Consider the following 113,933-nt stretch of genomic DNA (forward strand, 5'->3'; position numbering starts at 1 on the left):
CCCCTGTTTTGATCAAAAACGCGTTGTTTTAGATGTTTTAGGGTTTTTAGAGAGATTAACACTAGCGCCGTGAAACCACCAACACGATAAGCGCCGGAATGAGGGCTAGCTTTAAAGAGGGGAGCTACCAGCCACAGGCTAGTTAAGGTTTTACACCTTTAAACTTGAAACCCTCTATTGGGTTTCTGCAACCCTTTGTGCCTGCAGCGCATTTTCACAATTTTTATAAAAAGAGGAGGTGATTGTGTTGACTCTAGCTCTTGATATGAAAGCTTCATGGCAGTGCATGAGGGTGCGTAAACGCGCCTTAGGGTATTTTAGAAAGTGATCAACAGAGTGTACAAAATCAAAATGAAATTCCATAGGGGCTAAGCGCTCACCGGGTCTTCCCATACAATTAGAACTGCAATAACCACTTTGGGCATGCGCTATAGCAAAACAGCATAAAAACCCAAGCCAAAATTTAAAATCTTGTATAAAAAAGTTTGATCGATCATAAAAAGCCCTGCTTGATCAACGAATCAACCCATAAAGAAAAAGTATTTTAACTCCCTCTCCTGTGAAAAACCATATTGTTTGGTGCGATTCAAAATAAGAGGAATAAGGAAAAGTCCCCCCCTCAGATTGGAATTTTTCTAGCAAAATTGAGGGTAATTGTAAGAATGATTCTACTGCTATAAATAAAACAAGCCCGGCGATTTTTTTAAAGCGTTTAAACTTGCCCATATGTAGGAGGGTGAGTACTAATAAGAGTTTAAGGTAGAGTAAAAGATAAAAAAGGCTAAATAGCCCCGCTTTTTTAAGCATAAAGGCCCAACTTTCGGGGAAATCTGTCCATGAAAACTGGCAAAATAGTAAAACGAAAACCCCTAAACTTAGAAGTATCCAGATTAAATTAATCGCAATCTTGGCGCATAAAAGCGCGTCTATACCAACGGGCAAACTAAAAGTTAAATACCCTTCAGGACCAAAGAGCTTTTGCTGGGTGGAGCGCATGGTGGCTATAAATAAAAGAACGATAAGAATTAGCCCCCCCATAGGCAAGAAAAAAATCCCAATGGTCAGCCTTTGCTGCCCTAGTATCCAGCCTAAGATCAAAAAAAGCAAAGTCCCTATAATGGATAGATAGTTTTCTAAAAAGTCGTGTTTAAAAACCTTGAGCATTGAGTAAATCCTGATAGGCTTGTTTTAAACTGCCATGTTTTTCTTGCAAAATTTCTACCTTTTCTAAAGCGATAATATGGCCACTTTGGATAAACATGGCCATGTCTAAGTGGCCTTGCACATCTAAGAGTAAATGGGTGGAGAGTAAAAGCGTAGCCTGTTTGTTACACTGCTGTAGAATGAGATTTAAAATTTCTAAACGCGCCAACAAATCCACCCCGCCTAAAGGTTCATCAAAAACAAACACTTGGGCATTACGAGATAGCGTTAGAATGAGTTGGAGTTTTTCTTGTGTACCTTTTGATAGAGATTTGAGGGGGTTTTTTAAAGGAATTTTAAAGGCTTGCAGCAACTCTAAGGCTTTATTTCTATCAAAGTCTTTAAAAAAATCCTGATAAAACCCTATGAGTTGCATGGCATGGGCGTTTGGTGGGTACATGCTGTGATCGGGGTTATAAGCGGTGATTTTTTTAGTTTCTATCCCTAATGCATGGCCACAAACGCGCACATCTCCTATATAGTTTTTAACCAAACCTGTTAGAATTTTAAGCAAAGTTGTTTTACCCGCCCCATTTTGCCCTAGTAAACCCACAACCTGACCGGGGTATAAAGTAAAACTTAAATCGTCTAAAACCTTTTGCGCACCATAAAACTTACTTAAATGACTAACTTCTATCATTAATAAGAAAACTTTGTAAAAAGCACTAAAGAGGAATTGCCAATATTGCTTTTGACTTTAGAGGAATAAGAATACACATACCCAATACCCGCATCTAAAGCCATTTGTTTAGATTGCCAAATTTTATAATTAGTCATGAGCGAATATTCTTGATAGTCTCCAAAGGCCACCATTGCATCCATTCTTACGCGCTTAGTTTTTAACCCTCCAAATAAGTAACCTGTCATAGTGGCGTTAGCAAAATAAATAGCCGGTACGCCAATAGAGTTAATGCCCCGTCCATAGAATTTAGTTTTATCATTAAAAGACCAAAAAAAGCCTTTCTGATTGGGAGCCGGTACAGCATAAAAACCCAAGCCAAAATTTAAAATCTTGTATAAAAAAGTTTGATCGATCATAAAAAGCCCTGCTTGATCATTATATCTAGTTGCATCGGTATTGCCATGCTGGTAAATGCCATGCACAATGGTATGGGATTGAAAACCTTTGGGTAATTTGGTGTAGTACTGGAATTTAAACCCTACTTGAATGAGTGCGGTGTTTGTCATGGGTAGTTTAGAATCGGCTAGGAAAAAAGGAGAAATTTTAAAACTCTTGTGTTCATAGCCCATTCCAAGAGCTACCACTTCTCCACCCACATACATTTTCTTAGACACAGGATCATAAGAGGCTAAGGCATTAATGCCAGTAGCAATACGAGGGCCTTGTAAATCATTGCCTTGATAGCCATTATAGAGCATTGAATCCATAAAAACACCCCAATACTTAAAATCATTGCGGTGAATGAATAAACTAGCCCCCTGTATATTGCCCTGAATCCAATCAAAATCTACAAAGTTGGTATTAAAACGCCCTAGAGCAAATTTAAGCCGCTTGGTGTCGTATCTAACATAGGCATCTGAAATATCCCCCATGCTTAAATAAGGGCGTGTACTGCTTTGCATGTTTACGCTACCTAAAACATTTCCAATACTTAAAATAGGCTGGAATTTTTTATTGCGATTCCACACATTCCACGCCCCAATCGCTCCAATTCCAAAAGACCACCCGTTATTAAAGGAAAAATCCGTTCCCACCCGTGCATCAAAACCCACATAACTATGCGGGGAGTGTTGCACACCCTGATTATAAATCAGACCTAAATACCCAAAGGGCTTAAGCGTGATTTCTGTGGCTAGCAAGGGGATAATCCAAAAAGAAACGCTCAAAATATAACGGCGCAAACAAACCACCCCAGAATATATAAATATATCCCCCATTATATCTAAAAGAGTGGTGAGAGGAGTTGGTTTTTTGAGATCACATTGCTATAATTATCCAAAAACAAGCGAGAAGATGATGCCCTGGTTATTTTTGTTTCTAGCCTTAGTAGTGTTGCAAGCAGAACCTATGGATACCCTCAAACAATGGGTACGCGCTTTTTTAGAAAAGCCTAAAACAGCAGGCGCTACTTATACAACTTATCCTAAAAATAACCACGATAAAGCTTATAGACAGAGTATTTCTGTGAACAATACAACCTATACTTTCTTGTATGCATATGGAGTACAAAAAATCAAGCAAAGAGAGAGAAAAGCCATGTGTTTGGGAGTGTTGTTAGGATCTACTTTATACAAAGGGTTTTGTTTAAAAGGGTTTGCTCAGGCGCATATGCAGGTTAATCAAGGAGATTTACACCTTGATTTCTTAAAATCTAGCCCTGCTACCCCTACAGCTCCGGCTAAAGAAAGTGGTGTATATCTCACCTTTACAAATATCAAAGGCACATTTTACCTAGCGCGCTATGCTAAAAAAGAGGTGGGATCAGAGCAAATTATCCCTTATTACAACCTACCAAAAAGCAGTACCACCTACTCAATGGAGGCGATTAATAACACTCTCTTAGAACAACTTAGTCAAAAAGAAAGTACGCAACAACCCTCCCCAGCCCCCACAGCGCAAGTAACACAAAAAGCTCCAGTAAGAACAGCAACACAAAAAGTCCAAGAAATGCGAGTAGACGGGCAGACTTACCACCTTGTTTATACAAGTGATGCCACCATGCAATGCTTGAAAATTTTGCAGTATCAAAGAATTTTGGGTAATTTTTGCATGCAAGGGGCAGGGAGTGCCCAATTTAACCCCCATGCCCCTTGGCTCACCTTAGAATTCAAAAAAGAGGGTAGTAATAGCCACCACACTAGCCTAACCTTTAAAATAGTCGACGGGACTTTTTATTTAGAAAACTACATCAAAAAATTTTTCCAGCTAGACCCCACAACCCATGCTGAGATTTTTCTGCGCTTAGAGCCTATTTACAAACAAAGTAGAGACGATCCAAACTACACCCACCCCATTACCCTTCTCTCATTAAGCCCTCATTTCCAACAAGAACTATTCATCAGATGCCAAGAGAAAGGCTATTGCCAACATTAGCTACATTTTCTCCCAAATCGTACCACTTGGCGTATCCATTAAAGAAATGCCTTGTTGGGCTAAATCCTTACGGATAGAATCAGCAAGGGCAAAATCTTTAGCTTCTTTAGCCTTTTGCCGTCTTAAAATCTGGGTTGTGATTTTGTCTTTTAACGCTGTATCTACCCCTAGCTGAAAATAAAGAGTGGGATCTTTGCCCCCTAAGCCTAAGAGTTGATCGATAAAGGTGAGATTTTCTAAAATCTCTTGCGCGCACTTCTTTTTGTTTGTTTTGCTAGAGGCATTATCTAGGCTTTGGTTACTTTCTTGCAAATACTCCTCTAAAATACTCAACGCCTTAGAAATATTAAGATCGTCTTGCATAGCCTGCAAAAGAGCATGTTGGAAGTTTTGATTAGATTTACTTTTTTCAGGACTAATCTCTAAAGTCCTCTTTTTGAGACGATAGAGTTTATCTAGGCGCTTTTTTTGGCTGTTTAGATCTTCTTCATTAAAGTGTAAAATAGCGCTATAGTGCACCCCTAAAAGATAATTACGCAGTACCTCACCATCATAAACTTTTAAAGCGTCCTTGATATAAAAACTATTGCCTAAACTCTTGCTCATTTTCTGACCTGAAATATTGACAAAGCCATTATGAATCCAAAACTGCGCTAACTCTTGATTAAAAGCACAGCGGGTTTGGCAGGCTTCGTTTTCATGATGAGGGAAGAAAAGATCAGAGCCTCCCCCGTGAATGTCAATTTGGTAGGGCTCATCTAAATAGGCTAAGGTGTTGGCAATCATTGCCGAGCATTCAATATGCCAGCCGGGTCTACCCTTGCCAAAAGCGCTTAAATAGCCCAAATCCCCCTCTCCTTTATAAGTTTTCCAGAGGGCAAAATCTTGCGGGTGGTGTTTTTCTAAATTATCCTCTATGCGGCTTACATTTTCTGCCTCTAAAGAATGCGCGCTTAACGATCCATAAGCGCTATCTAGCCTTGTGTCTAAATAAATGCTACCCTCTTTTGTTTGGTAGGCATATCCTTTTTCTAGTAGGCGTTTAATCATGTCCTCTATAGCTTCTAAGTGTTCGCTGGCTTTAGGCTCACTGGTGGGTCGTAGTACGCCTAAAGCTTGCATCTCTTCTAAATAGCTAGCAATAAAACGACGGCTTAAATCTGTAATGTTTACGCCCTCTTGCAGGGCTTTAGAAATGATTTTATCATCTATATCAGTGAAATTCTTAACTATTTCTACAGAATACCCGCTCAAGGTAAGCATGCGTGTTAGTAAATCAAAAACAATCGCACTTCTTGCATGCCCTAGATGCGAATAGTCATAGACAGTAGGGCCACAGATATAAATTTTAACCTTAGGGGCTTTTAAGGGGACAAAGGGGCGCTTTTGTTTGTGGTGGCTATCAAATAAATAAATGGGTGGGTGCATTTAAACCTCTTATGCTAGATTAATAAATGCCAGATTTTAAAGCTCTTTAAAGCCCATAAAAATAAGGCTAACACTAAGGCTTCTAAAGCTAGCAGTAGAACTAAATATAAGACATCTTTAAAAATAATCATGCCTAAAAAACGCTTAAAACCAAAGGCTCTAATTTGAAGGCCACAGAGTAAAAATCCGGCTAAAGAGCTAGAGAGAGCTAGAGCGCTAGCTTGTAAATAGGGCATTAAAAGTAAAGAACAAGTTGTACCAAAAACAAGCGAATAGAGCGCAATTTTAGCCGCCTTGATTTGTTCTTTATGGCTATAAAGCCAGAGACTAAAAATTTTAGCTAGCCCAAAGGGCAATAGCCCAATTAGATATGCCCTAAAAACTGCAGCGCTGTGCATAACATCTATAGAATTAAAATGCCCTCTTTCAAATAGTAAAGATAAAATGGGTTTGGCTAGCATAATCCCACCTAAAGTACAAGCCAAAAGCATGTAAGTTAAAAAAGTAAAAGCCTGTTGCATGTGTTGCATGGCTAAATGAGTATTGCCCTCTTTAATGGCTTTGGCAATCGTGGGGAAAAGAGCGGTAGAAATAGCGATAGCAAAAAGTGCAAGGGGTAATTGAAAGATGCGGTTAGCATAATAAAGATAGGAGATACTGCCTGTGGCTAAAAAGGAAGCTAGAAATGTATCTATAAAGGCTGAAATTTGGCTAGCTGAGTTGCCTAGCACACCGGGGATAAATTGTTTAAAAAAATGCGCTCTTTCTTGTTTGATAATCTTTTGTCTGCGCATTTGTTTGGGATTAAGTGGCCGTTTAAAGAGGGTATAAACCCCCACACAAAAGAGTTTAAAAAACCCTAGATGATAAAGCGGATAAAAGTGCAAAGCAACTTGAGCGATTCCACCACATAAGACCGCATAGCTTAAAGTATGCACAATTTCTAGCGTATGTTGATCTCTATGAAAATACAAAGCAATAATCATGGCTAGATTTAATAAAACTGTGTGGTAGGCACTCACCCAAAAATGGTTTTTGTACTGCAAGAGAGTGCTTAAAAATGTCGCCCAAAATACTAAAAGAAGGTAGTAAAAATTAATGGCCACAATGTCTTTAGCGAGTTCAACAGTATGTGGGCTAAAGCCATAGGCAAGTAATTTAGTGCAAAAAAAGCGGAAATGATCCACTAATAAGACTAAAACTAGGAGCAAGAGACTAAAAAAACCTAAAATACCTGCAGCAAATGCACCCTTATAACGGCTTGAAATAAAAGCGGGTAAAAAACTTTGGCTAAAAGCCCCTTCGGCAAAAATGCGCCTAAAGAGATTGGGGAATTTAAAAGCCACAAAGAAAATATCGCTATAAAGCCCACTACCCAGTACAGATGCGCTTAATAGATCGCGTATAAATCCGGCTAAACGAGAACATAAAATGCCTGAACTAGTGGTCAAAAAAAACCTTTTGAGCAAAAAACCCCTTTTATACCGCAGGTGTTAGAACTAAAATTAAATTATACCTAAATATACCTATTAAGGTTGGGCTACTTTAAGGGGTTTTGTATTAGTATCCCTAGCTAAAATTGTTTGATTAAGGGCGTTTTGTGGTGCATGTGATTTTAAGTGGGGGGAGTGGTAGGAGGCTATGGCCTTTAAGTCGGGAGCATTTCCCTAAACAATTTTTAAAACTCTATGCCGGTCAAAGCCTCTTTGCCTTAACCCTTGCGCGTTTAAAAAATCAAGAGGCGCGTTTTTTAGTGGTGTGTAATGAAGCGCATTATTTTCATAGTTTAGAGGAAATCACACAGGCTAATTTAGAAAATCGCACACATTTTTTACTAGAGAGTGCTAGTAAAAATACCATGAATTCTTTGATATTGGCGGCTTTAGCCTGCGATTTAGATGAGGTCTTAGTAGTAAGTCCAACCGATCATCTCATGGATACAGAGGCCTTTCATCAGGCTTTAAATCTAGCTCTCAAGCAAGCACAAGAAAATCAAATTGTTTTTTTTGGTGTGGCTAAAGAGCCTAGTAGCCAATATGGGTTTATAGAATGCTCAGAAGTTACAAATGGGGTAGCCAAAGTACTAGGATTTATTGAAAAACCTAGCCGTTTAGAGATAAACCAATGTATGGCGCGCGCACACGGAGATTTTTATATCAATAGTGGGATATTTGTCTTTAAGGCATCTGTTTTTTTAAAAGAATGCGCTAAATATGTACCTAGTATGTTAAAAGCATGTGAGAAAGTTTATAATGAGGCTAGATGCTTACCCTTGATCATTAGATGTACTAACATGCAAGATTTGCAAGAGGGTAGCGTGGATACGCTGTTATGGCAGAGATGTACTAATTTGTATTTAGTGCCCTTGAGAGCTAATTGGCAAGATGTTGGGCATTTTACTAGTTTGCAAGCTAGCCTCCCACCCTCTGACATGCAGGGCAATACTTGCCACAATAGCACGCTTTTAGCTAAAAACTCTAGCTCTAATTACATTTACAGTACACCGGATAAATTAGTCTGTTTGCTAGGGCTTACAAACTGCGTGATAGCTGATACAAAAGATGCATTATTGGTAGCCTCTAAAGATCATTTAGATTCTCTAAAGGATTTAGTAGAGGAGGTGGGAAAGAAAAATGCAGATTTATTAAAAACCTATCCTTTAGAATACCGCCCATGGGGTAGCTTTGAGGTGCTTTTAGAACGCCCTTTTTTTAAAGTTAAACTTTTAGAAATCACCCCCCATAAACGCCTAAGCTTACAGCGCCATAAATACCGTAGCGAACACTGGGTAGTGGTGGAGGGTGTGGCTAGTGTGATTATTGATAGCCGTTCTTTTAAGGTTTTGACTAATGAAAGCGTATTTATTAAACAAGGGCAGATTCACCGTTTAGGCAATGATACGGACAATCCTTTAAAAATCTTAGAAGTACAATGCGGGACTTGTTTAGATGAATCAGATATTGAGCGGCTTGAAGATGATTATAAACGCATTTAAAGGGAGATCATGCAAAAAATTGCTTTAATCACCGGTATTACCGGGCAAGATGGGAGTTATCTAGCGCGCCATCTTTTAGATTTAGGTTATGAAGTACATGGAATCAAACGGCGTAGCTCTTCTTTTAATACGGCTAGAATTGATCTCATTTATGAAGATGTGCACAGTAGCCACACGCATTTTTTCTTGCATTATGGGGATTTAACAGACTCTAGCAACATCACAAGTCTACTTGCCAAAATCAGGCCTACAGAAATTTATAATCTAGCGGCCCAAAGCCATGTACAAGTTTCCTTTGAAATGCCGGAATATACGGCTAATGTAGATGCTTTAGGTACATTGCGTATTTTAGAGGCCATGCGTCTTTTAGGGCTTAAAGATACCCGCTTTTATCAGGCTAGCACTTCTGAGCTTTATGGAGAGGTTTTAGAAACCCCGCAAAATGAAAACACACCCTTTAACCCAAGAAGCCCTTATGCGGTGGCTAAACTTTATGCATATTACATCACCAAAAATTACCGCGAAGCTTATGGTTTTTTTGCGGTTAATGGGATTTTATTTAACCATGAAAGCCCTGTACGCGGTGAAACTTTTGTAACCCGTAAGATCACGATGGCCATTTCTCGCATGCTCTTTGGGTTGCAAGATTGTTTGTATCTGGGTAATTTAGATGCTAAGCGCGATTATGGGCATGCTCTAGATTATGTAAAAGCCATGCATTTAATCTTAGGGCATAAACAACCGGTAGATTTTGTGGTGGCTAGTGGGCAGACTTTGAGTATTAGAGATTTTACAAAGCGTTGTTTTGAAAAGGTGGGAGTGTTGTTAGAATTTAAAGGGCAAGGTTTAGAGGAACAGGGGGTGGTGGTGGGTTTACAATCTAGTTTTTTAAATATCCCCTCCATGCCTTTATCAAAGGATCAAGTCGTTGTTAGAGTGGATTCGCGTTATTTTCGCCCTACAGAAGTGGATTTACTCTTAGGAGATCCAAGTAAAATTGAAAGAGAGCTAGGTTGGAGGCGTACTTTTAGTGTAGATGATTTGATTACAGACATGCTAAAGGCCGATTTAGCCTTAGCTAAAAAAGAAGCGCTAGTTAAAAACACTAATTAGCAAAGCGCCCGGGTTTTTTCCAAAATCCCTTGCTATAAGCCCAGTAGAAAAAGAACGCTCGGGCAAAGGTTTCTAAACAAATTACCATAAAAAAATAGCGCACAGAAAGCCCCAATCTCCAAAGCAAAAACATAGGCAAAATACGCAAAATCCATAAACTACAGGTATTAATATAAAGCGATACTTTAGCCATGCCAGCCCCTCTAAACACCCCGTCTAATACAAATAAACAGATAAGAGGTACTTGTGAAATGCCTACAGTAACTAAATACCAAGAAGCCACTTGTACTACAGCTAAATTACTTGTAAAAATAAGGGCTAAAGATTTGGCAAAGACCATCATCACTATGCCTAAAATCCCTAATAAAAACCCTGCTACTTTTAAAATCATGTAGACATATTCTTCTGCCCGTTTGATCTGATTAGCCCCTAAATGTTGCCCTACTAAGACCATGCAAGCAATGGTAAAACCAAGACCGGGCATGTAAGCAAAAGTTTCAATGCGCAAACCCACTTGCATACCGGCTAAAACTTCATTGCCATAACTAGCCACAAATTTAGACACTAAAGTCATAGAAAAGAGTGTTAAAAGTCTTTCAAAACCAGAGGGCCAACCCACCTGCCATGCCCGCTTAAAAAGCCCCCAATTAAAACTTAAGCGAAAGTGTAGCGGACTCTTTTTTAAAGCGATGATTACAAAAAGAAGCCCTAATTCTAAAAAGGCTGTAGTTAGACTAGCTAAAGCCGCCCCCCTAATATCTAAGCGCATAAAGCCATAATCTCCAAAGATCAACGCTTGGTTAAGAAAAAGACAAAAAATACTCATAAGGATTTTTAGAATGAAGGGCGTTAGCGTATCTGATAAACTAGCAAGGGCTGCAACCATAGCATTTTTAATAAAAATGGCTGGCATGGCCAAAATAAGAATTTGTAGATAATGAGTAGCTAAAATATTAGCACTCCCCTTTAGCCCCATCCACTTTAAAAAAGGGGTGATGCCTAAAAAGCCTATCCAACCTGCTAAAAAGCAAAGTAAACATGCCCCAATTAGAATACTAGAATAACCAATAGATACCATTTCCATCTCTTTTGCCCCCACTAGACGGCTTAGGGTGGCATTAGTACCAATGTAAAAAACAGAATTAAGGGCATAAAAGAGCATCATATACTGCAACCCCACACCCATAGCCACAATGTGGTTATCAGAGAGTTTACCCATGAAGACTACAGACACCGCCAAAACAAAGATCTCTAAAAAATTATTGATTCCAGAGGGTAGGGCGAGTCTTAAAATGCGCCTAAATCTCCACCATCGTGCTGCTTTTATAATAACAACGCTCCTACAACCCCAAAAAGAATAAGGGGAATGTTATAGACTAAAAAGGTAGGGATACAGGTATCATAGATATGGTTGTGTTGGCCATCTGCATTTAACCCTGTTGTAGGGCCTATGGTGCTATCAGAAGCAGGCGAGCCCGCATCGCCTAAAGCTGCAGCGATACCTATTAATAGAATTGTTGCCTTTGTATCAAAACCAAGCGCCACACATAAGGGACAATAAAAGGTAGCGATGATAGGCAAAGTACCAAAGGAAGTTCCAATCCCTAGTGTGATAAATAAACCAATGGCTAGCATCACAATTGCTCCCTCTAGCTTGCTAGAAATGGCGCTATTTGCCATGTGCACTAAATCACTGATGGCATGGGTTTTTTGGAGTACTTCTCCAAAACCTGCTGCAATGAGCATCACAAAGGCCACAAAAGCCATCATTTTTACACCCGTATCAATCACTGCATCCATCTCTTTCCATTTAACCACCCCTCCAACTAACATCACCATAAGCCCGATAAAAGCCCCTAGTGGTAAAGACCCGGTAACAATCTGGACGACAAAGGCTAAAACAAGCCCTAAGAGAGCTAAGTAGTCTTTACTACTTAATTGTAAATCACTTTCTGTTGGCAATTCTATACGCTCTTGATAAATGCGCGGTTTTCTATAGAGTATAACAACGGCTATTACCAAACCAACAACCATAGCCAAACCCGCAATAGACATCACAGCCACCACTTCGTTTAAATGGGTGTGGATTTTATTTTTCTCCAGATTATCTACAATGAGTTGTTGGAAAATTAATCCAAACCCGGCAGGAATAGTCATATAAGGCGCTTCTAACCCAAAGGTAAGCGCACAGGCCACCGCGCGCCTATCTATTTGTAAGCGATTCATTAAATGCAATAAAGGCGGGATTAAAATCGGGATAAAGGCGATATGAACAGGGATTAAATTTTGAGAAAAACAAGAAATAAAGGCAATTAAAAAGCAAAAAACAGAGGCCTTTAGATCCATAAAGCCTATGATCTTATGTAGTAAGATTTTAATAAGATTGCCACTTGAGATCATAACTGCTAAAGCCCCCAAGAGGACATAACTTAAGGCCGTTTCTAAATTACCCTGCATGACATTGATATCGTGCAAAAATAAAGGTTTATCCTTATCAAAACTAATTTCTCCATCGCTATCGCATGTAATATCCCATAAACTCGCGCTTCTTGTAGGCTCTTCATCTAGTTTATGTAAAGGCATAACACCACAGCCGCATTTGTTAGTAGCATAATATTCCTTGTTATTTTTATGTGTTTTTGGTTGGAAGGTCTATAATGGTCTCTTTTAGAGACCGTGGGTGTGGTGAAAACAAAAAAGTAGGTTAAACATCACCCACTCGCTTAAGAATATCCGCATAGGCATCTATGCGTCGATCCCTAAAAAAAGGCCACATCTGGCGTATTTTAGCGCTCTCTTTTAAATCAATACAAGCATAGATAATTGCCTCCTCCTGCCCTGCACTTGCTAATTCTTGCCCAAAAGCCCCATAAATAAAACTAGAACCAAAAAAATATAACCCTTCTGTATAAAGGTCTTTTTCTAAGCCCACACGGTTAGAAGTAATGACGGGTATCACATTGCTGATACTATGCCCTTTTTGCACGCCTTGCCAAGCCTGTTTTTGTAATTGCTTTTCCTCTATACTCTCACTTGTATCGTTAAACCACCCAATAGCACTAGGATAAATTAAAACATCTGCCTTTTTTAAGGCCATGATTCGTGCTGCCTCCGGATACCATTGATCCCAGCAAATAAGTACCCCTAAATTGCCTACACTGCTCATAATAGGCTCAAACCCTTTAGTAGCGTCCCCGGGCGTGAAATAAAATTTTTCATAAAAACGCGGATCGTCTGGAATATGCATTTTGCGCTGTTTGCCTAAAACCCTACCATCTTTTTCAAATACAACGGCTGTATTGTGATAAACCCCCTCCATGCGTTTTTCAAATAAAGAACTCACTAGCACCACCCCATAACGCTTAGCTAGATTAGCAAAAAACGCCACATCGTCTGTAAAAAAATCCGCCCATGCAAAATACTGCGAGTCTTCATGCTGGCAAAAATAAGGATAGGGGTGTAATTCGGGCAACACCACTAGATTAAGTTTAGGGTATTGTGCCTTAGCTTGTTTGAGTAAGTAATCCGTGCGCTCTAAAGTGGCTGTACGCGTGCCTTGATAGCTGTGTTGCAAAATAGCTACATGGATCTTCTCTATTGCCATGCTCACTCTTCATATTCGCTATCCGCACTCACATAGTCATCATCATCATACCCCCCCTCGTATTTGGGTTGGCTTTCATCTAAAATATCTAAAATATCCATATCTTCATCATCCCATTCTTCTTGATCAAAATCCTCTTGATTTAAATCTTCCATTTAGTACTCCTCACTTTGATAAAATCAAATTATAACAAAATCTTAAAGTTTTGATTATGCTAAATACTTTTACTTTTGCATGGCTAGAGTTTTTAAATAACCATTTTCACTTAGCATAACATATAAGCGCCCTAACACTTCTTTTTTACTCTCAGAATCTAATAAGGCGCTATCCTCAATCTTTTGTTTTAAAATGCGCTCCATTTCCTTAGTGTCATAGTCTAAATCCTCTAGGGCATCTAGGATTGTCTGGGCTTCTAAGATATTAGTAATAGAAAAGCTCTCTGGTGCATTTTGTGCGTGTATGTGCACACAACACTCTGTAGGGTGGGTGAAAAGATTATGGTGCATGCCTAAGACCTCTTGATAAGCCCCTACTAAAAAGAAACCTAAAAAATAATCCTCTTGGCGGACATTGATATCGTGCAAAAATAAAGGTTTATCCTTATCAAAACTAATTTCTCCATCGCTATCGCATGTAATATCCCATAAACTCGCGCTTCTTGTAGGCTCTTCATCTAGTTTATGTAAAGGCATAACCGGAAAATTATGCCCCAGTCCCCAATAATCCGGTAAACTTTGGAAAAAAGAGCAATTAAGCAAGTAGCGTTCTTGTACCTGTTCTTGGATACGGATTATATCGTTATGATCTTTGTGGCGCAAAAACCCAATGGCTTTTTTGATAATTAAATGCCCTAAAACCTCAGCATTGCTTCGATCTTGTAAGTCAATATAGCCTAGATCAAAAAGAGTAAAAAGAGACTCCATATGATCTAAACTGTCATGCAAGTATTCAATGGCGTTTTTGGTGTTGATGTTATGGTAGAGATCTTCCATTTCGGCTACTAAAGGCGGGTTACTCTCTTTTAAGCGCAAAATACTTTCATCATAATCTTGAGAGAATAATTCCAAAACGGGGGCAACTAGTACGGCATGGCTTGCGCTAATAAAACGACCCGATTCAATAAAAATATTGGGTTCTAATTCCTTTTTATTTTTCACAATCTCTTTAAGCAAAAACACCACATCTCCGGCAAATTCCTCTAAAGTGTAATTGCGCCCACATCGGTGTTTGTGCTGGGAATATTCAATAGCTAACCCCCCGCCAATATTAATGCTATTTAAATTAAACGCCCCCATTTTGCGTAATTCTGCATAGATATTACCCGCCTCTTTAAGCGCTTTTTTTAAGGGAGTAATATCGCTAATTTGGCTACCAATGTGGAAATGAATCATGCTAAGTTGTTCTAAAAGGCCATGGGCTTCTAATAAATGCATGGCCTCTAAAAGTTCGGTGCTAGCTAGCCCAAATTTAGCATGGATACCCGTACTCTTAGCCCAAACCCCCACCCCAGAACTGTGCAAGCGCACCCTAATCCCAATTTTAGGGCAAAGTCTAGTGTTCTCACCGGTGGTATTATTCTCAAGCGCAACTTCTAAAATGCTTTTAAGCTCGCTAAGCCCTTCAATGGTGAGTGTAATATCAGCTCCCATGCTAGCAGCAATAAAACCTAGTTCGATCATTTCCTTATCTTTAAACCCATTAACCGTAATAGGCGCGCCCTCGTGGATATAACTCATAGCTAAGATCAATTCTGCCTTGCTCCCTGCTTCTAACCCATAATGCCCCTCAAAATGTTTAGAAATTTCTACTAAGGGGAGTACAAAATAAGGCATGTGATTAACCTTTAAAGGAAAGACCGCTCTAAACGCACCGCTATAATGGTACTGTTCAATGGCACTAGAAAACATGTTAAAGAGCTTTTTAACCTGCTTTTCAATCAAATGGGGGAAGCGCAGTAATAAAGGGCCTTTAAACCCTTGTTCGCGCATGTCTAAAACCATTTCCATTAGACTAGGTTTACTCCCCACATTGACCTTTACCATTCCATCCTCAATGATGAAATCCTCTTTACCCCAATAACTCAATCCATAAGTTTGCATGTACGCGCCTTAAATCCAGATGAGGTTAAAGTATAACTAAAAATAACCTCTTTGTGTTAGAATGCCTCCCATGCAAAATAAACCCCCCGCTATGCATCGCCTTTTAAACGCCCCCTCTCTAGCTCCCTATCCTAGAGATATTCTTAAATCCCTAGCGACAAATCTACTAGCCAAACACCACCAAGAACCCTTTGCTTTCACCCATTTTAACCAGTGGGTAGAGTTATTATTAGAACGCTACAATGCCTTAATGTCCCCACCGCTTAAACCCATTTACAACGCTACAGGTGTTTTACTCTCCACCAATCTAGGGCGCGCTGTGCTAGATTTAAAAGCCCTTAAAGAATTATCCCTTTTAAGCGGGTATGTTAATTTAGAAGTTGATTTACACACAGGCAAGCGGGCTAATCGTTGTAGCCAAGTTCAAGAATTGCTTAAAGTGATCTTCCAAGCTCAAGATGCCTTAGTGCTTAATAATAATGCGAGTGCCCTAGTGCTAATTGCTAGTGTTTTTGCCCCTAAAAGCAACCAAACTTTGCTTTCCTTTGGAGAACTTGTAGAAATTGGGGGGGGATTTAGAGCGCATGAACTCTTAGAGAGTGTTACTAACCTTAAATTAGTGGGTAGCACTAATAAAACTTATTTAAGCGATTATAAACACGCGTTAAGTACTTCTAGTACACTGATTACGCGTATCCACCGGAGTAATTTTTCTATGAATGGCTTTGTGGCTTCTGCATCTTCTAAAGATTTGTTTAAATTAGCGCAAGAAAGAGATGTGATTTTTTATGAAGATTTAGGGAGCATGCAAAGTATAGGGGAAGTACAAAAAGCGCTTAGAAGTGCACATTTACTAAGTTTTAGCGCGGATAAATTACTAGGGAGTGTACAAGGTGGCATTGTGCTAGGCCATCAAGAATACATACAAGCCCTGCGTGCCCACCCACTTTATCGCGCCTTTAGAGTGGATAAAACCCAGTTATTTTTACTAGTAAAAAGTTTACAAGGGCTTATTTGTGGCCAGAAAACCCCTACCCAAGAGTTTTTAGAACAAGATAAAGATACACTACTCAATAAAGCGCTCAAGCTTTTCCATGCCCTAACTCCTCTTAAGCCTCTTAAATGTGTGATCATTCCTACAAAAGCTTTAATAGGTGGAGGGGTGGAGCACCAAGAAATAGAAAGTTTTGGGGTACAATTAGCCCTAAAATCTTGTAGCGTAGAAAGTTTATATAAGGCGCTTCATTTGCAAGGGGTAGCGGGGATATTACATCATAACGGAGTGATCTTAGATGTTTATGCTCTTTTTGATCAAGATATTCCTCATTTGGCTAGAGTGATTGGTAAAACACTTGATAGGGTTGTTTTAAACTAACAAAACACCCACACTAGCGCTAAAAGCCTACAAGCCTAAGCTAAGCTAATCACTAAGTTTTAAATTGGTTAATCTGTGTGTCTAATTCTAATGTAGAAGTGTTTAGCGAATCAGCTAGATTACCAACTTCAGTTGTTTCATTTAAGATTTTATGGGTTACATTTTCTACCTGAGTGAGTGAAGAGACCATAGAGTGGATTGTTTGGCCAGTTTTAGCATAATCGGCGATGAAAGTATGGGTATTTTGCACCACAAGACCCACATCAGCACTCATGGCCTTAAAGCGCTCTTGAACTTCTAAACTACCCGTGCTTAACTCCTCAATCTTTTTAGAATTTAAATTCATCTGGTTACTCACATCATTAATTTCTTGAACAATTACCCCAATTGTTGAATTAATTTCAGCTAAGCTTTTTTGCGTTCGTGCTGCTAAATTTCTTACCTCATCAGCCACCACAGCAAAACCTCTACCATGTTCGCCCGCGCGTGCGGCCTCAATAGCAGCATTCAGGGCTAATAAATTAGTTTGATCGGCAATATCATTAATGATATGCAAAATGCTTTTAACACTATCAGCGTTTTTACTGAGTTGTTCTACTTTGCTAGCTAGTTCTTCTTCAGTCTTAGCTGCCTCTAAGATTTGCTCTAACATGGCACTTAAAGAGGTGTTAGATTCTTCAATAGAAGTTTGGGTTTGGGCTAATTTATCGCCCACTTCTTTAGCCGCCTCTATGGAATGTTGTACTGAGGAAGTCAAATTACTAGATTGCTGGTATAGTGCATGGATTGTATCTGCATTGCTTTTAATATGGGTACTACTATTTGAAATAAATTGCTGTAATTTGTCTGATAAAGACCGGTTATGCGTGCTATTATCCTTGATAGATAACATGATCTTTTGGATATGTTCTATAAAGGTATTTAACCCGACACTCATTTTACTTAGCTCATCTTGCCCTCTGCCCGCACACAAACGCTTTGTTAAATCTCTATCCCCCTGCCCAAAATTATAAATTTGATCCACCACCTCTTTAATGCGCCGAATCACAGTTAAATTAATCGAAAAGCCAGAGAATAAAATCATAAACACCATTGTCCCGCTAATCCAGAGTACTAAAATCTTTGAACTCTCTAAAACATCTTTTTTAGCCTCTCTCTCTACGCTATCTAAATCTTTTAGCATATCGCTATAATAAGAAGTGGTAACTAACACCATATCACTCACCGGATCATACTCACTATAGGCCACTTTAGACTCAGGAACTCCCCCTTCAAATTTAGGCATTTTATAACGGGTAAAACCGCCCCCTTTTTGAGCCGCCTCCAAATACCCGCGCACATAATAAACCCCATCTACACTTTTTAAATCTAGCCCGCTTTTGCCAACAGTGTTAGGATTAACTGGATCAAAGAGTACTTTACCTTCTTTATCTACAGCCACCATATAAATAATTGCGCGATCGTTATTAATGGCCTTAAGATAATCTAAAGAGTAGAGTAGGGCTTGTTCTTTAGAGGGTTGGATACGATAATAGCGGTGAATCCCATGTTCAATAAGTTTTAGCATATAACGCAAAGTTTCCTCTTTCTTTTTAGTCCCATTTTCCTCTGTAGTTTTGATTAAATCTTTAATTAAATCATGTTGTTTGAAATTGGTGAGAAAAACAACAACCACGCCTACCACGATCAAAGAGAGAAAGATATTGAGCAGAATTTTAATACTAACACGCATAGAAGAATCCTAAATCCTAAAAATCATAGCTAAACTGACAAAATAAAGGTCGTGTGGCATTTTTACAAAACAATATTAATATTTGGCTAAAAGCGGTAATGAAAATGCAGCCCATAACGCGTTTTGCCCCTTTCATTCACAGAAATTTCTGGGTAAAGTTCCCAGTTACGGCGATATTTTGAAGTGAATAAATAAGCAAAACCCCAACCAATCAAACTCCCCACCACCACCTGTAAAATGCTGTGTTCATAAGAGACTACGCGGCTTGCATCGGTTAGAATAGCTAGAGCAATTACAGGCAAAGCTGGTTTCCACCCGTAGCGATAATAAACAAACCCGGCCGCACTCCATGCCCCGCCTGCATGCCCGCTAGGCATGCCGCGCCAACTATCACAACACGGCCGTTTAGCAAAGGGCACATGCGCCCCTCTATCATGGGCACTTTGGAAGGCATTTTTAATCCCATAGATCACCCCTTGAGTTACTAAACTCCCTACCGCTAGCTCTCCCATTCCGCGATAATCGCGCATGCCTAAACTCACCACTCCTACAAAAATAGGCATTAAACGCAGCACATCGCCAATATCCTCTAAAACCTTAGCCCCTTCTGAAATCTCAGCTTGCAGCAGCCGCGTACACAACAAAAACACCAATCCAATACGGGACATTTTTTTTAGCATGGGTGCTTATTATAACATTTTGTTAAGGTATAATGCTTTTTAAAAAATAGGCGCGGTTGTGTTAAAGACATGCGTGAGTTTTTTAAGTGGTTTAATAATCGTGCTTATTTCAAAATATAGCTCATTATTTGTAGATAATGCTAATAAACCCCAAGGTTTTCACACCAAGAAAACCCCGCGCGCTGGAGGGCTTGGGATTTTTTTAGCCTTTCTAGGGGTGGGCTTTAAACTCCCCTTATTAAAACTCTTAGGCCTCTCTTTTGTGTTTTTAAGTGGGTTTTTAGAAGATTTAAGCATGTCTTTAAGCCCTAAAAAGCGTTTATTATTGCAGGCTTTAGGGGTGATTTGTGTGATTTATACAGATCACCTAGTAATCACCCATTTTACCCCCTTTTTTAGTTTACCCTTTGTATTAGCTTTACCCTTTAGCGTGTTCATGTTAGTGGGTATTTCTAATGCGATCAATATCATTGATGGTTTTAACGGGCTAGCTGGAGGGTTAAGCGCTATGATCTTAGCCATTCTTTACATGATTGAGCCAAATGATACCCTTTTAGCATTATTACTAGGCGTACTAGGCTTTTTGGTGCTTAATTTCCCTAAAGGCTATATTTTCTTAGGCGATGGAGGGGCTTATTTTCTAGGCTTAATGTGTGGGGTGCATTTGATGGATTTAGCCTTAAGGGGGGTTGTTAGCGTGTGGTTTGGATTAGCCTTAATGATTTATCCGGTAACAGAGGTACTTTTTTCTATTGCTAGGCGCAAATATAAGCGCAAAAAGGCCACTTTACCCGATGCGCTGCACCTACACACCTTGATTTTTAAATCCCTATCTTTAAAAACCACCCTCCTAAACTCCAACGCTCTAACCGGGCTTGTTGTGGTGGGTTTAAATCTACCCTTTATGCTCATTAGTTTTATTTTTCGCCACCAGCCCCTTTTACTCTTAAGCCTCATTGGGGTATTTGTATGCGCTTATTTATTCTTTTATCAGTGGCTTTTAAATTACCATAAGGAACACCCATGCGTTTAGGTTTAAATATTGATCACATCGCTACACTCAGAGAAGCGCGCAAAATCCACGAACCCGATGTATTAGAGGCCATTTTTATTGCTAAAAACGCGGGAGTGGATCTAATCACCTTGCATTTAAGAGAAGATCGACGCCATATCCATGAAGACGATCTAAGCAGTATCCTCAAACACGCGCCTATGCCGGTTAATGTAGAATGCGCCATTGATTCAAAAATCACCAAAATTCTTTGTAAATTACGCCCCTTTAAAGTTACTTTAGTACCTGAAAAGCGCGCTGAAATCACCACAGAAGGGGGGCTTAATTTGAATCACCCTAAATTAGCCCAGACCATTCAAACCTATTTAGATCAAGAAATAGAAGTCGCACTTTTTATAGATCCGGGCTTAACAAATTTAAAACGCGCCTTAGATTTAGGTGTGCGGGTGGTGGAGTTACACACGGGTCAATTTAGTAATCTATACAACACCCTTTATTCCAACTTCAAACACCATAAAAACCGCCTTAAAAATTTACCAAGCAGCAACGCCGCTTTAAAAAACATGTTAGATCAAAGTTTAAATGTATTAGAACAAAGCGCATTACAAGGGGAAAAGATGGGCTTAGAAATGTGCGCTGGGCATGGCTTGAATTATTTTAATGCTAGCTTAATCGCACGCATTAAAAGTTTAAAAGAACTTAATATCGGGCATGCAATCATGACTAGGGCTATTATTGTGGGGCTAGAGCGCGCCATTAAAGACATGCAAGAGATACTCAAACATGCGCGCTAAGATTGCCATCTCTATTGGCGATGTGCAAGGAATAGGCCCTGAGATCGCCCTTAAAACACACCACCAGATTAGCCAAATTTGTGATCCGCTTTATTGTGTACATTTAGAAGTACTAGAAAAAGCCAATGTACTGTTAAATCACCGCTACACAGATACACTTAAAAACATGTCTTGTTTAGAAATAAATGCCCCTATTCCAATACTTGAGCCCGGAAAAATACAAGCAGAAAGCGGGTTTTATAGTTATGCCAGTTTTCTACATGCTCTTAATTTAGCGGATACTAAAGAGGTTAAAGGAGTTTGTACCCTGCCTATTCATAAAAAAGCATGGCAATTAGCCGGGATTAATGCCCCCGGGCACACCGCAATTTTAAGAGAACGCTACAAACAAGAAGCAATTATGATGTTAGGTTGTCCTTCTTTATGGGTCGCCCTTTTTAGCGATCATATTCCCTTAGCCCAAGTAAGTACGCGTGTGCAAAGAGAGCCTTTAGTCAAATTTTTAATCACTTTAAGCCATGCCCTCCCACAGGCCAATCAAATTGTAGTTTTAGGACTCGATCCACACTGCGGCGATGGAGGTGCTATAGGGACACAAGATCAAGAAGTACAAGAGGCCATTAAGCAGGCTAATTTGTCTTTAAAAACACCCAAATTTTTAGGGCCTATTAGTGCAGATAGTGCCTTTGCCCCTCATTTTAGAGATAAATACCGCTATTTTGTCGCGCTCTATCATGATGTAGGGTTAACCCCACTTAAAGCCCTCTACTTTGAGCAAAGTATCAATGTTTCGCTTAATTTGCCTATCAAACGCGCCTCTGTAGATCATGGTTGTGCCTTTGATATTGCCTATCAAAATAAGGCAAGCATTAAAAGCTATCAAAACGCGCTTGAGTGGTTGGTTGCTACTTAAAGCTACCTTACTTTTACTAAACAAAAAATACAAAGCTAGCTTTTTTTAAAGTGTAAGCACCACCTTACCAATTTGTGCGCTATTTTCTATATAGTCATGGGCTTGTCTAATGTCTGCAAAGGCAAACACACGATCAATTTCAGGGTGTAATCTGCCACTGGCTAACTCCTCGCAAATATAGGCCTTAGCACGCTTAAGACTTCCTGCATCTGCGGTGATTCTAGACAATCCATAACCGCGTAGAGTAAGGTTTTTGCTAAGAATTTCAGATGTAGGAACGCTCATATCCTCATGGCTTAATGCCGCATAAATAAAGTAGCGTCCGTTTAAAGCCATAGCTCTAAAAATCGCGTATGCGTCTTCTCCACAAAAAGGATCAAACACCATATCTACGCCTTGCCCTTTTGTGATTTCAAGAAGGCGGACTGTAATGTCATCTTGGGTGGTCAATACAAAATCCGCCCCTTTTGTTAATAAAATATCCCCTTCAGCATGGGTACGGCTAAGCGCAATAACGGTAGCTCCCTGCATTTTAGCAATCTGTATAGTAGCCAAGCTCACTCTTCTACTTGCTATCCTCAACACAACATATTCGCCTGCTTGTAAGTTAGCCAGCTCAATTAATGTCTTATAAGCTTTAACAAATGCCATCCAGCTAGCTGCTGCTTGTTCAAAAGAAAGATTTTCAAAATATTCAATAACCGCATTGGCAGGTAAATTAGCCACTTCAATATAAGTGTTAGTTAGCAGAAAGTCTGAAATCACACTCACCTTATCGCCTACTTTAACATGGCTAACATGTTCACCCACAGCGCGCACCACACCCGCGCCATCATAACCCAACCTAACAGGAATCGAATTTGTATATTGCTCACTGTAATACTTGATCTCTGCACAATTAAGCCCCCATGCATGGAAGGCAACTTGTACTTCATCTACCTGTGGCGCAGGTATATCAACTCCAACAATTTCTAATACATCAAAACCGCCTGTTTGGTTAAATTGGATTTGTTTGCCCATTTTAAAATCCTTTGCTTTTGTAAAATTTATTGAAAGCTAGCACCGGTAATTTTACCTATATTTTGCGCGCTAAAAATATCTAGAAGTGTTAGATTCTAGAAAAGTAGCTTAATTTTCCTTAGGGCGCACATAGCCCTTTATTTTCACGCATTTAGTGCCAAGGAACAAAGAGAGAACCCATGGCAAGTATGGCCAAGCCTCTTTACTTACGGTAGTGTTGATAAGTTCCCACTTACTCTTACCTAAAGTCTTCACATAGCTGTTGGCTTGGGTCTGTACCTGTGCCATGGCCTTTTGTCTGAGACTAGCAAGCCCACTTTTACCATAGAGCAAAGTAAAATAATTACAGGCACGCCCATAAACAGGATGTACATTGCCGCTTTTAAGAGGCTGGCCTGGATTAATGCTATCAATCTTGGTTGTACAGCCAATCAAAAGGGCGCTCATTAGTGCCCCCATAACTGGAGAAAACTTTGGCATAAGACCCTCCGTTAAAAATTCTAGGTGGCGTTCTAACATACCTAAAAATATAAAAAATAAATAAACTTAGCCCCTTAAAACCCCAAAATCTTTTCTCTTACCCCCTTAATATCAAAAAGCGTACAAACCCCCGACCAATGCTACAAAGCTTTTTGCCCACAAATTGCAGTAAGAGAGCACAATGCCAGCATAAAATCCTAAACGCTATCAATTTAAAAGAGTCAAAAATTTCAACCTCATCTATTGTTGTGCCCTCATCGCTTTATTAATACAAAACCCCACCCCTTTTAACAAATCCGCGGCAATAACTCACCCTCTGGCATTTCTAAATAACGCCTAGACCCCCACGCATTTTTTAAAAACACCCGGGGGGTTTGGCTTTGTTTGCACACAGCCCCTATAATGGCCGGGTTTGCTCCACTCTTAGCTAAAATTTCACATACACTAGTTGCATGCACACTACCAACACTAAGTACACATACCCCCTCATTAGCCAAAACATAGGGTTCTAACCCTAAGATTTCACACACCCCCCGCACCTCCTCTAATACTGGAATACTAGCTTCCTCGATTTCAATATCTACTAAAGAAGCGCGCGCCCACTCATTGAGTACAGCAGCTAATCCACCCCTTGTTGCATCGCGCAAGGCATAAATGGGGTATTGGCTCGCAAAAAGTGGCTTTAAAATAGAGAAAAGTTGTTTACAGTCGCTTTGTAAGGATACGCCTAGCTGGATCTCAGAGCGCAAAGCAAAGAGCAAGGCCCCGTGGCTGCCAATAAAATCGCTAATAATAATACTCTGCCCCTCTTTAAGATTTTTAGCACTCAAATTAGGATAAATAGTAGGGCCTAGTGCGGTGGTGTTAATAAAGATTTTATCCATGCTATTTTTGGGTAGTACCTTTGTATCTAAGGATAAAAGCTTGAGTTTGCCTAATGTTAATTCTGTGCGCATAGAGGCTAAAATTTGCTCTAACAGTGTAATTTCAAGCCCCTCTTCTAACATAAAACCCACACTCAAATAAGTAGGCTTTGATCCTACCATGCATACATCATTCACACTCCCACACACACTAAGTTTACCTATATCGCCCCCAGCAAAGATAAGTGGATCAACTACAAAGCTATCTGTACTCATTGCCCATGCACCCTCTGCCTTAAACACACCCCCATCTTCTCCATCAGCGCATAAAAACTCCCCTAAATAAGGTTTAAAGACCTGTTCAATGAGTTCTAAACTCTGCTTACCCCCATTCCCGCAACTTAAGGCAACGCGTGCTAGCATGAATCTCCCTAGCGATGGTTTTTAAGTTATTGTAGTGGTTTTTGTTAAAAATTTTACAAGTGTATTTGTAGTCAAAATGCTACAATATAAAGATGAAAAAACTTTTTCTCTTAGAAGATGATGTTTTATTGCACCGCATGCTAGAGGAATTTTTAAAGCACGCGGGGTTTGTAGTCGTAAGCGCTTATGATAAAACACCAGCAATGGATATTTTAAGCCAACAGCATTTTGATCTATTATTACTAGATGTGCAAGTACCTGAGGGCAATAGTTTTCAAATTTTACAGATTCTAAGGGATTTAAACATCGCCACTCCGGCCATTTTTATCAGTGTCTGCAGTGATATGCAAACTTTGCGGCAGGCTTTCCATGCTGGAGCTAGCGACTATCTTAAAAAACCCTTTGATTTAGAGGAATTGTATTTACGCATGGAGCGTTTATTAACCCCCCCTAGAGTACAGATTAATTCAGATTGTTTTTATGAAAATGGAGTTTTACAAAAGGCCGATCAAAACTATTTTTTAACCCCCAAGGAGAAATGCTTGTTAGAATTTTTTCTCAAACATAAAAACCAAATCTTAGGGCATGAGCAGATCATGGCTAATGTGTGGCATTATGAAAACGAGGTAGATGATTCTACTTTGCGCAGCCATATTAAAAACTTGCGTAAACTCTTGGGTAAGGATCATATCCAGAATATCAAGGGTTTAGGCTATTGTTTGAGGATTCCATGAAACTTAACATGTATGAAAAACAATCTTTAAGGCGTTTTTTTGCGCTATTGCTAGGTTTTTCCTTTGTACTCATCACCCTCATCGCGCTTTTATTTTTACACAATGCCAAAAGCCTTATTTTAGAAAATACCCAAGTGCGTTTGCAAGCCCAGAGTAATGAGATCACCCAAGACATTATAGAAGCCCACATGCACCATTGGGACGAACCTTTTAAAACTCTAGCCCGTAGGTATAGTTATCTGCATTTTGTACTGCTAGATGGAGAGCGCCATGTGCTTTATAACCATAATTTTGGTAACGCTACAAGTCTAGCCTTTTTTGGGCATGCCACTTCCTTTCCTTTGTTTTTAGATCAAAAAGATGCTTTTTATTTGGTGGATAATAAAACTTTTGGGCATTTGGGAGTGGATTTAGTGTTAATAGAGGAAAATCACCCCCACCATTTATTTGCATCGTTATACCGGCGCGTGTTATTGATCTTTTCGGGTGTGTTTATCTGTATGGGGGCGATGTCTTTCTTTCTAGCACGGCTATTTTTAAAACCCTTAGCCGATGAACGATCGCGCATTAGCGCCTTTAGCCAAGACCTTGCCCATGAGTTAAACACCCCTATTGCTGCTTTACTCATTGCTGCTAAAGCCCTGTTTAAACAAGAGAATAACCCCAAACTTTTAGGCATTCTAGCCAGCGCCCAGCGCATTTCTCACCTCTACTACCGCCTTGCTTATATCTCAACGCAGGATTTAAACCTAGATACCCAGCTTTTAGATTTAAAAACACTAGTAGCCCAGCAAATCGCCTCTTTAGATCAAATGGCTACCTTTTACCAATTAGAACTCAAAGGCCATTTAGAACCCAAAACCTTTGAAGCGTGCGAGGAGGATATGGTTACTCTAGTGAGTAATTTACTCATGAATGCAATCAAATACAACCACCCGCAAGGTTTTATTCAAGTAGTTTTAAATCAAGATTTGAGTGTGTGTAATAGTGGGCAGGCTATTCCTACAGCTAAAATAGAAGCCCTTAGAAAACGCTATAGCCGTTTAGATGTCCATAAAAAAGGTTATGGGATTGGTTTGGATCTGGTGCATAAGATTTGTGAACGGTACGATCTTAGATTAGAAATTAGTAGTGAGCCTATCCCCTCCTCGCGCTATTATCAAAACACTTTTAAGGTGTGCTTTCCTCCAAGCTTAGCCCAGACTAAACCGCTTAATGCTTAGTTTCATCTAAATTTTTGATTTGTTCTAAAATTTCAGTAATGGCTTTAAGGCTGACATGCTGTAGCGCCTTGATTTCTAAAATCTCATCAGATTCTTTAGCGGTGATTGTTTGGCTTTGGGTGATGCGTCTATACTGGCTACCTGATGGCGTGTTTAAAGAATAATCTAGCACTAGCTGTGCTTGATACTGCCCATTTTGCTCTAAAATGGCAAGGGAGAGAATATCTAATTTGATAGTGGCATAGGGGGTTGTGATGTGGGGAGGGCGCGAGACAAAAAGGCAGTGTTTGGCTGCTTGTAAAAGGAGCATGTTTTTAAGCATGTTTTTAGGGAGATCAATAAACTTTGTATGTTTAGCATAATAAACTTGCCCCTGCGCATTTTTAAAGACAATTTGTTTAGTATCGTATAAATCTGCGCTTTGAATCCCAACAAGGCCTATATCATGGACTTGAGAACAAGTGGGGGTTGTAAACCCTATTGTATTAAGATCATAATCTTTCACATCTGGCAACATTTGCTTAAGATTAAGATTCAAACAACCTGAAAAAAGTACAGAAAAACAACACACCAACCCGATGTGTTTTTTCATTTTCTATCTCCAAAAATTGTTTTATAAGGGTTGGCATCAAATTTATCAATCAAGCTAGAACCTTTTTGTACAAAATTATCAATGTTGCGTAGACTCAATTCCATTTGCATGATTAAAGGGGTGAGCATGGTTTTAAAATCATATTGTTTATCCTCAACTTTCTTATTAATGTTGACTACAAGTTGATCGCCATGCTCGGCTAAAGTACGGCCACTTTCAAGAAAACCATCGCCTTTTTTTAGCGTCTTTGTGGCTTGTTCTGCTGTTTGGGTTGCTTTATCTAATAGGCGTTCTAGGGCTAAACGGGTATTATCTAGTCCCCCCGTAACCTTTTGGATAGAGGCGATGGTTTTGCTGATATTATCAATATTTTGGGGGCTTAAAATTTGTTCGATGCTTTTAATGATGTAGAGGACTTCATTAGAAATATGCCCCGCGCTACTGGTGAGTTTTTCTAAAAAGCTTTGTTCGTAGCGTAGCACGCGCTCACTATCATTTTTACTATAAAACTCTTTAGAGTCGCTTTGTATGAGGCTTAAATATTTTAACCCCACCAAACCCTGAGATTCAACTTTTAATGAAGAGTCTTTATGAATGGGTACGCGGCTTTGGATACGCAAATCTAACTTCACCATTCCCAAATGCCCCTTATCAAAAGCCACATGCCTAACAGAACCAATTTGAATCCCTTTATAATTAATGGGTGTATTAGCCCCTATCCCATTTAAATCTTTATCCGTATACATCACATAACCCATATAATCTTTATCTTCTAAATCAAAATGCCCAAGCCATAAAATAAAGACCACCATACACACCATGCAAGCTAAGAAAATGCCGCCAATGAGAGTGTAGTTTACATGCCTTTCCAAAACTTCTCTCCTCGTGTGGAATTAAATAAATTACCCTCTTCTAAGGGGTGGGTTTTAATGCGCTCAATAAAATCCTTAAACGTACCATCAAAATCAATTAGCCCGTCTTTGAGCATGATAAAACGATCCACCGTGTTTTTAACCGAGTCTAGATCGTGGGTGATCATCACCACGGTTAAATGCAACGCTTCTTTAAGCGATAAAAGCAATTCATCAAATGTATCGGCCGAATAGGGGTCTAAACCACTTGTAGGTTCGTCTAAAAATAAAATCTCAGGATTAGTCGCCATAGCACGGGCTAATCCCACACGCTTTTTCATGCCCCCGCTAAGTTCATAAGGATATAGATAGTACACACTTGGATCTAATCCGACTCGATCCAGCCACATTTTAGAAATTTCAAGAATATTTTGTTTGGGATAAAAACTATATTCCTCCAACATCACCCCTACATTTTCTAAAACCGTAAGCGAGCTATAAAGCGCTCCAAATTGGAATAATACCCCTATACGCTGTAAAATTTGATCTCTTTGGCGATCCTTAAGTTTCCAAATATCTGTCCCAAAAACATTAATTACGCCTTTAATAGGGCGGTTAAGTAAAATTAAACTGCGCAGTAAGGTACTCTTCCCACTCCCACTTCCCCCTAGAATAGCTAATATCTCCCCTTTAAACACCTCAAAACTCACGCCCCGGTGAATCAAGCGCTCCCCATAGGCATTATAGACATTATCCACTACAATGAGTTTTTGAGAGTAAGTGATATTAGACATCAAGTCTACTAAAGATCACCGAAAAAAGGGCGTCTAAAAAGATGATCCAAAATAAGGAATTGACCACGCTAATAGTGGTGAGTTGCCCAATAGATTCTGTATTGCCCTTAACCTCAAACCCGCGCATACAACCCACTAAAGCAATGGCAAATCCCCAAAAAGGGGCTTTAATGAGTCCGATAAAAAAATGCGATAAGCCGACATTTTCATGCAAGCGCGCAACATAGTGGGCAAAGCCTATCCCTAGTTGGTATTTAATAGCAATCATCGCTCCTAAGAGTGCAAAAGCATCGGCTAAGAACACCAATAAGGGCATGGCAATGACTAAGGCCACAACTCTGGGTAAAACTAAAAAAGCAAAAGGGTTAAGCCCCATTGTTTCCATAGCGTCTAATTCTTCTGTAATCTTCATAGCCCCAATTTGGGCGGTAAAACTAGAAGCACTCCGCCCGGCTACTACAAGTGCTAAAATAAAAGGACCCATCTCTCTTAGGGCAAGTTTAGCCGTCATCTCAATACTCATCATCGGAAAGCCTAGTTCTTGTAGCTGCACCGCTCCCTCTAAAGCAATAGCAAAACCCACTACAAAGACGGTTAAAATACTCACGGGTAAAACTTTAAACCCGCTTTCATGGATATGGTGGATTAAAGGCGTCCAGCATACAGATTTAGGGCGTATAAAGGCCAAACCTACATAATAAATAATCATGCCACAGAAATTAAAAGTATTGAGCAAAGTGTTATAAAAGGAGACAACTCCGCGCCCTAATTTTTCTAAAGGGTTGATAAAGACGCGGGAAACATGTTCTTGTTTTAAAATGCTAGGATTAGCCCGAATCCAAGTTTCTACCACTTCTAAGACTTTTGCATTATAAGCGCTAGGGTTGAGAAATTCAGGTTTACGGCGGCCTAATAAATCATAAAGCAACATTAAAAACACAAAATCCAAACTAGCCACCCCTTTAAAATCAATGGCTTCTATGGGAGGGGCGTCTTTAAGAATGGTTTTTAAATGGGTTAAAGCTTTCGCAGAAGTTTTAAAATCCCAACTTCCTTGTAAAACAAGGGTGCGCGACTGGATATAGGCAGAACTTACCAAAAAAAACCCCCCTTAGTAAGAGACACTGACATATCCACCGCCGTTTATGTTATGGTAGAATTATACAAGTGCGGGAAAAAATAAAACATTGGGTACATACTTTGCTCTACAGCTTAAGTTGCTAGCTGTTGTTGTGTTGGCTCTAAGCTTTCTAGGGGCAAAGAGCCATTCTAATAAACTTCTAAAATCTTTGTCTAAAGAGCGAAACAGATTTACTAGCTTGTATAACAAACAAAAGCAACTCAAGGCTAAAAATGGCGGATTTTTTGGCATGGGGCTTGGCACTCTTAGTATTAAGGCAGGTACGAGTAATAGCCCATCACAGAATTTTCCCATTGTATTGAGTTTTAAGGGGGGTTTTCAAAGCTATTTTAATAACTCTATAGGGCTTAAGGTTTTTGCTGCGCTAGATTTAGCCACTTCTGAGGCTAATTGGCAGTTTAATAACCCTAGAACGCATTCTTTTTTTGGAATGGTCTCTGCCGGGCTATCTCTTCCTATTGAATTTAGTTTAACCCGCCTAAGAATAAATAGATAAAGCTAAAACAAAAACAACGGATAAGAACAAAATTCAAAGATTCTAATAAGTTTGGGAAACACTTAGGGGTGGTGGTGGTTAAAATCCCTGTGCCAATTAAAAGGGTTTGGTGCAAAATAAAGAGCAAAACATGGGATAGGGCATAGTTAAGATAACCTAAGGAGTAGTTATATAAAGGAATTGTTTGTAAGGAAAAGAGTTCATGCTCTCCAGACTGATTAGTTAAAAAGCGTTCTCTATCTATCTTAATTTTATGGCGCTTTGAACCAAGTACATATACACCCCCGTTCCTCCCACAATGCTTAAAACAAAGATCCGCAAGTATAAATGTAACCCCACCACACTTAATAGCGCCACTAGCTCATTAAGCCCATAAGGTGCGCTATTTAAAGGGCTATCTTTTAATCCATAAATAATAAGCATGCTAACAACAGCACTCCCCAAAACCCGCCCCAAATAAAGTAAAATGGGCGCGCTTTTTTTCCCGCTAAAAAACACAAAAAGCCAAGCTTTCATAACATATGTTGTAAGACCGGTGATGGCTAATGCTAAATATAAATACAAATCCATGCGTTTACTCAAGTTGGCGTCTAAAACAAAGAAAAATAAGCCCCATAAGAATCAAAGTAGGCAATAGAAAATGCGCCTTGCCAAAGAGTAAAAAACAGATAATGCTAGAGAATAGACCAATAAGGGCACTTGCATGGCGATTTGTACTCTTCCATTGTTCTATAAAAATCACCACAAAAATAGCCACCATAATAAAAGACATGCCCGCCACATTTAGATTAAAACTACCGCCTAGTAATCCTCCAGCAACACACCCAAAAACCCAGTATACATGGTTAAGTAGGGCAATGGCAAACATGAAATCTTGGCTACTAGATTTTTGGGGCTTAATAAGATTTAAAAGCATAAAAGTTTCATCGCTTAGGGTATGGGCCATGTAAAGAATGCGTTTTTTTTGCATAGAGGCAAAAGGCTCGAGCATGGAGATGGCATAGCACATTTGGCGGATATTAACTAGAAGTACGAGCAAAAAAATATTGAGTAAACTAGCCTTAATTTCCATAAGAGCTACTAGCATAAACTGCACAGCCCCTGCATAGATAAATAAACTAACCCCCAAGATAAATAAGAGGCCATGCCCATCTTGTTTGCACAAAATCCCCCAAGTAATTCCCATAAGTGTATAGCCCAGACAAATAGGTAAAGTGTGCGGGAAAGCTTCTTGAATGGCTAGTAAAAAAGCCCTTTTAGGCATGTTTAATCCCTCTTAAACGCCAAGCACTCCAGCTTAAAGCCACTAGAGAAATGGCCATTAAAGCGCCAATATGTTTGATCACCATGCTTAAGCTAGCCCCCATTTGATTAAGCATGACCATGCCTGAGAGAGCATGGGTGGCTGGGACTACTTGTAAAAGTATTTGTAAAAAAGAGGGCATGAGTTCAGCAGGCCAGATAAAGCCCATCATAAAAATTAAGGGCAAAGAAGAAAGAAGTACAATTTGAGTGGCTTGGACGGGTTTGGAAAGAAAAGTACCTAATAACACCCCACAGCTAGCTGTAGAGAAGATAAAGATCATAGCAAAGATGAGTAGCGCTAGAGGGTTGGCATGGGTGTGGATACCATAATAGGTAAAAAGAACCCCTAAATACAACAAGACTAAGAATAAATAGATAAAGCTAAAACAAAAACAACGGATAAGAACAAAATTCAAAGATTCTAATAAGTTTGGGAAACACTTAGGGGTGGTGGTGGTTAAAATCCCTGTGCCAATTAAAAGGGTTTGGTGCAAAATAAAGAGCAAAACATGGGATAGGGCATAGTTAAGATAACCTAAGGAGTAGTTATATAAAGGAATTGTTTGTAAGGAAAAGAGTTCATGCTCTCCAGACTGATTAGTTAAAAAGCGTTCTCTATCTATCTTAATTTTATGGCTCAGGTCTTGGATTGTACTTAGAGTGGCTTGGGCGATCGCACCATAAATTAAAAAATAATTAGCATTGGCATAAAGCTCAACACTAGCCGGTACACCGGTATAGACATGCTTTTCAAAAAACTCGGGGATAAACACAATGCCATAGACTTTTTCTTCTTCTAAAAGTTTTTTGGCCTCTTGCAGAGAACTAGGAAAGTAAGCAATACTCATTTCTTGGGTTGCTTCTAGTAGTTGGGTGAGTTTGTAAGATAAAAAGCTTTGATCTTTATCTACTAAAGCGATTTTTTGGTGGGTTACAATATCGTTTTTATAAGGGAGAGGATAGAGAAAGGCATAGAATAAAGGCCCGCCTATGATGATAAAAAGCACGGCAAAATTAGTAAAAATAGCTTTAAATTCTTGAGCCAATGCCTTTATCATGCCACCCCTTTTTTTTGTAGAATCAATAAGCTTAAGGGTAAAAAGAGTAGGAAAAAGAGCATTTGGCTTAAAGAGTTTAAAGCTAAGCGCAAACCTTCTTGATAATGCGCTAGGGCGATGTAGCATTTAACAAAATAACTAATGGGGAGTAAAGAACTCCAAAATTCTCCTAAAGTAGACATGTTAGTTACCGGATAAGTTACCCCTACAAAGGCTAAAGAGGGGGCGGTATAGGCTGCAACAAAAGAAGCTATGCGTACTGGGTCTTTAATGAGAGCATGGAAAAACATCACCACACTAGAAACCCCTAAAACCAATAAAACCACCGCTAGAGCTAACACCCCCCAGTGCGCATTATAAGGTTTAAGATAAGCCACCAATAAAGTACCCCAAAGGCTAAAAATAAGGGTATTAAGCCCTAGAGCTGCTAAAACTTCTCGGATATGTACGCAGTGTTGTAAAAAATTAAGCATGCCAAGAGCGACTAATATCTGCCACATACAGGGCAAAATAGCGGTGAGTAAGAATTGAGAATAGTTATTATGCTCGTTGTAGAGGGGGTGTAAATTGACATGCAAAGGGAAAGCTAGAGCCTTAGCCATGAGCAGATCATGGTGGATACTTAAATTGCGCGCCACATCTTGTTTTACATCTATCGTAACTAGGGTTTGTAAAAAAGCATTAGCAAGGGTTTTACCCACTAACACATATTCAGCATTGTAATAAAGAGCTAGTGGGGTTTTAATCCCTAGTTTAACATGGCGCTCTAAGTTATGGGGTAAAACCACTACGGCATAAATTTCTTTAGAAGCAATTGCCGGCTTAGCTTCTCTTAAACTACTATAAAAATATTTGATATTCAAAGCGCTATTAGCATTTAGGCTACTAATGATCTCTTGGCTTAAATGGCTTTTATCTAAATCTATTAACCCCACATTAAGCCGCGTAGGGATTTGCTGGTAAAAAATCCATGCCATTAAAAGCCCTAAAAAGAGTGGCATGGTACAAATTGCCCAATTAAAGCGATCGTTTAAAAACTTAGCCCACATTTTATTCTTGCGGAATATCTATAAGTACACTCATGCCCACCCGTAAATGTTGCATATCTTTCAAGGGGGTGGCTTCAATATTAAAACTTTTCATATCATAGCTTTGGCTAGCATTTGTACTTTTCCAAGTTGCAAAATCCCCCATCACGGCAATATGGGTGATTTTAAAGTCTACATTTTCTTTTAAAGCCGGCACATAACCCTTAAAGGTAGAACCCACAGCAAAACGACTCAGGTATTTTTCAGGTATGCTCAAGCTAAGCCAAGCATTGGCTGTATCTATCACTAAAACTACAGGAAAGCCCTTTGGGCTAAGTTCTCCACTATAAAGCAAAACATTACTCACCTCTCCATCAATGGGGCTATAAGCATTCTTATCTTGTAAAAAAGCCTGTACTTCATTAAGTTGGCCTAAGGCTGCTTGCTCTTTTTCTTGAGCGGCAATCTTAGTATCCGAAGATGCCCCCTCTAGGGCTAGTTTATAGTGTTGATAAGCAGCACTTTTATTAAACGAAGCGCTTTGAAAAGCCGCATAAGCCTCATCGCGCTTTTGTAAGCTAGCCACGCCTTTATCATAAAGACTTTGGATGCGTTTATAAGTTTCCTCAGCCAAATCGCTTTGGGCTTTAGCCGCTTGATAAACATCTTTAGCGCTTTGAATCGTTTGGCTACGCGTACCCCGCAACACTTCATTACGCATGGCTTTAGCGGCCTTGTGGCTAGAGCTAGCTTGTAAAAGTTTGGCCTCTGCCTCAGGGCTATTAATGGTAAAAACCAAAGAACCTTTTTTAATAAAATCTCCCTTTTTGACTAATACATTCTCTACGCGTCCGGCTAGTTTGGAGCTCACACTATATTCTCTTGCCTCAATAAAACCTTGTAAGCGCTGTTGTTTGTGGTTATAGGCTTGATAATAGAGTTTAAAAAGCCAAAATAAAATCCCTAGTGCGATAAAACCGGCCAAAATAACAGGTGTTTTAGATGACTTCATGGCTATCCTTAATAAACAAAGTCATAAAATAAGTCGGTGTGATCACTGAGTACCATTAAATCCACAAGGGCACTGATGTATTTAAAGGCACTGGTTTTTTGTTCTACTAAAATCCCGGCTAAGGAATTGCGCGCATCTACTACTGAAGCATTTGTGCCCATTCCCTGATTAAAAGCCTCCTCTTGGAGTTTTAAATTTTCCTTAGCTAATGCAATGCTAGAGTCTAAACTTTTATACTCTTTAAATAGCGCTTGGCACTGTAAATAAGTCTTGTGTACTAAAAGCTCCATATCCTTTTTGGCTTGGCTTTGTAAAGCTGCGGTTTGTAACTCATCAATTTTAGCTGCTTGGTAGTGCATGATGCGGCCATTGGGGGTTAAAATGGGTAGTCTTGCCCCCACACCCACAAACCATTCAGGAATCATATTCATAAACATGGAATTATTTTCTTTCATCAAGTAAGCTCCAAAGAAATTAAAGTGGGGTAGGAATTTAGAAACTTGTAAATTAGTCATTTGGTGTGCGCTTTGTTTTTTAATCGCTAGGCTTCTAAGAACGGGGTAGGAATTTAGGGTTTCTTGTACAAAAAAACTAAGATTAGGCAGGGCTTTTAAACGGATATTTAAATGGGCTGTGGGGGCAAAATGAGCTTGTGAGACGGGCATGCTTTGGCTAGATAAAATGGTATTAAAAGCTAAGGCTGCTACTTCTAGCGCGTCTCTGGCCTGCATGGTTTTAATCTTGCTTTTTTCATAAGCCACTGAAGCACTCAACACCTCTACTTTAGCAATCTGTCCAGCCCTTTGGCGTTTAAGGGCGTTTTGGTAATGTTTTAAATGCCCTTGTTCTACGCCTTTAAGCACATCTAAAACTTCCATATCTAGTACCAAACCATAGTAAATTTTAACCAACTCTTGGAAAGTAGAAAGCCTTTTAAGTCTTGAAACTTCCACAGATTCTTTATGCGCTAAAGAGGCTAGTTTACTCATATAAAACCGTGCTCCGCCCATGTAGAGTGGATAAATGATACTCAAAGCCCCCATGACAATATTTTGTTTTGAAAATAAAAAGGGTTGGGTAAGAGTATTGACCATGCCCCCCATACCCTGAGCTAAGGCTGGGTTATTTAAAAAACGCTCCGCCCCTCCGGCTAAATTTCTAATTTGCCCTTGAGTATTGGCATTTAAAGGAGAAATTTCAATTTGTTTACCCAAATGGACATAAAAGGCGCTTAAATCAATTTCGGGTAAAAAAGAAAGTTTAGCCGCTGTACTTAATTTTTTAGCCTTTTTCTCGGCATAATCTTGGGCTTTAATCCCCTCATAATTAGCCAGCACAATCCCCCAAGCCTGTTTAAGAGAGATTAGCGAAGGGTGGTCTGAAAACACTTTTGGAGAGGATTTAATCGTCTCAAGCGTATTAAAATCTGTTGTACTCTTTCCCTCCGAAGGTATTGCTTGCATTAATCCAACTAATAACCCCATACACATAATCCATTGTATCCCTTTCAACCGCATCAAATATCCTTCTTCATAAGCTTAAGTTTTCTAATGCGTGCCTTGTCCATATCTAGTACTTCAAAAATGCATTTTGCATCGCCTACCACATCGCCTACTTCAGGCAAGCGCTCTAGCAAACTAAAAACATACCCCCCCAAAGTTACTTGTTTATAATTCTGATCAAAGCGAAATCCTAAAAGCTCTTCAATATCCTCTAAGTCTACCATACCATCGCATTCAAAAGTGTGTTCGTCTAATCTTTTAATCCCTTCTTTACTCAGATCGTGTTCTTCATAAATATTACCCATAATTTCCTCAATAATATCATCCATCGTGAGTAATCCAGAAGTCCCCCCGTATTCATCTACCACAAGGGCGGTATGCCGCTGCTGTTGATTCATTTTAATTAAAATTTGTGAAATAGAGGCACTTTCTGGCACAATTAGCATTTCTTTTAACATGCAACGCAAATCCGGCTCTTTTTGATCGGCTAGAGAAACAGATAAAATATCTCTGATATGTACCATACCTAAAATATTGTCTTTATGTTCCTCACAGCAAGGATAACGGGTAAAGGGGTGTTTCAGAATAGTACGCATGTTTTCCTCATAAGAGTGTTGTACATCTAAACACACCATATCATTACGCGGAGTCATGATCTCTTTAGCGCTGGTGTCTGAAAAATCCACCGCGTTTTTAATGATCTCCTCCTCCACATAATCAATCACCCCTCCGCGCAAGCTCTCCCCTACAATGATTTTAATCTCCTCCTCAGAATGGGCGGTGGTTTGTTCTGGTTCAATGCTAAAGGGTTTTAAAACAAGTCTAGCTAAAAAATCAAAGAGATTAACAATGGGGTAAGAAACCAACCAAAACGCATGCAAAGGCCTAGCAATCCAAAGTACAACACTTTCTGAGCGCACAATGGCAATAGATTTAGGTACAATTTCACCTAAAATCACATGTAAAAGCGTAATCAAACTAAAGGCGATCACAACGCTTATCCCATGGATTATCCCGTGTAAACTTTCAAAGCGCACCCATTTTTGGATAAAGAGGGTGATAAAATGGGCAATGGCTGGTTCGCCTAGCCAACCTAAACCCAGAGAAGAGAGGGTTACGCCTAGTTGGGTAGCGCTTAGGTAAGTGTTGATTGAAGCATTGATTTTTAAAGCCAAAACAGCGTTTTTATTATTCTGCAAACTCAATTCCTCTAATTTGGAGCGCCTAACCTTTACAATTGCAAATTCTGAAAGAACAAAAAATGCATTAAGCAAAATCAAAAGGAGCGCAAGGGTGAACATCAAAATCGGTTCGTAATCCAATCGCTCTCCTTAAAATTTTAGGGTAGATTTAATAACGGTGGCAACTATAAAAACTATAGCCTTTCTACAATTCTAAAAAAATCTACTAAATAATACCCTAAAGCACCTAACAATGCCGAGATAGGCACGGTAACTAGCCATGCCGTGATGATCTTTTTGATCACAGAACGCTTCACTAACTCGCTTTTATAAGCCTTTTTAAGAGATTTGCGCTCCTTTTTACTCAGACCCACCGTATACTCTAGGGTATTGTTTTCTTTTTGCAAGGCCTTAAGATAGGCTAACATCTCTTTTTTTTGTCTGGGATTGGCTTTTTCAAAACGATCTAAGAAATTTTTAACAACCGCTTCATCTTCTCCGTGGTGGGCGTCTAAGATCATCTGTTTCATCTCAAACAAACGCTTTTGTAAGAATTCGCGTAAAAAACCCACTCCAAAAACCGCCCCGATAGTGATGTGTGTAGAGCTTACAGGAAGACCTAATTTAGAGGCTAATAAAACCGTAACCACTGTGGCCATAGCAATACAAAAGGCCTGCATTTTATCTAACTCCGTGATCTCACTACCCACGGTTTTAATCAGCCTTGGCCCATATAAACTCAAACCTGTAGCAATCCCTAGCCCACCAATGAGCATAATCCATGCAGGCGCATAGGCTTTAGTAGGAATGGCATGGTTACCCCACTCTTGCAGGCTTTGTACAATGGCGGCTAGAGGGCCTACGGCATTGGCTACATCATTGGTTCCATGAGCAAAACTTAAAAGGGCTGCGCTAAAAATTAAAGGCCAAGTAAAAAGGGTATGTATGCTCTCTCTTGTGTTTTCTAAACTGGGTAATTTTTTCTTAACATAACTTCTAAAACCTATATAAGCCAGAAAACCCACCCCCACACTTAAACCTAATTCCTGCCACATTGCTAAAGTCAAATGTAATACTTTGGCCAGCATAAACCAGCTAAAAGATAACCCCATTCCCCCAACAATTGCAGACATGGATTTTAAAGCAGCCGCCTTTTTATCCTCCCTATCGCTTAAGATGTATTTAAAAAGCACCAATAAGCCCATAGCAATTCCCCCGCCCATTAAAGGAGAAATAATCCAACTGCCTACAATCCCCCCTAAAAAAGACCAGTTAACAGCCCCTAAGCCTCCAGCTACTAGACCTGCCCCTAAAATCCCACCTACAATGGAGTGTGTGGTAGATACAGGTGCGCCAATGGCTGTAGCTAGGTGTAACCAAATTGCTCCGGAAAGCAAAGCAGAGAACATCATACCTACAAACACCGTAGTACTTTGGATATGAGCTGGATTGATGATTTTACCCTTAATGCTTTGTACTACCTCAGAACCAGCTAGCACCGCCCCTAATACCTCACAAATAGCCGCAATTAAAATAGCCATGCTTAGAGTAATGGTTTGTGAACCCACTAAGGGACCTACATTATTAGCCACATCATTAGCGCCAATATTCATTGCCATGTAACCGCCTACAACGGTGGCTAAAGCTAATAAAGGCATGTGTAAATTGGCATGCCCGAAGAAAAGCGCCATACCGGCGATAATTACGACAAAGACAATGGCTAAAGTGATCTTGACATTGTCGCGCTGGAGTTTTCTAAAGGCTTTTTGGAATGAAGTAGCGCTTTTGGATTTCATTGAGGGGCTTATTTTAATACAAAAATCTCTAAAAAATGCTTAAATTAACCCTAGTTGTAGTTACTATCCATTGGCATTTTTAGGGTTATAAGTTATAATAAGACTTCTTAATGGAGGCGCAAAATGGTATTTAGCGATCAAGAATTACAAAAACCTGTACAAAGGGCTTTAGAAAAAATCCGCCCTGTGCTGCTTAGAGACGGGGGTGATGTGGTGCTTTTAGGGATTAAAGAGGCTAAGGTTTATGTGAGTTTAGAGGGGGCATGTAAGGGTTGTTCTAGCAGTGCTAACACCCTTAAATTTGGCATTGAGCGTTGTTTGCAAGAGGAAATCCACCCAGATATGGAGGTTGTACATGTCTCTAAGGAACAATATGCGCGACTTTTTTCTTAAAGGTTACCGGATTTATGACCAATGACCCGAAAAAGCGGACGCTCAATGCGCAGGGTTATGAGGCTTTTTTACAAAAGCAGTATTTTAGAGCTATTTTTTTGTTTGGGCAGGCGTTATTTTTAGACTCCACAGATGGCCATGCCAAGATTGGGCTACTTCTTAGCGATATTGCTTTAGATTTTCCAAAAGAAGCCCATAGTTTTTACGAGCTTTATAAAAATTTACTAGATTCCCAACCGCGCCGTCACAAAATCAGTATCCAACACCAAATCCTAGACCTTATTTCTTCCTTTGATGAGAGTTTAAGCAGAATGGCTCAGGCTTTTGGGGAGGAAAACCAACTCAAAACAGAAGGTTTAGACGGAATTTTATACGCAGATTTTAAAGCTATGTGTGTGGGTAAGGATTTTAAAGAAGTGTTTGAAAATCTCATGTTTAGCACGAAGGTGATCTTTGATAAAAGGGAGGATTTTTACGAGTTTTTAGACAGTTTGGTTGAAAATGCCTTTTATGACATGTCTATTTCTTACATTGAAAACATGCGCGAACTTTTATGGTATGACTCAAGAATTTCTGCCATTTTACAAAAAGCTCTCATGCTAGAAAAACAATCCCCAAAAGCACACAAGAAGTGAAAATTTCTAAAGAAATCCAGATTGGGCGGTGTTTTACACATCTTAGCGATGATACAAGAGAATTAGATCAAGATACCTTATTAGTACAAACCCCCACTAATACGCGATTTGTACAGCAATATTTACAAGAGCACCGCGTGCCTTGTATCCATGCTAAAGAGCTTAAAAAATATTTTAATACAGATGTTAGAATCATTGGCATTACGGGTACTAATGGAAAAACCACAACGGCTAGTTTGATTTATTCCTTGCTTTTAGATTTGGGTTATTCATGTGCGCTCTTAGGCACGCGGGGGTTTTTTTTCAACGATTCTTGTTTAAAACAAAAGGGTTTGACCACACCTAGCCTCTTAGAAGTCTATGCCAATATAGAACAAGCCACAAATAGAGGGGCGCATTATTTTGTGATGGAGGTGAGTTCTCATGCCATTAATCAAGAGCGCATTTTGGGGTTAGATTTTAGCGCCAAAGTGATTACAAATATCACTAGCGATCATTTAGACTACCATGGCAACTTAGAAGAGTATCGCCGCGTGAAAAATGCATTTTTAAGCGATGAGAGTTTAAAAATCATTAACCGCGATGATGCCTTTGTGCGCTTTAACCCTAAAAATGCCTATGGCTATGCCATTGAACATAAAACCCATTTAAGCGTGAATGCCTATAGTTTGCAGGGTCTGAGTGCGCATATTTGTTTTACTGAAAAACCCGGCCGTTATCAAAATTCTGAATTTGAAGAGGGCTTATTATACTCGCCTCTTGTAGGAAGGCATAATCTTTATAATCTCTTAGCTGGAATTTTATGTGTCAAACTATTAACTAAAAAATCTCTCAAAACACTTTGTGATTTAATCCCACATTTCCTAGGGGTAAAGGGGCGTATGGAAGTGGTGCATGAGCAGCCTTTAGTGATTGTAGATTTTGCCCATACTGCTGATGGATTTGAACAAATTTTTAATAGCTTTAAGACAAGAAAGATCAAAGCCCTTTTTGGAGCGGGGGGCAATCGCGATAAAAGCAAACGCCCCTTAATGGGAGCAATTGCTTGCAAATACGCCTCTAAAGTCTATATCACCTCTGATAACCCGCGCTATGAGGAGCCAATGGCTATTATGCAAGATATTTTAGTGGGCATTGCTGTAGAAAAACGCGACAAGGTGATTTTAGAGATCGATCGCTACAAGGCAATTTGTTTGGCTCTGCAAGAACTTAAAAGCGATGAGATTTTACTCATTTTGGGTAAGGGTGATGAAAGTGTACAAATCATTGGTGATAAAACTATCCCTTTTGATGATACAGAGGTTGTTAAAACTTATTTTAAGGATCGAGGTCTATGAAAGATTGTTATTTGTGGTGTGATTTTATTGAACGCAGTTTTTTAGAGGATCAATTTTTAACCCTTGTAGAAAAGCGGCATGTTTTTGGCGCAACTTCTAACCCGGTTTTATTTGCCAAAGCCCTTAGTAAACCCGCCTATAGAGGAGACATTGCTAAGCTTAAGAGTACTAAAAGTACGGCTAAGGATATTTATGAAAATTTAGTGATTACAGATATTAAAAGGTGCGCTCAAATTTTACTTCCTTTATGGGAACAAAATAAGGCTACGGGCTATATTAGTTTAGAGATTGATCCTTTTTTAGCTGATCAAGTACAGGCAAGTATTAAAGAAGCCCTTTCTTTATTTAAACGAATCAATATGCCTAATGTGATGATTAAAGTACCGGCCACACAATCTGGCTTAGAGATAATGCAACATCTAGCAAGCCACAATATCCCTTTAAATGCGACTTTAGTATTTGATCCCAAACAGGCACAAGATTGTACCCTAGCGCTTTTAAAAACAAAGACGGCTGTTGTGAGTATTTTTGTCTCTAGGATCGATACTCTAGCCAATCATAAACTTTCTGCTTCGCAGGCGCATTTAAAAAACCAAGTAGGGATTGCTAATGCCTTAGCTTGTTATGATAAAGTGCGCGCCGTAAGTGATCAAATCTATCCGCTTTTTGCTAGCACAGGGGTTAAAGATTTAACCCTACCCAAAGATTACTACCTCCAAGCTCTTAAACTAGAGCATAGCATTAGCACCGCCCCACTAGATGCGCTAGATGCCTATTATAATAGCCCTAGCTCCCCCTTTATCAAAAAAGAAGAAATCAATCTACAAAATTTAAATTTAGCCTATAAACAACTTTTAGATGAGGGTTTGAGTGCTTTTAAAAGCGCCTTTGAGGAATTACTTAAATCACTAGCCTAGCATAGATTCTATTAAAGCCATGCGTATAGCAACGCCTAACTTAACCTGTTGCAAGATTTTACAGCGCGAATCATTGAGTAATTTATCCTCAATATCAATATTGTGGTGTACGGGGCCGGGGTGTAGAATGATGATCTCTTTATCTTGTAACATAGAGGCCTTAAGGCAATAGTGATACGCATAGTCTTGTAAAGAGCCATAGGTTTGTAAAGAATGCCGTTCAGTTTGGGTGCGCAAACACATCACAATATCTACTTCTTTTAAAGCTTCGTTTAAATTGTGGGTGTGTGCAAAAGAGGTTTGTGGGAGAAAATGAGGCGGAGAGACAAGCATAATTTCTAATCCAAAGCGGGGCAATAATTCCATGTTGCTATTGGCCACCCGCGAGTTTTTTATATCGCCTACAATGGCTATTTTTTTGCCCTTTAAATTCCCTTTAAAGTGGTTATAAAGGGTGAGTAAATCTAAAAGCGCTTGGGTGGGGTGGGCTAGAGAGCCACTACCGGCATTAATGAGCGCACATGTGAGGTGTTTAGCAAAAAAGAGGGCTGCACTAGAGTAATGGTGGCGGGTGATGATTAAATCTACTTGCATGGCTTGCAAATTTAAAAGAGTGTCTAATAAAGTTTCGCCCTTTTTAGTAGAACTACTCTGTACATTAAAGACATTAAAATGGGCATTTAAACGGCAACTTGCAGTTTGAAAACTAGCAATGGTACGGGTGGAGTGTTCAAAAAAAAGCGCCAAAATAACTTTATTTCCTAGAGAAAGCGCGCCTTGTAGATTTTGATCTAATAGAGTGTTGGCGCGTTTTAAAAGTGTTAGAACCTGTGCATTGTTTAGGTCTTTTGTGCTGATGAGGTGTTTTAGCATGGGCATCGCTTATAACAAAGATGTTAAAATTATAGCATGCGAGCTTTGTTTATTTTAGGCTTACTAGTTTTTCTTGCGGGTTGTACTAACCGCATAGATACAGCTTATATGCCCGGATTTCTAGCTGAAAAACGCACCCAAGCCACTAGAAAAGGCGAGATTATCAAAAATCTACGCCCTGTAGTGAGTGTGTTTGCAACCCATTTAAACGAAGTAGACCACGCATCCTATCACCAACGCGAATTTTTCTTTATTGAGATATTTGCCCAAGATTCTAGTGTTTTTGAAAATGATGTGATGACTTATAAACTCTATGCTCTGAAAAATAGCTACACACCCATGTGGGTACGGCCAATTAGTAAAGATGAATTTGACTCGATATTTTACACCACCAACAAATACGCCAAAGCGTATTTAGTTGCCTTCCCTAAGTTAGATTACCTCTCTCAAGAGGAAGCCAAATTAGAAATGGATTTGGAAGGTTTAGGGACGATTACTTTTAATTTTGCCTACAGCGCACCCACACTTAAATTTTAGCCTGTAAGAGTAACAAAGATTAATTTTGTTATAATGGTCTTATTCCCCCGTGTAAATTCCAAAGGATAAAAGTGGAGAAAATATTAGATATTGTAGAATTGATTGCCTATGAAAAAGGTTTGAGTTTAGAGACGATTAAAGATGTTGTGAAGAATAGCATTTTAAAAGTTGCACAGAGTTGTTTAGATACAGAGGCTAATTTTGTCATTGATGATTCAAATAAAGATCTAGCCCTCTTGCATGTCGTTGAGGTGTGTGCTGATGGCGATCCTAAATTAGAGCAAGACCCTAAAAATACACTGTCTTTAAAAGAAGCCCATAAAAGCGATCCTTCTTTAAAGCCTAATGATTTGTTGCACTATGAAATCAGTTTAAAAGACATGAAACGCGGCGCGGTCAATACGCTTTTTAAAGACTTAGAATACAATATCCAAAGAAGTTTAGAGGATCAGTATTTTCAGAAGTATAAAAGCATGCTTAATACCATTGTTACAGGGGTTGTTTTAGATATTGATGCTAATCAAAATACTTATATTGAAATTGATGGATTACAAGCAATCTTAGCCCTAAAAAATCGTATTAAAGGGGAAAGCTTTAAAGTAGGCAATAGTGTGCGGGCTATTTTAAAAAATGTGCGTTTTAGCAAACAAGGTTTAGTCTTAGAACTTTCAAGAACGACTCCTAAATTTTTAGAAGCCCTCTTGCGCTTAGAAGTGCCTGAAATTGCTGATGAAGAAATTGAAGTGATGGGCATTGCTAGAATTCCGGGGGACCGGGCTAAATTAGCCTTGCGCTCGCATAATAGCCAAATTGATCCGATCGGGGCAACTGTGGGTGTTAAGGGTGTGCGTATCAATGCAATTAGTAAAGAATTGTGCAATGAAAGCATTGACTGTGTGCATTATAATGATATTCCAGAGATTTATATTGCAAATACCCTTTCACCTGCTCAAACAATTCGCATTAAACTAAGTGAAGAACAAGGAGAAAAAAGAGCACTTGTTACCCTTTATGGCGATCAAAAAAGTAAAGCCATTGGTAAAAATGGGGTCAATGTGCGCCTAGCTTGCATGCTCACTGGTTATAATATTGACTTTGAAGTTCTTGAATCTAAAGAAAACATGCCCAAAGATCAAAAGGTAGGCTTGAGCATGCTTGAATCTCTTTTTGCCAAACCTCCCAAAGATACCCCCTAAGTGGGCTAGAGTAACATAGGTGATAGTATAAAACTAAAACACACAGAAAAAGTAACCACGAGTACACCGGGAAAAAGGAAGGGGTGGTTAAAGATATAAGCGCCAATTTTAGTACTCCCCGTATCATCCATTTGCACAGCCCCTAATAAGGTCGGATAAGTAGGCAACACAAAAAGCGCTGATGTGGCTGCAAAAGAAGCCACTACCATATAAACCCCGTGGTGGTTTTCAGGTGTGAGGCCTAAGGCTAAAATTACGCTAGGAATTAAAGCTTTAGTTGTAGCTGCTTGAGAGTAAAGAAGCATGCTAGTGAAAAATAAGCCTATAGCTAATAAAAAAGGATAATGGCCAAGCAAAGAGGAGGCTAAAACTTTAATAGGTGCAATATAGCCCTTAACAAAGGTATCTCCAAGCCATGCTACCCCTAGTACGCATACACACGCACTCAAGCCCGCTTTAAAAGTACTGGTTTGTACTAAGTCGTTACATTTGAGTTTACAAAAAAGGACAATACAAGTAGCAATGGTGAGCATAAAACTTACAATAGCCGCATCGCGTGGTAATACAACCGGATGAATCCACCCAACATTTTTAGAAATAGCCGTTGCATATAACACGACGGCTAAAATCCCTATAAGAAAAATATAAACTGAAAGTTTGGCACTTTTGGGCAATGTACTAGCTTGTTTAGTGGCGGTTTGTACCTGTGCTTGTGCATTAAGCGCATTGGGTAGAAAGGTGCTAACGATGAATGCGGTGAGCATGCAGGCTAAAAGTGTGGTGGAAATACAAATGACTAAAAGAATGGGATAGGATACCCCAAGGGGTTCTAAAAACGCACTCATGGTAATTACAGCCGCAGAAACAGGGCTAGCTGTAATGGCAATTTGGCTAGCCACTACGGCTAAAGATAGTGGGCGACAGGGGCGGATATTTTGTCCCTTAGAAACCTCTACAATAACAGGTAATACCGAAAAAGAGGTGTGTCCTGTGCCGGCTAAGATAGTGAGGGTATAAGTAACTAAAGGCGCTAGATAATTGATGTATTTAGGATTGGAACGCAAAACTTTTTCTGCAATTTGTACTAAATAATCTAACCCCCCAGCCAATTGCATGCATGAAATTGCCCCAATTACTGACATAATAATTAAAATCACATCCCAAGGAATAACCCCAGGGTGCATGCCAAGCCCTAATGGTCAAACGGATTTTTTCTTGGATAAAGGACAGGGCTTTTTGCGTCTCTAAAGGCTCTATAGAAAAAATAATGTCTCTAAAAGCGCGATTAATTGTAAAATCAGATGCCAACTATCCATGCAAAACTCCACTAGCAAATTGCAAAATCCCCAAAATGAGATTGCAAACGCGCGATTCATGATATTCTTGAATATAATAATCTTTTTTACTGTAAATGTTTGGCTAAGCCTGCATTGGAATTAAAAATATGTAAATAAGGGCCTAGAGATTGTAAATTAACATCAATAATACTAGAACTACCATCGCCCATGTTTTTAACTAGAATTTGGTGGGCATGCATGGGGGTGTTTTCTAAAAAGTGTTGTTCCATGTGGCTAAGTTTGATTCCAAAATCACGGCTAAGGGCTGTACTATCAATGTGTTTTTGTGGATAAAAGATCAAAGTACCCATGTTTTTAATAAAACTAGCCGCATCTTGGATAGAGTTAAGTTGGTTTGTATCTTGCAAGGCCAAAACCACCACCCCATTAGCCTTTCTAGCTTGGGTGATTAAAGTGTTAATATGTGTGTTTAGGATAGAATTTTGCGCATAACTTTTAAATTCATCTATAAAGAGTAAAAAGCCGCGGTTGTATTCTAGGGCTTGGTGTAAAATCTTATAGAAAATATAGTAAGCCAAAAGCCCTAAATCTTTAGGATTAGTACTAATAGCGTCCATGTTAATAGTTGTGATAGGCGTTTTAAATTCTAGGCTATCTTCTAAGGCGTTAAAAAGCGGGTTATGTAAATAGGGTTCTAGGTTTAAAGCTTGGGTATGAATGAATGCGTCTTTAAAATCTTGCAAAGAAAAACTTTGAGGGGGCAAGGTAGCGTATAAAGTTTTAAGGGTGTTAGAAATGGCGTTACTGGCTTGAATATCTAGCTGGTTTTGTGGCTTTAGGGGGATATTTAGCATAGCCGAATAAAAAAATGTAAAGACATAATTCATATATTTGGAGTTTTTAAGAGATAGGGGGTTGATTTTAAAATGCGTACCTGAGTTGTAAGTGCCGCTAAAATAATGGGTGTAGGAAAACAACCCATAGGCGCGATCTAAAGCTAGAATATTAAGCCGATCGTATTTAAGCGCACTCATCATTAAAAAACTCATTAAAGTCGTCTTACCCGTTCCTGTAGCGCCAATAATCATGGTATGCCCATTAGCCCTATGTAAACTATGTTGTGCTGTATTGTGTGGTACTTCTTGGTTATGGAAATTAAAAAGATAGGGCGAATGATCGAGGTTTTTAAACACACTAAGGGGCATGTTTCCCCAAGAGTTTGATTTAAAACCACGATTTGGCTTTTCAAAGACGAGTAAACAAGCTAGGGCTTGAGAACTTTGGCAACGCAAACGAGGGTTTAAATGCAAACGCCCGGGAAAGAAGGAAAAATAAGCGGGTCTAAGTCCTAAGGTTTCTACAACGCCTACTAGATGTCCATTAGATAAAAGGCTTAAAACCTCTTGGGTTTCTTGGTTGAGTGTTTCTAAATGGGGGTGTCTAAGAATAAGATTACAGGCAATTTTTTGTAAACAAAGCTGTTTGGCTTGGATACGCTCATAATATTCTTGTAACTCTTGCTTGACTAGTGAGCTAATGGTCAAACGGATTTTTTCTTGGATAAAGGACAGGGCTTTTTGCGTCTCTAAAGGCTCTATAGAAAAAATAATGTCTAATTCTTTTTCTTGGTGTAATAAGTTTGTAAAGACTAAAGAGCTTAGAGTTTTACTAGCATAGGCCTTAATCCCCAAAATGCGGTTATGCACGCGCGATTCATGATATTCTTGAATATAATAATCTTTTTTAAAATGTACATTAGTCGCAATGTAACTATCTTCTAAAAAACCCAAAGTAGGCTTAAGAGGCATAAAAAAGCCGTTGATAAATTCTGCGTAGAAATTTAGGGCTTGCGTGGCGGTGAGGGGTTTTGGTTTAAAGGGCTGGAGTGCATGGGTTATTTTAGACATGCAATCAGAGAGCAGTTTAGCTTGGTGTTCATACAGCTGTTTGGAGGCACTTGTAGTGATCTCTAGCTTCTTTTGTTCTAAAAAATCTTTAATAGGGCTTTTAGTGGTTTCAAAAATAAGAGTGTAGGTGTTTTCATAAATAGTTTTGTTTTCAAATTGATTAAGGATGGATTGGGCATAAGGGTTACTCAAATGGTGGTCATGTTTGAGTTGTAATTTACGGCGTTTAGTGTGTACGCGCAAAACAACCCCTTGCAACTGATCTAAAGCATTTTGCTTACTTTGAAAATACCCTTGTAGCTCCTCTTTGGCCATCGCATTTGCACTCAAGCCCTCAATTTGTAGCATTCCTACTAACTGTTCGCTCTTAGTGAGTAAAAAGCGCGCATCATATAGCCCTAGAATATTATTTTCCTCAGTCATGCAATGTACTTTTGGCAAAGCACCTACTAATAAATCTAGGGTTTTATTGTATAAAAAATCCCACAGCACATGGAACATTAGACCCTTTCAAAAATCTAATTATAGCGGCGTGTGGTAAATAAGAGTAAGAATTGCTCCCGGAAGGGAGCTAGTAAACTACGCGTGAAGGTTAGAATGTAAAGACATAATTCACATACCAAGCATAGTACCTCGTCATCATATTTTTATTATGGTTAGTATTCTGAGGAATCATAGGGAATTTAATACCTGCTTGGATAGCGGAGTGATCACCAATACGGATACGGCCACCTACATTAAAGAGGAATTGAAAACCGGTGTGTAGTGTCCAGTCTTTATAATCCCAAGTAGTACCCGCAAGCTGGATACCACCCACCAGACCCATAGAAAAAGGACTTGTAGCGATGAAGTTAACAATCATGTCAGCAGCACCGCCATAGGTGTACACATTATATTTGTCATTAGAATTAGCGCCAATTCGGGGGGAATTTTGGTAATCAAAGAAGCCATAAATTTGGCCACCAAACCATTTATTGACAAACCCAACGCCACCAATCTGTGCCCCTAAACCATAAAGGTGCATGCCAGAGGTAAGAGGAACTCTATACGCATTCTCTCCTGCTCTACCTTGCTGGTAACCTAGACCTAAGAAAAACCCATTTTTTTCATCTGCTTGGGCTACAGACATGGCACTAACAGCTACCAGACTAGAAAGGGTTAAGCTTTTAAAAGTGCGCTTGAGACTCATAAAAAACTCCTTATTTTTAAGATAGAAACACATAAGCTAATAGTGTTCCAGATTCTGCTTAAAAAAGCATGGATCAGATCGTCCATACTAGGCGGACATGGCAAACACATAGCAAACAAAAAGGTTTTTGCTTTTTTGTGTACCCTAAAAATCCTTCTATATTTTAGACCTTCTCTTTAATTCTCTGTGGCTAAAATGCTTTTGGGGGTTAGTTGGTATCTAGTGTCGCTTTGTTTAAATAAAGGCGCTCTTTATCTTTTAAAAGCACTTGCCAGAAATTAATTAAAATATCAAAAATATCAAAAGCAAATACTTCTATTCCTAGCTCCATTGCACAGGCAATCTCTACACTGCCAACTACAATTCTAAAAAATGAGCTCTGTCAATTAAAGAATTGAGTTGGATAGTTTTTCTTACTTTTTCACAGATTCTAATTTACCAGTTATGCAAATGGCCAGAAGTTTGGCTTATTTTAAAACTCTCCGGCAGAAATCCCACTCGTCTTTAGCGGGTGGGATGAATGCCACTAATTTGTGGTATAATGCCCCCATACATTCGTATCTACGGCAGGAAGTGTCGGAAGTTATGCCTTTGGAGATATGATGTGTGAGACCTGTAGGGAATGCGTTGGAGCTCAAACTCTGTAAAATCCCTACTATAGGGACACAGAGTGAGAACCAAACTCTCCCTACGGGCAACATCAGCCTAGGAAGCCCAAATGTCTTTAGCATTTGGGCACTTCACAGGTAAAGAGTTAGTAGCAAGAAATCCTAACCATTTTTAATGCTAAAGACAGAGATATAGCGCGTACATGCGTATGCAAAAAAAATTCAAATCTTTTTCATACTGCTCGATCCATTCTTTAAAATACTCGTAAAAAGCGTTAAATATAAGGCGTCTTTAAAATAACTGATAAAACTCTATATTTTTGCCCGCAAGAATGCTATGGTAAAGAAAATACCAAATCCCAAAACTTCTAATACTAGGCCGCCCATTCACACCACCATCTCTATAAATTTCTAAAGTCTTTTTAATCCCACCTTGTGCTTGAGAACCTCCAATCTTTTTAACCACTCCATCTACAACAATTAAATACACCCGCGCTACATTCTTGGTTAAAATAAAATCTGCAATAACGGCCCTGATGTCTTCTTTGTCCATCTCTTTAGGCATGGCATGGCGATCATTAAAACGCAAGGCTGAGGGGGCTAAAAGGGTTGTGTTTTTAAGCTCAACTTTTCTACCCGCATGGGCAAGTTGTATGGCTATTTTAGAGCCGTATTGGTGGCATTTTTCTACAATGTGGGTTAGACCCTTGATATGCCCTTCTTCATAATCCTCTAAATCACCCTCAGAAATTCTAGCAGAGGCATTAATTGCTGATGCCTCCACCCTCACGCACAAAGGAACAATCGTTATAACTTAAGATAAAGGGACCCGGGCGCTTTTTAAGTAGTTGTGCTAGTTTTTCATGCGCAAAACCATTATGATGGATAGGAAAATTGCGCATCGGATAAATCCCTCTAAACATCTTTGAATCCCCCTCTAAAAAATAAGGCGTAAAGTTCCTTTCTTTATGGGTTATAAGAGCATAGTTTATCGTTTGTAAAAAATAATAGCTCACGAAAGGTATATTGATAAGAAAATTTTTAAGTTCCCTTAGGGCTACATCATGCCGCCCATACCTCCCATACCACCCATGCCGCCCATATCAGGTATGGCCGGAGTAGCGGGTTTTTCTTCTTTAACTTCATGCACAAGTGGCCTCAGTTGTACGAAGCAGCATTCTTTTTTATAATGCGCTTTTAATTCGGCTTTAATGGTGTTATAAACCTCTAATGAAGGCTCTAGTGCAAGTAAAGCCATATTCGCCATTGCTTGCATTAAAACCAAAATGCGCTTCTTTGTGTTTTTCTACCTCATTAACCACCACCCCACGATCATAACCGGCATTGGCTGCAATCTGGGCTAAAGGGGCCTGCCCCCACCCATAAAAGGGCTAATTACTCTCTTAACATCTGGCATGTGTTCTAAGATCAACCCAACGGCTAAAGATTTACCCCCACCATAACGCAAGGGGCTTTTGCTATAGCGTTTATACCGTAGCTTTTGTGAATAAAGACTTTTTAAAAATGCGCCCTTTTGCATGAATTAAAAAATACACCCCCCCATATAAAAATTATAAATACTTGATGCGCTCGTAAGGTTTAGGAATATCTATCTCTTGTCCAAGTTGCAAAGCTGCATTAAAGCACCAAAACGGATTTTTTAAAAGCGCACGGGCTAAATAGATCGCATCGGTGGTTTGACTCCCAATAATTCTTTGTACCATTTTAGGTTCTTCAAGCAAACCACCCCCGATTGTGGGTTTGTCTAGCGCTTCTTTAAGAAATTCTGCTGCTGCGATCTGATAGCCCGGATACACTTTAATAGGCGCTTCTACCACCCCCCCACTGCTCACATCTAAAGCATCGTAGAGATGATCAAGAGGTGTAAGAAGTGTGGCTATTTTCTCGGGTGTATTGCCATCTTTGTGATAGTCTCTAGCCGAAACGCGTAATAAAATGGGCAGATCAACTGCGCTGCCAACAGCCTCTAAAACTTCTTGTAGAAAAAGCGCGCGGTTTCTACCATAAGCATCGGTGCGTTGGTTGCTAAGAGGAGAGAGAAAACTGCTGATCAAATAACCATGCGCGCCGTGTACTTCTATGGCATCAAAACCCGCCTGTTTGGCTCTTAGAGCTGCTTTCTTAAAATCTGCAATAACGGCCCTGATGTCTTCTTTGTCCATCTCTTTAGGCATGGCATGGCGATCATTAAAACGCAAGGCTGAGGGGGCTAAAAGGGTTGTGTTTTTAAGCTCAACTTTTCTACCCGCATGGGCAAGTTGTATGGCTATTTTAGAGCCGTATTGGTGGCATTTTTCTACAATGTGGGTTAGACCCTTGATATGCCCTTCTTCATAAATCCCTAAATCACCCTCAGAAATTCTAGCAGAGGCATTAATTGCTGATGCCTCCACAATAATTAACCCTACCTGCCCAATAGCACGGCTGATATAGTGCTGGGTATGCCACTCATTCACATAACCATCTTGAGCGATGTATTGTACCATTGGGGGCATCACTACGCATAGCTCAATTTCTTTAGCCACGCTCACGCCGTCTTTTGTGATGCTAGGCGCGCCATAGCTTTTTTGAATGAGCACATTACGCCCGCGGGGGCCCATTGTAACTTTAACAGCGTCGTTAAGTTGTTTTACGCCTTCAAAAAGTTTACTGCGTGCGCTGTCTGAAAACTTGAGCCGCCCATACCTCCCATACCACCCATGCCGCCCATATCAGGTACGGCCGGAGTAGCGGGTTTTTCTTCTTTAACTTCATGCACAGTGGCCTCAGTTGTAAGAAGCAAACTAGAAACAGAAACCGCGTTTTGTAAAGCAATGCGGGCTACTTTAAGCGGATCAATAATACCGGCCTTAAACATGTCTACATATTCGCCATTGCTTGCATTAAAACCAAAATGCGCTTCTTTGTGTTTTTCTACCTCATTAACCACCACCCCACGATCATAACCGGCATTGGCTGCAATCTGGGCTAAAGGGGCCTTAATCGCGCGTTTAATGATTTCATAGCCCACTTTTTCATCTTCTTGTAATTCTAAATGCACTTTTTGGGCTGCACGGATTAAAGCCGCACCCCCGCCAATAACAATGCCTTCTTCAACAGCAGCTTTAGTCGCAGAAAGCGCATCGTCTACGCGATCTTTTTTCTCTTTCATTTCCACCTCAGAAGCCGCGCCCACTTTAATCACAGCCACGCCTCCGCTAAGCTTAGCTAGCCTTTCTTGGAGTTTTTCGCGATCATAATCGCTAGTTGTAGCCTCAATTTGGGTTTTAATTTGAGCGATGCGATCTTTAACCGCATGGGCTTTACCTTTGCCATCTACGATCGTGGTGTTATCTTTATCAATAACAATTCTTGCCGCTACACCTAGATCCTCTACGCTAGCATTTTCTAAAGTTTTGCCCAGTTCCTCAGAAATAACTTCTCCGCCGGTTAAAATAGCAATGTCTTTAAGCATTTCTTTTCTGCGATCGCCAAATCCGGGGGCTTTAACAGCGGCTACATTAAGCACACCTCTAAGTTTATTCACAACCAAAGTTGTAAGCGCTTCGCCCTCAATGTCTTCAGCGATAATTAATAGGGGTTTACCCTCTTTCATGGTGCGCTCTAACAGAGGTAAAATATCTTTCATGCTAGAAATTTTCTTATCAGTTAAAAGAATGTAGGCGTTTTCTAGTTGGGTGGTCATTTTTTCCGCATTGGTTACAAAATAAGGGGAGAGATAGCCGCGATCAAATTGCATGCCCTCCACCACATCTAATTCGTCCTCAATTCCTTTTGCTTCCTCTACGGTGATCACCCCGTCTTTGCCCACTTTTTCCATCGCATCGGCAATGAGTTTGCCAATTTTTTCATCAGAGTTAGCCGAAATAGTAGCTACTTGGGTGATTTCCTCTTTCCCGCCTACTTTTTTGCTTGCCTTTTTAAGTTCAGCAATGATAGCCTCGCTGGCTTTATCCATGCCTCGTTTAACTTCAATAGGATTAGCCCCCGCTGTGATATTGCGCAAGCCCTCTTTAAAAATGCTATAAGCTAGCACGGTAGCTGTAGTGGTGCCATCTCCAGCAGCATCGGCGGTTTTACTAGCCACTTCTTTAACTAGTTGTGCGCCCATATTAGCCACAGGGCAGGATAGCTCAATTTCTTTAGCCACGCTCACGCCGTCTTTTGTGATGCTAGGCGCGCCATAGCTTTTTTGAATGAGCACATTACGCCCGCGGGGGCCCATTGTAACTTTAACAGCGTCGTTAAGTTGTTTTACGCCTTCAAAAAGTTTACTGCGTGCGCTGTCTGAAAACTTGATCTCTTTAGTTGCCATGGTTTGTCCTTTTTAAAATTTTAATGTGATAACACTTTTGTGCGTAGAAAAAAACTAATGGTTGTGGTGGCTATGGCCCTCGTGCTTATTGCCCTTATGTTCTCCATGTCCGTGGTGATGCGAATCTACTATGCCTAAGACATCTTCTAAGTCTAAAACGATAAATTCTTTATCGCCTAAAACAATTTCGCTACCTTTGTATTTGCCAAAGGCCACTACATCGCCCTCTTTGAGGTATTTATGTTCCTCGCTAACTTTGTGGCTAACAGCCTTCACTACACCCATTTGGGGTTTTTCTTTGGCGTTATCTGGAATGATAATGCCAGAGGGTGTTTTCTTTTCTTCTTCTAGTCTTTCAACTAGCACTCTTTCGCCAAGTGGCTTAAACATGGAAACTCCTTTTTTGCAAAAATTAGCACTTAAAAAATTTAAGTGCCACGATTTTAGCTAAATATTGCCAAAAAGTCAAGTTTGAGCAGGATTTTAAAGCCCAACTTCTTTTATTTATCAAGCGCCATTGCCAAAGAAGGATTGAAGAGACTAATCACCTCAACAAAGAGCTTAACCCGCAAGAAAGGCATTAGTTAAAATCAAAGTTTTATGTGCTACATTCCAAATTATGATCAGCCAAGAGTCTTTAGAACAACTCAAACAAGTAGCAGACATTGTAGAAGTGGTGCAAAGTTACATTGATTTAAAAAGAGTGGGTAGCAATTACCGGGCTATCTGCCCTTTCCATGATGAAAAAACCCCTAGTTTTATGATCAACCCCTCCCGCAACTCTTTTAAGTGTTATGGTTGCTCTAAAGCGGGTAATGCCATCACCTTTGTGATGGAATATGAAAAGTTAGATTTTATAAGCGCGGTGCAAAAACTAGCCCATATGTTTAACTTGCCCTTGCAATACACTACAGAGCAAAAACAAACCCTGCCCTCCACAGATTTATTAGAAAAAATCGCCCAGTGTTACCAGATTCAACTTAAAAAACACCCTTTGGTTTTGGATTATTTAAAACAAAGAGGGCTTAAAGAAGAGTCTATCAAGGCTTTTAATTTAGGGTTTTGTGCCCCCCAAAGTGTTTTAGATTTTATAAACCAAGAAAAATTAGACCGCCAAGCCCTACTTGAATTAGGGGTATTAGGGGAGGAGGATAATAAGAGTTTTGTGCGCCTTAAGCAGCGACTAATTTTTCCTATCCATAACCCTAATGGTAAAATGGTGGGCTTTGGCGGGCGGATTTTACAAGATAATTCCGGCGCGGCTAAGTACATTAATTCTCCTCAAACCGTGCTGTTTAATAAATCTAAACTACTTTATGGTTACTTCCAAGCCCGCGAGGCTATTTTTAAAACCAAACAAATTATTCTCACAGAGGGCTATTTAGATGTGATCTTACTCCAACAGGCTGGTTTTAAAACGGCTGTGGCTACTTTAGGAACGGCTTTAACAGAAACACATATTCCCATTTTAAACCGGGGCGATCCATCTGTGATCTTGCTTTATGATGGCGATGAAGCGGGATATTTAGCGGCTTTAAGGGCGAGTAAAATCCTCTCTTTGGAGCTTAAAAGAGGGGGTGTGGTACTTTTAAACAATGCACTCGATCCAGCCGACATGATTACTCAGGGTAAAAGTGCCGAACTTAAAGCGCTTTTGCAAAAACCTATCCCTTTTATTGAATTTGTCCTAAAAGGTCTTGTAAAACCCTATTCTTTAAGCGATGCCTTACAGAAACAAAAGGCTTTTAAAGAAGCGCAAACCTTTTTACATAGCTTGCCTCAAGTGTTGCAGGAGGAATATAGGCCTATGGCAGCCTCTCTTTTAAAACTCCCAAGAAATGCCCTTACTTTGAAAAAAAACCCCCTACCCCAGATGCAAGCAGCAGAACGGCTTATTAAAAATCCGCTTGAGGAGATTTTAATTAAATACATGGCCTTACACCCAGAGCTTTTAACGCAAGCCAAAAATTATATCCACCCTGAAACTTTTGAGCACTGCGCGCAGGAATTTAACACCCTTTGCTTAGGAGAGGAGAATGTGCAAATTTTAAATATCAAGTTAGATAATCGTCTACCTACCCTTTCTGAAAACTTTGAGCAGGATTTTAAAGCCCAACTTCTTTTATTTATCAAGCGCCATTGCCAAAGAAGGATTGAAGAGACTAATCACCTCAACAAAGAGCTTAACCCGCAAGAAAGGTTAGAAATTCTAGTAAAATGGCGGACTAAATTACAACAGATCAACAAAGGAGAGTTAGTTCAGATATGAAAGCATTAGCCCTTTTTAGCGGAGGATTGGATAGTTTACTCTCTATGCACCTAGTGGCCTCACAGGGAATAGAAGTGATTGCCTTGCACTTTAATATTGGCTTTGGAGGCAATAAGGATAAATTAGAATATTTACAAAATGCCACTAAGCAGATTGGGGTAGAATTGTTGCTTTGTGATATTCGCGAGCAGTTTTTTAACGAGGTGTTGTTTAGCCCAAAATACGGTTATGGGAAATATTTTAACCCTTGTATTGATTGCCATGCCAATATGTTTAAACAGGCTTTTTATAAACTTTTAGAACTCAGGGCAGATTTTGTGATCAGTGGTGAGGTTTTAGGGCAAAGACCTAAAAGCCAGCGCAGAGAAGCTATGGATCAAGTTAAAAAGCTGGTACGCGCCTTTGGAGAACAAAGCTGTTTTGATGCATTGCTCGATCGCAGTGGTCAGAATATAAATAAACCCCAATTTTTAGATCAACTGCTTTTAAGACCCATGAGCGCTAAACTCTTAGAGCCTAGTTTTATGGAGAAACAAGGGTGGGTGGATCGTAATAGGCTTTTAGATGTGCAGGGGCGTAGCCGTGTATACCAGCTTGAGAGGGTGCAAGAACTAGGCTTAAAATATTATGAAAAACCCGGTGGGGGGTGTTTGCTCACCGATTTAAGCGTGAGTCAAAAACTCAAAGATTTGCAAGCCCACCGCCAAGCTACCAAGCAAGAAATGGTGGTTCAAGATAGCGTATTAGTCAAGGTAGGCCGTTATATGGTGGTGGGCAATACGCGGGTGATTGTGGCTAGAAATGAGATAGAAAATAGCAAACTAGACACGCAACACCCCTTAATGGATAAAATAGAGCTACGCAGTTGCAAGGGGCCACTTGGTTTAATAGAAAAATGCGCCAGTACAGAGGAAAAAATTTTAGCAGCTCAGATTGTTCTTGGCTATGGCAAAAGTACACCTAATCAGGTTTATGAGGTACAAGTAGGCAATCTGGCTTTTGAAGTGTCCCCCTTGAGTCGCAAGAAAGCCCAACAATATTTATTTTTACACTGAAAGGAGCATGGATGCAAGATTTTATTGGTTTGGGGGTGGTGGGCAATTTTGCAGGACACTTAGAACAAGCAGGCGAGTCGGATAATTTTACAAATATCCGCATGAAACATGTAGAAAAAGACGCGCCTAAAGGGCTTTTCCCTTTTTATATCCCGCATGCAAAGGGGTATTTGGGGCGTTATTGTTTAGATAATAAATGGGTGATTTTACCAGATGATTTAAGCCTAAATGCCCAAGCAGAGCCAGAAATCGCGCTAGAGTGTGAGGTGGTGTATGGTAAAGAGCAAGAGGTAGAAAAAATTATCCCGCATTATTTCATGGCTTTTAACGACGCTTCAATCCGCAATCTCAAATCCACCAGACTTTCAGCTAAAAAGAATTTTTCTAGGGCTTCTAAAGGCGTGGGGGCTAGATTGCCCATTGATCGTTTTGTTTATGGTGGGGTGTGTAATGATTACTCCATTGCCTCCTTTTTAACACGAGATGGGCAAACCCATATGTATGGCGAAAATTCCAAACTCACTAAATACGAGTACTTTTATGAAAAACTTTTAAATTGGATTGTAGAGATGCTTAACACGCAAGAAGATGTGGGAAGTTTAGAAAATCTTAAAGAGGTGTTAGGCTCTTGTAATTACCCTTCTAAAATGCTAGTGGCCATTGGCGCTACTCCTTACATGCCCTTTGGACAAGAAAACTTTTTAAAGCAAGATGATGTGATCACCATTATTGCTTATAACCACCGCCGCTACGCCATTGAAAAACTCTTGGATATGACTGCTTCTAATGAGTTACTCATCAGCCATTTGGCAGACACTTCCATTGTACAACAAAAAATCGCCCTAGAGAGTGGCGATTAGCGATCAATCTAGTATTATTTTGAAATAAAGAACCCTAATAGCCGTTTGGTTAGGTTTTATAATTTAATACAATCATTACTCATCCGCTACCTAGATATACATAAATGGAGAATGAGCATGAAACTAAAAGAGAATCTGGATCTGCATCAGGAATTTAACAAACTGAAGGCTGAGTATTTGCAACAAGAGGCAACTTATGCGACTTATCTAAAAAAGAGTAAGAAACAGCTTTATGGCTGTAAGGATATTTCAGCCCGCTACAAATTTTTTGTTAATCGTTGCCAAGCTTATAAACCCCTCAATGATGTTTACATGAGTTTAAGACTTGTGTCTAAGCGCTGTAAAATTAGCATGCAATCTATTCGTGAGTCCTTTGAAAAATTTCGCCGTACCCATAACAATACCCTCACTTCTATCCGCCGTTATGAAGCCAAAATCCAAAAAATCAAAGAAGGTAAAAGCCCCTCAGATTGGAGTTAAAAAAGTATAAGGGGGGGGCTTTTTCTGGGCACACATTGCCCTATTATCTGCGCCTCTATCCCTTCATCTTTTAAAATTTGTACGCATTCTTTAGCCTCGTTTTCTTTTAAAGTGGCTAATAATCCCCCAGAGGTTTGGGCATCATAAAAAAGAATCTCGGGTAAAGAAGTGTGGCTTAAAACTTGATTGCTTAAAGCTTTTTGATTGGCTACACTGCCCCCCGGATACACCCCCTGCCTAGCTAATTCTAGCGCCCCCTCTAAAAGTAAAATAGAGGCGCTTTCTATTTCTATAGAGATAGAGGGGTTTAACATTTGGCTTACATGCCCAAGTAATCCAAATCCGGTTACATCTGTGCAAGCGTGTATACTAAATTTTTGCAAAACCTCCATCGCCTTAACATTTAAAGTTGCCATGCTAATAAGGGCATGAGGGGCGTTAGCAATTACCCTTCTTTTTAAGGCGGTGGTGATGATCCCACTGCCTAGAGGTTTGGTTAAAATCAGCACATCGCCTATTTCTGCTGTATTATTGCGCCAAAGCTCTTTTAAAACCACCCCCGTAACACTCAAACCAAATTTTTGCTCTAAATCGCTTAAACTATGCCCCCCCAAAAGAGAACAGCCACACTCATTTAATTTATCTAAAGAGCCCTGCAAAATTGCCTGTACACTTTCTTTGCTCACCCGTTCTTGATCCCAAGCTAAAATACTAAGCGCACTTAAAGCGCGCGCACCCTTAGCAAATACATCGCTTAAAGCGTTGGCTGTGGCTATTTGCCCATATAAGTAAGGATCATCTACCACCGGTGGGATCACATCTACACTTTGCACGAGCAAAGATCCCCCAACCTGCAAAGCGCCACAATCATCACTATCGCTAAAATCTAACAGTACACCCGGAGTGCGGGGCTGTTTGAGAGGGGCTGTGATTTGTTTGAGATCTGCCAGACCTACCTTAGCCGCTCAACCCGCACAACGGACAAACTGAGTCAACGCCTCCATTTTATCTCCTCAAAGGCTTTATTATCTCACATTTGCCTTCCCGCTTACTTTAGAATCTTTATAGGAGCGTAGCCAATCTGCACAATATACAGCGGCATTTTCTATAGTTTCGTTTTCAAACTCTTCGCTTGCCCCTACAGCCTTAGCCGTCATCTTAAGTAGTTCTAAAGGATTTGGGAGTTGGGTAAGAATGTGCATGTGTAGCGTATTATCATTACTCATCCGCTACAAAAACCCTATCATCACCACTAAATTTCAAAATATCACACTCACTAGGCCTCTCTCTCACCCTTTATTCATTATTCTAAGAGAATGCCCTTTCTATGAGCGCATTTTAGAAGGGATTGTTGCCCATATCTGTGATAAATACGGCAAACTCTCTATGGTAGATGTAGGGGCTAATATTGGTGATTCAGCTATCTTTTCTCTAATTAAAGGGGGTTCTTACTTGCTTGTAGAAGGAGCTTTAGAGTATGCTACTTTGATTGAGAGCAACTTACGCCACAATGTTAAAACCCGTCTTTATACAGATGCCAACCCGCCCCACTTAGCTAAAAGGTATTACACTAAAGATTATGAGGGTCAAGAGGATCAAAGTTTTTTAGTTTATGGTGGAATATTTTTAGGAGAAGGGGATTTGTCAAACTATCAGTTGCAACTCTTAGAAAATGGGAGCGCCAAACTCATCAATCGCAACACAACAACACAACAACACAACAACACAACAACACAACAACACAACAACACAACAACACAACAACACAACAACACACGCTTGATAGCCTCTTAGCAGAATGTAGCTTTGTTCCTAATTTTATTAAGATTGATACTGATGGCTTTGACTTTAAGATACTCCGCGGTGCTTATAAGACTCTAAGAGATAATAAACCTGTACTTTTCTTTGAGTGGGACTATGTCCATCTTGCTAATCAATCCGAAATGGCTTTAAGCATCTTTCCTTTCCTCTCTAATTTGGGCTATAACAAGTTGGTTATTTTTGATAATTATGGCCATTTGCTCTGTGTACTTTCTACTCAAGACACTTCCAATCTTTCAACCCTCATGGATTACACCAGATATAAACAAAGATGTATTCCCTACTACGATATACTAGCCTTGCACAAAGAGAGTCTTTTTGATATTGAAGAGTATAGAAAAACCTACTGGTTTAACCCCTATTTTTACGAAAGACACCCTGATCTTCTCTAAACTATAAAGAGATTAGGGTGTATAGGTAACAAGCAAATCAGAGTCTAGCTGTAGTCAGAATGGATTACAGAGCGGAAGTCAGCACCGCTACTAGCACAAGGATTTTTCTCTAAAGAGGAAGTGCCTTTTTTATTCAAAGCCTTCAAGATAATTTATCTGGCAAATGGTAGTGTGATTAACCCTTAAGAAGTGTACTTAATTTTTCTAAAACCACCTCAGGGATAGCGTCTTGATCAATCTCAGTAAAAAAACTCTGTTTAAAATCAGGAGCTATGGCCTCTTTGTTGCACCAAAACTCTGAATCTAAAACCGGAACAGCAAAATCCCCAAATTGTAATTTCTTTTCATGCCTAAAACCTACACTCCAACCATAATTTGTGGCAACATTGCTAATAGGGGCATAAGTTTCAGGTGGCAAGGATTGGTTGCGCTCATCAAATAAAAGCCCGCTTACTTTAGAATCTTTATAGGAGCGTAGCCAATCTGCACAATATACAGCGGCATTTTCTATAGTTTCGTTTTCAAACTCTTCGCTTGCCCCTACAGCCTTAGCCGTCATCTTAAGTAGTTCTAAAGGATTTGGGAGTTGGGTAAGAATGTGCATGTGTAGCGTATTTGTAGCGGTATTGATCAAAGAACTTGTGATTTCTCTTAAGCCCTCATCTTGCATAAAAATTTTAAGAGCATAGCCACTACGCTTTTTCTCGCCCATTTTTTCCACTAAATCCTTGTTGTTTGTGAGTTCTTCCTCTAACATTTTATCAAAACGAAGAACTAAAGCATCTGCTTTAAGCAAGGATACCACCTGTTTCATGTAATTGCTATAAAGCACAGCATCATGCCATGGGTAGGGCTTGTGTTGCATTAAAACCTTATGGGCATAACTTCTAGCATCTACTACCAGCTTATTTTTACCCTGCTTGAGTACATCTTCAATAAAATTCATTATTTTCCTTTGAGTTCTTTAATAGTGATTATAATCAAGTGAGGATTATACACATATATATCTTATAAGGTTTGCTCTAAAGTGATTCTTTATAGCTTAGATTTTAAAGTGGGGCAAGAAATTCCCCCACCCCCTCCTCACTCCCCCATTACACTAATTTAGGTCTTATTCCACCCTCATACTTAATTTCTAATTCCTCTACCCTTTTTTCTAGCTGGGCAATTTTGACCACATGGCGATTGGGCATCACCACTAAGGGAATATCTTTGAGTTTGCCCTTAACGCGTTTTGGCCCATGGTGATCCCAAACAGTGGCCATGAGCTCTTCTGGATTTTCCTCACCCCAAGAGCCATAGTAGTATAAATCCTTAGGCGGCTCATCTTTCACATGTTTTTTTACAAATTCATCGTAGGGCAAGCCCCTTTTTAAACGCGCTTTTCTCTCATTCTCGCGTTTTTGTTTAGTGGCATGCTCATCTACCACAAAGGTTTCTTTATCCCACACCACCTTATAAATCTCAGAGGCCACATGTTCAGAAATCCTACCCACCTGCAAATCCTCCATAACTAACTCAGGGTCTCTCTCTAAAACATCGCCATAACCCCCGCCACAGCCCTGCGCAATCATATAAAGCTCGCCCTCTCGAGACCTATCAAACTGCAAGCCCATATGATAAGTGGTGTAAACGCCTTCCTCAAAGGGGCGCTCATTCATCACTCTTTCCATAGATAGATCAAATTGTTCGGGGTCTTTTTTAACGATTTCAAAAATGTTAATGCCCTTGACCATAGCTCTAAAGGATAGGTTGCACACCCATAGCCTCCAAACAACCCGCACACGCTAGAAAACTTTGCCCCAGAGGTAACCGTCATAAAGCCCCATTCTGGTGTATTGCGCGCCGCAACGATCATCTCATAGCCCATGCCACCACGGAATTTGCCAAAGCCTTGATTATCGCGCACCACTCTTTTACTCACCAGTTGTAAAAAAGGCACTTCCTCCTCCATTACCTCCTGTTCGCCAATATCTGCCATCGCACAAAACAAGGGGGCTACCGCGTCCTCACCATCTCTAAAGGCCTTTGCGCCCCCACCCATGCCATTTAAATCCGCACACAAATTCCCCACCTGTTCGCCATGCTGGGTTTCTCCACCCCATAAAAAGTCATTGATTTGGTTAAACCAAGTGGCGATCACATTGGCATATTTGGTATGCATAGAAAATTGTAACTTGGCATAGGCAATTTGCAAGGCACTAAAGGCTCTAAAGGAGGCTTGTAAATTCTGTCCATTGGGCGCATCATAGGAGCAATCCCCCCAAGTGCCCTCATCTGAGATCACTTCAATAGGAGAAAAAGCCCCTGTACACCTTGGCAGATCAGGCCACCAGTAAGAAAGCACAGCCTGAGAGAAAAAGGCTTTAGTTGAGGCCAGTGGCGAGTTAATAGCGCGGTTGATGATCTCTTTGCCAGAGCCTCTTAAATCCACGGTCATGTGATCGCCCTTGACTGTGATCTTGCATGCAAATTTGATCAAGATATTTTCTTTGAGTGTAGAGTCCACAAATTGTTGCACAGTAACCATGCCATCTGGCATTGCCTCAATGCGGCAGCGTACTTCATTTTCCACATCCTCCACCGTCATTCTAATCGCCCCTACAAAGGCATCAACACCGTACTCATCAATCATGCGATCTACAATGTCCATCACCCGGCGCACCGCCCCCATTTTAACCTTGATATCAGCCAACATTAACTTTGGATCGCGTGTGGAGTGTTGCAAAAAGGTAAGAAGATCTCTTCTAAGTTTACCCCTCTCTACAATCTTCATAGGAATACCGCGCAAGCCATCATCAAAGGGGGTTTCTGAGCCTGAGGGCATTCCACCCGGCTCACACGCACCATTCTCGCCCTCATGGATAGTCGCACCCACCCAAGCGATGATCTCACCATTTCTAATTACAGGAGTGAGCATGGATTGATCGGTGTTGTGCACACACCCAAAACGCGCATCGTTGTGGAAAAACCCATCACCCTCGTGGATACCCACGGTGGGTTCGTCCTTCCAGTATTTCATGATGTAGCGGATAGGGTGGTGCAGTACGGCTGAGAAGGCTATCACGCCACGATTAGACATGTAGCACACATCTCCACTAGCCGTATAAACCGCCACAGACAAATCCGCCCACTTAGCCCCCGGAGCTGCCCCATGCTCTCACACATTTCAAAGGCTTCATCTAGTGATCCGCCCAAACGCCTACGGATGCGATCATAAAGCAGGGGATCACTCCCCTTAGAAAGCACTTGTTCTTCTAGCGATGTGCGTTTGGCAATAGCATGGTGGCGCATAATTTCTGGATCAGGGCCTAAAAATAGCGTGGTTTCATTCATGAAGTCATCTACCCACGCTTGCTCCTCAGCACTCAATTCTTTTTTGTGGGAGTGCTCATGGTGGCTGTGGGCATTGGGGTGTTTGTGGGCCTGTACATGGCTTCCTTGAGTTTTTTATTCAATTAGCGCATTTGTACCCAAAGTGGTGGCATAGCGCACCGAATCTACCTCTTTGAGTACCTGTTCTCTGCTTAATCCAGCTATTTTACAGGCATTATCTAGGGCTGCATTAAAGCCTAAAGACAAATTGTGGTGGGTGGTTAGGGATTTAGACTCAATGTACTTTCCATCCCATGCAAAAAAACAATCTGTGAATGTCCCGCCGATGTCTACTGAAATTCTCTTCATAGGCACTCCTTATTTTTTGTCAAATTTAGCGCGTAAATCTGCTTGTGCGTTTTCACCAGGGCCATAGTGTATAGAAGTTTCTGGATCCTTGCCAATTTCTTTCCAACGCCTTTTAAGATCATCAATGTCCCATAACATGTCTATGGTGGGGGGTAGTTGGGTGGGACATATTCGGTTTCAATTTGAGTCCCACAAGTGGGGCAGTAGTATTCATAAATGCGGCAAAACTTTGGATCGGGTGAAAAGGTGTATTGGTAGCGTTTGGGGTCTAAGATGGGCGGGTGAATCTCTTGGAGATTTCTATCATAAATGAGTGTGCCTTTTTTGTAGGTGTCTCTAGCATTGCCAAAATCATGCCCACAAATGCGGCACAGCCATCTTTCAGTATTGAGATCGATCATTAAATATTCTGTCATTGGAACGCGCATGTTTACTCCTTAAGCTTTGGTGTCTTGTAAAATTAAATCGCCGTTATCGGTTACAAATAAACTCCACCCTTCAGGCACCTTAGCGGTGAAAAAAGGGCCTTCTACAATTGCTGGGCCTTCCATATGCGCCCCGGTTTTTTGTTCAGCTAAAACCACTACAGGGTTATAGCGCAACCCTCCCTCTTCAAGCACTTCACGACTATGATCTACTTTAGCCGGGGTTGTGTGTTTGGGCAAACTAGCGCGCAAACTAGAGTGTGAGAGCTCATAACGCACATTGTAAGCTAAGATGCGTTTTTGATCTTTATCTAGTTGGATCGTATCTTTTAGATCACAAACGCGGCATTCAGACCCGTCAGCATTTTCTATCACCACTTTCCATTCATGCTTGCACTCATTATAATCATAGCCCTCTTGAAACATATGCCTTTTAGCCTGTTCGCGCATTTGTTCTTGAATCTTTTCAACTTCAGATTTACTCAAATCTGTAATGTCGCGCTCAAAAGTTTGGGCTACATCTGAAAAACTAATTCCATAAGCAGAGAATACCGCAGCCAGTTTAGGCACAATCACGCGTTTAATGCCCGCTTTTTTAGCCGCTAAACACGCACTCATAGGTCCTCCACCTCCAAAGGCAGCTAATACGGTGTCTTTTTGCACATGTTTTTTTTAAGCACGCCGCTAGCTGTTCTGCGTAGGCTTGCTCTAGGGCAAATAAAGCCTTTTATAAGCTCATGCCCAAAGGTTTAGCGATTTTTTCGGTAATGGTAGAAATCGCGCGTTCTTTATCTAATCTTTGTTGTCCGTTTAAATAAATATCTGGATCAATCACACCTAAGGCTACATTGACATCAGTTATAGTCGCCTCTGTACCCCCAAAACCAAAGCAAGCAGGTCCAGGGGCTGCCCCTACGCTATCAGGCCCTACTGTGATAGCGCCCTTATTATTGACGCGTAAAATAGAGCCCCCGCCCACACCAAAGGACTTTACATCGCTAAGTTCAAAAGAAATTTGAATGCCTTCTACAGACCCGCGCCGCTCTGTTTTAATTTTATGAGCCTCTACCTCGCCTACATCTGAAGTAGTTCCCCCCACATCTACCATTAAGACATGTTCAAAACCATAGGCTTTAGCTAGGGCTTTTGTACCCTCAATGCCTCCCCTGGGGCCAGAAGAATAGGTTTTTAAAGCCACAGATTTAGCCACCCGCGAAGAGGCCCCGTCATTGCGATAAATTAACAGGGGATTTTTAACTTTATGAGCTTTGAGGCGGTGCTCAGCGGAGTATAAAAAGCGCTCCATAGTTGGGTGTAAAAAGCTATTTAAAATGGCTGACCAAATGCGCCTAACGCGGCTGGTATCGTTGGTAAATTCCCAAGAAAATAGCACGGGCACAGACCCTAATAAATGTCTAGGAAACTGCAATAAAAACACATGTTTAAAGGCTTTTTCTGTGTCTTTATCCTTGATAGCCACCACTAAGCGCTCCGCTCCTTTGTTTGTGAGGGTATTCACCGCAGCCACTAGCTCGCTTTCAATTTTATTAGAATCGCGGATATGCTGTAAAACCACTACACGAGTACCTACAAGACTATCAAACAAATCTTGTTGGTGGGGGGTTTTGGTAAGATTGCCTGAGAGATGTGTATCATCTGTGATTAGGCCTAGTTTTGGCCCTTTTCTTTCCACTAGAGCGTTAGTGCCTTGTGTAGAAGAGTAGCGGATAAGCTCGGTACTGTGCAATAATTTAGTAAAACCACCTTCGCCATAAATTTCTTCACTTGCCTTAGTAATGCCCTTAAAAAAACATTCTGATAAATCTACCGGTGTGGTTAGAGTTTTTGTAAAGCGCACCTCTGAACCACTCACCACGCAAATATCAGTCAGCGTCCCGCCATTATCTAAATTGACTAAATACTTCAATGTAACTCCTTATGTTAAGATTTTTAAAATGCGATGATTTGGCTAATACCTCCTTATGGCAAGGGTACATTTCCCACGCCCTGTGCCAATTCTAAAGTGATAAACTTCCCATCTTTAATTTCAAACACCCCCAAATTGGTGATGACTTTTGAGACGCATTTAGGACCTGTTAAAGGGAGTGTGCATTGCTTGACTAACTTCAAATTGCCTTTTTTATCTGTGTGTTGCATGATCACAATCACTTTTTTAGCACTCGCAACCAAATCCATTGCTCCTCCCATGCCCTTAACCAATTTACCCGGTATCATCCAGCTAGCCAAATCCCCCTGAGTAGAAACCTCCATAGCTCCTAAAATAGTTAAATCAATGTGCCCTCCTCTAATCATTGCAAAACTCTCTGCTGAGCTAAAGTAGCTTGCCCCAACACTCTCTGTAATGGTCTGTTTGCCCGCATTGATCAAATCTGCATCGGCTTGTTCTCTTGTAGGAAAAGGCCCCATGCCTAGCATTCCATTTTCACTTTGCAACATCACGCTAATATCTTTAGGAATGAAGTCTGCGACTAAAGTGGGGATACCAATGCCTAAATTGATAGAATACCCGTCCTTAATATCCTCCACTGCCTTTTGTGCCATCTGCTCACGGCTCCAACCTATGTTACTGTGATCCACTTATTCTCCCTTTTTAAGCGTCAATTGTTCAATGCGCTTTTCAAAAATACCCTTGAAAATGCGATCCACATACACCCCAGACACATGGATAAAGTTAGGATCAAGTTCTCCTACCTCAACCACTTCCTCCACTTCTACAACGGTTATTTTAGCTGCCTTAGCCATCATAGGATTAAAATTCATCGCTGTTTTATTAAAGATCAAATTCCCATACACATCTGCCTTTTTAGCCTTGATAAAAGCAAAGTCTGCCTTGAGTACTCTTTCTAAGATGTAGGTACGCCCCTCAAACTCCTTATGTTCCTTGCCCTCTGCAACAAGAGTTCCCACTCCCGTAGGCGTATAAAAACCCGGGATACCAGCCCCACCCGCGCGGATGCGCTCGGCTAAAGTGCCCTGTGGGTTAAATTCTACCTCCATTTCTCCATCTAAAAATTGCCGCTCAAAGATAGCATTCTCACCCACATAACTAGCAATCATCTTTTTGACCTGCTTGTTTTTTAGGAGTAATCCTAATCCAAAATCATCTACCCCTGCGTTATTAGAAATGCATGTAGTGTCCTTGATCCCTGTTTGACTCAAAGCTAAAATGGAATTTTCTGGAATGCCACACAGCCCAAACCCTCCAAACATAATCGTCATGCCATCTTTTACCCCGGCAACTGCCTCCTCAATACTGCTCACTACCTTATTCATGCGCTTCCCTTGATTTAAAGTCGTTGTACAAGCATAGCAACCGCTTCGCCCCCGCCTATACATAGGCATGCCAACCCCAAATGCTTATCATGTCTGTGCAATGCGTGTACTAAAGTGGTGAGTAGCCGTGCCCCGCTAGCTCCAAGGGGGTGTCCTAAAGCAATCGCCCCACCATGCACATTAACCTGTTCATCTTTTAATCCCAACTCTCTTTGGGTCAAAATCCCTACCACAGCAAAAGCCTCGCTAATTTCATACAAATCAATATCGCTAGGTTTCTTATGATTTTTTTTCTAAAAGATTTTTGATAGCTGGAGCTGGAGCAACGGGGAAGAGATGAGGATCGTGGCTAAAAGAATTGTAGTCTATGATTTTTGCTAGGGCTTACTAGAAGTGTCTTTTTCTAGCTCCTTGCTTGCCAATATAAGCATGTGCCCCATCGCTAATCTTGCTAGCATTAAAGGCGGTAATTGTCCCCCTCTTTCTCAAAGGCTGGTTTGAGTTTTAAAGCTTTTTCAAAATCTGCTCTACCCGGCTCCTCATCTACGCTAACTAGCACCTCCCTCTTTTTAGTTTTAACAGAAATGGGCACCATTTCAGCGTTAAAGGCGTTATTCTCTATGGCTTTAAGGGCTTTTACATAGCTTTGTTTAGCAAAGGCATCTTGTTCTGCGCGGTTTAGTTGGTGATTTTTAGCACAGCCTTCAGCAAAATTACCCATAAAGACATCTTGATAGGCATCTACAAGACCGTCTTAAATAGGCTATCCTCTAATTTAGTATCCCCAATTTAAACCCACTCCTACTACCCATTAACAAATGCGGGGCTAAACTCATGTTTTCCATTCCCCCCACTAAAGCCGCCCGTGATCGCCCCAGAGTAATGCTATCAGCCCCTAGCATCACCGATCGCAAACCCGATCCACAAACCTCATTGACTAACATGCACGCTACAGATTTAGGCAAATTCGCATGCAAGGCCACCTGTCTAGCTGGGGCTTGTTTGAGTCCAGCACTAATGACATTGCCTACAATGCAAGTATCTACTAAACTACCATTAAACCCACTTTCCTTAAGTGCCTCTTTAGCAACTAAACTTGCTAGAGTGGTGGCAGGTATGCTAGATAGAGTGCCCCCTAGTGATCCAATGGGTGAACGCTTGGCGCCATAAATATAAACCTCTTGCATGTCTGCCTTTCTATATCAAAGTGTAATATTATAGTATAGAGAGGTAACAAAGTTTGGTTAATGATAAAAAGTATAGGCTATTTTCTAATAGATTTTAGCGGTACTTGTTAACAGCAGCATGGCAGGCTTGCATTAGCGCTCCTCTCACCCCTCTATCTTCTAGCACGCTTAGACCCTCAATACTTGCCCCTCCGGGAGTACAAATAGCGGTGGTGATGTCTTGGGGGCTTTGTGTGGTTAGTAAAGAGGCAAAGCCTTCAAAACTTCTCTGTACAAGTCTAAATGCCTGTTTATAAGAAAGCCCTTCTCTAACTCCTGCATCAATAAGACCTTGGGCTACTAGACTTAAAAAAGCTAAAGAACTCCCATTAGTCGCCATAGAAGCATCAATGAGGTGTTCTTTATCTACGCTAACAACTGAGCCAAAACATTCTAAAAGGGTTACTAGGTGTGGGGTTTGTGGGGTGTTAGCAGGTTCTAAGTACATGGTTGTTGCAGATAAACCCATAGAAGCGGCAATATTGGGCATAAAGCGCACAAACACATTAGCAGTAAGATGTTGTTTAAGTGTTGCAATGCTAACACCGGCTAAGGCGCTTAAAACAGCATTGGCTACACCGGTATAGGTGAACTGGTTAAAAGCATAAGGTTTAAGGGTTAAAAAAACCACCATATCATCTACACAAATGGTATTACAGGCTTTGAGTTTGATAAAATCTAAACCTTCTTGTTTTAAAAAGAGTTCAATGTTAGCGGGGTTTCTACCGGCTATTATGATGTTTTGTTGCGGGTTTAAGAAAGCGCGCATGCCTTTTAAAATCGCTTGAGTCATGTGGCCATAACCAATAAAGAGTAAATTATTCATGGACGGGTTGCTTTTCTTGGTAGAAGTTAGAAATTTTTTCAGAAATTTGATACCGGGGGTATTTGGTGCTATCTAAAATGACTTGAGCCATGAGTTGGTGATCAAAATTAAAGACTAAAGGCGCTAAGAAATTAATGGTAGATTCTTTAAGGGGGGTTTTAATGACCATGATATTAGCGATCAAAATATTTTTAGCTTTATCTAAATTAAGTAGAAGTTGCAAGGCTAGGGGGATTTCAAATTCATAAGCGCGCAGGGCAAAGGGATTAACTAAAGTAAAAGTTGGCGTGGGTGCATCTGTATTACGCAAGCGCATGAAAATTTCATCAATTTTTTCTAAGTCCATTGTATGAACATGTTCAAAACCCAAAATAGGGGATTTTACACTAAAATGCATCCCAGTCCTTGAAATAATTTATGCGCTTGGTTTATTAAGGATTTTACTACAATCCACACCGAAAAATCAATTAGTAACCTATGGGATTTTTGGTATAATGGTGGTTTCTAAGCAGATTAAGGAATGAAATGCGTATATTTTGGTGTTCACTGGCTTTTACAATCCTATTTTTAGGGTGTGCTAAAAAGGCTAAAGAATCCATCTATAACCGCCCGGCAATCTTTTGGTATCAGGGTATTTTGCGTGAAATTTTATTCTTAAACTTAGAAACAGCGGATAATTACTACTCGTCTTTACAAAGCGAGCATATTAATTCGCCCCTAGTGCCAGATGCCATGATTGCCTTAGGGCAAGCCCATTTGAAAAAGAAAGAGTTTGTATTGGCTGAGTACTATTTTGATGAATACATCAAGAGATTTGGCAACCAAAGTAATATTGATTATCTGAAGTTTTTAAAGTTGCAGGCGCGCTACTATGCCTTTAAAAACCACAGCAAAGATCAAGAATTCATGTCTAATACACTTGGTATGTTAAATGACTTTGTGGATAAATACCCCCATAGCCGTTTTCTTAACCAGGTAGAATACATGCAAGTTAAGTTTATTTTAGGGCAAAATGAGCTTAACCGCGCAATTGCTAATGTGTATCGCAAGCGCCACCAAAAAGAAGGAGTCAAGCGTTATATGGAACGCGTAGATGAGGTTTTAGAAAAAGAAACACATCCCAAGAAATCTTACATGCCTTGGTATGTGGCAATATTTAACTGGTAAGGGTGAAAATGACAGATAAGTTTCCCAGCGTTGTACCTGTGATCATTGAAGAGGATACTTTCATGTATCCTTTCATGATTGCACCTATTTTTATCCATAGTGAAGCTAATATTAAAGCAGCTAATAAAGCGACTCAAGAAAAAAACGATCTTGTCTTTGTAAGTTGTGTGAAAGCTAATCACGATGGCTTAGATCAAAATAAGTTTTATGATGTGGGGGTGATTGGCTCGATTGTGCGTAAAGTGGTTTTACCAGATAATCGCATGAAAATTTTGTTTCAAGGGATTTGTAAAGGAAAAGTGTTAGCCATTGAGTCTCAAGACCCTTTAGAGGCAATGGTAGATGTGATCACTTATAAAGAATACGACACCGATAAAATTAACGCAATGGTTGATATTTTAAAAGAAAAAGTGGCTAATCTAGCTAATATCAGCCAGTTTTTTCCACCAGATTTACTCAAGGCCATTGATGATAATAGCGATCCAAACCGCATTGTGGATTTAGTAGCCTCTGCCTTGCGGCTAAAACGCGATCAATCCTATGCCCTTTTTGCCAACGATGATACAGAGTGGCGTTTGTTAAATCTCATTGATTTAGTGATGGAGGAGATTAAAACCCAAAAATTACAAAAAGAGATTAAAAGCAAGGTGCATAGCAAAATGGAGCAGGTTAATAAGGAGTATTTTCTTAAAGAACAGCTCAAACAAATCCAAAAAGAATTGGGCATTGATAAGCAACGCGATGAGGAAATCCAAGAGTACACCCAAAAGCTCAACGCTATTGAACCTTTTATCACTAAAGAAATACACAAGGAAATTAAAAAACAAATTGAACGACTCAGCCGTATCCACCAAGACAGTTCAGATGTAGGGATTTTGCAAAATTACATTGAATGGGTACTGGATATTCCCTTTGGGCAATATAGCCAAAAAAAGCTCTCTATTAAGGAGGTAGAAAAACAACTCAATATTGATCACTATAGCTTAGAAAAACCCAAAGAGCGCATCGTGGAATACTTTGCCACAATGGAATTATTGCGCTTAAGAAAACAGGAAAATAAAGATATTAAGGGTACGATTTTATGTTTTTATGGCCCCCCTGGTGTGGGTAAAACAAGCTTAGCTAATTCCATTGCGAAGGCCATTGGTCGCCCACTTGTGCGCATTGCCTTAGGAGGGTTAGAAGATGTTAATGAGTTAAGAGGGCACCGGCGTACTTATTTGGGTTCTATGCCCGGGCGTATTGTACAGGGTTTGATTGAAGCAAAAAGATGGATTGTGTGATGGTTTTAGATGAAATTGATAAGGTAGATAGAAGTATACGAGGCGATCCAGCTAGCGCGCTTTTAGAAATTTTAGATCCAGAACAAAACACCAACTTTAGAGATTATTACACGAATTTTAATGTAGATCTCTCTAAAGTTATTTTTATCGCTACGGCTAATGATATTGCTACTATCCCCGCTCCGCTGCGCGATCGCTTAGAATTTATCAGTGTCTCTAGCTACACACCACAGGAAAAAGAACAAATTGCGGCTAACTACCTCATTCCTCAAGAGCTTAAAAAACATGCGCTTAAACCAACTGAGGTGGTGTTTAAACCGGAGGCTATCAAGCTTTTGATTGAAAAATACACCCGCGAGGCTGGGGTAAGAGGTTTGCGGCGCACGATTGCTACAATCATGCGTAAATGTGCTAAAAAGATTTTACACACCAAACAAGAAGATGAAAAGAAAAGAAGCAGAAAAATTACAATCACGGAGGAAAATATCCCTGAATTCCTAGACAAAATTGTTTTTGAAATCGATCCGATAGATAAAGAGGACGCGATAGGAATTGTCAATGGTTTAGCATGGACAAGTGTAGGCGGAGATGTGCTAAAGATTGAAGCGATTAAAATCAAGGGCAAGGGTAATTTAAAACTAACAGGGAGTTTAGGCGAAGTGATGAAAGAATCGGCTTATATCGCGCATTCTGTGGTTAAGTTGCTTTTAGATGAGGAAGTGATCAACGCTAAGAAGAAAAAAGCTAAAGAGAGCAAGATTTATAATCTCTATGATATTCATTTGCATGTACCAGAGGGTGCAACCCCTAAAGATGGCCCTAGTGCGGGTATTACAATGGCTACTAGTATTGCTTCTATCTTGTGTGAAAAAAAGGTACGCTCAGATGTGGCAATGACAGGAGAATTAACTTTAAGCGGGCGGGTACTACCTATTGGTGGGCTTAAAGAAAAACTCATTGCTAGTTTTAAGGCTGGTATTAAAACTGCCTTGATTCCTGAGAAAAACTACAAAAGAGACCTTAAAGATATTCCACAAGAAGTCCAAGATCACATGGAAATTAAAGCGGTGCAGACAATTGAAGATGTTTTAAGCGTTGCTTTGATCAATCATTAATGCAAGTTGGTATTATCGGGCTAGGCTTAATGGGGGGATCGATGGGGCTGGCCTTGCAAGAGGTGCGCGCACAACTAGGTATCAAGCGCATTTTAGGCTATGATAATAATCCCTTACATGCACAAATGGCGCTTAATCTCGGGCTAGTAGAGGAGTGTGTGGACTTAGTAAGCATAAGAGCATGCCAAGTACTCTTTTTGGCCATTCCTTTAGATGGGATTATTCAAAGCTTGCAACAATTAGAAATTAGTCAAGAAACAACTGTAATTGAGCTAGGCGGGGCTAAGATGCAAATTATTAAATCTATTCCGCCTAAAATCCGCTCACAGGTTATCACTAGCCACCCTATGTGTGGAACGGAGTTTTATGGCCCCAAAGCCGCATTAAAAGGGTTATACCGCCATAAAATTGTCATCTTAGTAGATTGTGAGCAAAATGAAGCCAAACACTTAGAACGGGCTAAGGATATTTTTAGCGCCATTGGCATGCAAATGGTAGAAATGGATGCGCAATCTCATGATAGCCATATTTCTTTTGTAAGCCACTTACCCCATGTAATTAGTTATGCGCTTGCTAATGTTGTACTCTCTCAAAAAAGCCCACAGACTATTTTATCTTTAGCTGCAGGCGGATTTAAAGACATGAGTAGGCTTTCTAAAAGTTCGCCTATCATGTGGAAAAGCGTATTTAAACAAAACCAACAGCATATTTTAGAGGCTATGGAGATTTTTATTAAAGAGATCAACCACGCTAAATCTATGTTAGAGAAACAAGATTATGAGGCCATGCAAGAGTGGATGGCATGTGCTAACAAATTACAAGAATTCATGTAGGAGTTATTATGGAAGCCCAGTTAATGAAACTAGCCATTGAAACCTACAAAATTACCTTGATGACTTCTTTACCCGTCTTGCTAGTAGGCCTAGTGGTGGGGCTACTTGTAAGCATTTTTCAAGCCACTACCCAAATTAATGAAATGACTCTTTCTTTTGTGCCTAAGATTTTAGCCGTGATTGCCGTGATTATTTTAACAATGCCTTGGATGTTAAACATGCTCTTAGACTACACCTCCACCTAAGCGTTTTTCAATTTTTTTGACCTTGAAGTTAAAAAATACATGGTTTTGAGGCTTAATTTGCATGGCCTCTTCAACAAAACTTTGGAAAGGTTAAAGTGAGGGTGATTAAGCAATGTGGGGATTATGCGGGCTTATTCATCATAGGTTTAGCCAATAACCTTTTAGTCTCTTCTAGCGCTAAAAATTTGGCTATGTTAGATACTTGTTTTGATTACATTGTAGATTGTGGTTAAATTTCTTGAAATTCTTCATACCGCTTAGCAATAAAGGCACATTCTTTATCGCCCACTCCAATAGCCATCTTTTGCATTTCAAAAATTACCTTGTTTTGTAACTCTTTATTGAGTGCATAATGGCGCACTTTATAAGCGGCTAGTTTGACCTTGCGCGCCTTTTGTGCTGTGTAGTAATGGCAAATGGTTAGTGGTAGAGGATTTACATCTAACTTACCGTTCTAGCCAGATTGTAGGTGTTATTTTTAAAGTGCGCCTGAAAAAGATCCCGGGGTTTCGTATAGAAGTGCTTAAAGCATGCATGATCATGCGTAAAAACCACCCTAAAAAGCCTAGTTTTGGGAGTTGTTTTAAAAATCCACCCGGAGATTTTGCGGGGCGGTTACTAGAAATGACCGGGTTAAGAGGTTTTAATTTAGAGCATGTGGGTTTTGCAAGCACCCATGCTAACTTTTTAATTAATCTAGGGGGCGCTCACTTTGAGGAAGCGATAAAACTCATTGCCTTAGCCAAAGAGCGCGTTTTAAACGCCTTTGGCATCATCTTAGAAGAAGAAGTGTGTATAGTGGGGCTTTAAAATTCCTCTAATTAAGTGTCTCTAATTCTTCAGGCGATAAATCTTGATAAAAACGCTCCAAATGAAAATCAACGCCTAAATATTTCGTAATTTCTTGAGAGTCCACTAATGCATTTTCTAAACAACTAGTTGCGCCCGGGGAGGGAGTCATGTTAAAAGTAATGCCCTGATGAGTCATTACCTTTTTTTCACCTAATTCTAATTTTTTCTTGGTGCGATCCAACACCTGAGGGCGTACTTCACCAAATCCATGCGCATAATGTAAATCGCTTAAAGACAAAGAAGGAATGATCTTGCGCGCATCGTGTAAGAATTTGCGTTTACCAACATAAGGGATTTCAAAAACCATGTTTTTAAACACATAATTTCTAATATCTTTTTCAGAAAAAAGATCAAAGACAATACCTAAAACATCTTTATTACAATCCATTTTGAAAAGTTCCCAACTAATTCCCCCTAAAAGGCATTTATTGCGCTCTAACTTGGGCATGGCTAAAGCAGTGGGTCCAATGCGGGTTTTTCCTTTAATCACCACATCTGGATCGCCATGCAAAGCAGCAAAGGGGAGTTTAGGGTTTTGCACGGTATAAACCTTACCGCGTAGTAAATCAGGGACAAAGTAAAAACTCCCCGCCACAGGTAAACAACCCAAATCCAGACCATAACCCATAGACTGGGCTAGGGGCAAAGAGTAAGAACCGGCATTGACGAGTACAAACTTAGCATAGATTTCATCAGATTCATGGGAGATAAGCGCCCAATCGCCTAAGCGTTTTTCAATTTTTTTGACCTTGAAGTTAAAAAATACATGGTTTTGAGGCTTAATTTGCATGGCCTCTTCAACAAAACTTTGGCTTAAAAGAGCAAAATTCATCGCACACCAATCTTTTTCAAACCCACTTCCCACCACATTTTCGGGGCGATCTAGACCGTGATCTTCAACAATCACATTAGGTTCAATTTCCTTTACATTAGCCTTATCAAAAAAAGTTAGTCCGGGATAAATTTCTTGAAATTCTTCATACCGCTTAGCAATAAAGGCACATTCTTTATCGCCCACTCCAATAGCCATCTTTTGCATTTCAAAAATTACCTTGTTTTGTAACTCTTTATTGAGTGCATAATGGCGCACTTTATAAGCGGCTAGTTTGACCTTGCGCGCCTTTTGTGCTGTGTAGTTGGTTTCAATAGAGCCATCATGGATAGTTTGTGAATTGGCTTTAGCATTAGAGCTAACTTTAGCCAACGCCCCATTTCTTTCTACAATCGCAATTCTTTTAAGATCGGTGTATTGACTTAACACCCAAAAGGCTGCACACCCAGAAACACCACCCCCCACAATCACCACATCAAACTCATTATTCATCGCTTTCCCTTTTACGCAGAATGGCGGATTTTAGCATGTTTTATACCCAAACAATTTAACCATTAAAGACTTTGGGGTGTATCGGGTAAATTAATGGCATAGTTATATAAATCTGACATGCCTCGTATGCGATCAATGAGTAAATTTGAATGGGCTAATAACCCTTGGTGTTCTTTACCTAGTTTAAGGGTTGTGATCACCGCTTTACCAATATTATAAGTGTGTTTTTTAGATAGCCTAGAAACAGAGATAGCCCACACATTATGCGCAACAATGGCTCTTCTGTGGCGTACGCCTAAATAAAGCATAATATGCCCCTTGAGCCAAAGGATAGTAGCAAAGGGGGTAGCATGTTTGATAATGTAGGCTTCTTTATTCCTTGCTTTCATATGGCTTAAATCCACCATGTTATTTGCATAACGCACCTGAGCAAGGGAATTTCTGGGTAGTAAAATACCAAAATTAGCAAAACTATCTCTAGTAAAGGCTGAACAATCGCGGTTTTGATTGGCTCCCCCCCAGCCATATTTTTGGCCTAGCATGGTATCAATCACAGCTGCCATTACTCTAGTATTAAGAGGTCTGGGGAAAGTTGTGAATTTTTTAGAGTCCATGTAAGTGGGGACAAGTTTAACAAATCCATTTGTATCTTTAGCGTAGGTATAAACCTGTGTAAGCATATGGGGTACTTGGGCAAAAATTTCGCCCATGTGTGCATAGCTTACAAAATGCCCATAAGAATCGTGTAAGGGGATCTTATCTTGGGTGGGAGTGAGGTAGTTTTTAAAGTTTAAAATTTCTTTAATTGTATCAGGGGCAATGCGGGCTAGATTTTCTACTTTGACCCACCCATAAACAAAACTACTTTGGATATGCGCGTAGGTTTTAGTGGTATTGTAATGGGTGATAAGCACCGGTGTACCCGCAAAGATCATGGAATTTTGCCAGCGATCAAAGGGATAATCATCTTTGCTACGGTAATAAGCCATATCTGTAGGCACAGCGCGTACAGAGCTATCAGTAACTACAATGGCCTTAATTGCAACACTAGGATAATGGGCAGTATCCATACTCTTAAAAAGATCTTGCAGGGTTTTTAGATCATAAGGTTCTCCCCCCTCTTTATATCCTATTGTATTCAAAGTATCTTGCATCCAAAAAACTTCTTTTTGATCTTGCATTATGGCCATATCCACCCAAGGGGAATACCATTGTTTTAGATAAAGAGTTTTAAGTTTTTTTCTAGATGGAGAGGGTAGGCTGTGTTTGGGTAAATAATAAGTGGCCTTTTGGGGGAGTTTAAGAAGATCAAGCAGGGGCTTTTCTTTGGCAGACACGCCAACACATAACGCTAAAACAAGAAGGATTATTCTAAGCATGGTAGTTAGAAAGCAAGGTTTTTACGCCCAGATCAATCATTTTATAGACCTCTTCTAAATCTTTCTCTTGAGTGAAAGTGTAGGGGTCTGGAATATCCACACCACCTAATCCAAAATCCCCCAGTTTATAGACATGTAAATGAGAGATATGGAGATCACTTAGGGCTTTAATATTACTAGCATCCATTGCAATGATCCAATCATAAGAATTAGCTAGACTTTGCGTGATAGGCTTGCTTTTAAAGTGAGCGATGTTGATTCCGTGTTTTTGAGCGAGCTTGATAATGGGTGGGTGGGGTGGTTGACCCTGATGAAAAGAAGAGATACCCGCAGCATCTACTCTTAAATTTAAACCCTTAGCCCTGATGATGCATTCAGCAATACCCAGAGCCAACATGGAGCGGCAAATATTGCCCAAGCACAAAAATAAAAGACTCTGGGGCGGGGTTGTCATCAGATACGCAAATAACTTCTAAGCAAACGGCCATACTGAGGACTGCGCAATTTCTTAATCGCGCTGCTTTCAATTTGGCGCACCCGCTCTCTGGTTACATTGAGCTCTTTACCAATTTCTTCTAAAGTGCGATCGCTCTCATCTTCTAACAGACCAAAGCGCATGCGAATCACTGATTTTTCGCGCTCATTGAGCTGATCAAGCACGCCATCAATTTGGGCTTTCAAGTCTTCGCGCATGATGTGCTCCATAGAACCAACCACATTTTTATCCTCCACAAAATCCCCAAACTTGCCATCATCGTCATTACCCACTGGCGATTCTAAACTAATGGGCTCTTTAGTGATTTTAATCACATTTCTCACTTTATCCAGAGGCAAACCCACCTCCTTAGCCACTAAATCCAAATCTGGCTCTTTGCCATTTTCTTGCATGTATTTGCGCATGACTTTATTAATGCGGTTAATGGTGTCTATCATATGGATAGGAATGCGGATTGTGCGGGCTTGATCGGCAATCGCGCGGCTAATAGCCTGCTTGATCCACCAAGTGGCATAAGTAGAAAACTTGTAGTTTTTCTCATGCTCAAACTTATCTACGGCCTTCATCAGGCCAATATTGCCCTCTTGAATGAGATCTAAAAAGGGTAGCCCGCGTGAAGTGTAGCGTTTAGCAATGCTCACCACCAAGCGCAAATTAGAGCGCGCCATTTTATTTTTAGCCCTGTCTGAAATCAATTTGCCCCGTTTGATTTGGCTTAAAATTTCTTTTAATTTACTAGGTTCTAAATTAAACCCGTCCTTACTAGCTTCTTTAGTTTGGAAAAGCTTTTTAATCTCCATATAAACACCAATCATGGTTGCCTCTGGCATCATCGCAATGATTTCCTCACGGCTCATTGTGGTGATATTTTTGAGGATATTTTTATGGTTTTCAATCAAGCTTTCATTGAATAAAGAGAGTTTATATTCTAGCCGTTTTAATTCCTTTTCAAAACCATCATCGCTTTTAAGCGAGGTTTCCATAGCCTTAACTAGCTCATTGATAAGCTTGCTAGTGGGCCCTAAATCGTAGAGCTTTTCTTTAAGAACGCGGCATTTATAAGCTAGAGTTAAGGCGTGTAAAAGTGGATCTTCTTGTTCCTCTACGGGTGTGTTTAAAAGTTTAAGCCATTCTTTTTTAGCCTTGTTTAAAGCTTTAAAACTTTCAAGCACTTCCTCCACCCGCTTTTTATCTTTATCAGAGGAATTTCTTTTAATCTCTGGTGTGTCCTCTTCCTCACTATCCTCTATTTCAACATCTTCATCTTTTTTAGCCATGCTCCCTTCATTATCAAAATTTCTAAACAGCTCTTTTACGCGCCTTTCGCGGTTGATTAAAGCCTCTTTGTAGTTGTAGATAAAATCAATCAAATAGGGCACAGAACAAATGGCATCTAAAATAATATTTTCGCCTAGCTTAATTTGCTTGCTTAAATACACCTCCTCCTCTTTGCTTAGAAGTGGGATTTCACCCATTTCGCGCAAATACATGCGCACAGGGCTATCACTTCTTGACCACTCCGGTAGTTCCTTTTCTTTGATAAAATCTAAGTTTTCCTCTATATCGTATTCTAAGACTTTAGATTTCTTGCGCGAATTTTTATGCTCAAGGGAGGATAAGGAAGTGTGGGCGTACTCAGAGGAGTGGACAAGGGTTTTATGATACTTAGCCACTAGTTCCTTAATTTTTTTGAGCTGAGATGTGGTGGGGATTTTTTGGATCACATCAATAATGCGCTCATAAGAGACGGTAGGATGGGGTTCTTGGAAAAGTTTTTCTAATTTTTCTTGGGGAAAATTCTGCTTAGTAGAGATGCTATTTTTGGTTGCTTTATTAGGGTTTTTGTTTTCCATTTTGGGTATCCTTGAGTTGTGTTTACCAAGTTCCTAGTAGGAACCAACTTTGCCTAGAGAGAAAAGCTTATTTTATTAAAATCTAACTTATAAAAGAATTAAAGATATAAAAGAGTGGTGTGCTATAATGGAGGCGTTTATTAAGTGAGGTGTGTATGTTTGGGATGGGATTTTTTGAGTTAGTGGTGATCGTGGTGGTGGCCATTATTTTTTTAGGGCCTGAAAAATTTCCTCAAGCTATGCTAGACATGGCTAGGTTTTTTAGAGCGGTTAAAAAAGCCCTCAATGAAGCCAAAGAAACCCTAGATAAAGAAATTCACATTGAAGAACTCAAACAAGAATCACTGGAGTATAAAAAGCGCTTTGAGGAAAGCGCTAAACCTCTTATCAATCTCAAGCAAGAACTAGAGGAGGTGCAAGAACTCAAAGAAGTTCAGGATTTTAAAAGCACCCTCACAAGCATTGCTACACAAAATCCATTAGACTCCTTATCTCAAGAAGTAGAGGTAGATGAAAAACCTAAAGTTAGTCTGGAAAAACCCCCTGTAAGTAAGTCCCATGCTTGAGGATCTCAAACCCCACCTAGAGGACCTGCGTAAGCGTTTATTGATCTCTATTGTTGTATTAATTGTGGCATTTGCTCTATGTTTTCATTTTTGGCAAATCATTTTTGAATGGATCAAAACTTCTTATCAAGGTAAATTAATCCAAATCTCACCCATTGAGGGCATTATGGTGGCTATCAAGGTGAGTTTTTTTGCGGCTTTAACGGTGTCTATGCCTGTTATCTTTTGGCAAATGTGGCTTTTTATAGCTCCCGGGCTTTATAAGAATGAAAAAAAGATGGTGTTGCCTTTTGTATTTTTTGGGAGCGTGATGTTTGTCGCTGGGGCGTGTTTTTCTTATTATGTGGTTTTTCCCTTTGTTATCCACTACCTAGCCACCTTTGGAAGTGCCATGTTTGAGGCCAATATTTCAGCTTCTAGTTATGTCAGTTTTTTTATGCAACTGATTTTAGGCTTTGGTATTGCGTTTGAATTGCCCGTATTAGTCTTTTTTCTAGCCAAAATAGGTTTGATCACCGATGAAAGCCTTAAGGGGTTTTTTAAATACGCCATTGTGCTTATCTTTACTATAGCTGCCATTATCACGCCCCCAGATGTGATGAGCCAAATTTTAATGGCTTTGCCTCTTATGGGCCTTTATGGTCTTTCTATTTTGATCGCCAAATGGGTTAATCCTGCCTCCAAAGAAGAAGAAAATGAGCATTCCTAAAGAGTTTCTACGCGCTAGTTATACCTATCATTTGCCAAAGCACCTTATCGCCTCACACCCGATTAAACCCAAAGAGGAGGCAAAGCTTATGATCTATGAGCGCGCTAGAAATCGCCTCACCCATACCACCTTTGCTCATATCTTTGAATTTTTCCCTAAAAATGCGTTGATTGTACTAAATGATACTAAAGTGATTAAGGCTAGATTATTTGGGCGCAAGAAGAGCGGTCATTTAGTAGAAATTTTAATCCACCACCCCAAAGATAACTTTTGTTTAGTACAAATCCGGGGCAAAGTGCATGTAGGCTTAATTTTGCAATTAGATCATGGATATTTTTGCCAAGTGCTAGAGGTACTTTCAAATGGCATGCGTTTGGTGGGCTTTTTCAAAGAATCCGGGCATTTTTTAGAGTGGGTAGAAGTTTTAGATATGCTAGAAATCTTAGGGCATATGCCCATTCCTCCTTATCTTAAACGCGCTGATGAAATTAAAGATTTACAAGATTACCAAAGCGTTTTTGCTAAAAATTTAGGGGCTATCGCTGCACCTACGGCGTCTTTACATTTTTCAGAAAGCACTAAGGCGTATTTACTCTCCCACTTTAAACACGCCTTTTTAACTTTGCATGTAGGCGCGGGCACTTTTTTAGGGGTGGAATGTGAGGATATTAGAGAGCATGGCATGCACTCTGAATTTGTAGACATTCCTTTAATCACACAACAAGCCCTAGATCATGCCCCTTGTATTTTGTGTATCGGTACAACTGCTTTAAGAGCAGTAGAACACTATAAAAGGGGTTTTAAAACGCCTCATTGTAATTTATTCTTGCACGCGGGCAATCCAGTTAAACATGTACAGGCTTTGTTAACTAATTTTCATCTCCCCCAATCTACCTTAATCATGCTAGTAGCCTCCATGTTAGGGCTAGATAAATGTTTAGAGCTCTATAAACAGGCCATTAAACACCACTACCGCTTTTATTCCTATGGCGATGGAATGTTGATCTTATGAATCCCACACTACAACGCTTTGCGACTTTGCTTTTAGAGTGGAATTGTATACACAACTTAAGCGGAGCTAAGAGTTTAGAGGACATAGAAGCACATATTAATGATAGCATTCAGGTTTTAGATTTTATTAAACCCTTTGATACATGTTTAGACATTGGTAGCGGTGCGGGTTTTCCAGCCCTACCCTTAAGTGTATTTTGCCCCCATGCGCGCTTTATTCTAGTAGAGCCCAATATCAAAAAAAGCGCCTTTTTATACCATGTAAAAAACACGCTTGCCCTAGACAATCTGCAGATTAAACGCACCCGGATTCAAACACTCAACCCTTTAGAAATTGAAAAAATGGATTTAATCACCTCTAGAGCCTTAATGCCTACTCAAGATTTACTAGCCTTAGGCATGCCTTTTTTAAAATCCGGTGGGTATTTTTTGTTTTATAAGGGTAGCCAGCTAGCTGGTGAGATCGCCTATAACCCGCATGAGTGCTTTGTATATGGCAAACGGGTTTATTTTTACCATAAAGGAGAGTCATGTTGAAATTCTTACTACTGCTTGCTATTATAGGCGGAATTTTTTGGATCTTGCGATCTAAAAAACCCAAAGAAAATAACTCCCAGCAAGTTGAAAATCTTTTAGAATGTGCTCACTGTAAAACCTATATTTCTAGCCGTGAGGCTTTATTTAGCAATGGGCGCGCGTATTGTAGCCAAAGTTGTTTGCAAAGAGGAATTTAATGTTAGTTTTTGGCCACCCCAAAATCCCATGCCCGCAGTTTGTACGAGTAAAACAAGTAGAACAAATAGCTAAGATTAGCGCTAAACACTGCATTTATTTTAAAGCCTCCGGTGCATATGCCTTTGATTTAGCAAATCACTGCACCAAACAGCAGGTAAAATATGCGGTGGGTATAGAAAATCTTAAAGAATTTGTGTGGATGATAAATTTCAAACCAGCCTATTTAGTGGTTTATAAGAAGCCGGAAAACTACCAAAACTTGGCAGATGACTATTTATTAGACGCGCGGATTTTATGGGTGATTGATCATGAGGAGCAGGTACTTGAGGCGCTTAAAATGAGAATAGATGGGGTGATCTTTAGCCAAATCTTATCATTTAACCCCATAGTTAGCCAAGATATGTTAGAGTAACCGCTTTTTGGAGAGATGTCCGAGCGGTTGAAGGAGCACGCCTGGAACGCGTGTAAGGTGCAAGCCTTCAAGGGTTCGAATCCCTTTCTCTCCGCCATTTTAACCTGTATCTTTCCCCTTTCTTGTTTATTGCATTGATAAGACTAAACTACAATAAATAATATTATCTTTGGTAACAAGAATACCAATATTCGTTAGTCAAAAAAGACTAGAATACGCCCCGTTGGTGGTTTACGCCGTCCAATAAATATTTTATACAGAGGAGTTTAGGATGAAACTAACACCCAAAGAGCTGGACAAGTTAATGCTCCACTATGCGGGCGAATTGGCCAAAAAACGCAAAGAAAAAGGCATTAAATTAAACTACACAGAAACAGTAGCGTTAATTAGTGCCTATGTAATGGAAGAAGCCCGCGCAGGTAAAAAAAGCGTGGCAGATTTGATGCAAGAAGGTAGGAATTTGCTTAAAGCAGATGATGTAATGCCCGGTGTTGCCCATATGATTCATGAAGTGGGCATTGAAGCAAATTTTCCTGATGGAACTAAACTTGTTACCATCCACACTCCCGTAGAAGCTGGAAGCGACAAACACCACCCCGGGGAAGTGATCTTGAAAAACGAAGACATCACTTTAAATGCTGGCAAAGAAGCTATCGAACTCAAAGTAAAAAACACAGGCGATCGCCCTGTACAAGTAGGCTCTCACTTCCATTTCTTTGAAGTTAACAAACTGTTAGACTTTGATCGCGAAAAAGCTTATGGCAAACGACTTGACATCGCCTCTGGTACAGCTGTGCGCTTTGAACCTGGCGAAGAAAAAACCGTGCATTTGATTGATGTAGGCGGCAATAAACGCATCTATGGCTTTAATGCTTTGGTAGATAGACAAGCCGATCACGATGGCAAAAAACTAGCTCTCAAACGCGCAAAAGCAAAACATTTTGGCACTGTTAATTGCGGTTGCGATCACGAAAATAAATAAGGAAAGGACAAGCGATGAAAAAAATCTCTAGGAAAGAATATGTTTCTATGTATGGCCCCACTACAGGCGATAAAGTCAGACTAGGCGATACAGATCTGATTTTAGAAGTAGAGCATGACTGCACCACTTATGGCGAAGAAATCAAATTTGGGGGCGGGAAAACTATCCGCGATGGGATGGGCCAAACCAATAGCCCCAGCAGCCATGAGTTAGATTTAGTGATTACTAACGCCCTAATTGTAGACTACACCGGGATTTACAAAGCCGACATTGGCATTAAAGATGGCAAGATCCATGGCATTGGTAAAGCCGGCAATAAAGACATTCAAGACGGCGTTTGCAACCGCCTTTGTGTAGGTCCTGCTACAGAAGCACTAGCTGGTGAAGGTTTAATTGTTACAGCTGGCGGGATTGATACCCACATTCACTTTATTTCTCCACAACAAATCCCCACCGCTTTTGCTAGCGGCATTACAACCATGCTTGGAGGCGGAACAGGCCCTGCTGATGGTACTAATGCGACAACTATCACTCCAGGCCGCTGGAATTTAAAAGAAATGCTCCGCGCCTCTGAAGAATACGCCATGAATTTAGGCTACATGGGTAAAGGTAATGTTTCTTATGAACCTTCTTTGGTTGAACAACTTGAAGCTGGGGCTATTGGCTTTAAAATCCATGAAGACTGGGGCAGCACACCTTCAGCTATCCACCATGCTCTTAAAATTGCTGATGAGTATGATGTACAAGTGGCTATCCACACCGATACTCTTAATGAAGCTGGCTGTGTAGAAGACACTTTAGAAGCCATTGCAGGGCGCACTATCCACACTTTCCACACAGAAGGCGCAGGCGGTGGGCACGCTCCAGATGTGATTAAAATGGCTGGAGCTTTTAATGTTTTACCAGCCTCTACTAACCCCACTATCCCCTTTACCAAAAACACCGAAGCCGAACATATGGATATGTTAATGGTTTGCCACCACTTGGATAAAAACATTAAAGAGGATGTGGAATTTGCTGACTCTAGGATTCGCCCCCAAACTATCGCCGCAGAAGACAAACTCCATGACATGGGGATTTTCTCCATTACAAGCTCTGACTCTCAAGCTATGGGGCGTGTGGGTGAAGTGATTACCCGCACTTGGCAAACTGCGGATAAAAACAAAAAAGAATTTGGTCGCTTGAAGGAAGAAACAGGCGATAATGACAATTTCCGCATCAAACGCTACATCTCCAAATACACCATTAACCCCGCTATCGCACATGGCATTTCTGAATATGTGGGTTCTGTAGAAGTGGGCAAATATGCAGATTTGGTGCTTTGGAGTCCTGCTTTCTTTGGCATTAAACCTAACATGATTATCAAAGGTGGTATGATTGCACTCTCTCAAATGGGTGATGCCAATGCTTCTATTCCTACTCCTCAACCCGTTTACTACCGCGAAATGTTTGGACACCATGGTAAAGCCAAATTTGATACCAATATTACTTTTGTGTCTCGAGTGGCTTATGAAAACGGCATTAAACATGAACTTGGCTTACAAAGAAAAGTATTGCCTGTGAAAAACTGCCGCAACATCACCAAAAAAGACCTCAAATTCAACGATGTAACCGCTCACATTGAGGTCAATCCTGAAACCTACAAAGTCAAAGTAGACGGGCAGGAAGTTACTTCTAAAGCTGCTGATAAAATTAGCTTAGCTCAACTCTACAACTTGTTCTAGTTTCTTGGTTCTTTAGTCCCCGTAGGAGGGGGGCTTTTGTGCCCGACTCTTGCGTTTAAATGGGGTTTAAAAGCCCTGTATTTTGTGCTAACTTAAAAGGGGTGGGGGGTTTACTTTCTTAGTTTATAATGGGAGTTACAGAGGATTCTTCCGTTTTAAACGGCAAAATCTCTAGTTTGTTCAAAGGATAGGAATGCTAGGACTTGTGTTATTGTATGTTGCGATCGTTTTGATCAGCAATGGTGTGTGCGGGCTTACTGGTGTGGATCCCAAAAGTAAAGCCGTCATGAACTACTTTGTAGGTGGGATCTCTATTGTTTGTAATATAGTGGCTATCGTTTACTCCACTTTCCACGCCGCTCCACTTGTAGCAGGACCAGAAGATATACAACAAGTATCACAGCACTTAATTAACTTCTATGGCCCTGCTACTGGCTTGTTATTCGGTGTTACTTACTTGTATGCAGCCATTAACAATACTTTTAATTTAGACTGGCGTCCTTATGGGTGGTACTGCTTGTTTGTAACCATCAATACGATTCCTGCTGCCATTCTATCCCACTATTCTGATGCGCTTGAAGCCCACCGCTTTTTAGGCATTACTGAGGGTGATTGGTGGGCCTTTATCTGGTTGGCTTGGGGTGTGCTCTGGTTAACTGGTTGGATTGAGGAAGTGGCTAAAATTAAATTAGGTAATTTTGTCCCTTGGCTTGCTATCATTGAGGGGATTATAACCGCTTGGCTTCCTGCTTGGCTTCTCTTTATCGAACACTGGGTGTAAGAAGGCTAGAGTTTGCTAGTAGAAACCATTTTAGGCAATATCCACAAGAGAGATTGCTCTAAAGAGCTGGATTTTGTGGATCTGGAGTGGTTTGATAGCCAAAAACGCATGGGGCGCTTTGCTTCAAGGGGAGGGGTGGAAGTGGTGATGAAACTTAGTAACCCTTCTAAAATGGGTTTGCGCGATGGGGATATTTTATTTGAAGACACCCATAATATCATCGCTATTAACATTCTCCCCACAGAGGTACTTTGCGCCTACGCTTCTAATACAGATGAAGTGGCTAGAATTTGCTATGAAGTAGGTAACCGCCACGCTTCTCTTTATTATGGGGATCAACCTTTGAGTTTTAAAACTCCATTTGAAAAGCCCATGCAGATATTATTTGAAAAATTGGGTGTTAGACATGGCATTTTAAAAAGCAAACTAGACGCCTCTAAACGCATTTCTGTAAGCGCTCCCCATGCAGATCCCTTAGATATTAAACCTATGAAGTTTATAGACAGCACAGATTTGCAAATTGTGATCAAAAAATAGGATAGCCATGCACGCGGATTTTTTATTGCTCCAGATCAATGATGCCATGTTTCCCATTGGCAGTTACACCCACTCTTTCGGGCTAGAAACCTATATCCAACAAAAAGAAGTTAAGGACAAGCAAAGCGCGCTTGCTTATTTACAGGCTAATCTCTCCACCCAATTTCTATACACCGAACTTTTAAGCCTCAAACTGGTTTATACGCATGCTAAAGAAGGGGGGCAGAGTACAGAACCCCATTTAGGGCATATTTTAGATATTGAGGAGCGCGTGTGTTTAGCCACACCTCCCTTAGAATTGCGCCAAGCCAATCAAAAACTAGGTAGCCGCTTTCTAAAAACTCTTTTGGTTTTAGATTTGCCCTTTAGCCCCTTTTTTAAAGCCTATGCGCAAGCCACCACAACCCCTACACATGCCACTAGTTACGGGGTTTTTTGCGCCTCTATGGGATTTGATTTAGAAGTTAGCTTAAAACATTATCTCTACGCCCAGAGTTCTAACATGGTGATTAATTGCGTTAAAACCATTCCCTTAGCCCAAAACGATGGCCAACGCATTTTACTTGCCTTGCAAGAGAGCTTTAAAGATATTTTAAATACTTTGCAATCTTTAAATATTTCACATCTATGCGCGGCGAGTGTTCTTAATGACATTAGAGCCATGCAGCATGAAGATTTATACTCCAGACTTTATATGTCTTAATCTTTACATTTCAAAGGAATAACATGGTTAAAATCGGCGTTTGTGGGCCTGTGGGCAGTGGAAAAACAGCTTTAATTGAGGCACTCACCCGCGCGATGAGTACAGATTATAGTATCGGGGTGGTTACTAATGATATTTACACCAAAGAGGATGCCGAATTTTTATGTAAAAATTCAGTGATGCCAAGAGAGCGCATTATCGGGGTAGAGACCGGAGGTTGCCCACACACCGCCATTAGAGAAGATGCTTCTATGAATTTAGAGGCGGTAGAGGAGTTGCATCATAAATTTCCGGATATTCAATTGATGTTTATTGAAAGCGGGGGGGATAATCTTTCTACCACCTTTAACCCAGAGCTAGCAGACTTTACAATCTTTGTTATTGATGTGGCTGAGGGGGATAAAATCCCAAGAAAAGGCGGGCCGGGCATTACGCGATCTGATCTACTCATCATTAATAAAATTGATCTAGCGCCCTATGTGGGGGCTGATTTGGGTGTGATGGATCGCGATTCTAAAAAAATGCGCGGAGAAAAACCCTTTTTATTCACCAATATCCGCAATAAAGAGGGCTTAGATCGCGTCATAGGCTGGATTAAAAAATACGCGCTTTTAGAAGATTAAAATGGAGCAAATAAGCAGTTATCCACAAGAATCAAAACTCTATCTGAAAACCAAGATAGGGCAGGCGGGTCGCTGTATCATTGAGGATAATTATTTCACCCCCCCCTTTAAGCTCATGCCCCCCTTTTATGAGGGAAATCGCGCAGAAATTATACTTATCGCGGTGAGTCCGGGAATGCTTAAGGGTGATGCGCATGATATTAAAATAGAGGTAGGCGCGCATTGCCAACTCAAGCTCTCTAGCCAAAGCTTTGAAAAAATCCAAGATACAGAAGATGGCTATGCAAGCCGTTATACCCAAATCCAAGTAAAGCCCCACGCTTTTTTAGATTTTTCTCCCCTGCCTCTTATTCCTTTCAAAAACGCGCATTTCCAAAACCACAGCTCTATTATCTTGCACCCTGACTCACAACTGCTTTATAGCGAAATCATCACTGCCGGGCGTATCGCCCATGGCGAAACTTTTGCCTTCAAGCGCCTACACTCTACGCTTAATATCTCTTATCAAGAAAATGGCACTACAAGACCTCTTTTTTTAGATAATACCCTGTTAGAACCTACGCACATGGATTTAAAAAACCCTTGCATGTTTGGAGACTTTACCCATTATCTCAATGCCATTCTTTTTACTAAAAGCCTACCCCTAGAAAATATCAAAACACTTATTGAGCAATCTAAGCTTAATGCGGGGGTGAGCATATTACCTGCAAGGTTAGCAGAAGGCTATACCAGCCTCTGTATCAAAGCTCTAGCCTGTGGCTCAGAACCCTTATTAAATCTGCGTAAAGCGGTATCTCAGCTGCTTAATTAATAACTTTTATTTTACCAATGGTTATTTTATTGGTAGAGAAAATCGCGCGTCCCATTCTGGAAATGTGCTACAAAATTTACTAGTATCTAAGCGTTTATCTTGATCAGCAACATTATAAACACCGCTTTTATCACTTTTCACTGCTAGAAATGCGGCAAATACGGCAGCATCAACATGGAGGGAGGGGGCAAATTCTACAGGCGCTTTGTAGCCAGAGTCTGCGCCATAAAGCCAGCCATTGCGCAAGATAATGGCCGTATCAAACTTGCCATTAAGCACTTGTTGTTCAAGGCTATAAACAGCTTGAGCTGTTTGGCCATAAACCGGGTCATTAAAATCAAGCAATGGGGATTCTTCTGTGTGGGGTTGGTTACTTGGAGCATAGACAAAAGCAATACTTTGTGCAATAAATTTTTTAGCGTTGGCTTTTTCTGCTGCACGCACGAGATTGCGCGTACCCTCATCACGAATACGCGCGTTGCGCACTAAAGCCTCTGGCATTTTATCGGCGGGTAAACCATCTGGCAGGTCTGTAAGTTGGTGGATAACAATCTCAGGCTGTATTGCCATAATAGCCTGCTCTAGTGTGTCTACATCAAATACATCTACAACAACAGGTTTTACACCAATGCCAATAAGCCTATCAACTTTTGTAGTTAAACGGGTTGTGCCAAATACGGGATAACCAGCCTCCACTAACATTTTTGCTAGTGGATAACCAATAACACCGCTTGCGCCCGCTAAAAAAATAGTCTTTTCTGAAAACTCCTTTTTCCGGAACATAGCAAACCTTTAGTTTTTGACCTCCCCGCGCTCTTAAGCTAGAGAATTGATTAGGAGCGACAAATTTAGCATGCGCCCCAATCCGCTTAGCTTAAGCTTACGGGCTTTACAGCGCAGTTTGTAACTTCCCTAATTGAGTTTTAAACTTTGAGCTTTTCTAAATACTCCCCAGTTTGGGTATTAACTTTAATCACCTCCCCCTCTAGCACATGGAAAGGCACTTGCACCACTGCCCCGGTTTCTAAAGTTGCGGGTTTCTTGCTTGCGCTGGAGGTATCCCCTCTAAAATTAGGCGGAGTCTGCGTAATTTTCAATGCCACCACCTGAGCTACCTCTACCGAAATAGCCTTTTCATTATGAAAGAGTACATCTACCTGCGAACCTTCTAACATCCATTTGGGCGCTTCGCCCACTTGATCGCTACTTAATGCAATCTGCTCATAACTTTCTGTATCCATGAACTGATAAGCCGATCCGTCAAAATAGAGAAACTGCATGGGTTTTTGCAATAAATTAGGCTCTTCGCACTTATCCCCCGCATGGAAAGTCTTTTCTATCACTTTGCCATCTAAAAAAGATTTAATTTTAGCCCGTACAAAGGCCGCTCCCTTGCCCGGTTTGACATGTTGGTACTCTACAATGCGATAAGGAACGCCTTGTATCTCAATTTTTAGATTTTTTTTAAGTTCACCCATTCCAATGGCCATGCACTCTCCTTAAATTTTATGCGCGCTACCTAAAACTTGCATGCGCCCTACAATTACAGCCTTCACTGCCTCTATACCCGGATTAAAATACTTGCGTAAATCAAATTCGCTAGGGTTTTCCCGTGCCATTTTGCGCACCTGAGCGATGAAGGCTAGGCGCAAATCTGTATCAATGTTAACTTTATTCACTCCGCCTTTAATCGCCTCCTCAAGAAAACTAAAGGGCACGCCCTTACTTCCCTTTAAATCCCCACCAGTAGCCAAAAAAGCCTGCCGTACACTCTCAGGAATAGAACTTGCCCCGTGTAGTACAAGTGGGATATTGGTGCGCTTTTTTACCTCTACTAATCGTTTAAAATCTAATTTAGGCTCGCCTTTGAATTTAAACGCCCCATGGCTAGTGCCAATGGCTGGGGCTAAATAATCCACATGGCTTTTTTGGACAAATTCTTCGGCCTCGTTAGGGTTAACCAACACCGCTTCTTTTTCATCTACTGAAATATTATCCTCTATACCCATTAAACGGCCTAATTCTGCTTCTACGCTTACGCCATGCGCGTGGGCGTATTTTACAACCTGCGTAGTGAGCTCTAAATTTTCTTTAAAAGGGTGGTGGGAGGCATCGATCATAACAGAGGTAAAACCCGCATCTACAGCCCTTTTACAGCTCTCAAAACTCGTTCCATGATCTAAATGCAAAGCCACAGGGATTTGTGGGTAGCGCTTGGCCATAGTGTGTACTAGACTTAAAACCATGTCTATTCCCAAATATTTGATCGCCCCCTCGCTGGCCTGCACGATCAAAGGCGATTGAGCGCTATCAGCCGCTTCAAAAATAGCCCGTAACATCTCTACATTGACAAAATTAAACGCCCCCACCCCATAACCCTCTTTGTGAGCTTTGTTGAGAATCTCACTTCCCTTTACTAGCATTCAAACCTCTCTTAATCTTGGACAATATTAATCCGCACATTTTTACGCAATTTTTCTAATTCCCCTTTGACATATTCTTGGAATTGGTGTTCTTTAAGAATGCCGATAATGGTTTGTCTAGCTTGTTCAAAGGTAGGTGTTTTGGGCTCGTTTTTACTCATCAGATAAATAACATGGTAGCCAAACTCTGTTTTGACGGGGGTTTTGGTGTAGCTACCGGGTTTGAGAGCAAAAACAGCATTAGAAAACTCAGGCGCCATTTGGTTTTTTTGGAATTTACCTAAATCCCCCCCATTCTTAGAGTTTTTGGTATTTGGATCAATAGATTCGCGGTTAGCAATATCAATAAACTCTTTTTCTATACGGGTTTTAGGGGTTTTATTAAGCTCAGAGATCACCCGTTTAGCATCGGCTTCTGTTTTGACAAGAATATGTCTTGCTTTGGCTTCTTGTTGGACAAATTGCGTTTTATTGTCTTGGTAATATTTCCTTAGTTGATCTTCTGGAATATCCTCTTTGCCAATTGCTTCTGCCTGATGTTTAGCCCAAATTTCTACAAGGAGCTGTTTTTTATAGCCAGCCATTCTTTTAGCAAATTCTGCTGTATCGTCTAATTTTTCTTTTTTAGCTTCTCTTTCAATCAATAGATTATTAATTGCTTGCTCAAGCAAGGCTTTTTTTTGTTCAGGTTTAAGTTTATTGAAGTCAAAATTTGGGTTGCGTTGTTTGATAACATCAAAATCATTCTCTGTAATGCTCACCACATCGGGTTTTTCAGGCCTACTATGTCTTCCATGTCTGCCTTTCTTTTTATTTACTTGTGTGTCTGGGAAAGTTACCGTGGCTAAAGTTTTAGCCCCAACAATCCCTACACTAAGAATACCCGTTAATACAAAACCCACAAAGCTTTTTTTAACCATAAAGTTCTCCAAAGTATTGTAAAATGAGACCTCGCATGTGCAAGGTATGAATAGGGCATTCTAGCATGCTAAACTTAATAAAAGCCATGTAGTTAAAGAAAGAGGAAGTATGAACACACCACTACAAACGATTAAACAAAGCTGGAAAGATTTTTTAAGCTGGAAGATGTTAGCCCTTAATTTAGGCCCTGTTGTACTTGGCCTGCTCTTTTGGGGTATTTTGCTCTTTTATTTTGGGGGAAACTTAGTACGCATTTTAGAGGGCTTTTTGCCCACTAGTTGGTATCAATACGCCCACACTAGCGGTTTACTACCCGCCTTGTTCTTGCTTGCTTTTAAACTCTTTGCCTATGTTTTGCTTGTGCTCTTAGTGCTGGTGTTAAGTTTAGTGGGCAATCTTTTTATCTCTCTTTTTTATACCCCCTTGTGATCACCTCTTTACACAAACGCTATTACAGCGATCTAGCCTTAGAAAATTTTGGGGATTTGAGCCGCAATATCCAGCATTTTTTAAAACAGCTAGCTTATTTATGTTTGTTTTTGGTGGTGTGTATTCCGCTTTATTTTATCCCTTTTATTGGGGTGTTTATCTCGCTTATTCCGCACTACTTCTTTTTCAAAAATACCCTATTGTTTGATGTAGGGAGCTCTATTTACAACGAACAAACCTACCAAAAAATCCTCATAGACTACAAAGTGATTAACCACAAGATCGCCATCGCAGCCTATCTTTTCTCTCTTATCCCTGTTTTTAATTTCTTTGCTACTTTACTCCAAACCATCATTTTAGCCCGCCACTTTTTAGAGATCAAGGCTCATAAGGTTTAGCTAAAAAATTTAGCTAGCCCCCAGCCTAAAGCCACACACAAAAAGCCTAAAAGGTTACTCCCTAAAACATACACAAGGGCTTCTAAAAGCGCCTGTTTTTGCAATAATTTAAGCGTGTCTAGCCCAAAGGAGGAGAAAGTTGTAAAGCCCCCTAAAACACCGGTGATTAAAAGCGCGCTCATTTTATCACTAAGCAAAGATTTAGCGGCCAAATGCCCTAAAAAGCCAATCACAAAACAGCCGATGAGATTAACGCTAAAAGTACCTAGCGGGAAACTCTCCCAGATTAAAAAACGCGTAGGCATCATTTTACCCACAAAGTAGCGCAAAGAATCCGTTTGGGTTGTGGGGTGATTGGTGAACAAGCCAACCATGCGCTTAAACAAAGCCAGCAAAAAATCGGACCCGATCCAGCCACGATTGCCACAGCGATGATATCTTGCAAACGGGGTTTTGGGCTTTTAAGGGCGTGGATATTTGGTCCAAAAGTTTCAAAGGTACTTTCGCCTAGCGCAATGGCAGTATAAGAATTATCCCAGCTAAAGCAATAACAAAAGATTTTATAGGCACTAGGCGCGCTAAAGATCAGCACAGAATGAGGCTTTGGTTTATCTGTAAGTTTAAGGGGTTTACTTTCATAAACAATTAAAGAGGGCAAATGATTAAAAACAGAAGAGGCCACCTCTTTAGCGCGTACAAAAAGGGTATTTCTAGGGAGGGTGATTTCTTGAACCAAATCTTTAGCATGGCCACCTTGACCCACAAACGCTACACAAAAGCCTAAATCTTTGGCAACTTGAGCGCTTTTTTCTGCCAAAACAAAAACAGGGAGGGTTTTTAAAAAATCAAGCGCTTTTGTTTCTAAAGAATGGGTAAGAGCTAGGGGGGCGTGTTTGGAGGTAAAAAGCAAAGCCTGCATATTTTGAATAAAAAGAGGCGGGCTAAGAGTGGAGCTTAAAAAACCCTCTTTGTAGACAAGAGGCAAGTAAATAATTTCACTACAAATTAAATTAGTGATAGCCACATCGCCTACATAGGGGGTCATTCCCACCACTACAATAGGGCGCATCAGCCCTCCACCACCTCCAAGCCAAAAGCCTTAAAGTCTTCAAAATTGGCCTTAAGAAAATAAATATTTTCCACTCCTGCGCTGTGTAATAGATCTGCATATCTAGCAGCCGTGTTTCCATGCCAGCATTGCAACAAAATTTTTGTCTTTGGGGAGGAAAGGGCAAAATCTTTAATGGCCTCTAAATCCTCTAAATTTTTAGCCTCTTTGAGGTGTGCCTCTTGGTAAGATTTTGCATCGCGAATGTCTAAAATGCAATAATCCTTGGGGTTAAAATCTTGCAAATCCACGCAGTAGTTAGCCTCTTTTATCATGGTTTATCCTTATTTAGTGAAGTGGCGCGCATTGTAGCATAATATTGGAGGGTTTTATTCTATCGGCTAGAATGGGATTTTTGCTAAAAAATTATCAATAATTAAAAATGTTAGCGCACCCATAGATGAGAGCCAAAGTGTGCTTAATATGGTAAAATATTTTCCCATATTAGAATAAAGGTTGATCATGCAAGAAAATTACGCTAAATTTTATGAAGAAGCCCAACAATTCTTAGGCGATCGAATCTATAAAGACTATCTGCGCCGCCTAGTTTATGGCACAGATGCCTCATGTTATCACTACATTCCCCAGATCGTGATTAAAGCCCTTAATGAAACAGAGATCATTAAGATTTATGCTTTAGCTCACAAATATAAAACCCCTCTTACTTTCAGAGCAGCGGGTAGCTCGCTTTCAGGGCAAAGTTGCTCTGAGGGGGTGTTGGTAATGGCTAGTTTGGGCTGGCAAGAAATTAAGCCAAATGGTGAGAGTATCCGTTTGGGTTGTGGGGTGATTGGTGAACAAGCCAACCATGCGCTTAAACAAAGCCAGCAAAAAATCGGACCCGATCCAGCCACGATTGCCACAGCGATGATAGGGGGGATTTTAGCCAATAATGCTAGCGGTATGTGTTGTGGGGTGAAACAAAATAGTTACCAAACCCTTAAATCTATCCGTGTGATCTTAAGCGATGGCACGCTTTTAGACACCTCTGATAGCGCTAGTATAGAAAGTTTTAGAAAAAGCCATGCCAAACTTTTAGAAGGTCTTTTAAATTTGCGCCAAGAAATTTTAGACGATGCTGAGTTACACGCTTTAATCCACAAAAAATACCAGATTAAAAACACTACCGGTTATGGCCTTAATTCTTTGATTGATTTTGAAGACCCCATTGATATTTTAAGCCATTTATTCATCGGATCGGAGGGGACTTTGGGATTTATCGCCTCTTGTGAACTTGTTTGTGTACCGGATTTACCCTATAAAACTTGTTTGTTACTCTTTTATGAAACTTTAGGATTAGCCATAGACGGGGTGCGCATTTTAGCACAAAATGCGGATAAAATTAGTTCGGCTGAGGTGATGGATTTTGCGTGTTTGGCCTCTGTACAAGGGCATGAGGGCATGCCAGAAGTGCTCCAAGAAATCAAACCCGGTTATGCCTGTATTTTGGTGCAGTTAGAGCACAAAGACCCTAAAATTTTAAACAAAAACACCAAAGCCGTTCTTAAGGCGCTAGCTAGCGCCCCTACAATTTTACCCATAGCCCAAAGTTCTGATGAGAGCGAATATAGTAAGTGGTGGAAAATCCGTAAAAGTATGTTCCCCATTGTAACGGGTAGACGGCGCGTAGGGGCAAGTGTGATCACTGAAGATCTATGTTTTACAATGGATAATATCAAAGAAGGGATTGCCTCTTTAGAGCAACTTTTAGAAAAGCATGGCTTTAAAGATAATGGGGTGATTTTTGGGCATGCACTAAGTGGCAATGTACACTTTGTAATCACCCCGCTTTTATCAGAAGAATCTGAAAGAGAACATTTTGAGGGCTTAGTATCAGACATGGCGCATATGGTGGCTTCTTTACAAGGTTCGATCAAAGCCGAGCATGGCACAGGGCGCATGGTTGCTCCCTTTGTAGAGCTTGAATGGGGTAAAAAGGCTTATGGGATTTGCCAACAAATTAAAGCCTTGTTTGATCCAGAAAAACTTTTAAATCCAGATGTGATTCTCTCAGATGATCCACAAATCCATACCAAAAATTTAAAATTAAGCACCCCCATTGCTCCGGAATTAGAACCTTGTATGGAATGTGGGTTTTGTGAGCGCATTTGTCCTAGCCGTTATCTCTCCCTCACCCCAAGACAGCGCATTGTATTACAAAGAGAGATTGCACACTTACAAGAGCGCGTTAAAAATGGGCATGTATCCGATCAAGCTATGCTAAAAGAATTATTAGAAGGCTATGATTTTTTAAGCGATGAAACTTGTGCGGCTTGTCATATGTGTTCTACACTCTGCCCACTAGGCATTGATAGCGCCACTATTGCGCTTAAAAGCCGCCAAAGAGTGAAAGCGCCTAGTTTAGCTAAGGTTATTTTAGAACATATGGATACAACTATAAACGCGCTTAAAGTGGGGCTTAGCACGGCTAAAATGGGTCAAGTTGTTTTAGGTTCTACTAATTTACAAAAACTAGCTTTAAAAGCCCATGCCAAACTAGGCACGCCAGCGGTTTCAAAATTCATGCCACAGAAAAACACCTATAAACTGCATGACAAACCGGCTAAAAAGAATGTGCTTTATTTTTCTACCTGTATTAACCGCGCTTTTGCACCCTCTGCTTTCATGCCCGATCAGCGCAGTTTACAAGAAGTCTTTGAATCACTATGTACTAAGGCGGGTTATGGCGTGATTTATCCTCAAGAGTTGCCTAAATTTTGCTGTGGTAAGGCCTTTATTAACTATCAGGATTTAAGCATACAAAACCAAGCCAAAAACGCCCACTTATTACACACTCTCTCCAGAAGTGGAGAAGTCCCCATTGTGCTTGATCACAGCGCGTGTAGTGCCTATCTCATTGAAAGTTTTAAGGATCAAGGGCTTTTAATTTATGACATACCCATTTTTATTAAAGAGGTTTTACTCCCCTCTTTAAAAATACAGCCTTTAGAGGAGAATGTGGCGGTTTATACCATGTGTTCTGCTAAGAGATTAGGCTATCAAGAGCAAATGCGATTCTTAGCCAAAAGTTGTACACGCGGGGAAGTGGTTGAGCATATTGATACCGGTTGCTGTGGCTTTGCGGGGGATAAAGGGTTTTTAACACCTGAACTTAATGAGCATGCTCTTTTAGATTTTGCGCGTTTTTATGAGGATAAGAATTTAAAGCGCGGGTTTTGTAGTTCAAGTACCTGTGAAGTGGGCTTAAGCCAACATGCCAAAATTCCCTTCCAACACATCGCGTACTTGGTAGATGCTTGTGCGCAATCCTGAGCATTTGGCCATTATTATGGATGGCAATGGGAGGTGGGCTAAACAACAGGGTAAGCCTCGCACCTATGGCCACAGAAAAGGTGTGGGGGTTTTGCGTAATATCACTGTCTGGTGTGCACAAAACCAGATTCGCTACCTCACCCTGTATGCTTTTTCTACAGAAAATTGGAGTCGCCCCCAAACGGAAGTGGATTTTTTAATGGGTATTCTTAAAAAGTATCTTAAAGAGGAACGCGCCACCTATTTAGAAAATAATATCCGTTTTAAAGTCATTGGCGATTTGAAGAAATTTAGCCCCTCTTTGCAAAAAACGATTTTAAATTTAGAACAAGAGACGACGCATAATAACGCCTTAACTCAAGTTTTAGCGCTTAATTATGGTAGCCGTGATGAGATTGCCCGGGCATGTATTAATCTGATTAAAAAAGGGGCAAAGGGGGATATGCAACATCTAATCGCGCAACACCTAGATACGGCCGGTTTACCCGATGTGGATTTATTGGTGCGCACTGGAGGGGAAATGCGCCTTTCTAATTTTTTATTGTGGCAATCTAGTTATGCGGAGCTTTTTTTTAGCCCAGTGCTATGGCCTGATTTTACGCCTGCGCATTTACAAGAAATCATTGCCCTATTTAACCAGCGGCAACGCAAATTTGGTAGGGTGTGAGAAAGGATTGCTATGTTAGTGGTTATCTGGGATTTTGATGGGGTGATCTTTGATAGCATGCATTTAAAGTGTGAGGGCTTTAAAACGCTATTTAAACGGCATGCAAAAACAAGTCAAGAGGCTTTAAAAGCCTTTGAGGATTATCATTATACAAGTGGTGGGATAGGCCGCGCTGAAAAGATTACCTATTTTTATAACCATATTCTCAAACAACCCCTAAAAGCCGCCCAAATAGAAGCCCTTGTAGATGAATTTGGACAAATCATTACAAAAGACCTTTTTTCAAGAGAACATCTAAATCAAGATGTGCTAAATTTTATCAAAGCCCATTATCAAAACTGCACTTTTCATATCGCTTCTGCGGCCTTGCATAGCGAGTTACAGATCTTGTGTGAGTTTTTAGGTCTCTTGCCCTATTTTAAAAGCATTGAGGGTAGCCCTCCCTCTAAGGCTAAAGTTTTGGCTAATTTGAAAACCGCATATGCTTACACAAGTCAAGAAATGCTTTTAATTGGGGATAGCAAAAGCGATTATGAAAGCGCACGGGTAAATAACATCAGCTTTTTAGGGTATAACAGCGCCTTTTTACAAGATATGCTCCCACAGGCCTATATCACAAGTTTTCAGGGGCTAGATTTAAAGACTCTAGCTACAAAGGCTGGCTCAAATCAATTTTAACATCACATCTTTCAATGGTACTAAGACGGTGGGCAATGACTAGCAAGGTTTTATCCTGTGTAATGGCATAAATTTCATCCATGATTTTTGTTTCTGTAGAGGTGTCTAGGGCTGAAGTGGCCTCGTCTAAAACCAGAACTTCAGGATCATCATAAAGCGCACGGGCGATACCGATACGCTGTTTTTGCCCCCCGCTTAGATTAATCCCCCCCTCACCTATGCGGCTTTCTATCCCATTATGTGTACACAAAAAGTCATAAATACATGCCCGCTTGCACACCTCAATCACTCTTTTTTCATCTAATGGGCTACCACAGGCTACATTGTCTGCTACAGTGCCATCAAAGAGATAGATATTCTGTGGGATATAGCCTATTTTTTGCCGCCAACTGCGGATATTTTGAGAATCAAGGGGTTTTTCATCAATAAAAATTGTGCCTTTATTAGGGTAAAGAACCCCTATGATGATGTCTACAAGAGTGGATTTACCACAGCCACTAGGCCCAATAAAGGCGACCTTTTGCCCTTTCTTGATAGTGAGGTTAATATTTTGCAAAATTGGGTGGCTTCTTCTGTAAGCAAAGTAGATATTTTGCAAAATAATATTTTGAGAAAAACGCAAGGGTAAATCCCCCTCCTCTTGAATGGGGCGTTTGAGTTCTCTATAAATATTAGTGATTGCATGCTGGCTATAAAGAATGGTGTTAAAACAGCCTAAAATCTTGCTAATAGAGGGGAGCATGCGATAAAGCGCTAGGGCATACATAGAGATAATGGGCAAAACCATTTTGGCATCGCCGTATTTGTGTAGCACATAAACTACTGAGAGAATAAGCAAGCTAAAACCCACAGTCTCTAAAAATTTAGTAGGAATAGCTTGCAGGGTCTGTGTGGTGGTTTGGATTTTAGCGCGGCTTAAACTGCTTTGGCTAAAGTCGCTATGGGCTTGTAGATACTTATCCTTGAGCTTTGTGATTTTAAAATTACCAAAAAATTTAGCAAATACTTGATCAGCGCCGATGTTAGAGGTGGTGATTGCCTGCCCTTTTTTTTGGATAATCTTAGCAACATACTTACTAATAAAAATCACCTGTAGGATCAAAATCACACTCAAAACAAGAGTCATTTTCCAATTAGTCAATACAAGCATGCTATAAAGAAAAAGAACGGTGGTGATTTCTGTAAAAATACCAATCAGAGCGCCAAAGCTCTCTAAAACTTGGTAACTCTTGCTATTAATGGTGTTTCTGGTGTGGTTAACATCCATCGTGATATGTTCCAGATAAGAGATTTTTAAATAACACATGAAAAGTTGTTGGGCTAGATCATGGGCTTTGTGGGAGCTAAAGCGGGTATAAAGGTAGGTAAAAAGCAAAGAGTAACCCATGCGGAAAAGATAAAGACCTACTAGCATAAAAGCAAAGAGATAAGCAAAATGCAAAGGACTTGAAAAGTGTAGCGCTTCATAGACAGCATGGCCATAGCGGTTAGAAAGAACAAGATCAGGGGAGCTAGCAAGGGTGATAAAGGGCATGATCATGCTAATAGAGAAGGTTTCTATTATGCTTAAAAGAATGGAGCCTAAGGTGAGCCAAGTTAATGTCTTTTTATCTCTTTTATTGGTGAGGGCAAACATTTGAGAAATGGTGCGTAAAAAAACCTTGATAGTACCGGGGTGCTTTCTTTTCAAAGATTGTCCTTAAATGGGAAATAGCAGGGATTATACTTGATCCTTGATTATTTAGATAGATTAGTCTATAATCCGCCTTTCGGTTTTACCGAAAATCCAATCATATTTGAAGGAGTTTTTGATGTTAGTAACCAAGTTAGCCCCTGATTTTAAGGCCAGTGCGATTTTACCTAATAACCAAGTAGATGAGCATTTTGAGCTTTCTAGAAATTTAGGCCAAAATGGCGCTGTGCTTTTCTTTTGGCCTAAAGATTTTACCTTTGTTTGCCCTTCTGAGATCATCGCCTTTGATCACCGCGTGAAAGAATTTCATAAACGCGGTTTTAATGTCATTGGGGTTTCTACAGATACCGAAGTGGTACACTTTGCTTGGAAAAACACCCCTGTAGAAAAGGGCGGGATTGGACAGATTTCTTTCCCTATGGTAGCAGATGTTACTAAAGACATTGCTAGGAGCTATGATGTTTTATTTAACAATGCTATCGCACTGAGGGGATCTTTTCTAATTGATAAACACCAAAGAATACGCCATGCAGTGATTAATGATTTCCCACTAGGCCGTAATGTAGATGAAATGCTACGCATGGTTGATGCGCTAATTTTCTTTGAAGAACATGGCGAAGTTTGTCCTGCAGGCTGGCATAAAGGCGATGCTGGCATGAAAGCCACCCATGAAGGCGTGGCTGAATATCTCAAAGAACACGCTAATAAACTCTAATTAGTTGTTCAAGGCTGTGGGGTAATGCTCCCCTTAGCCTGTGCTACCCTTGATTTTTGTTAGTAAAAGTCCCCCTTTATCTATCAAAACTTAAGCAAAACACGCTGATAAAAATTTTGGAGGTATCCATGCAAAATTTTATTGAAAAAGAATTTTTAACCCATATCCAAGTGGCTCAAGAAACTTTAAAAACCCTAGTTCAAGAGATAGAAAAAGTTGCACTCTTTTTAATAGAGACGCTTAAGCAAGGGCATCAAATTTTAATTTGTGGCAATGGCGGGAGTGCAGCAGATGCGCAACATTTTGCAGCCGAGCTCACCGGACGCTATAAAAAAGAGCGCGGTGGGTTAGCTGCCATTGCTCTAAGTACGGATACTTCCGCACTCACAGCTATTGCTAACGATTATGGTTATCATTTTGTCTTTGCGCGCCAAGTGGAGGCTTTGGGCAAAAAAGGGGATTGTTTGGTGGGTATTTCTACGAGTGGTAATTCTGAAAATGTGCTTTTAGCGCTTAAAAAGGCCAAAGAATTAGGACTTAACACCTTAGGCATTAGCGGGCATCAGGGAGGTAAGATGCGCGCTCTATGTGATTTTAATCTCATCGTGCCTAGCACAGATACCCCTAGAATCCAAGAAATGCATATTTTGATGATTCATTTGCTTTGCGATCAAATAGAAAAGGCGTTTTGTGAATAGACTTGTTTTAGATAGCCGCTTTTTTCTGATGTGGCTAGTGCCTATTGTGGCTAGCTTTTTTTCGGTAGAGCGGAGTATTCATGATTACAGGTATATACTCCGGATTGGCTTTTACGACCTTTTGCTTTTTTACCTGTTTTATTCTCTGCTAGGTCTTATCAAATACCCGGGTTTAGTCAAGTTTTTGAAAAATACGATGCTAATTCTAAGTTTAAGCCTGGCTTTTATAGATTTTTTTGTCTCTTATTATTTTTACATGGATTTTACACCCTCTTTAGTGGGCACTATGCTAACCACTAATGCAAGGGAGAGTTATGAGTTTTTAACTAGTATGGTATTTCCCCATGCCGGGCTTATTTTAGGCTATGTGGTGTTCTGTGTAGCTTTTTTATATGCGGTGCGTTTTAAACTAACTTTGAGTTACAAAGCTAATGCATATACATTGGGGGTTCTTATTGCCATGTTCTCTTTGCATTTTGCTAGGATTGTCCACTTCAGAGGAGGAATACATGGAGCATTAACACACATACCACCAGTTCCACTCATCAAAGAAATCTCTGCTATTTATGCGTGTTTGCACGACTACGCTAGTTACGCTAGTGCTGTAATAAAATATAAGGGCTTCAAACCCTATACTAAGGATTATTTAAGTACGGACAAAGACAGCGTGCCCAATGTGGTTTTGATCATTGGTGAAAGTGCGTCTAAAAATTTCATGGGTGTTTATGGCTACAGCGTGCCCGACACACCCTTTTTAAGTAGTTTACAAGAGAGAGAGAGAGAGATCGCAAAATTTATTTATCTTTAGCGATGTGATTTCTGCTTTTGCACACACTTATGCTGTTTTTAAGACTCTTTTAAATTATGCTGATGTGGAGAACCGCTCTATTGCTTGGTATGAACAAAAGAGTTTGGGCGATATTTTTAATGCAGCTGGCTACAAAACTTTTTGGATTGATAATCAGGGTCTTCACACTTGGCTTACTTCCGGAAAAAGGTTTGTGATCGGAGATATCTATGATGTTTTATCGCATCGTTTTACTAAGCGCTATTATGCATTAGCCCCTACCGATCAATGGGTTGTTGACACCTTTATAGAGAAGGTTCAACCAGACCTGAGCACAAAAAATTTTGTTTTATTCCATCTAATAGGCAATCATGGCGATTACAACACCCGCTTCCCCAAAAATTTTACCAAATTCACTCCTGCACAAATCCCCTATGCCAACTTGCACACCAACAGCGATCACGATAGGCAAATTGTAGCAGATTATGCTAACTCACTTTATTATACCGATTATATTTTGAGTGAGATTTTCAAACTTTTCAAAGGTAAAGACGCCCTGATTGTCTATCTATCCGATCACGCCCAAGATATTTTTGAAAGTGGCTCTACTTATGGGCATAAATGCTCTACTTATGGTGTAGAGATCCCTTTTATAATCTATGTTACCGATGTCTTTAGGCAAAAACACCCAGAAAAGCTAAAACTAATCGCTCAGGCGATAAATAAACCCTTTATGAGCGATGATCTAATCCACTCACTTTTGCCCTTAGTGGGTATTCACACTAAAGATAATTTAGAGAGTAAAAACCTTTTTAGTCCCGCCTTTGATACCAATAGAAAAAGGGTCTATTGTGACTTTGCCTTTGGGGATAAAAATAGCGGGGAAGTCAACCCTTCTATGCAAGCTCTTAAAAAAGGTTATGCTGTGATCTCGGTTAACTACCGCCTCTCTAAAGAAGCCCCCTTTCCCGCCCCTATTTTTGATCTCAAAGCAGCCGTGCGCTTTATTAAAGCCCATGCATCAGCCTACCACCTCAACCCTCATATGATCATCGCTTGGGGCTATTCTGCTGGGGGTAATTTAGCCGCCATGCTTGGCACCACAGCAGGTCATCCTGAGCTTGAGGATTTAAGTTTAGGCAATGTAAGGGAAAATAGCCATATAAGCGCGGTGATAGATTTTTATGGCCCCATTGATTTTAAAACCATGTATACACAAAAACAAGAAGCGCATATGCATTTGCGTAATCCAGATACTTCCCCTGAATCGCGCTATCTAGGCCAACCCCTTAGTAAAATCAAAAATTTTGTAGACTTCTCCAGCCCACAAAGTTATGTCTGCAAAAAAAGCGTATCCCTTTTTTATCATGCACGGACTTTCTGATCCTCTTGTACCTCCTAAGCAAGTTACCATAGGTTTCATACTCACTAAACCCACTACATGATAAATCTTTATCGGCTATGCCTTCAAGAATAAGACGCCACCAAAGCGATCTCTCTCTCTCTCTCTCTGAACAGATTATCAAGTAATTTTAAAACCAAAGACTTTTCAAACAAAAAATGCTCTGCAATAAAGGAAAAATTCACCTGTTTATGCAAACCCCATAATTTATCCATCGTGTCAAAATAAGGCTGGTGGTGTTCTGTGGTTGTGTCTATTAAAGTTTTGCCATTTTCTACAAAAGTTGTAATTTTAGACAGAGGCACACAATCAGCGTCCCAAACAAGATATTTAGAGCCCACTTTATCCGTCTGTGCTATGGCAAACTTTAAAAACTGCTGGAAATACCAACCACTCCGGTTAACATTAGCACCTCTGGATTCTAAGTAGTCATGCACACTTCTTAAAGTCAAACCTTGATCAATTTGATCTTCATCCAAAACTTCTAAACCCGCCCCAACAATCTTAGAAAAATTTTCCCTCCGTGTAAGAATAAGAATTTTCTTACAGGGGAGATTTTTTAAGATAAAGGGTAGGGTTATGTTGACAAAAAGAGAAACAATATCTGTTTTAACAGGAATAACAATATCCACCCTCTCTACACTTTGTTCTTGCATCATCTAAAACCTTTCTTAAAAGGGCTATTTTACCAGTTAACTTTTTTTGTTAGAATACCCACTTTCTCAAACTAAATTAAAGGAATTTTATGCGCATATTTAAAACTCTTTTATGGGCTATAACACTTACATTTCCCCTTTTAGCTCTAGATAACCCGCCTCCTCCCTTAATAGGCAAAAAGCACCCCATTAATCTTGAGGGTGTGGGGCATAAATATTTAAATATTGCCTATGCCAACCAATCAAGCGCCCAAAAGCTAGATATTTATTTGCCCAAACAAGGCAAAGCCCCCTACCCGGTGATTTTAGCCATTCATGGGGGCGGCTTTGCCTTTGGGGATAAAAATAGCGGGGAAGTCAACCCTTCTATGCAAGCTCTTAAAAAAGGTTATGCTGTGATCTCGGTTAACTACCGCCTCTCTAAAGAAGCCCCCTTTCCCGCCCCTATTTTTGATCTCAAAGCAGCCGTGCGCTTTATTAAAGCCCATGCATCAGCCTACCACCTCAACCCTCATATGATCATCGCTTGGGGCTATTCTGCTGGGGGTAATTTAGCCGCCATGCTTGGCACCACAGCAGGTCATCCTGAGCTTGAGGATTTAAGTTTAGGCAATGTAAGGGAAAATAGCCATATAAGCGCGGTGATAGATTTTTATGGCCCCATTGATTTTAAAACCATGTATACACAAAAACAAGAAGCGCATATGCATTTGCGTAATCCAGATACTTCCCCTGAATCGCGCTATCTAGGCCAACCCCTTAGTAAAATCAAAAATTTTGTAGACTTCTCCAGCCCACAAAGTTATGTCTGCAAAAAAAGCGTACCCTTTTTTATCATGCACGGACTTTCTGATCCTCTTGTACCTCCTAAGCAAAGCGCTATTTTTGCTAAAGTCTTAGAAAAAGCTATTGGGACTAATCAGGTGCGCTATGTGGCTCTAAAAGGAGCAGGGCATGGTGGAGAGGCCTATCCTCAGCCTGAAAATTTAAATTTAGTATGTGTTTGCGGTGTAAATTTTGTATGAGGGTTTTTAGTTTTTGGAGCATTTCTAGGCGGTTTGGCGTCCATAAAAGGGGGGTAAAATTTCTTTGTTCCACCCAAGTTTTTAAGCTCGCCTTGTTACATCATTAGAAAGGAAAACATGAAAACCTTAGTTGTTCTAGCCCATCCAGATTTAACCGCTTCTCGTGTCAATAAAGCTTTGAAAAATGCCATTGAAAACGAAGTTGTTTTGAGTGATCTTTATGCTAAATACAAAGACTTTAAGTTTAATATCCCAGCCGAACAAGAGCTTTTGGTACAAAGTAATAAAATTGTCTTCCAATTCCCTATCTTTTGGTATTCCTATCCACCCTTGCTTAAAAAATATTTTGATGATGTCTTTGCCTATGGCTTTGCTTGTGGTTCTTCTGGGCAGGCTCTAAAGGGTAAAGAACTTGCTCTTTGTGTGAGTTTGGGGGGTAAAGAAGAAGCCTATAGCGCGCTGGGCTTTGGCTTAGAAGAACTGCTTAGCCCCTTTAAAGCCACTAGTAAATTTGTCGGGGCTAAGTATGGGGGGCATTTTGCTGTTTTTGGGGCCACACAAGGTCTAAGCGATACAGAACTGGCCAAAAAATGCCATGAATATAAAGGTTTTGTTGCTTAAAGTTTGTCTTGTACAACCCGCTTAAGCAGGGGTAACTGGGCTTGCATGCACAGTAGCTTAGCTGCTTGGGCGGCTTTGATTTTAGCTTGCATGATTTGATCTAAATCTAGCGTATATAAGATTTTTAAAAGGGATTGAATCGTAAAATCCGCTCCCACTCTTCCGTAAAGTGCATATTCTATTAAAGTTTTGAAACAGGGCGAGTATAAGATGAGCATGGTAAAGAGTGTGTTTAAAAAAAGCCCTGTGGCATGCCTGAGACAGATTTAAAGGTTAAGAGATTTATTAGGGAGGGTTAATAACCCAATATCATAGTCTTGTGTTGAGGGAATGATAGATTCTAAGGGGAGGGGTTGTTTAAAATCTATGGGCAAACCTTGAGATTGAAGGGCTTTTAAACGGCTTTTAAAGTCTTGTAAAAAGGTGGGGTGTTTACTTAAGCCTATGATTGTTAAATGATAAGGCAAGGGTAAATCTTTAAGCCCTTTAGCTAATTCTAATAGATTATCAGAATGGCGCTCTGGGGCTAAAAGACCGTGGTAGATCAAGCGGATACATTTAGGGTTTATAGGACTTGCAGAGAGATTAGCATAAAAGGGAGTAGAGTAGATTGTGTAGTTATTTTCTAGTTTAAAATTTGGATAAGTTGTGGCATAAAGTTTAGCAATGGAGGCATTCACACTCATAGTTTTATGCGCCTTAGATAGATAGTGGCTGCAGATATAGGCAAAAAGGGGGGCTGTGAAATGATGGTGATTAATTAGGGCGGGGTAAAACTCCCGTAAATCTACAATAAGAGGGGCGGTATTTTGTATCTGTTCTAAAATAGCCGGCAATAAGGCTAAATCCTCCACAAAGAGCGCTTTAATTTGAATGTGTTTGCGGTGTAAATTTTGTATGAGGGTTTTTAGTTTTTGGAGCATTTCTAGGCGGTTTGGCGTCCATAAAAGGGGGGTAAAATTTCTTTGTTCCACCCAAGTTTTTAATTGTTCTTGCTTGGCTAGGCTACGGCTAGCTGAATTTAGCAAAGGAGCAAAGGGGATAAAATGAGCGCTAAGATCACAAGGAGGCGGAGAGAGGATAAAAAATTGTGCTTTTGGATAAAGATGCATGAGGGCTAGAGCTAAGCGTCTAGGTCTAGGGCTGTGAGATAAACTACTCTCAGAGACCATGATTAAGGCATTAATGGTTTTTTCCTTAAAATGGCATAACTAGCCGCTACCTTATTCTTATAATAAATTTTAATTGTTGCATGTTTACTTTGTTCAATGAGGAATAAATCGCCTCCAGAATTAATCCCATAAAATCTTAACCGTAGGGCAATTTTTGGGGAGGTGGTGTTGATAGTTTCAATCCCTCTTTCATGAAGGGCTAGGGCTAATTCCTTAGCCACATAGTGCGTGCTCACAAATTTATTATACCCTCCCCATAAAAACATGCTTTCTAATACCAATGTCCCAAAAACCAAACTATAACGGATATAGTAATGGCTGCGGAAAATAGGCAGATGTAAGCGGATACTGCTAAGGGCTTTTTGTAATAAAACAGGCATGCCAAGAGGCCCATAGCTTAAAAATTCTGGGCTTAATTCTTGGCGCAAGGAGAGTAATAAAGGCAATAAAAACCCCACAGCCCCCACCACACCAATTAAACTATCTTGTTTATATTCCTTAATTGCTTGGGCATAAAGTGCATAGGGGTAATAGATACACAAACAGGGCGAGTATAAGATGAGCATGGTAAAGAGTGTGTTTAAAAAAAAGCCCTGTGGCATGCCTGAGACAGATTTAAAGGCGTATAAATTGATCCATAAGGCTAGAAATAAGATCAACATGTGTGTCATTTGCTTATGTTTAAAGGCGTATAAAAAAAACCCAGTTAGTAAAACCACATAACTTGCATCTAAAAAGGCAACTAAAAGGCTTAAAACATAAAAAAGCCATGTTCTATAAGCTAGTAAGGATAAAAGTGAAAGTGTAATAAGTAAACTTGCCTTACCTAGTAAGATCGCCCCTAATTGAACTCCGGGTAATAAGGCAAAGGTGAGAGCGACAAAGAGGGGATCGTAGGGTTTTTGAGGTTTCTCCTTAAGGCTTAATAGATAAATTAAAATGATGTTAAGCGCGTGGAAAAATAGACCCGGTAAGCGCAAGGCTAAATCTTTGGGCAAGAAATAGGCTAACCTAACAAAGGCATGCAAAGCGCGTAATAAACAGCGATCTAATAAAAATTCAGGGGTGCTAAAATAAAGCAGCGCCTCTCTATAACTCACTGAAATTTCTAGACTTTTATAAACCCCCATAGCAAGACTAGCAGCCACCACAAGGATTAAATAAACAAAGTAAAGAGGTTTGTTAGAACTACTTGGAAGACTCAATTTCTAGCCTATCAACTAAACTATTTTTGATTCTTAATAGCAATTAAAACCCCCGAACACACAATAAGCCCCATGCCAATTCCTACCCATAAGCTTGGCCATGGATCTCCAAGCAAAATACCAAAGAGGGTACTCCAAAGAAGACGGCTATAAACCATAGGTGAGATAAGCCCGATAGGAGCAATCATGTAGGCTCTGGTTAAAAAATATTGCCCAAATACCCCGCTTAAACCAATACCAGCCAAGCGCCACAAATCCCAATGCCAAATATCCCCACTAAAGCGCATAGGGTGATAACCTGTAGCAAAGGGTGGCAGATGGATAAAAAAGCCTAAAAAACCCAAGAGACACATACATGAGGCAACCGCAAAGACAATTAAAGAGCCGTCATAATATTCTTTTAAGCGGTGCAAACTTGAGTAAGCAACCGCCACAATCAAGCCATTAAGTACACCCGGGAAAATCTGCTTCCATGTGAGGCCACTTGTGTGGGGGTTTGAGATAAGAATCACCCCAAACATTCCTAATAAGCCTGCTAAAAATACCCGAAATCCCACTGGTTCTTTAAATAGAAAAAAGGCAATTGCAATAGAAAAGATAGGCGAACTTTGGTTAAAGGCAGTGGCATTTGCTAAGGACATAGTGTAAATGTTATAGGAAAATAAGGACATGCCAAGTGCCCCCAAAGACATGCGCCATATTAAAAGCAAAGCAGCGCCCTTTTTGCGGGGCTTAAAACTAAAGGGTTTGAAACAATAAAAGATCATCAAAAAAATAAGCATGAAGAAAGCGCGGTAAAAGATATTTTCAGAGGGGGAGAAATAGCCGCTTGCTATTTTCATTAAAGCTCCCATAATTCCTAAAGCCAGTCCACTTAATAGCATATACAACAAACCTAGTTTGACATTCATGATAAACTCCTAAAGGGCATATACTAACACGGATTGTTAAAGGCTTTGGAGGATTTTTAATAACAGTTCTTGATTTTGTTTAGCGCATAGCTCTTTAGCGGCTTGGTTAGTGTTTTGCTTATAAAGTGTGATGTCTTCTAAGCGCAATTGGTGCAAGGCTATGGCTAAATCTTGCGGGCTACTTGTTTGGCTAACCACCCCGATTTCATAGCGCTTGATAATGGCTTGCATTTCAAAATTGGGTACAACACAAAGAGCCAAACGGCTTTGGATATATTCAAAAAACTTATTGGGCATGGCGTATTTGATGTTGAGATTATGTGGCGGGCTAAAATAAAGTCCAATATCAAAGGCATTGCTAAAGGGAATGATTTGTTTAAACTCCACAGGCGGGATAATCCGGATTTGTTCCATGTTGAGGGTTTGTTTAAGCTGTTTTAAGCGCGCAGGAGTACCCACTAACATTAAAGTTAGAGAAAAACGCGTATCGCCTAAAGTTTGTGTGAGATATTCCATCATGGGTTTAAGGATTTCAAAACTACGATTCAAACTAGCGCCCCCGTGGTAGAGGATTTGGATTTTATGAGGGTTAGTAGGTGTAGGGGTAAGGGCGTGGTAAAAGGGCATGGAGTAAAACACACTGCTTTGTATTCCCTTTTTAGCATAAAGCGCTTGCACACCTTTAGAGACGCTTAAAATATGGTTGCATCTTGGCATGTAGGTCTCAACTAAACGGGTAAAAAAACCTTTAAAAAGATAGCGCCAGCGGATATTACTGCTATCTTGATCGGGATAGTATTCCCGCGCATCTAAGATCACCTTAGCCTGTTTTTTATAAGCTAACACGATGGGCAAAAGCACCAAATCAAAGCAAAAGATGAAATCAAAATTTGTTTCATTTAAAACCTCTATAATTTTTAAGCGGTTGATGGTGTAGATGAGGGCGTGATCGTTTTTTAGCAACACATCTAAATACAGCTTACATTCTTGCACAAAATTGCGTTTAGGATAGGGTGGGTAGGTGAAAATTTGTGTGCCATTTTTAGATTCTAAGGGGGTTTTACTAATCCCCATGAGGCTTAAATGGTGTTGTCCTTCTAAAAGTTTATAGATACGATAAGGGCGCGGGCTAGTTAATGGATTGGCTGCCACAAGTAAAAGGGTTTTTGGTTTCAAAATATGTGCTTTTATAAGGCATTATACAAAAAAATAAGAGGGGGGATAGGTTTTTAGGTGTTAGCAAAGGTGGGGTAAAAGCTATATTGGAGCTTAAAAAGGTTTTTAAAATATTTTACAAAAACCCAACCATAGCCAAAAATGAGTAAAAAACACAGGTGAGTAGTATTAAAGTTAAATATTTGTTTGAACTTTAAGGCTAATGAACCTCTGGTAATGCTCGTGGATGACAAGAAAAAGCTCTACAAACTAAGTACTTCCCGGCTTTGTTAGGTTTATAATCTATTCCAAGTAACCCTTGTTTATAGGCTTGAAAGGCATTTTCCTCTAGACTCCATCTTTTTTCAGACGGGCTAATGTCTCTGATTAGTTTTGTTTTTCCTCCAGAGCTTATAAAATCCCAAGTGTGCCCAAAAATCTGTACCTTGCCTTTATAAGAACAATCAATATCATCAAAGCTTAAGCCATATTGATCGGCTTCTGGATCGCTTGGATATTCCTTAGAATTTAAGAAATACTTTTCCATGTCCTTTGTATTTTTTGGGTGGGGGAAACAAACTCCCTTTGCTATTTTTCCTGAGTGAGTTACACAGCGATCATGTTTGGCATCATATTGCAAATCATGGGTTTTGCATATTTTTCTGAGATCTTCTACCCTCTGTAAAGAGAGCACATGTACTTTTCCTGTGGCTTTTTTGAGCCGTTTTAAGGGTTTATAAAAATAAGATTTGAGAAAAGAATCAAGCGTTGCTTGTTCAGGAGATTCATATAACT

Annotated in this window: 122 protein-coding genes, 1 tRNA gene and 11 pseudogenes (2 of these 134 only partly in view); 54 read left to right on the forward strand and 80 right to left on the reverse strand. The window is 40.2% G+C overall.

What is annotated here, in order from left to right; all coding sequences use genetic code 11:
• Positions 1-73 carry the end of a Gfo/Idh/MocA family protein gene (locus OO773_RS07260; protein ID WP_034375407.1) on the forward strand. The gene continues 848 nt to the left of window position 1, outside the view, so the window shows 73 of its 921 coding nt (coding positions 849-921); the start codon falls outside the window, past its left edge; it ends in the stop codon at positions 71-73.
• 101 nt (positions 74-174) lie between these two features.
• Here the strand turns inward: OO773_RS07260 and OO773_RS07265 are convergent, their stop codons facing one another.
• From OO773_RS07265 to OO773_RS07280, 4 genes are all read right to left on the reverse strand, one after another.
• Positions 175-393, reverse strand: coding sequence for a hypothetical protein (locus OO773_RS07265; protein WP_406600077.1), 219 nt, complete (start codon positions 391-393; stop codon positions 175-177).
• Positions 394-513: 120 nt separating this feature from the next.
• On the reverse strand, positions 514-1,164 hold the full coding sequence (locus OO773_RS07270) for a hypothetical protein (RefSeq protein ID WP_264828510.1): 651 nt from the start codon (positions 1,162-1,164) through the stop codon (positions 514-516).
• Positions 1,148-1,843: an ATP-binding cassette domain-containing protein gene (locus tag OO773_RS07275; RefSeq protein WP_006564084.1), complete on the reverse strand. Its 696-nt coding sequence runs from the start codon at positions 1,841-1,843 to the stop codon at positions 1,148-1,150. The genes OO773_RS07270 and OO773_RS07275 overlap by 17 nt, the downstream gene beginning before the upstream one ends.
• On the reverse strand, positions 1,843-3,102 hold the full coding sequence (locus OO773_RS07280; RefSeq protein ID WP_233711678.1) for an outer membrane family protein: 1,260 nt from the start codon (positions 3,100-3,102) through the stop codon (positions 1,843-1,845). The genes OO773_RS07275 and OO773_RS07280 overlap by 1 nt, the downstream gene beginning before the upstream one ends.
• Before the next feature lie 79 nt (positions 3,103-3,181).
• Between OO773_RS07280 and OO773_RS07285 the strand changes: the two genes are divergently transcribed.
• Positions 3,182-4,258, forward strand: a complete 1,077-nt coding sequence (locus OO773_RS07285) for a hypothetical protein (RefSeq protein WP_141556968.1) — start codon at positions 3,182-3,184, stop codon at positions 4,256-4,258.
• Here the strand turns inward: OO773_RS07285 and cysS are convergent, their stop codons facing one another.
• A complete protein-coding gene (gene cysS, locus OO773_RS07290) occupies positions 4,259-5,674 on the reverse strand; it encodes a cysteine--tRNA ligase (RefSeq protein WP_176485206.1) in 1,416 nt (471 codons plus the stop codon).
• A gap of 26 nt (positions 5,675-5,700) precedes the next feature.
• The gene (gene murJ, locus OO773_RS07295) at positions 5,701-7,155 is read right to left on the reverse strand and encodes a murein biosynthesis integral membrane protein MurJ (RefSeq protein WP_034375399.1); all 1,455 of its coding nucleotides are present in this window, start codon (positions 7,153-7,155) and stop codon (positions 5,701-5,703) included.
• 134 nt (positions 7,156-7,289) lie between these two features.
• On the opposite strand from murJ, the gene OO773_RS07300 reads away from it, so the two are divergent.
• Together OO773_RS07300 and gmd are read left to right on the forward strand one after the other, a co-directional pair.
• Positions 7,290-8,681 carry a mannose-1-phosphate guanylyltransferase/mannose-6-phosphate isomerase gene (locus OO773_RS07300; protein WP_233424248.1) on the forward strand — a complete coding sequence of 464 codons (1,392 nt, stop codon included), beginning with the start codon at positions 7,290-7,292 and terminating at the stop codon, positions 8,679-8,681.
• A gap of 6 nt (positions 8,682-8,687) precedes the next feature.
• Positions 8,688-9,794, forward strand: a complete 1,107-nt coding sequence (gene gmd, locus OO773_RS07305; protein WP_178137335.1) for a GDP-mannose 4,6-dehydratase — start codon at positions 8,688-8,690, stop codon at positions 9,792-9,794.
• Here the strand turns inward: gmd and OO773_RS07310 are convergent.
• From OO773_RS07310 to speA, 6 genes and pseudogenes are all read right to left on the reverse strand, one after another.
• Complete coding sequence (locus tag OO773_RS07310; RefSeq protein ID WP_006564078.1) at positions 9,787-11,124, reverse strand: MATE family efflux transporter; 1,338 nt, start codon at positions 11,122-11,124, stop codon at positions 9,787-9,789. The genes gmd and OO773_RS07310 overlap by 8 nt on opposite strands.
• A complete protein-coding gene (locus OO773_RS07315) occupies positions 11,118-12,212 on the reverse strand; it encodes a Na+/H+ antiporter NhaC family protein (protein WP_406600086.1) in 1,095 nt (364 codons plus the stop codon). The genes OO773_RS07310 and OO773_RS07315 overlap by 7 nt, the downstream gene beginning before the upstream one ends.
• Positions 12,204-12,380, reverse strand: a pseudogene (locus OO773_RS10100) (hypothetical protein); the annotation flags it as partial. The gene OO773_RS07315 and the pseudogene OO773_RS10100, both read right to left, overlap by 9 nt.
• A 118-nt stretch (positions 12,381-12,498) precedes the next feature.
• Entirely contained in the window at positions 12,499-13,398 is a 900-nt protein-coding gene (locus OO773_RS07320) for a carbon-nitrogen hydrolase (protein WP_006564076.1), read from the reverse strand.
• A gap of 2 nt (positions 13,399-13,400) precedes the next feature.
• On the reverse strand, positions 13,401-13,553 hold the full coding sequence (locus OO773_RS07325) for a hypothetical protein (RefSeq protein WP_167531092.1): 153 nt from the start codon (positions 13,551-13,553) through the stop codon (positions 13,401-13,403).
• Between the two features lie 69 nt (positions 13,554-13,622).
• Positions 13,623-15,497: an arginine decarboxylase gene (speA, locus tag OO773_RS07330; protein ID WP_006564075.1), complete on the reverse strand. Its 1,875-nt coding sequence runs from the start codon at positions 15,495-15,497 to the stop codon at positions 13,623-13,625.
• 70 nt (positions 15,498-15,567) lie between these two features.
• On the opposite strand from speA, the gene selA reads away from it, so the two are divergent.
• Positions 15,568-16,872 carry an L-seryl-tRNA(Sec) selenium transferase gene (gene selA / locus OO773_RS07335; RefSeq protein WP_073115586.1) on the forward strand — a complete coding sequence of 435 codons (1,305 nt, stop codon included), beginning with the start codon at positions 15,568-15,570 and terminating at the stop codon, positions 16,870-16,872.
• A gap of 52 nt (positions 16,873-16,924) precedes the next feature.
• Here selA and OO773_RS07340 read toward each other — a convergent pair whose 3' ends face one another.
• The gene (locus OO773_RS07340) at positions 16,925-18,604 is read right to left on the reverse strand and encodes a methyl-accepting chemotaxis protein (RefSeq protein ID WP_006564073.1); all 1,680 of its coding nucleotides are present in this window, start codon (positions 18,602-18,604) and stop codon (positions 16,925-16,927) included.
• Positions 18,605-18,690: 86 nt separating this feature from the next.
• The gene (locus OO773_RS07345; RefSeq protein WP_275450095.1) at positions 18,691-19,284 is read right to left on the reverse strand and encodes a phosphatase PAP2 family protein; all 594 of its coding nucleotides are present in this window, start codon (positions 19,282-19,284) and stop codon (positions 18,691-18,693) included.
• Positions 19,285-19,357: 73 nt separating this feature from the next.
• On the opposite strand from OO773_RS07345, the gene OO773_RS07350 reads away from it, so the two are divergent.
• From OO773_RS07350 to pdxA, 3 genes are read left to right on the forward strand one after another with little or no spacing between them, the layout of a single operon-like run.
• Positions 19,358-20,317, forward strand: a complete 960-nt coding sequence (locus OO773_RS07350; RefSeq protein WP_264828511.1) for a glycosyltransferase family 4 protein — start codon at positions 19,358-19,360, stop codon at positions 20,315-20,317.
• On the forward strand, positions 20,308-21,090 hold the full coding sequence (locus OO773_RS07355; protein WP_006564070.1) for a pyridoxine 5'-phosphate synthase: 783 nt from the start codon (positions 20,308-20,310) through the stop codon (positions 21,088-21,090). Before OO773_RS07350 ends, OO773_RS07355 begins: the two co-directional genes overlap by 10 nt.
• A complete protein-coding gene (pdxA, locus tag OO773_RS07360) occupies positions 21,080-22,003 on the forward strand; it encodes a 4-hydroxythreonine-4-phosphate dehydrogenase (RefSeq protein ID WP_006564069.1) in 924 nt (307 codons plus the stop codon). Before OO773_RS07355 ends, pdxA begins: the two co-directional genes overlap by 11 nt.
• Positions 22,004-22,048: 45 nt before the next feature.
• On the opposite strand, the gene OO773_RS07365 is transcribed toward pdxA, so the two are convergent.
• From OO773_RS07365 to hypE, 3 genes are all read right to left on the reverse strand, one after another.
• Positions 22,049-23,023 carry a zinc-dependent alcohol dehydrogenase family protein gene (locus tag OO773_RS07365; RefSeq protein ID WP_040499118.1) on the reverse strand — a complete coding sequence of 325 codons (975 nt, stop codon included), beginning with the start codon at positions 23,021-23,023 and terminating at the stop codon, positions 22,049-22,051.
• A gap of 108 nt (positions 23,024-23,131) precedes the next feature.
• Complete coding sequence (locus OO773_RS07370; protein WP_050782190.1) at positions 23,132-23,470, reverse strand: hypothetical protein; 339 nt, start codon at positions 23,468-23,470, stop codon at positions 23,132-23,134.
• Positions 23,471-23,790: 320 nt separating this feature from the next.
• Positions 23,791-24,789: a hydrogenase expression/formation protein HypE gene (hypE, locus tag OO773_RS07375; RefSeq protein WP_006564067.1), complete on the reverse strand. Its 999-nt coding sequence runs from the start codon at positions 24,787-24,789 to the stop codon at positions 23,791-23,793.
• Between the two features lie 86 nt (positions 24,790-24,875).
• Here hypE and crdR point away from each other — a divergent pair, with 86 nt between their 5' ends.
• The gene (crdR, locus tag OO773_RS07380; protein ID WP_006564066.1) at positions 24,876-25,523 is read left to right on the forward strand and encodes a copper response regulator transcription factor CrdR; all 648 of its coding nucleotides are present in this window, start codon (positions 24,876-24,878) and stop codon (positions 25,521-25,523) included.
• On the forward strand, positions 25,520-26,746 hold the full coding sequence (locus tag OO773_RS07385; RefSeq protein WP_167531091.1) for a sensor histidine kinase: 1,227 nt from the start codon (positions 25,520-25,522) through the stop codon (positions 26,744-26,746). The genes crdR and OO773_RS07385 overlap by 4 nt, the downstream gene beginning before the upstream one ends.
• On the opposite strand, the gene OO773_RS07390 is transcribed toward OO773_RS07385, so the two are convergent.
• From OO773_RS07390 to OO773_RS07405, 4 genes are read right to left on the reverse strand one after another with little or no spacing between them, the layout of a single operon-like run.
• Entirely contained in the window at positions 26,736-27,338 is a 603-nt protein-coding gene (locus OO773_RS07390) for a hypothetical protein (RefSeq protein WP_006564064.1), read from the reverse strand. The two genes, OO773_RS07385 and OO773_RS07390, sit on opposite strands and share 11 nt — an antisense overlap.
• Complete coding sequence (locus OO773_RS07395) at positions 27,335-28,210, reverse strand: MlaD family protein (protein ID WP_006564063.1); 876 nt, start codon at positions 28,208-28,210, stop codon at positions 27,335-27,337. Before OO773_RS07395 ends, OO773_RS07390 begins: the two co-directional genes overlap by 4 nt.
• Positions 28,195-28,983: an ABC transporter ATP-binding protein gene (locus OO773_RS07400; RefSeq protein ID WP_006564062.1), complete on the reverse strand. Its 789-nt coding sequence runs from the start codon at positions 28,981-28,983 to the stop codon at positions 28,195-28,197. Before OO773_RS07400 ends, OO773_RS07395 begins: the two co-directional genes overlap by 16 nt.
• A complete protein-coding gene (locus OO773_RS07405; protein ID WP_006564061.1) occupies positions 28,976-30,082 on the reverse strand; it encodes an MlaE family lipid ABC transporter permease subunit in 1,107 nt (368 codons plus the stop codon). Before OO773_RS07405 ends, OO773_RS07400 begins: the two co-directional genes overlap by 8 nt.
• Positions 30,083-30,215: 133 nt before the next feature.
• On the opposite strand from OO773_RS07405, the gene OO773_RS07410 reads away from it, so the two are divergent.
• Entirely contained in the window at positions 30,216-30,620 is a 405-nt protein-coding gene (locus OO773_RS07410; RefSeq protein ID WP_264828512.1) for a hypothetical protein, read from the forward strand.
• A 240-nt stretch (positions 30,621-30,860) separates the two neighbouring features.
• Here OO773_RS07410 and OO773_RS07415 read toward each other — a convergent pair whose 3' ends face one another.
• The 8 genes from OO773_RS07415 to OO773_RS07450 all read right to left on the reverse strand — a co-directional run bounded on the left by OO773_RS07415 (position 30,861) and on the right by OO773_RS07450 (position 39,502).
• Positions 30,861-31,190, reverse strand: a complete 330-nt coding sequence (locus OO773_RS07415; RefSeq protein WP_264828513.1) for a branched-chain amino acid transporter permease — start codon at positions 31,188-31,190, stop codon at positions 30,861-30,863.
• 4 nt (positions 31,191-31,194) lie between these two features.
• Positions 31,195-31,884, reverse strand: a complete 690-nt coding sequence (locus OO773_RS07420) for an AzlC family ABC transporter permease (protein ID WP_006564522.1) — start codon at positions 31,882-31,884, stop codon at positions 31,195-31,197.
• Entirely contained in the window at positions 31,877-32,983 is a 1,107-nt protein-coding gene (locus OO773_RS07425) for an ABC transporter permease (RefSeq protein WP_006564521.1), read from the reverse strand. Before OO773_RS07425 ends, OO773_RS07420 begins: the two co-directional genes overlap by 8 nt.
• A complete protein-coding gene (locus OO773_RS07430) occupies positions 32,980-34,032 on the reverse strand; it encodes an ABC transporter permease (RefSeq protein ID WP_232087275.1) in 1,053 nt (350 codons plus the stop codon). Before OO773_RS07430 ends, OO773_RS07425 begins: the two co-directional genes overlap by 4 nt.
• Position 34,033: 1 nt before the next feature.
• Positions 34,034-35,023: an HlyD family secretion protein gene (locus OO773_RS07435; protein WP_040499209.1), complete on the reverse strand. Its 990-nt coding sequence runs from the start codon at positions 35,021-35,023 to the stop codon at positions 34,034-34,036.
• Between the two features lie 8 nt (positions 35,024-35,031).
• Positions 35,032-36,507 carry a TolC family protein gene (locus OO773_RS07440; protein WP_232088010.1) on the reverse strand — a complete coding sequence of 492 codons (1,476 nt, stop codon included), beginning with the start codon at positions 36,505-36,507 and terminating at the stop codon, positions 35,032-35,034.
• 32 nt (positions 36,508-36,539) lie between these two features.
• On the reverse strand, positions 36,540-37,826 hold the full coding sequence (locus OO773_RS07445; RefSeq protein WP_176485297.1) for a hemolysin family protein: 1,287 nt from the start codon (positions 37,824-37,826) through the stop codon (positions 36,540-36,542).
• Between the two features lie 74 nt (positions 37,827-37,900).
• Entirely contained in the window at positions 37,901-39,502 is a 1,602-nt protein-coding gene (locus tag OO773_RS07450; RefSeq protein WP_040499208.1) for an inorganic phosphate transporter, read from the reverse strand.
• A 123-nt stretch (positions 39,503-39,625) separates the two neighbouring features.
• Here OO773_RS07450 and OO773_RS07455 point away from each other — a divergent pair, with 123 nt between their 5' ends.
• Genes OO773_RS07455 through OO773_RS07470 form a run of 4 tightly spaced genes read left to right on the forward strand, consistent with a single transcriptional unit; the run spans position 39,626 to position 42,784 of the window.
• The gene (locus OO773_RS07455; RefSeq protein WP_006564515.1) at positions 39,626-39,895 is read left to right on the forward strand and encodes a NifU family protein; all 270 of its coding nucleotides are present in this window, start codon (positions 39,626-39,628) and stop codon (positions 39,893-39,895) included.
• 14 nt (positions 39,896-39,909) lie between these two features.
• Positions 39,910-40,530 (forward strand): histidine kinase, encoded by a 621-nt coding sequence (locus OO773_RS07460; protein WP_176485295.1) that lies wholly within the window; start codon positions 39,910-39,912, stop codon positions 40,528-40,530.
• Entirely contained in the window at positions 40,527-41,867 is a 1,341-nt protein-coding gene (locus OO773_RS07465) for a UDP-N-acetylmuramoyl-L-alanyl-D-glutamate--2,6-diaminopimelate ligase (protein ID WP_006564513.1), read from the forward strand. Before OO773_RS07460 ends, OO773_RS07465 begins: the two co-directional genes overlap by 4 nt.
• The gene (locus tag OO773_RS07470) at positions 41,864-42,784 is read left to right on the forward strand and encodes a transaldolase (protein WP_006564512.1); all 921 of its coding nucleotides are present in this window, start codon (positions 41,864-41,866) and stop codon (positions 42,782-42,784) included. The genes OO773_RS07465 and OO773_RS07470 overlap by 4 nt, the downstream gene beginning before the upstream one ends.
• On the opposite strand, the gene OO773_RS07475 is transcribed toward OO773_RS07470, so the two are convergent.
• A complete protein-coding gene (locus OO773_RS07475; RefSeq protein ID WP_006564511.1) occupies positions 42,776-43,663 on the reverse strand; it encodes an aspartate carbamoyltransferase catalytic subunit in 888 nt (295 codons plus the stop codon). The genes OO773_RS07470 and OO773_RS07475 overlap by 9 nt on opposite strands.
• Positions 43,664-43,693: 30 nt before the next feature.
• Here OO773_RS07475 and OO773_RS07480 point away from each other — a divergent pair, with 30 nt between their 5' ends.
• On the forward strand, positions 43,694-44,194 hold the full coding sequence (locus OO773_RS07480) for a hypothetical protein (protein WP_006564510.1): 501 nt from the start codon (positions 43,694-43,696) through the stop codon (positions 44,192-44,194).
• A gap of 71 nt (positions 44,195-44,265) precedes the next feature.
• Entirely contained in the window at positions 44,266-45,390 is a 1,125-nt protein-coding gene (nusA, locus tag OO773_RS07485; protein WP_034377202.1) for a transcription termination factor NusA, read from the forward strand.
• Positions 45,391-45,395: 5 nt separating this feature from the next.
• Here the strand turns inward: nusA and OO773_RS07490 are convergent.
• From OO773_RS07490 to OO773_RS07505, 4 genes and pseudogenes are all read right to left on the reverse strand, one after another.
• Positions 45,396-46,586 (reverse strand): annotated as a pseudogene (locus OO773_RS07490) (anaerobic C4-dicarboxylate transporter); the annotation flags it as partial.
• 206 nt (positions 46,587-46,792) lie between these two features.
• On the reverse strand, positions 46,793-49,096 hold the full coding sequence (locus tag OO773_RS07495; RefSeq protein ID WP_264828514.1) for a VirB4 family type IV secretion/conjugal transfer ATPase: 2,304 nt from the start codon (positions 49,094-49,096) through the stop codon (positions 46,793-46,795).
• 91 nt (positions 49,097-49,187) lie between these two features.
• Positions 49,188-49,784, reverse strand: a complete 597-nt coding sequence (locus OO773_RS07500) for an outer membrane protein (RefSeq protein ID WP_006565383.1) — start codon at positions 49,782-49,784, stop codon at positions 49,188-49,190.
• 211 nt (positions 49,785-49,995) lie between these two features.
• A pseudogene (locus OO773_RS07505) lies at positions 49,996-50,148 on the reverse strand (DNA adenine methylase); the annotation flags it as partial.
• A 35-nt stretch (positions 50,149-50,183) separates the two neighbouring features.
• On the opposite strand from OO773_RS07505, the gene OO773_RS07510 reads away from it, so the two are divergent.
• The gene (locus OO773_RS07510; RefSeq protein ID WP_158656545.1) at positions 50,184-50,387 is read left to right on the forward strand and encodes a hypothetical protein; all 204 of its coding nucleotides are present in this window, start codon (positions 50,184-50,186) and stop codon (positions 50,385-50,387) included.
• Positions 50,388-50,687: 300 nt separating this feature from the next.
• Here the strand turns inward: OO773_RS07510 and OO773_RS07515 are convergent.
• From OO773_RS07515 to groES, 9 genes and pseudogenes are all read right to left on the reverse strand, one after another.
• A pseudogene (locus OO773_RS07515) lies at positions 50,688-50,957 on the reverse strand (type II restriction endonuclease); the annotation flags it as partial.
• A 6-nt stretch (positions 50,958-50,963) separates the two neighbouring features.
• Positions 50,964-51,182 (reverse strand): annotated as a pseudogene (locus OO773_RS07520) (oxidoreductase); the annotation flags it as partial.
• Positions 51,178-51,345, reverse strand: a pseudogene (locus OO773_RS07525) (DNA adenine methylase); the annotation flags it as partial. The pseudogenes OO773_RS07520 and OO773_RS07525, both read right to left, overlap by 5 nt.
• Positions 51,346-51,449: 104 nt before the next feature.
• Positions 51,450-51,650: a hypothetical protein gene (locus OO773_RS10105; protein ID WP_406600093.1), complete on the reverse strand. Its 201-nt coding sequence runs from the start codon at positions 51,648-51,650 to the stop codon at positions 51,450-51,452.
• Between the two features lie 102 nt (positions 51,651-51,752).
• On the reverse strand, positions 51,753-51,932 hold the full coding sequence (locus OO773_RS07535; protein WP_264828515.1) for a DNA adenine methylase: 180 nt from the start codon (positions 51,930-51,932) through the stop codon (positions 51,753-51,755).
• 31 nt (positions 51,933-51,963) lie between these two features.
• The gene (locus OO773_RS07540; protein WP_406600087.1) at positions 51,964-52,944 is read right to left on the reverse strand and encodes an oxidoreductase; all 981 of its coding nucleotides are present in this window, start codon (positions 52,942-52,944) and stop codon (positions 51,964-51,966) included.
• Positions 52,918-53,088: pseudogene (locus OO773_RS07545) on the reverse strand (TCP-1/cpn60 chaperonin family protein); the annotation flags it as partial. The pseudogene OO773_RS07545 and the gene OO773_RS07540, both read right to left, overlap by 27 nt.
• Complete coding sequence (gene groL, locus OO773_RS07550) at positions 53,043-54,728, reverse strand: chaperonin GroEL (protein ID WP_264828516.1); 1,686 nt, start codon at positions 54,726-54,728, stop codon at positions 53,043-53,045. The pseudogene OO773_RS07545 and the gene groL, both read right to left, overlap by 46 nt.
• A gap of 54 nt (positions 54,729-54,782) precedes the next feature.
• Positions 54,783-55,118, reverse strand: a complete 336-nt coding sequence (gene groES, locus OO773_RS07555) for a co-chaperone GroES (protein ID WP_006564695.1) — start codon at positions 55,116-55,118, stop codon at positions 54,783-54,785.
• Positions 55,119-55,347: 229 nt separating this feature from the next.
• On the opposite strand from groES, the gene dnaG reads away from it, so the two are divergent.
• The 4 genes from dnaG to OO773_RS07575 all read left to right on the forward strand — a co-directional run bounded on the left by dnaG (position 55,348) and on the right by OO773_RS07575 (position 59,392).
• Positions 55,348-56,997: a DNA primase gene (gene dnaG, locus OO773_RS07560; RefSeq protein ID WP_034375554.1), complete on the forward strand. Its 1,650-nt coding sequence runs from the start codon at positions 55,348-55,350 to the stop codon at positions 56,995-56,997.
• Entirely contained in the window at positions 56,994-58,052 is a 1,059-nt protein-coding gene (locus OO773_RS07565) for an argininosuccinate synthase domain-containing protein (protein WP_034375547.1), read from the forward strand. The genes dnaG and OO773_RS07565 overlap by 4 nt, the downstream gene beginning before the upstream one ends.
• An 11-nt stretch (positions 58,053-58,063) precedes the next feature.
• Complete coding sequence (locus OO773_RS07570) at positions 58,064-58,912, forward strand: DUF5718 family protein (protein WP_006564698.1); 849 nt, start codon at positions 58,064-58,066, stop codon at positions 58,910-58,912.
• A gap of 117 nt (positions 58,913-59,029) precedes the next feature.
• Entirely contained in the window at positions 59,030-59,392 is a 363-nt protein-coding gene (locus OO773_RS07575; protein ID WP_040499252.1) for a hypothetical protein, read from the forward strand.
• Here OO773_RS07575 and selD read toward each other — a convergent pair.
• Both selD and OO773_RS07585 read right to left on the reverse strand, forming a co-directional pair.
• Positions 59,389-60,342 (reverse strand): selenide, water dikinase SelD, encoded by a 954-nt coding sequence (gene selD / locus OO773_RS07580; RefSeq protein ID WP_040499253.1) that lies wholly within the window; start codon positions 60,340-60,342, stop codon positions 59,389-59,391. The genes OO773_RS07575 and selD overlap by 4 nt on opposite strands.
• Positions 60,343-60,417: 75 nt before the next feature.
• On the reverse strand, positions 60,418-60,594 hold the full coding sequence (locus tag OO773_RS07585; RefSeq protein WP_264828517.1) for a hypothetical protein: 177 nt from the start codon (positions 60,592-60,594) through the stop codon (positions 60,418-60,420).
• Positions 60,595-61,014: 420 nt separating this feature from the next.
• Here OO773_RS07585 and OO773_RS07590 point away from each other — a divergent pair.
• Positions 61,015-61,317: pseudogene (locus OO773_RS07590) on the forward strand (FkbM family methyltransferase); the annotation flags it as partial.
• An 18-nt stretch (positions 61,318-61,335) separates the two neighbouring features.
• Complete coding sequence (locus OO773_RS07595; protein WP_231102809.1) at positions 61,336-61,605, forward strand: hypothetical protein; 270 nt, start codon at positions 61,336-61,338, stop codon at positions 61,603-61,605.
• Between the two features lie 175 nt (positions 61,606-61,780).
• Here OO773_RS07595 and OO773_RS07600 read toward each other — a convergent pair whose 3' ends face one another.
• From OO773_RS07600 to fliW, 16 genes are all read right to left on the reverse strand, one after another.
• Positions 61,781-62,551, reverse strand: a complete 771-nt coding sequence (locus tag OO773_RS07600) for a hypothetical protein (protein ID WP_176485233.1) — start codon at positions 62,549-62,551, stop codon at positions 61,781-61,783.
• A gap of 148 nt (positions 62,552-62,699) precedes the next feature.
• A complete protein-coding gene (locus OO773_RS07605) occupies positions 62,700-63,266 on the reverse strand; it encodes a hypothetical protein (RefSeq protein WP_231102808.1) in 567 nt (188 codons plus the stop codon).
• A complete protein-coding gene (locus OO773_RS07610) occupies positions 63,266-64,723 on the reverse strand; it encodes a hydantoinase B/oxoprolinase family protein (RefSeq protein WP_233424223.1) in 1,458 nt (485 codons plus the stop codon). The genes OO773_RS07605 and OO773_RS07610 overlap by 1 nt, the downstream gene beginning before the upstream one ends.
• A complete protein-coding gene (locus OO773_RS07615) occupies positions 64,669-64,977 on the reverse strand; it encodes a hypothetical protein (protein WP_233424224.1) in 309 nt (102 codons plus the stop codon). The genes OO773_RS07610 and OO773_RS07615 overlap by 55 nt, the downstream gene beginning before the upstream one ends.
• A 78-nt stretch (positions 64,978-65,055) precedes the next feature.
• Positions 65,056-65,289, reverse strand: a complete 234-nt coding sequence (locus tag OO773_RS07620) for a hydantoinase/oxoprolinase N-terminal domain-containing protein (protein ID WP_034375524.1) — start codon at positions 65,287-65,289, stop codon at positions 65,056-65,058.
• A gap of 9 nt (positions 65,290-65,298) precedes the next feature.
• The gene (locus OO773_RS07625; protein ID WP_255298841.1) at positions 65,299-65,427 is read right to left on the reverse strand and encodes a hypothetical protein; all 129 of its coding nucleotides are present in this window, start codon (positions 65,425-65,427) and stop codon (positions 65,299-65,301) included.
• A 2-nt stretch (positions 65,428-65,429) separates the two neighbouring features.
• A complete protein-coding gene (locus OO773_RS07630; protein WP_006564504.1) occupies positions 65,430-65,717 on the reverse strand; it encodes an acetone carboxylase subunit gamma in 288 nt (95 codons plus the stop codon).
• A gap of 9 nt (positions 65,718-65,726) precedes the next feature.
• Entirely contained in the window at positions 65,727-66,377 is a 651-nt protein-coding gene (locus OO773_RS07635; protein WP_255298840.1) for a hydantoinase/oxoprolinase family protein, read from the reverse strand.
• 64 nt (positions 66,378-66,441) lie between these two features.
• Positions 66,442-67,641 (reverse strand): hydantoinase/oxoprolinase family protein, encoded by a 1,200-nt coding sequence (locus OO773_RS07640; RefSeq protein ID WP_006564503.1) that lies wholly within the window; start codon positions 67,639-67,641, stop codon positions 66,442-66,444.
• Between the two features lie 53 nt (positions 67,642-67,694).
• Complete coding sequence (locus OO773_RS07645) at positions 67,695-68,312, reverse strand: 3-oxoacid CoA-transferase subunit B (protein WP_006564502.1); 618 nt, start codon at positions 68,310-68,312, stop codon at positions 67,695-67,697.
• On the reverse strand, positions 68,313-69,008 hold the full coding sequence (locus OO773_RS07650) for a CoA transferase subunit A (RefSeq protein WP_006564501.1): 696 nt from the start codon (positions 69,006-69,008) through the stop codon (positions 68,313-68,315). It abuts the gene before it with no gap.
• Between the two features lie 14 nt (positions 69,009-69,022).
• On the reverse strand, positions 69,023-69,268 hold the full coding sequence (locus OO773_RS07655; protein ID WP_231102806.1) for a beta-ketoacyl-[acyl-carrier-protein] synthase family protein: 246 nt from the start codon (positions 69,266-69,268) through the stop codon (positions 69,023-69,025).
• 197 nt (positions 69,269-69,465) lie between these two features.
• Positions 69,466-69,729 carry a thiolase family protein gene (locus OO773_RS07660; RefSeq protein WP_100069271.1) on the reverse strand — a complete coding sequence of 88 codons (264 nt, stop codon included), beginning with the start codon at positions 69,727-69,729 and terminating at the stop codon, positions 69,466-69,468.
• Between the two features lie 49 nt (positions 69,730-69,778).
• On the reverse strand, positions 69,779-70,195 hold the full coding sequence (locus tag OO773_RS07665) for a thiolase family protein (RefSeq protein WP_100069270.1): 417 nt from the start codon (positions 70,193-70,195) through the stop codon (positions 69,779-69,781).
• A gap of 94 nt (positions 70,196-70,289) precedes the next feature.
• On the reverse strand, positions 70,290-71,060 hold the full coding sequence (proC, locus tag OO773_RS07670; protein WP_218013465.1) for a pyrroline-5-carboxylate reductase: 771 nt from the start codon (positions 71,058-71,060) through the stop codon (positions 70,290-70,292).
• A complete protein-coding gene (gene fliW / locus OO773_RS07675) occupies positions 71,053-71,457 on the reverse strand; it encodes a flagellar assembly protein FliW (protein ID WP_006564499.1) in 405 nt (134 codons plus the stop codon). Before fliW ends, proC begins: the two co-directional genes overlap by 8 nt.
• 128 nt (positions 71,458-71,585) lie before the next feature.
• Between fliW and bamD the strand changes: the two genes are divergently transcribed.
• From bamD to murB, 5 genes and pseudogenes are all read left to right on the forward strand, one after another.
• On the forward strand, positions 71,586-72,227 hold the full coding sequence (gene bamD, locus OO773_RS07680) for an outer membrane protein assembly factor BamD (RefSeq protein ID WP_006564498.1): 642 nt from the start codon (positions 71,586-71,588) through the stop codon (positions 72,225-72,227).
• A gap of 8 nt (positions 72,228-72,235) precedes the next feature.
• Positions 72,236-74,625, forward strand: a pseudogene (gene lon / locus OO773_RS07685) (endopeptidase La).
• Entirely contained in the window at positions 74,625-75,458 is an 834-nt protein-coding gene (locus OO773_RS07690; protein ID WP_006564496.1) for a prephenate dehydrogenase, read from the forward strand. The pseudogene lon and the gene OO773_RS07690 overlap by 1 nt, the downstream one beginning before the upstream one ends.
• 8 nt (positions 75,459-75,466) lie before the next feature.
• A complete protein-coding gene (gene fliQ / locus OO773_RS07695; RefSeq protein ID WP_264828518.1) occupies positions 75,467-75,703 on the forward strand; it encodes a flagellar biosynthesis protein FliQ in 237 nt (78 codons plus the stop codon).
• A 95-nt stretch (positions 75,704-75,798) separates the two neighbouring features.
• Positions 75,799-76,513, forward strand: a pseudogene (gene murB / locus OO773_RS10110) (UDP-N-acetylmuramate dehydrogenase).
• A gap of 7 nt (positions 76,514-76,520) precedes the next feature.
• Here the strand turns inward: murB and OO773_RS07715 are convergent.
• The 4 genes from OO773_RS07715 to rpoD form a co-directional block, all read right to left on the reverse strand.
• Positions 76,521-77,879: an FAD-dependent oxidoreductase gene (locus OO773_RS07715; protein WP_006564493.1), complete on the reverse strand. Its 1,359-nt coding sequence runs from the start codon at positions 77,877-77,879 to the stop codon at positions 76,521-76,523.
• Between the two features lie 62 nt (positions 77,880-77,941).
• Positions 77,942-79,258, reverse strand: coding sequence for an SH3 domain-containing C40 family peptidase (locus tag OO773_RS07720; protein ID WP_006564492.1), 1,317 nt, complete (start codon positions 79,256-79,258; stop codon positions 77,942-77,944).
• Positions 79,251-79,712 carry a low molecular weight protein-tyrosine-phosphatase gene (locus tag OO773_RS07725; RefSeq protein WP_040499202.1) on the reverse strand — a complete coding sequence of 154 codons (462 nt, stop codon included), beginning with the start codon at positions 79,710-79,712 and terminating at the stop codon, positions 79,251-79,253. The genes OO773_RS07720 and OO773_RS07725 overlap by 8 nt, the downstream gene beginning before the upstream one ends.
• Positions 79,712-81,607: an RNA polymerase sigma factor RpoD gene (rpoD, locus tag OO773_RS07730; protein ID WP_176485352.1), complete on the reverse strand. Its 1,896-nt coding sequence runs from the start codon at positions 81,605-81,607 to the stop codon at positions 79,712-79,714. Before rpoD ends, OO773_RS07725 begins: the two co-directional genes overlap by 1 nt.
• Positions 81,608-81,762: 155 nt before the next feature.
• Here rpoD and tatB point away from each other — a divergent pair, with 155 nt between their 5' ends.
• The 14 genes from tatB to OO773_RS07800 all read left to right on the forward strand — a co-directional run bounded on the left by tatB (position 81,763) and on the right by OO773_RS07800 (position 91,201).
• Positions 81,763-82,173 (forward strand): Sec-independent protein translocase protein TatB, encoded by a 411-nt coding sequence (tatB, locus tag OO773_RS07735; protein WP_006565071.1) that lies wholly within the window; start codon positions 81,763-81,765, stop codon positions 82,171-82,173.
• On the forward strand, positions 82,166-82,882 hold the full coding sequence (gene tatC / locus OO773_RS07740) for a twin-arginine translocase subunit TatC (protein WP_006564489.1): 717 nt from the start codon (positions 82,166-82,168) through the stop codon (positions 82,880-82,882). The genes tatB and tatC overlap by 8 nt, the downstream gene beginning before the upstream one ends.
• Complete coding sequence (queA, locus tag OO773_RS07745) at positions 82,869-83,894, forward strand: tRNA preQ1(34) S-adenosylmethionine ribosyltransferase-isomerase QueA (protein ID WP_034375512.1); 1,026 nt, start codon at positions 82,869-82,871, stop codon at positions 83,892-83,894. The genes tatC and queA overlap by 14 nt, the downstream gene beginning before the upstream one ends.
• Entirely contained in the window at positions 83,891-84,430 is a 540-nt protein-coding gene (rsmG, locus tag OO773_RS07750; RefSeq protein WP_006564487.1) for a 16S rRNA (guanine(527)-N(7))-methyltransferase RsmG, read from the forward strand. The genes queA and rsmG overlap by 4 nt, the downstream gene beginning before the upstream one ends.
• Complete coding sequence (locus tag OO773_RS07755; RefSeq protein WP_034375508.1) at positions 84,424-84,627, forward strand: PP0621 family protein; 204 nt, start codon at positions 84,424-84,426, stop codon at positions 84,625-84,627. The genes rsmG and OO773_RS07755 overlap by 7 nt, the downstream gene beginning before the upstream one ends.
• The gene (locus OO773_RS07760; protein ID WP_231102804.1) at positions 84,627-85,040 is read left to right on the forward strand and encodes a hypothetical protein; all 414 of its coding nucleotides are present in this window, start codon (positions 84,627-84,629) and stop codon (positions 85,038-85,040) included. Before OO773_RS07755 ends, OO773_RS07760 begins: the two co-directional genes overlap by 1 nt.
• Positions 85,041-85,049: 9 nt before the next feature.
• Positions 85,050-85,137, forward strand: a tRNA-Ser gene (locus OO773_RS07765).
• Between the two features lie 174 nt (positions 85,138-85,311).
• The gene (gene ureA, locus OO773_RS07770) at positions 85,312-86,022 is read left to right on the forward strand and encodes an urease subunit alpha (protein WP_034375506.1); all 711 of its coding nucleotides are present in this window, start codon (positions 85,312-85,314) and stop codon (positions 86,020-86,022) included.
• A 14-nt stretch (positions 86,023-86,036) separates the two neighbouring features.
• Positions 86,037-87,746: an urease subunit beta gene (gene ureB, locus OO773_RS07775; RefSeq protein WP_034375503.1), complete on the forward strand. Its 1,710-nt coding sequence runs from the start codon at positions 86,037-86,039 to the stop codon at positions 87,744-87,746.
• A 193-nt stretch (positions 87,747-87,939) separates the two neighbouring features.
• On the forward strand, positions 87,940-88,527 hold the full coding sequence (locus tag OO773_RS07780) for an AmiS/UreI family transporter (RefSeq protein ID WP_034375501.1): 588 nt from the start codon (positions 87,940-87,942) through the stop codon (positions 88,525-88,527).
• A gap of 12 nt (positions 88,528-88,539) precedes the next feature.
• Positions 88,540-89,064 (forward strand): urease accessory protein UreE, encoded by a 525-nt coding sequence (locus OO773_RS07785; RefSeq protein WP_006564482.1) that lies wholly within the window; start codon positions 88,540-88,542, stop codon positions 89,062-89,064.
• Positions 89,065-89,071: 7 nt separating this feature from the next.
• On the forward strand, positions 89,072-89,767 hold the full coding sequence (locus OO773_RS07790; protein ID WP_006565068.1) for an urease accessory protein UreF: 696 nt from the start codon (positions 89,072-89,074) through the stop codon (positions 89,765-89,767).
• 23 nt (positions 89,768-89,790) lie between these two features.
• Positions 89,791-90,390 carry an urease accessory protein UreG gene (gene ureG, locus OO773_RS07795; RefSeq protein ID WP_006565067.1) on the forward strand — a complete coding sequence of 200 codons (600 nt, stop codon included), beginning with the start codon at positions 89,791-89,793 and terminating at the stop codon, positions 90,388-90,390.
• Between the two features lie 10 nt (positions 90,391-90,400).
• Positions 90,401-91,201, forward strand: a complete 801-nt coding sequence (locus OO773_RS07800; protein ID WP_034375526.1) for an urease accessory protein UreD — start codon at positions 90,401-90,403, stop codon at positions 91,199-91,201.
• Between the two features lie 21 nt (positions 91,202-91,222).
• Here OO773_RS07800 and OO773_RS07805 read toward each other — a convergent pair whose 3' ends face one another.
• The 4 genes from OO773_RS07805 to OO773_RS07820 all read right to left on the reverse strand — a co-directional run bounded on the left by OO773_RS07805 (position 91,223) and on the right by OO773_RS07820 (position 94,544).
• A complete protein-coding gene (locus OO773_RS07805) occupies positions 91,223-91,984 on the reverse strand; it encodes an NAD-dependent epimerase/dehydratase family protein (RefSeq protein WP_006564478.1) in 762 nt (253 codons plus the stop codon).
• Between the two features lie 140 nt (positions 91,985-92,124).
• Positions 92,125-92,691, reverse strand: a complete 567-nt coding sequence (efp, locus tag OO773_RS07810) for an elongation factor P (RefSeq protein ID WP_006564477.1) — start codon at positions 92,689-92,691, stop codon at positions 92,125-92,127.
• Between the two features lie 9 nt (positions 92,692-92,700).
• A complete protein-coding gene (locus OO773_RS07815) occupies positions 92,701-93,624 on the reverse strand; it encodes a class II fructose-bisphosphate aldolase (RefSeq protein ID WP_006564476.1) in 924 nt (307 codons plus the stop codon).
• Positions 93,625-93,635: 11 nt separating this feature from the next.
• A complete protein-coding gene (locus tag OO773_RS07820; protein WP_073115580.1) occupies positions 93,636-94,544 on the reverse strand; it encodes a peptidylprolyl isomerase in 909 nt (302 codons plus the stop codon).
• A gap of 109 nt (positions 94,545-94,653) precedes the next feature.
• Here OO773_RS07820 and OO773_RS07825 point away from each other — a divergent pair, with 109 nt between their 5' ends.
• Entirely contained in the window at positions 94,654-94,974 is a 321-nt protein-coding gene (locus OO773_RS07825; RefSeq protein WP_264828519.1) for a hypothetical protein, read from the forward strand.
• The gene (locus tag OO773_RS07830) at positions 94,971-95,372 is read left to right on the forward strand and encodes an EI24 domain-containing protein (RefSeq protein WP_264828520.1); all 402 of its coding nucleotides are present in this window, start codon (positions 94,971-94,973) and stop codon (positions 95,370-95,372) included. Before OO773_RS07825 ends, OO773_RS07830 begins: the two co-directional genes overlap by 4 nt.
• On the opposite strand, the gene crcB is transcribed toward OO773_RS07830, so the two are convergent.
• From crcB to OO773_RS07845, 3 genes and pseudogenes are all read right to left on the reverse strand, one after another.
• Positions 95,369-95,746 (reverse strand): fluoride efflux transporter CrcB, encoded by a 378-nt coding sequence (gene crcB / locus OO773_RS07835; protein WP_264828521.1) that lies wholly within the window; start codon positions 95,744-95,746, stop codon positions 95,369-95,371. The two genes, OO773_RS07830 and crcB, sit on opposite strands and share 4 nt — an antisense overlap.
• Positions 95,747-95,916: 170 nt before the next feature.
• A pseudogene (locus OO773_RS07840) lies at positions 95,917-96,441 on the reverse strand (uroporphyrinogen-III synthase); the annotation flags it as partial.
• Positions 96,441-96,755, reverse strand: a complete 315-nt coding sequence (locus OO773_RS07845) for a rhodanese-like domain-containing protein (RefSeq protein WP_231102802.1) — start codon at positions 96,753-96,755, stop codon at positions 96,441-96,443. The gene OO773_RS07845 and the pseudogene OO773_RS07840, both read right to left, overlap by 1 nt.
• A gap of 187 nt (positions 96,756-96,942) precedes the next feature.
• Between OO773_RS07845 and OO773_RS07850 the strand changes: the two genes are divergently transcribed.
• Genes OO773_RS07850 through OO773_RS07860 form a run of 3 tightly spaced genes read left to right on the forward strand, consistent with a single transcriptional unit; the run spans position 96,943 to position 101,098 of the window.
• Complete coding sequence (locus tag OO773_RS07850; protein ID WP_040499201.1) at positions 96,943-99,753, forward strand: FAD-binding and (Fe-S)-binding domain-containing protein; 2,811 nt, start codon at positions 96,943-96,945, stop codon at positions 99,751-99,753.
• A complete protein-coding gene (locus OO773_RS07855; RefSeq protein ID WP_006564469.1) occupies positions 99,734-100,420 on the forward strand; it encodes a di-trans,poly-cis-decaprenylcistransferase in 687 nt (228 codons plus the stop codon). Before OO773_RS07850 ends, OO773_RS07855 begins: the two co-directional genes overlap by 20 nt.
• Positions 100,421-100,426: 6 nt before the next feature.
• Complete coding sequence (locus OO773_RS07860; RefSeq protein ID WP_006564468.1) at positions 100,427-101,098, forward strand: HAD family hydrolase; 672 nt, start codon at positions 100,427-100,429, stop codon at positions 101,096-101,098.
• On the opposite strand, the gene OO773_RS07865 is transcribed toward OO773_RS07860, so the two are convergent.
• Positions 101,070-102,734, reverse strand: coding sequence for an ABC transporter ATP-binding protein/permease (locus OO773_RS07865; protein WP_050780199.1), 1,665 nt, complete (start codon positions 102,732-102,734; stop codon positions 101,070-101,072). The genes OO773_RS07860 and OO773_RS07865 overlap by 29 nt on opposite strands.
• A 175-nt stretch (positions 102,735-102,909) precedes the next feature.
• Between OO773_RS07865 and OO773_RS07870 the strand changes: the two genes are divergently transcribed.
• The 4 genes from OO773_RS07870 to OO773_RS07885 all read left to right on the forward strand — a co-directional run bounded on the left by OO773_RS07870 (position 102,910) and on the right by OO773_RS07885 (position 106,375).
• On the forward strand, positions 102,910-103,506 hold the full coding sequence (locus OO773_RS07870; protein WP_040499200.1) for a peroxiredoxin: 597 nt from the start codon (positions 102,910-102,912) through the stop codon (positions 103,504-103,506).
• A gap of 128 nt (positions 103,507-103,634) precedes the next feature.
• The gene (gmhA, locus tag OO773_RS07875; RefSeq protein WP_040499199.1) at positions 103,635-104,204 is read left to right on the forward strand and encodes a D-sedoheptulose 7-phosphate isomerase; all 570 of its coding nucleotides are present in this window, start codon (positions 103,635-103,637) and stop codon (positions 104,202-104,204) included.
• A complete protein-coding gene (locus OO773_RS07880) occupies positions 104,197-105,012 on the forward strand; it encodes a sulfatase-like hydrolase/transferase (protein ID WP_050780198.1) in 816 nt (271 codons plus the stop codon). The genes gmhA and OO773_RS07880 overlap by 8 nt, the downstream gene beginning before the upstream one ends.
• Positions 105,013-105,016: 4 nt before the next feature.
• Complete coding sequence (locus OO773_RS07885; protein ID WP_264828523.1) at positions 105,017-106,375, forward strand: sulfatase-like hydrolase/transferase; 1,359 nt, start codon at positions 105,017-105,019, stop codon at positions 106,373-106,375.
• 83 nt (positions 106,376-106,458) lie between these two features.
• On the opposite strand, the gene OO773_RS07890 is transcribed toward OO773_RS07885, so the two are convergent.
• Positions 106,459-107,049 (reverse strand): DUF6492 family protein, encoded by a 591-nt coding sequence (locus OO773_RS07890; protein WP_141556981.1) that lies wholly within the window; start codon positions 107,047-107,049, stop codon positions 106,459-106,461.
• A gap of 89 nt (positions 107,050-107,138) precedes the next feature.
• Here OO773_RS07890 and OO773_RS07895 point away from each other — a divergent pair, with 89 nt between their 5' ends.
• Both OO773_RS07895 and OO773_RS07900 read left to right on the forward strand, forming a co-directional pair.
• Positions 107,139-108,074, forward strand: a complete 936-nt coding sequence (locus OO773_RS07895) for an alpha/beta hydrolase (RefSeq protein ID WP_264828524.1) — start codon at positions 107,139-107,141, stop codon at positions 108,072-108,074.
• Positions 108,075-108,191: 117 nt separating this feature from the next.
• A complete protein-coding gene (locus OO773_RS07900; RefSeq protein ID WP_040499198.1) occupies positions 108,192-108,695 on the forward strand; it encodes an NAD(P)H-dependent oxidoreductase in 504 nt (167 codons plus the stop codon).
• Here the strand turns inward: OO773_RS07900 and OO773_RS07905 are convergent.
• The 6 genes from OO773_RS07905 to OO773_RS07930 all read right to left on the reverse strand — a co-directional run.
• Positions 108,692-108,913, reverse strand: a complete 222-nt coding sequence (locus OO773_RS07905; protein WP_264828525.1) for a hypothetical protein — start codon at positions 108,911-108,913, stop codon at positions 108,692-108,694. The two genes, OO773_RS07900 and OO773_RS07905, sit on opposite strands and share 4 nt — an antisense overlap.
• Before the next feature lie 48 nt (positions 108,914-108,961).
• Positions 108,962-109,867 (reverse strand): glycosyltransferase family protein, encoded by a 906-nt coding sequence (locus OO773_RS07910; RefSeq protein WP_264828526.1) that lies wholly within the window; start codon positions 109,865-109,867, stop codon positions 108,962-108,964.
• A gap of 2 nt (positions 109,868-109,869) precedes the next feature.
• Positions 109,870-111,072, reverse strand: a complete 1,203-nt coding sequence (locus tag OO773_RS07915) for a hypothetical protein (RefSeq protein WP_006564461.1) — start codon at positions 111,070-111,072, stop codon at positions 109,870-109,872.
• Positions 111,073-111,092: 20 nt separating this feature from the next.
• Positions 111,093-111,983 (reverse strand): DMT family transporter, encoded by an 891-nt coding sequence (locus OO773_RS07920; protein ID WP_006564460.1) that lies wholly within the window; start codon positions 111,981-111,983, stop codon positions 111,093-111,095.
• A 36-nt stretch (positions 111,984-112,019) separates the two neighbouring features.
• Entirely contained in the window at positions 112,020-113,159 is a 1,140-nt protein-coding gene (locus OO773_RS07925; RefSeq protein WP_231102798.1) for a glycosyltransferase family protein, read from the reverse strand.
• A gap of 199 nt (positions 113,160-113,358) precedes the next feature.
• On the reverse strand, positions 113,359-113,933 hold the 3' portion of the coding sequence (locus OO773_RS07930; RefSeq protein ID WP_264828527.1) for a hypothetical protein. Its footprint extends 43 nt past the window's final position; the window shows 575 of its 618 coding nt (coding positions 44-618); its start codon lies off the right edge, out of view; the stop codon is at positions 113,359-113,361.

It is taken from the genome of Helicobacter suis HS1 (assembly GCF_026000295.1).
GTDB lineage: Bacteria > Campylobacterota > Campylobacteria > Campylobacterales > Helicobacteraceae > Helicobacter > Helicobacter suis.

Bases quoted from the DNA above. Each gene is read 5' to 3' on its own strand.
- OO773_RS07265 (WP_406600077.1), bottom strand. From the start codon at position 393: ATGGGAAGACCCGGTGAGCGCTTAGCCCCTATGGAATTTCATTTTGAT.
- OO773_RS07270 (WP_264828510.1), bottom strand. From the start codon at position 1,164: ATGCTCAAGGTTTTTAAACACGACTTTTTAGAAAACTATCTATCCATT.
- OO773_RS07275 (WP_006564084.1), bottom strand. From the start codon at position 1,843: ATGATAGAAGTTAGTCATTTAAGTAAGTTTTATGGTGCGCAAAAGGTT.
- OO773_RS07280 (WP_233711678.1), bottom strand. From the start codon at position 3,102: ATGGGGGATATATTTATATATTCTGGGGTGGTTTGTTTGCGCCGTTAT.
- OO773_RS07285 (WP_141556968.1), top strand. From the start codon at position 3,182: ATGCCCTGGTTATTTTTGTTTCTAGCCTTAGTAGTGTTGCAAGCAGAA.
- OO773_RS07320 (WP_006564076.1), bottom strand. From the start codon at position 13,398: ATGGCAATAGAGAAGATCCATGTAGCTATTTTGCAACACAGCTATCAA.
- OO773_RS07325 (WP_167531092.1), bottom strand. From the start codon at position 13,553: ATGGAAGATTTAAATCAAGAGGATTTTGATCAAGAAGAATGGGATGAT.
- speA (WP_006564075.1), bottom strand. From the start codon at position 15,497: ATGCAAACTTATGGATTGAGTTATTGGGGTAAAGAGGATTTCATCATT.
- selA (WP_073115586.1), top strand. From the start codon at position 15,568: ATGCAAAATAAACCCCCCGCTATGCATCGCCTTTTAAACGCCCCCTCT.
- OO773_RS07340 (WP_006564073.1), bottom strand. From the start codon at position 18,604: ATGCGTGTTAGTATTAAAATTCTGCTCAATATCTTTCTCTCTTTGATC.
- OO773_RS07345 (WP_275450095.1), bottom strand. From the start codon at position 19,284: ATGCTAAAAAAAATGTCCCGTATTGGATTGGTGTTTTTGTTGTGTACG.
- OO773_RS07355 (WP_006564070.1), top strand. From the start codon at position 20,308: ATGCGTTTAGGTTTAAATATTGATCACATCGCTACACTCAGAGAAGCG.
- pdxA (WP_006564069.1), top strand. From the start codon at position 21,080: ATGCGCGCTAAGATTGCCATCTCTATTGGCGATGTGCAAGGAATAGGC.
- OO773_RS07365 (WP_040499118.1), bottom strand. From the start codon at position 23,023: ATGGGCAAACAAATCCAATTTAACCAAACAGGCGGTTTTGATGTATTA.
- OO773_RS07370 (WP_050782190.1), bottom strand. From the start codon at position 23,470: ATGAGCGCCCTTTTGATTGGCTGTACAACCAAGATTGATAGCATTAAT.
- hypE (WP_006564067.1), bottom strand. From the start codon at position 24,789: ATGCTAGCACGCGTTGCCTTAAGTTGCGGGAATGGGGGTAAGCAGAGT.
- OO773_RS07385 (WP_167531091.1), top strand. From the start codon at position 25,520: ATGAAACTTAACATGTATGAAAAACAATCTTTAAGGCGTTTTTTTGCG.
- OO773_RS07390 (WP_006564064.1), bottom strand. From the start codon at position 27,338: ATGAAAAAACACATCGGGTTGGTGTGTTGTTTTTCTGTACTTTTTTCA.
- OO773_RS07400 (WP_006564062.1), bottom strand. From the start codon at position 28,983: ATGTCTAATATCACTTACTCTCAAAAACTCATTGTAGTGGATAATGTC.
- OO773_RS07415 (WP_264828513.1), bottom strand. From the start codon at position 31,190: ATGGATTTGTATTTATATTTAGCATTAGCCATCACCGGTCTTACAACA.
- OO773_RS07420 (WP_006564522.1), bottom strand. From the start codon at position 31,884: ATGCCTAAAAGGGCTTTTTTACTAGCCATTCAAGAAGCTTTCCCGCAC.
- OO773_RS07425 (WP_006564521.1), bottom strand. From the start codon at position 32,983: ATGATAAAGGCATTGGCTCAAGAATTTAAAGCTATTTTTACTAATTTT.
- OO773_RS07430 (WP_232087275.1), bottom strand. From the start codon at position 34,032: ATGTGGGCTAAGTTTTTAAACGATCGCTTTAATTGGGCAATTTGTACC.
- OO773_RS07435 (WP_040499209.1), bottom strand. From the start codon at position 35,023: ATGAAGTCATCTAAAACACCTGTTATTTTGGCCGGTTTTATCGCACTA.
- OO773_RS07440 (WP_232088010.1), bottom strand. From the start codon at position 36,507: ATGGGGTTATTAGTTGGATTAATGCAAGCAATACCTTCGGAGGGAAAG.
- OO773_RS07445 (WP_176485297.1), bottom strand. From the start codon at position 37,826: ATGTTCACCCTTGCGCTCCTTTTGATTTTGCTTAATGCATTTTTTGTT.
- OO773_RS07450 (WP_040499208.1), bottom strand. From the start codon at position 39,502: ATGAAATCCAAAAGCGCTACTTCATTCCAAAAAGCCTTTAGAAAACTC.
- OO773_RS07455 (WP_006564515.1), top strand. From the start codon at position 39,626: ATGGTATTTAGCGATCAAGAATTACAAAAACCTGTACAAAGGGCTTTA.
- OO773_RS07460 (WP_176485295.1), top strand. From the start codon at position 39,910: ATGACCAATGACCCGAAAAAGCGGACGCTCAATGCGCAGGGTTATGAG.
- OO773_RS07470 (WP_006564512.1), top strand. From the start codon at position 41,864: ATGAAAGATTGTTATTTGTGGTGTGATTTTATTGAACGCAGTTTTTTA.
- OO773_RS07475 (WP_006564511.1), bottom strand. From the start codon at position 43,663: ATGCCCATGCTAAAACACCTCATCAGCACAAAAGACCTAAACAATGCA.
- OO773_RS07480 (WP_006564510.1), top strand. From the start codon at position 43,694: ATGCGAGCTTTGTTTATTTTAGGCTTACTAGTTTTTCTTGCGGGTTGT.
- OO773_RS07495 (WP_264828514.1), bottom strand. From the start codon at position 49,096: ATGTTCCATGTGCTGTGGGATTTTTTATACAATAAAACCCTAGATTTA.
- OO773_RS07500 (WP_006565383.1), bottom strand. From the start codon at position 49,784: ATGAGTCTCAAGCGCACTTTTAAAAGCTTAACCCTTTCTAGTCTGGTA.
- OO773_RS10105 (WP_406600093.1), bottom strand. From the start codon at position 51,650: ATGGCTTTACTTGCACTAGAGCCTTCATTAGAGGTTTATAACACCATT.
- OO773_RS07535 (WP_264828515.1), bottom strand. From the start codon at position 51,932: ATGCAAAAGGGCGCATTTTTAAAAAGTCTTTATTCACAAAAGCTACGG.
- groL (WP_264828516.1), bottom strand. From the start codon at position 54,728: ATGGCAACTAAAGAGATCAAGTTTTCAGACAGCGCACGCAGTAAACTT.
- groES (WP_006564695.1), bottom strand. From the start codon at position 55,118: ATGTTTAAGCCACTTGGCGAAAGAGTGCTAGTTGAAAGACTAGAAGAA.
- dnaG (WP_034375554.1), top strand. From the start codon at position 55,348: ATGATCAGCCAAGAGTCTTTAGAACAACTCAAACAAGTAGCAGACATT.
- OO773_RS07565 (WP_034375547.1), top strand. From the start codon at position 56,994: ATGAAAGCATTAGCCCTTTTTAGCGGAGGATTGGATAGTTTACTCTCT.
- OO773_RS07570 (WP_006564698.1), top strand. From the start codon at position 58,064: ATGCAAGATTTTATTGGTTTGGGGGTGGTGGGCAATTTTGCAGGACAC.
- OO773_RS07575 (WP_040499252.1), top strand. From the start codon at position 59,030: ATGAAACTAAAAGAGAATCTGGATCTGCATCAGGAATTTAACAAACTG.
- OO773_RS07585 (WP_264828517.1), bottom strand. From the start codon at position 60,594: ATGCACATTCTTACCCAACTCCCAAATCCTTTAGAACTACTTAAGATG.
- OO773_RS07595 (WP_231102809.1), top strand. From the start codon at position 61,336: ATGGCTTTAAGCATCTTTCCTTTCCTCTCTAATTTGGGCTATAACAAG.
- OO773_RS07600 (WP_176485233.1), bottom strand. From the start codon at position 62,551: ATGAATTTTATTGAAGATGTACTCAAGCAGGGTAAAAATAAGCTGGTA.
- OO773_RS07605 (WP_231102808.1), bottom strand. From the start codon at position 63,266: ATGAATGAGCGCCCCTTTGAGGAAGGCGTTTACACCACTTATCATATG.
- OO773_RS07620 (WP_034375524.1), bottom strand. From the start codon at position 65,289: ATGAAGAGAATTTCAGTAGACATCGGCGGGACATTCACAGATTGTTTT.
- OO773_RS07625 (WP_255298841.1), bottom strand. From the start codon at position 65,427: ATGTTATGGGACATTGATGATCTTAAAAGGCGTTGGAAAGAAATTGGC.
- OO773_RS07630 (WP_006564504.1), bottom strand. From the start codon at position 65,717: ATGCGCGTTCCAATGACAGAATATTTAATGATCGATCTCAATACTGAA.
- OO773_RS07650 (WP_006564501.1), bottom strand. From the start codon at position 69,008: ATGAATAAGGTAGTGAGCAGTATTGAGGAGGCAGTTGCCGGGGTAAAA.
- OO773_RS07660 (WP_100069271.1), bottom strand. From the start codon at position 69,729: ATGGGTAATTTTGCTGAAGGCTGTGCTAAAAATCACCAACTAAACCGC.
- OO773_RS07665 (WP_100069270.1), bottom strand. From the start codon at position 70,195: ATGCAAGAGGTTTATATTTATGGCGCCAAGCGTTCACCCATTGGATCA.
- proC (WP_218013465.1), bottom strand. From the start codon at position 71,060: ATGAATAATTTACTCTTTATTGGTTATGGCCACATGACTCAAGCGATT.
- fliW (WP_006564499.1), bottom strand. From the start codon at position 71,457: ATGCATTTTAGTGTAAAATCCCCTATTTTGGGTTTTGAACATGTTCAT.
- bamD (WP_006564498.1), top strand. From the start codon at position 71,586: ATGCGTATATTTTGGTGTTCACTGGCTTTTACAATCCTATTTTTAGGG.
- OO773_RS07690 (WP_006564496.1), top strand. From the start codon at position 74,625: ATGCAAGTTGGTATTATCGGGCTAGGCTTAATGGGGGGATCGATGGGG.
- fliQ (WP_264828518.1), top strand. From the start codon at position 75,467: ATGGAAGCCCAGTTAATGAAACTAGCCATTGAAACCTACAAAATTACC.
- OO773_RS07715 (WP_006564493.1), bottom strand. From the start codon at position 77,879: ATGAATAATGAGTTTGATGTGGTGATTGTGGGGGGTGGTGTTTCTGGG.
- OO773_RS07720 (WP_006564492.1), bottom strand. From the start codon at position 79,258: ATGCTTAGAATAATCCTTCTTGTTTTAGCGTTATGTGTTGGCGTGTCT.
- OO773_RS07725 (WP_040499202.1), bottom strand. From the start codon at position 79,712: ATGACAACCCCGCCCCAGAGTCTTTTATTTTTGTGCTTGGGCAATATT.
- rpoD (WP_176485352.1), bottom strand. From the start codon at position 81,607: ATGGAAAACAAAAACCCTAATAAAGCAACCAAAAATAGCATCTCTACT.
- tatB (WP_006565071.1), top strand. From the start codon at position 81,763: ATGTTTGGGATGGGATTTTTTGAGTTAGTGGTGATCGTGGTGGTGGCC.
- tatC (WP_006564489.1), top strand. From the start codon at position 82,166: ATGCTTGAGGATCTCAAACCCCACCTAGAGGACCTGCGTAAGCGTTTA.
- queA (WP_034375512.1), top strand. From the start codon at position 82,869: ATGAGCATTCCTAAAGAGTTTCTACGCGCTAGTTATACCTATCATTTG.
- rsmG (WP_006564487.1), top strand. From the start codon at position 83,891: ATGAATCCCACACTACAACGCTTTGCGACTTTGCTTTTAGAGTGGAAT.
- OO773_RS07755 (WP_034375508.1), top strand. From the start codon at position 84,424: ATGTTGAAATTCTTACTACTGCTTGCTATTATAGGCGGAATTTTTTGG.
- OO773_RS07760 (WP_231102804.1), top strand. From the start codon at position 84,627: ATGTTAGTTTTTGGCCACCCCAAAATCCCATGCCCGCAGTTTGTACGA.
- ureA (WP_034375506.1), top strand. From the start codon at position 85,312: ATGAAACTAACACCCAAAGAGCTGGACAAGTTAATGCTCCACTATGCG.
- ureB (WP_034375503.1), top strand. From the start codon at position 86,037: ATGAAAAAAATCTCTAGGAAAGAATATGTTTCTATGTATGGCCCCACT.
- OO773_RS07780 (WP_034375501.1), top strand. From the start codon at position 87,940: ATGCTAGGACTTGTGTTATTGTATGTTGCGATCGTTTTGATCAGCAAT.
- OO773_RS07790 (WP_006565068.1), top strand. From the start codon at position 89,072: ATGCACGCGGATTTTTTATTGCTCCAGATCAATGATGCCATGTTTCCC.
- ureG (WP_006565067.1), top strand. From the start codon at position 89,791: ATGGTTAAAATCGGCGTTTGTGGGCCTGTGGGCAGTGGAAAAACAGCT.
- OO773_RS07805 (WP_006564478.1), bottom strand. From the start codon at position 91,984: ATGTTCCGGAAAAAGGAGTTTTCAGAAAAGACTATTTTTTTAGCGGGC.
- efp (WP_006564477.1), bottom strand. From the start codon at position 92,691: ATGGCCATTGGAATGGGTGAACTTAAAAAAAATCTAAAAATTGAGATA.
- OO773_RS07815 (WP_006564476.1), bottom strand. From the start codon at position 93,624: ATGCTAGTAAAGGGAAGTGAGATTCTCAACAAAGCTCACAAAGAGGGT.
- OO773_RS07820 (WP_073115580.1), bottom strand. From the start codon at position 94,544: ATGGTTAAAAAAAGCTTTGTGGGTTTTGTATTAACGGGTATTCTTAGT.
- OO773_RS07825 (WP_264828519.1), top strand. From the start codon at position 94,654: ATGAACACACCACTACAAACGATTAAACAAAGCTGGAAAGATTTTTTA.
- crcB (WP_264828521.1), bottom strand. From the start codon at position 95,746: ATGGTTGGCTTGTTCACCAATCACCCCACAACCCAAACGGATTCTTTG.
- OO773_RS07845 (WP_231102802.1), bottom strand. From the start codon at position 96,755: ATGATAAAAGAGGCTAACTACTGCGTGGATTTGCAAGATTTTAACCCC.
- OO773_RS07850 (WP_040499201.1), top strand. From the start codon at position 96,943: ATGCAAGAAAATTACGCTAAATTTTATGAAGAAGCCCAACAATTCTTA.
- OO773_RS07855 (WP_006564469.1), top strand. From the start codon at position 99,734: ATGCTTGTGCGCAATCCTGAGCATTTGGCCATTATTATGGATGGCAAT.
- OO773_RS07865 (WP_050780199.1), bottom strand. From the start codon at position 102,734: ATGTTTGCCCTCACCAATAAAAGAGATAAAAAGACATTAACTTGGCTC.
- OO773_RS07870 (WP_040499200.1), top strand. From the start codon at position 102,910: ATGTTAGTAACCAAGTTAGCCCCTGATTTTAAGGCCAGTGCGATTTTA.
- gmhA (WP_040499199.1), top strand. From the start codon at position 103,635: ATGCAAAATTTTATTGAAAAAGAATTTTTAACCCATATCCAAGTGGCT.
- OO773_RS07890 (WP_141556981.1), bottom strand. From the start codon at position 107,049: ATGCAAGAACAAAGTGTAGAGAGGGTGGATATTGTTATTCCTGTTAAA.
- OO773_RS07895 (WP_264828524.1), top strand. From the start codon at position 107,139: ATGCGCATATTTAAAACTCTTTTATGGGCTATAACACTTACATTTCCC.
- OO773_RS07900 (WP_040499198.1), top strand. From the start codon at position 108,192: ATGAAAACCTTAGTTGTTCTAGCCCATCCAGATTTAACCGCTTCTCGT.
- OO773_RS07905 (WP_264828525.1), bottom strand. From the start codon at position 108,913: ATGCTCATCTTATACTCGCCCTGTTTCAAAACTTTAATAGAATATGCA.
- OO773_RS07910 (WP_264828526.1), bottom strand. From the start codon at position 109,867: ATGGTCTCTGAGAGTAGTTTATCTCACAGCCCTAGACCTAGACGCTTA.
- OO773_RS07920 (WP_006564460.1), bottom strand. From the start codon at position 111,983: ATGAATGTCAAACTAGGTTTGTTGTATATGCTATTAAGTGGACTGGCT.